The sequence below is a fragment of the Streptomyces sp. NPDC003248 genome, assembly GCF_055563235.1.
Window position 1 is genome coordinate 114,167 of the sequence record NZ_JBVHDT010000006.1, and the last position, 112,976, is coordinate 227,142.

The window sequence follows — 112,976 nt, forward strand, 5'->3', positions numbered from 1 at the left end:
TTCCCCGTCCCCGTCGACGCGGCCCTCCGCTCCGCCGGCTGGCAACCCGGACGCTGGGACATCAAACAAGCCGAGATCTGGGCCGACACCCTCCGCGACCACACCTCCCCCGCCGGGCACCGCCACGCCGTCTTCCCAGCCGCCGTCGAAGCCTGGGCCGAATTCGGCGGCCTCCACATCACCCCCACCGGCCCCGGCCGCCAGATCGCCCCCGTCAACCTCGACCTCGACCCCCTCCACGGCCTCCACCTCGCCCGCACCCTCGGCGACCTCGGCCGCGCCCTCCACACCGACCTCAGCCCCCTCGGCACCGAAACCGACAGCCAGGCCCTCCTCGCCATCGACGCCCAAGGCCGCGTCTACGCCCTCGACCACACCGGCGACTGGTACCTCGGCCCCGACATCGACCAAGCCCTCGGCACCCTCGTCTCCGGCATCCAACCCGTCCGCCTCACCGCCGGCTGACCACCCCACCCCCGGCCACGCAACCCGCCTACGCCGCCGGAATCACCGCCGACACCCGAAAACCCCCCGCCTCCGTCGGCCCCGACACGAACACCCCACCCAACCCCACCACCCGCTCCCTCATCCCCACCAAACCGTTCCCCCCCGACGGCAACCCCGCCGACGACGCCGACCCCACCTCCGACGGCGGCTCGTTCTCCACCTGCATCGCGATCTCCGCCACCCGATGCGCCAACCGCACACGCGTCTTCGCCCCCGCCGCATGCTTGTGCACATTCGTCAACGCCTCCTGCACCACCCGGAACGCCGTCTGCTCCACCTCCGGCGCATACGCCCGCACCTCACCCTCCACCGACAACTCCACCACCATCCCCGCAGCCGCCGACTGCCCCACCAACTCCTCCAACTCCGACAGACACGGCCCCTCACCCTCCTCCCCACCCCGCGACACCACCGGCGCCACCACCGCCACCGGCGCCGCCACCCGCCGCACCCCCTCCCCGCTGCGCAACACCCCCAACATCTCCCGCAACTCCGTCAACGCCTGCCGCCCCATGTCCCCCACCAACGCGGCATTGCGCACCGCCTTCTCCGGATCCTTCCGCGCCACCGCCTGCAACGCCGCCGCATGCACCACCATCAGACTCACCCGGTGCGCCACCACGTCATGCATCTCCCGAGCGATCCGCGTCCGCTCCTCACTCCGCGCCCACTCGGCCCGCTCCTCCGCCCGCTCGGCCAGCAGCTGCAACTCCCGCTCCAGACTGTCCGCCCGCTCCCGCAGACTCTCCATCAGCCGCCGCCGCGCCCCCACGTACAACCCCAGCAGCACCGGCGGCGCCGTCAGCCCCAACGACGTCGTGATCGAGGCGAACGGCACGAACCAGTCCCCCAGATCCAGATCCCCCCGCACCATGTCCTGCCGCACCCGCACGAACATCACGATCAACGTCCCCACCAGCTGCATCCCCGCCAGCGACCCGATGATCCGCCGCGGCAGCTCCGACGCGGCCAGCGTGTACAGCCCCACGATCCCCATCAGGAAGCCCATCTGGGCCGGGGTGATCGCGATCGACACCAGCACCACCGCGATGGGCCACTGCCTGCGCACCAGCAACACGGACCCCGCGAGCAGCCCGAAGACCACCCCCGCCACCACCGGGATCCCCGCGTCCCGCGCGAACGGAACCCCCTCCACCGCACACTCCGCGGCCGACACCACCGCCAGCCCGCAGTCGAACACCGCACTACGGCGCCTGGCCCACCACCACGGCCCTCCCCGAGCCGCCGTGCCCTCTTCCCCCGTCGTGGTCATGCCCCCAGCCTACGGGCGCCGGCCCCGGCTTTTCCGGCGACTTTCCACGACCGGCCCACACCACGCCCCACAACCGAACAACCCCGAAACCCACCGGTATCCCTCGAACTGCTGAACCACGACCGTTCGACCCCGGAACCTCTCATTCCGCCCGGACGATATCCGTATGGCACTTACCAAAGGCAAGTACGCGGACTTCGAGGCGTTACGGAACCGGGCGGTCGCCCTGCGGCGAGCCGGCTACAGCCTCCGGCAGATCCGCGACGAGCTGAAGATCTACAACAACGACATCCTCAACCAACTGGTGAAGGGCGAGCCGCCACCGGAGTGGACGAAGCGACCGCGCGCAAAGGACGACCTCCGCGCCAAAGCCAGGCACCTGCGCCTCCAGGGCTGGACCTACGACCAGATCGAGGCCGAGCTGGGGTGCTCCAGGAGTTCGGTGTCACTGTGGGTACGGGACCTGCCGCGCCCCGAGCGCCGACGCAGCCGCGACGAGGCGGCGGCGATCGCCAGAAAGGGATGGGAGGCGAAGCTCCGCATCCGCGACAAGGAACGACAGCGGACCAAGACCGGGGCCGCCGCCAGGATCGGCGCACTGTCCGACCGCGAGTTGTTCCTCTTGGGCGTCGGTTTGTACTGGGCCGAGGGCAGCAAGGACAAGCCGTACGAACGGCGTGAGGTCGTCACGTTCGTCAACAGCGACCCAGGCATGATCGAGGTCTTTCTGGCCTGGCTGGATCTCCTTGGAGTGGCGCGGGACCGGCTGCGCTTTACCGTCATGATTCACGAGAACGCGGATGTTCCGGCCGCCGAGCGGTACTGGGCCGACCTGGTCGGCGCCGACGGCACAGCGTTCAACAAGACGACACTCAAGAAGCACAACCCCAAGACAGTCCGGAAGAACATCGGCGACTCCTACCGAGGCTGCCTGGTCATCAAAGTCCTGAAAGGAGCCGACTTGTACCGTCGCATTGAGGGCTCCTGGTACGGCATAGTGGTGTCCGTGCGTGAAGCCGATCAACGAAATCGGACATAGTGCACAATCTTCCCGGATCGTCTAAAGGTAGGACAAACGGTTTTGGTCCGTTGAATGAGGGTTCGAGTCCTTCTCCGGGAGCCCCCGCACAAGTGGGCCCTGACAGCAACGTCAGGGCCCACTCACATGTCCCCCAAGAAACGCCCCGGTATCCTTCGGATGTCTCCACCCCTACACAGCCGAAGGGCAACTCCGTGAGCGCCATTCGCCCGGCAGCCGTCGTCGTTCTCGCAGCGGGTGAGGGCACCCGCATGAAGTCGGCCACACCCAAGGTCCTGCACGAGATCTGTGGCCGCAGCCTCGTGGGTCATGTGATGGCGGCCGCCCGTGAGTTGAAGCCGGAGAACCTGGTCGTCGTGGTCGGGCACGCGCGGGAGCAGGTCACCGAGCACCTCACGGGGATCGACCCCAAGGTGCGGACCGCGATCCAGGCGGAGCAGCACGGTACGGGGCACGCCGTCCGGATGGGTCTGGAGCAGCTGGGCGGGGTCGTCGAGGGGACGGTCGTGGTCGTCTGCGGTGACACTCCGCTGCTGACGGGTGCGACGCTGGCGGAGCTGGCGGCGACGCACGAGGCGGACGGGAACGCCGTGACGGTGCTGACGGCGGAGGTGCCGGACGCGACGGGGTACGGGCGGATCGTGCGGGACGAGGTGTCCGGTGCGGTGACCGCGATCGTGGAGCACAAGGACGCGACGCAGGCGCAGCGGGCGATCCGTGAGATCAATTCGGGTGTGTTCGCGTTCGACGGTGTGCTGCTGGCGGAGGCGCTGAAGCAGGTGCGGACGGACAACAGTCAGGGTGAGGAGTACCTGACGGACGTGCTGTCGATTCTGCGTGAGGCGGGTCATCGGGTGGGTGCGTCGCTGGCGGGTGATCACCGTGAGATCGCGGGGATCAACAACCGGGTGCAGTTGGCGGAGGCGCGGCGGATTCTCAATGACCGTCTGTTGACGGCCGCGATGTTGGCCGGTGTGACGGTGGTGGATCCGGCGTCGACGTGGGTGGATGTGACGGTGACGTTCGAGCAGGACGCGGTGGTGCATCCGGGGACACAGTTGCTGGGGTCGACGCATGTCGGTGAGGGTGCCGAGGTGGGTCCGAACAGTCGTTTGAAGGACACGTCGGTGGGTGCGGGGGCGCGGGTGGACAACACGGTGGCCGATGGTGCGCGGGTGGGTGCGCAGGCGTCGGTGGGTCCGTTCGCGTATCTGCGTCCGGGGACGCGTCTGGGGTTGAAGGCGAAGGTGGGGACGTACGTCGAGACGAAGAACGCGTCGATCGGTGAGGGGACGAAGGTTCCGCACCTGTCGTATGTCGGTGACGCGACGATCGGTGAGTACACGAACATCGGTGCGGCGAGTGTGTTCGTGAATTATGACGGGCAGGACAAGCACCACACGACGGTGGGGTCGCATTGCCGTACGGGTTCGGACAACATGTTTGTGGCTCCTGTCACGGTGGGGGACGGGGCGTACACCGCTGCGGGGTCTGTGATCACGAAGGATGTGCCGCCCGGTTCGTTGGCTGTGGCCCGTGGTCAGCAGCGGAATATCGAGGGTTGGGTGGCTCGTAAGCGTCCGGGCAGTGCGGCGGCGAAGGCGGCCGAGGCGGTGTCCGGGCAGGGTGGTGGCGAGGAGTGAGGGGAAACGGTCACGCCGATCTCGGCGTACCGTGATAGGTGCAACCCGCACCCCACCAGCCGAGACGGCCGCGTCGCGCCCAGTGGCGAGGTCTCTCGACAGCCGGCTGAGAAACCTCTGAGGAGACTGTGCTGTGACCGGGATCAAGACGACCGGCGAGAAGAAGTTGATGTTCTTCTCCGGCCGCGCCCACCCCGAGCTTGCCGAGGAGGTCGCCCACCAGCTGGGTGTCGGGGTCGTCCCGACGAAGGCCTTCGATTTCGCCAATGGTGAGATCTATGTGCGTTATCAGGAGTCCGCTCGTGGTGCGGACTGTTTCCTGATCCAGAGCCACACGGCTCCGATCAACAAGTGGATCATGGAACAGTTGATCATGATCGACGCTCTGAAGCGTGCGTCGGCGCGTTCGATCACGGTGATCGTGCCGTTCTACGGTTATGCGCGGCAGGACAAGAAGCACCGTGGTCGTGAGCCGATCTCGGCGCGTCTGATCGCGGACATGATGAAGACGGCGGGTGCGGACCGGATCCTCACCGTCGATCTGCACACGGACCAGATCCAGGGCTTCTTCGACGGTCCGGTGGATCACCTGTTCGCGCTGCCGCTGCTGGCGGACTACGTGGGCAGCAAGGTGGACAAGACGAAGCTGACGGTGGTCTCGCCGGACGCCGGCCGTGTGCGGGTGGCGGACCGCTGGTGCGACCGTCTGGGGGCGCCGCTGGCGATCGTGCACAAGCGGCGTGACAAGGACGTGGCGAACCAGGTGACGGTCCACGAGGTCGTGGGCGAGGTCAAGGGCCGGGTGTGCGTCCTGGTGGACGACATGATCGACACGGGTGGCACGATCTGTGCGGCCGCGGACGCGTTGTTCGCGCACGGTGCGGAGGACGTGATCGTGACGGCGACGCACGGTGTGCTGTCGGGTCCGGCGGCCGATCGTCTGAAGAACTCGAAGGTGAGTGAGTTCGTGTTCACGAACACGCTGCCGACGCCGGGTGAGCTGGAGCTGGACAAGATCACGGTGCTGTCGATCGCGCCGACGATCGCGAGTGCGGTGCGTGAGGTGTTCGAGGACGGTTCGGTGACGAGCCTGTTCGACGAGCAGTGAGCTGCCGAACGCTGCGCATGATCGATTCTGCTGACGGTTCCCTCTGATCGATCGCTCGACGATTCGATCGGCGGATCGATTTCTCTGCGGCCTTCCGCGCCGAGTAGACTGTTCCAGTTGCTCGGCGAGGGAGGCCGTACGTCGTCTTCGGACGGTGGTACGGCGGTCCGTTATCGACGCGCTCTTCGTAGCAGGCCGTTCGTGGCCGGGTGACCACGTCCGTTCCTGACTTCCACGAGGAGTGATCCATATGTCCGAGGTGAAGCTCGCCGCCGAGACGCGCACCGAGTTCGGCAAGGGTGCCGCGCGTCGTATCCGCCGCGACAACAAGGTCCCCGGTGTTCTGTACGGTCACGGCTCGCAGCCGCTGCACCTGACCCTGCCGGGGCACGACCTGCTGCTGGCGCTGCGTACGCCGAACGTCCTGATCTCCCTGGACATCGACGGCAAGTCCAACGAGCTGGCGATCCCGAAGGCCGTGCAGCGCGACCCGCTGAAGGGCTTCCTGGAGCACGTCGACCTGCTGCTGGTCAAGCGGGGCGAGAAGGTCACGGTCGAGATCCCGGTCCAGACCGAGGGTGAGCTGGCCGCGGGCGGCAACCTGCTCGAGCACGTGCTGAACGCGCTGCCGGTCGAGGCCGAGGCCACGCACATCCCGGAGGCGGTCACCGTGTCCGTGGAGGGTCTGGCGGCCGGTGCCTCGGTCCACGCCAAGGACATCAAGCTGCCGAACGGTGTGACGCTGGCGGTCGACGAGGACGCGGTCGTCCTCCAGGTGCTGGCCGCGCAGGCCGAGGAGGCCGCGGAGGGCGAGGCGGCCGAGGGCGCCGAGGTCGCCGAGGCCTGATCCTCACCTTCGTCGTTCTTTCGTCAGCCGCTGTTCCCGTGCGTCGTGTACGGGGGCAGCGGCTGGCGCGTATCAAGGAGACATGGACGTGACGAGCGACCCCAACGCCCCCTGGCTGATCGTGGGGCTGGGCAATCCGGGGCCGGAGTACGCGATGAACCGGCACAACGTGGGGTTCATGGTGGCCGATCTGCTGGCCGAGCGGGTCGGGGGGAGGTTCAAGCGGGCGAGCAAGGCGCAGGCGCAGGTCGTCGAGGGGCGGATCGGTCCGCCGGGGCCGGCGAACCGGCGGGTGGTCCTGGCGAAGCCGATGTCGTACATGAATCTCTCCGGTGGTCCGGTGAACGCGCTGCGGGACTTCTACAAGGTGCCGGTGGCGAACGTGGTGGCGGTCCATGACGAGCTGGACATCGACTACGGGACGCTGCGGCTGAAGCTGGGGGGCGGGGACAACGGGCACAACGGGCTGAAGTCGATGACGAAGGCGTTCGGTGCGGACTACCACCGGGTGCGGTTCGGGATCGGGCGGCCGCCGGGGCGGATGCAGGTGGCGGATTTCGTGCTGAAGGACTTCGCGTCGGCGGAGCGCAAGGAGCTGGACTGGTTCGTGGACCGGGCTGCGGACGCGGTGGAGTGTCTGGTGATCGAGGGGTTGGAGCGGGCGCAGGGCACGTACAACTCCTGAGGCGCTTGCTGAGGCCGGTTCCACGGCGGAGGTTGACGGGCCGTTCAGGCATGGCCAATGATCCTCGCCATGCCTGTCACAGCCGCATCGTCCCGTGGGGCGCGGTCGCGCCGGGGGTCGTCGTCCAAGGGCCGGGCGCCGTCCCGTAAGGGCCGGGGGTCCGCCCGTCCGGCGTCCCGTCCGGCGTCCCGTCCGGTCTCGCGTCCGGCTTCGCTCGTCGCGCTGCGGTTCGGCCGGCTGGCGGCGATGGGCGCGGTCGCCGTGCTCATCCTGGTCGCGGGGGTGTGGGGGTCGTGGGGGACGGCGCAGCACGTGATGCTGACGAAGGGGCGGGAGCAGGGCACGATCGTGGTGGCCCGGTGTGGTGAGGAGTCGTGTTCGGGGCCGTACACGCCGTTGTCGGCGGGGTCGACGGCGCGGGCGCGGGTGGTGATCGAGAAGTCGGTGGCCGTGCGCAAGGGCCGGACGTACACGGTGGTGATCAAGCCGGACAGTGACGAGGTGGTGCGGTCGGGTCCGGCGGGGGTGCTGTACGCGTGGGTGCCGCTGGGGGGTGCGCTGCTGCTGGCGTCGGTGGTGGTGGCGGGCGGGCTGGGTCGTTCGCGGGTGGGGTGGGTGCTGGCGGGGTCGGGGGTGGCGTTGTTGTCGGCGGCGTTCCTGACGGTCTGAGCGCCGTACGGCGGACGCACCGTGACGACGGACGGGGGCGCCCCCGGAACCGGGGGGGTGCGGGGGGGCCCCCGGGTGTCGGGGGGTGCGGGTCAGCCGGGGTTGCGCAGGCCGGCGGCGACGCCGGTGTGGGGGGGGGGGGGGGTGGGGGGGGGGGGGGGCGGGGCGGGGGGGGGGCCGGGGGGGGGGCCGGCCGGGGGCGGGGGGGGGGGCCCCCCCCCCCCCGGGGGGGGGGGGGGGCCGCCCCCGTGTGTCGGGTGGTGCGGGTCAGCCGGTGTTGCGCAGGCCGGCGGCGACGCCGTTGACGGTGAGGAGGAGGGCGCGGGCGAGGAGGGGGTCGGGTTCCTCGCCGGCGGTGGCGGCGTCGCGCTGGCGCTTGAGCAGGGCGACCTGGAGGTAGGAGATGGGGTCGAGGTAGGCGTCGCGGATGGCGAAGGTCTGCTGGAGGGCGGGCTGGGCGTCCAGCAGTTCCCGCTCGCCGGTGATCTTCATGACCTCGGCGACGGTGAGCTCGTGTTCGGCCTGGATGGTGTCGAAGACGTGCTTGAGCTCGTCGGGGACGAGGGTGTCGACGTAGTGGCGGGCGATGCGCAGGTCGGTCTTGGCGAGGGTCATCTCGACGTTGGAGATGAAGTTGCGGAAGAAGTGCCACTGTTCGTGCATCTCGTCGAGCACGGTGTCCAGGCCCGCCTCGCGCAGGGCCTTGAGGCCGGAGCCGACGCCGAACCAGCCGGGGACGATCTGCCGGGACTGGGTCCAGCCGAAGACCCAGGGGATGGCGCGCAGGCCGTCGAGCGAGACGCCGGAGCCGGGGCGGCGGGAGGGCCGGGAGCCCAGGTGCAGGTCGGCGAGCTGGTCCACCGGCGTGGACGCGAGGAAGTACGCCGGGAGGTCGGGGTCCTCGACGAGCCTGCGGTAGGCGGCGTGGGCGGCGTCGCTGGCGACGTCCATGGCGGCGTCCCAGCGGGCGAGGGCTTCGTCGGACTGGCGGGGGGCGGTGTGCAGGGCGGAGGCCTGGAGGGTGGCCGCGACGGTCAGTTCCAGGTTTTCCCTGGCCAGGGACGGGATGAGGTACTTGTCGGAGATGACCTCGCCCTGTTCGGTGACCTTGATCTCGCCTTCGAGGGTGCCCCAGGGCTGGGCGAGGATGGCGTCGTGGGAGGGGCCGCCGCCGCGGCCGACGGTGCCGCCGCGGCCGTGGAAGAGGCGGAGGCGGACGCCGTAGCGGTGGGCGACGTCGCGCAGGCGGCGCTGGGCGCGGTGGATCTCCCACTGGCTGGTGGTGATGCCGCCGAACTTGGAGGAGTCGGAGTAGCCGAGCATGACCTCCTGGACGTCGCCGCGCAGCGCCACGAGGCGGCGGTACGAGGGGTCGGAGAGCATGTCCTCCAGGATGGTGTCGGCGGCCTTGAGTTCGTCGGTGGTCTCCAGGAGGGGGACGATGCCGATCTTGGCCCAGCCGGCGTGCAGGTCGATCAGGCCGGCCTCGCGGGCGAGGACGGCGGCGGCGAAGACGTCGTCGGCGCCCTGGCACATGGAGATGATGTAGGACTCGATGACCTCGGGTCCGAAGACCTCCAGGGCGCGCTTGACGGTGAGGAAGACGCCGAGGGTCTTCTCGCCGGCGGCGTCGACGGGCGCCGGGGTGCCGGCCAGGGGGCGCCGGGAGCGGAGTTCCTTGGCGAGGAGCTTGGTGCGGTATTCGCGGGGCATGTCCGCGTACCGCCAGGATTCTTCGCCGAGGCGGTCGAAGAGCTGGCCGAGGGCGTGGTGGTGGGCGTCGGCGTGTTCGCGGACGTCCATGGTGGCGAGCTGGAGGCCGAAGGCGGCGAGGGTGCGGATGGTGCGGTTCATGCGGCCGTCGGCGAAGAGGGCGCCGCGGTGCTCGCGCAGGGAGCTCTGGACGAGGGTGAGGTCCGTCAGGAGTTCGCTGGTGCCGAGGTAGTCGTGGCCGGGCTCGTGGGGGGTGCCGGTGGCGAGGCGCCGCTTGGTGTTCTCGAGCTTCTGCCGGATGCAGGTGGCCTTGAGGCGGTAGGGCTCTTCGGCGTTGAGCCGCTTGTAGCGGGGGCTGATCTCGGGCAGGCGTTCGAGGTCGGCCTTCAGCGACTCCAGGAGTTCCTCGGTCGCGCCGGTGTAGCGGATGGAGTTGGAGAGGAAGCCGCGGAGTTCGTCGATCATCTCCAGGGCGTCGTTGATGCCGTGTTCGTGCTGGAGGATGAGGACGTCCCAGGTGACCTGGGGGGTGACGTTGGGGTTGCCGTCGCGGTCGCCGCCGATCCAGGTGCCGAAGGTCAGCGGGCGGGTGTCGTGCGGGAGGGTGACGCCGACGCGTTCGAGTTCGGCGGTGAGGTCCTCCAGGACGTCGCCGACGGCGCCCGCGTGGAGTTCGTCGAGGTAGTAGATGGCGTTGCGGGCCTCGTCGGCGGGTTCGGGGCGGACGACGCGCAGTTCGTCGGTCTGCCAGACGAGGTCGATGTTCTCGGCCAGCCGGGTGTCGTGGCGGCGGCGGTCGGATTCGATGACCGGGGTCTCCAGGAGCGCGGCGATGCGCCGGAGTTTGTTGAGCACCGACCGGCGGGCGGCCTCGGTGGGGTGGGCCGTGAAGACGGGGCGGACGTTGAGGTGGCGGACCGTCTCGCGGATGTGCTCGGGGTCGGCGTCCTTGAGGCGGTCGGCGGTGCGGGCGAGCAGGCCGCCCTCGGCGGCGCGCTTGGCGCGCAGTTCGCGGCCGCGGTGGACCTGTTCGGTGACGTTGGCCAGGTGGAAGTAGGTGGAGAAGGCGCGGACCAGCTTGGCCGCGGTCTCCAGTTCGGTGCCGCGCAGCAGCTCGGCGGCGGCCTCGCCGTCCTCTCGGGTGAGGCGGCGGACCTTCTCTACCAGCTCGAGGAGCTCGGGGCCCTCCTGCCGTACGAGGGTCTCGCCGAGGAGGTCACCCAGTCGGCGGATGTCGGCGCGCAGCTCGGTGCTGGTCGTCGTCTGGTCGTCGGCACTGCTCACAGGTGCGGCTCCTTGCAGTGTTGAAGCTCGTCTGGGAGGAACCCGTCGGGCCGGGCCGGGCGGCGTTGCCGCTTACGGTCCGGCCTTCGGGGAAGAAAGTCAGAGCGGACCGCGCTGTCCGACCGTCTCCAAGGATAGGTGTCCGTGCGGACGCGCAGGCTGGCGGGCTCTTGCCGCCAGGTTGCGCACTGCGATACTTACGATGCCGTAGGTTACGGAACCGTAGGAAGTTCGGCGCGGTTGCCGTCCCGGCTTCTGCCTCACCGTCCACGACCCCACAGGGGACGCGCATGACCACAACCTCCGACGTGATCGAAGACCCTTCCACGACGCCCGGCGGCTCCTCGGCGCTCTCCGCCACGCTGGGTGGCGAGCAGAAGCGTTCGATCGAGCAGATCACGCTGCTGCTCTTCATCACCGTCCCGTTCCTGGCCCTGCTGGCGGCGGTGCCGCTGGCGTGGGGGTGGGGGGTGAGCTGGCTGGACCTCGGTCTGCTGGTCTTCTTCTACTTCCTTGGATGCCACGGCATCACGATCGGCTTCCACCGGTATTTCACGCACGGCTCCTTCAAGGCCAGGCGGCCCCTGCGGATCGCGTTGGCGATCATGGGGTCGCTGGCTGTGGAGGGTCCGCTGGTGCGGTGGGTGGCCGACCACCGCAAGCACCACAGGTTCTCCGACGCTGAGGGCGACCCGCATTCGCCGTGGCGGTTCGGGGAGACGGTGCCGGCGCTGATGAAGGGCCTGTGGTGGGCGCACATCGGCTGGATGTTCGACGAGGAGCAGACCCCGCAGGACAAGTACGCGCCGGATCTGATCAAGGACGGGGCGATCCGGGCGATCTCCCGCCAGTTCGTGCTCTGGACGGCCGTGTCGCTGCTGCTGCCGGCGCTGATCGGCGGGCTGGTGACGATGTCCTGGTGGGGTGCGTTCACCGGGTTCTTCTGGGGTTCGCTGGTGCGGGTGGCGCTGCTGCACCACGTGACGTGGTCGATCAACTCGATCTGTCACGCGGTGGGCAAGCGGCCGTTCAGGTCGCGCGACCGGTCGGGCAACGTGTGGTGGCTGGCGGTCCTGTCGTGCGGTGAGTCCTGGCACAACCTGCACCACGCCGATCCGACGTCGGCGCGGCACGGGGTGGAGCGCTGGCAGCTGGACTCGTCGGCGCGGTTCATCCGCTGGTTCGAGGTGCTCGGCTGGGCGTACGACGTGCGCTGGCCGTCACGCTCGCGTATCGATTCCCGCCGGAACACGGGCGGGGGCGGCTCCCGGCGCCGGAAGGCGGCCGCCGACGCGGCATGATGGACGCCGTGGCGACCGACTCCAGCAGTACCCCGAGCAATGAGAAGCCGCGGCGAGCGCGTCGCACCCGGATGACCGGTGCCGAGCGCCGCCAGCAGCTGCTGGAGATCGGTCGCACGCTCTTCGCGGCGAAGGGTTTCGAGGGCACGTCGGTGGAGGAGATCGCGGCGAAGGCCGGGGTGTCCAAGCCGGTGGTGTACGAGCACTTCGGCGGCAAGGAGGGCCTGTACGCGGTGGTCGTGGACCGCGAGATGCGGCGGCTGCTGGACATGGTGACCGGCTCCCTGACCGCCGGCCACCCGCGTGAGCTGTGCGAGCAGGCGGCCTTCGCGCTCCTGGACTACATCGAGGAGTACACGGACGGTTTCCGCATCCTGGTCCGGGACTCCCCGATCCCCCAGTCCACGGGTTCCTTCGCCTCCCTGATCTCGGACATCGCCACGCAGGTGGAGGACATCCTGGGCCGCGAGTTCAAGAGCCGCGGCTTCGACCCGAAGCTGGCGCCGCTGTACGCGCAGGCGCTGGTGGGGATGGTGGCCCTGACCGGCCAGTGGTGGCTGGACGTGCGCCGCCCGAAGAAGGCGGAGGTCGCGGCGCACCTGGTGAACCTGGCGTGGCACGGTCTGGACGGCCTGGAGCAGAAGCCCCGGCTGATAGGCCACCGCAAGAGCTGACACGCGGGAGCTGACACGTGTGAGGGGCCCCGTCCGGTGGACGGGGCCCCTCGCGCGGGTGCGGTTCGCCGGCGTCGGCACGCGTCTGTGGGTTCGCGCCGGGGGCGGCGCGCGCCGGTGGGTTCGCCGGGGGCGGCGCGCGCCGGTGGGTTCGCCGGGCGCTGTCGCCGCGGATCAGCGCTTGAAGACGTCCTTCGCCTTCTCCTTGGACTGGCGGGCGTCGCCCTTCGCCTGCTCGGCGCGGCCCTCGGCCTCCATCCGCTCGTTGCCCACGGCACGGCCGACCGTTTCCTTGGCCTTGCCCTTGGCCTGCTCCATCTTCGCCTTGGACTTCTGCTCGCCTGCCACTGTCCATCACTCCCAGTCAGGTCTGCGGTCTGTCTCATCACTACGGGTGACCCGAGGGCCGAGGTTCAAACACCGGGCGGAGACACGGGGGCGGACAGGGGTCATGCCGCCTTGCGGGCGACGGCGAAGAGGCGGCGGAAGGGCAGGACCGTGCCGTAGGGCTGGCGGGGGTAGGCCGTGCGCAGCAGGTCGCGGTAGTCGGCGACGAAGGCGTCGCGGGCGTCGGGGTCGTCGGCGAGGGCGTCGAGGGCGGGGCGCAGTCCGGTGCCCCTGGCCCAGTCGAGGACGGGGTCCTCGCCGGTCAGGACGTGGTGGTACGTCGTCGTCCAGACGTCGGTGGCGCAGCCGAGGCGGGCGAGCCGGTCGAGGTAGGCGTCGGGGGCGTGGACGGAGTCCGCGGGGCGCAGGGCGGGGCCGACGCGGGCTTTCCAGCGGGGGGAGGTGCCGAGTTCACGCATGAGGGTGTGCAGGGGCGCGTCGAGGTTGTGGGGGACCTGGAAGGCGAAGGTGCCGCCGGGGGTGACGCCGTCGAGCCAGGCGGGGAAGGCGTCGAGGTGGCCGGGGACCCATTGGAGGGCCGCGTTGGAGACGATCAGGTCGTAGGTCTCGGCCGGTGTCCAGGTGGTGAGGTCGGCGTGGGCGAAGTCGAGGCGTGCGCCCGCGTGCGTCCGGGCGCGGTCGAGCATGTGGGGAGAGTTGTCGTAGCCGGTGACGCGGGCGGTGGACCAGCGGTCGGCGAGGACGGCGGTGAGGTGGCCGGGGCCGCAGCCGAGGTCGGCGATGCGGGGCGGGTCGCCGGGCAGGTCGGGGACGCGGGCGAGGAGGTCGGTGAAGGGGCGGGCGCGGTGGCCGGCGTGGCGCAGGTACTGGGCGGGGTCCCAGGTGGGGTTGGAGGTCATGTCCGCCACTTTCCCCTTCCATTCGTCTCGATATCAAGATACTCGACACCAAGAGACTTCATGTCGACACAACCACTACACTGATCGTCATGGAGGACGAGGTCGATCGACTGGTCGCAGCGTGGCGCCGGGAGCGCCCGGACCTCGACGTGGAGCCGCTGGAAGTGCTGAGCCGGGTGAGCAGGCTGGCCCGGCATCTGGACCGGGCACGCCGTCTGGCGTTCTCCGAGCACCAGTTGGAGCCGTGGGAGTTCGACGTGCTGACGGCCCTCCGCCGCGCGGGGGCGCCGTATCAGCTGTCGCCGGGGCAGTTGCTGACGCAGACGCTGGTCACGTCGGGCACGATGACGAACCGCATCGACCGCCTGGCGAAGAAGGGCCTGGTCGAGCGGCTGCCCGATCCGAGCGACCGGCGCGGTGTGCTGGTGCGCCTCACGGACGACGGTAAGGACCGCGCCGACCAGGCGCTGTCCGGGCTCCTCGACCAGGAGCGGGCGATCCTGGCCGAGCTGTCCCACGCCCAGCGCGGTGAACTGGCCGGGCTGCTGCGCCAGCTGACCGCCCCGTTCGACAACATCCCCGGCTGAGGGCCCGGCGGCTCGCGTTCGGCGACCGGCGACCGGGGACCGCCCCGGTGGCGCGCATGAGACGACCGGGGACCGCCCCGGTGGCGCGCGTGAGACGTACGGACAAAGCTCCTACGGCTGTGGCGAGGCGACCGGGAACGGGCCGGCGACTATCGCGCGGCGACCGGGAACGGGCCTACGGCTGTGGCGAGGCGACCGAGACTGGTCGGCGGCTCGTGCGGGCCGATCAGGCGCTGTTGGTCTCCTCCTGCCGCATCCGCCCGGCCGGTCCCAGGTCCACGGGACCGACTCCCGCCCGGCGGGCGAGGGCGACGGCGGCCAGGGTGGAGTGCACGCCCAGTTTGCCGAGGACGTTCTGCATGTGGGTGCGGACGGTGTGCGGGGAGAGGAACAGCCGCTCGGCGACGGCCTTCCGTCCCAGGCCCGCGACCATGCAGCGCAGCACCTCCCGCTCCCGCGGGGTGAGGGACTCCACGAGCCGCTCGCTCTCGGTGCGGTGCTTGCGGGCGGCGGTCAGCTCCTTGAGCACGCCGGTGAGCAGGGCGGGCGGCAGGTGCGTCTCCTCGCGCAGCACCCCGCGGATGACGGTGAGCAGCCGCGACAGCGAGCAGTCCTTCGCGACCCAGCCGGACGCCCCGGCCTGGAGGGCGAGGGCGGCGCGCCGCGGGTCGTCCTTCTCGGCGAGGACGACGACCCGGACGTGCGGCTGGGCGCCGCGGACGCCCGTGACGAGCGTGATCCCGTCGACGAGCCCGTCCTCCCCCACCTCCTGCACGGGCACCGCGGACCGTACGCCCGGCAGGTGGCCGCCCAGATCGGCGTCGACGAGCAGCACGTCGTAGCGGCGCCCCTCGGCGGCCGCGCGCTCCAGGCTGCGCAGGGCCGCCGGGCCGCTGCCGGCCGCGGAGACGTCGACGTCGGGCTCGGCGGCCAGGGCGGCGGCGAGCGACTCGGCGAAGATACGGTGGTCGTCGACGACCAGAACACGGATGCGAACCACGAAACCCCCTTCCCCAGGCTCCTTCACGGAGCAGGGGATACCCCAGGTCCGGAGAACGACGACCGGCGCGGGCACGACGCCCGCGGGGTGGTGCGATGGCACGGCCGCCGCCGTGCAGACATCGATACCCCCACCGCGGGCGCCGTACCCGACTGTCTCGCCCCCTGATCAGCACCGGCCCCCACCGGTGCTGCTCACAGCGTAGGGCTGTGGGCGACGAGCGGAAGGCAATTCACAGAACTGGCCGTCCCGCGCGTTTATGGTGTGCCGCATGTTTCGTCTTGAGACAGAAGTCGACAGGGCTCGGCGCGATCTTCTCCGTTCGCGGCTCCTCGACACCAACACGGTGGCCTCCCCCGTCCTGCGCGCCCTGCGCGGCACCCCCGCCGAGCGGGAGGTCCCCCTGCACGTCTGGGCGTCGGACCGGTCCGGCGAGCTGGCCGGCGGGCTCGTCGGCCACACCTGGACCACCTGGCTGCACGTCACCTACCTCTGGGTCGACGAACGCCACCGCGGCACGGGCCTGGGCACCCGCCTGCTCACGGAGGCCGAACACGTCGCCCGGGACCGGCGGGGCTGCCGCCGGGCACGGCTGGAGACCTGGGACTTCCAGGCCCCGGAGTTCTACCGGCGGCGGGGCTACGAGGTGGTGTGCGTGATCGAGGACTACCCGCCGGGGCACACGGAGTTGACGCTGACGAAGCGGCTGGGGTGAGCCGACCGGGACACAGGTTGCCATGGCAAACTTCACTGCCGTCGGACATCGAACGTCCAGGTAACGGGGGAAATACCGTATGGCATGGGACGAATGGGAAGAGCTGAAGTCGCAGACGGGCAGCGGTGACGCGACGCATATGCGTCTCAACCAGTACCCCGCCGATTCGGGGGGCGGGACGGCCGGGGGCCAGGGCGACCTCGTCGCGTACCAGGACGACCTCGGTGCGGTCGGGCACGAGGCGTTCGTCCTCCACGGCCGGCTGCACGACGACGTGGACATCGCCGGGGCCGGCGCCGACGGCAAGGGCGACGGGTCGACCGCCCAGGCGGCGAGCGCCCTGAAGAGCAGCAACTTCGTGATGGGTGCCGCGCTGACGGAGACCGTGGAGGTCTGGACGACCCAGGTGAAGGCGGTGCTTCAGGCCTGCGCGCACATCTCCAACCACCTCGACTACAGCAAGAAGCTGCACGCCCAGAACGACACGACCATCGCGGCCGATCTCTCGGGCATGTCCGTGTCCCGTCTCAACGAGTACTTCACGTAACGGGGGGCTGACATGGCTCTGGCTTACACGGACCTGAAGACGGTCGATCTCGGCAAACTCGGGACCGCCGTGTCGGACTGGAAGAACGCCGTCGACAAGCTGACGACCCTGGAGGAGGACGCCAGGAAGGGCCTCCAGGCCAAGTCGGACACCGCGCGCTGGGCCGGGGCCAACGCCACGGTGACACGCGGCTTCGTGACGAAGACCGTCAAGGAGTTCGCGGACCTCCTGTCGGAGGCGGACAGCATCTACCAGGTGCTCGACGACGCCCACCGGGAACTGGTGGCACTCCAGAAGAAGGTCAACTCCCTGGAGGACGAGGCGGGCAAGAAGGGCTTCACCGTCCACGACAACGGCGACTGCACGGTCTCGGTCTCCCTGTACATCCCGCCGGGGACCCCGCCCGAGAAGGAGGACGACCCGGCGGCGCGCCAGGAGTACGCGGACGAGATCAGTACGAGTCTCGGCCGCGCGAACGACATCGACCAGTCGGTGAAACTGGCGCTCAAGCGCAGCCACGGCGACGATCCGTACAACGCCGGCCACGCCTCGTACGAGTCGCTGAACGACGCCCAGGTCGACCGTGCGCTGGAGCTCGCCAAGAAGGGCGAGCACCTGACGAACACCGAGCTCGCGGAGCTGAACCGGCTGGTGAAGTTCAACGGCCAGGACAAGGACGGCGAGTTCGCGACCGAGTTCTACCAGGGACTCGGCGGGCCGGAGAAGGCGCTGGAGTTCTACGGGACCATGGCCCTGGACGGCACCGCGGGCAGCGACAAGGCCCGGCTCGCGCTGACCAAGGACTTCCAGCAGAGCATGGGCATGGCCCTGGCCACGGCCACCGACCCGGACAACAAGACGCACCTGCCGTCCAGTTGGGGCGACCAGTTCCGCAAGCTGGGCGCCGAGCGGCTGAACATACCGCGGGCCGGCCTGAACCAGCCGTACGGCTATCAGGTGCTCGGCGGACTCCTGCGCTACGGCGACTACGACACCCGGTTCATCAAGCCCATCGCCGAGCACATCGTCCAGCTCCACCACACGCAGCCCAACCTGTTCACGCTGGCCAAGCCCGCCACCGGAGGCATCGACCTCGACTACGGCTACAACCCGTCGGGCAAGGTGGGCGCCGGATACGATCCGCTGACCAGCGTCCTGGAGGCGCTGGGGCACAGCCCGGAGGCGTCCAAGGCGTTCTTCTCCGACGAGGACCCGGACGTCTACCGCACCGACGGCACGGTCGACAAGGACGCCACCCTCGGCTACACCTACTTCGACGAACTGACCGACAAGAAGTTCCAGTGGCCCACCGACAGCCTCGGCGCCGTGAGCAAGCCCTACGGGGTGGACGCGCTCGGGCACGCCCTGGAGTCGGCGACCCTCGGCCACGCGTGGGACGACGTCAACCCGACCCTGCACCGGGACGCCGACTCGGCCCGGATCATGGAGCAGGTGGTCAGCACCTACGGCACCGATCCCGAGCTCACGAAGCAGCAGGAGATCCTGTCGGACAGCCTGGGCCGCATGGGCTCCGGGTACATCGACGACATCAGCTGGGGCCTGGACAAGAACCGGTCGGACAGCCTGTACGCGCCCCAGGGCGACGCGGACGCCCACGCCCGGTTCGGCCGCGACGACACCCGCGGCTTCCTGAGCATCATCGGCGAGTACCCCGACGCCTACGCCGATGTCTCCGCCGCGGACAAGATCTACACCAGCAGCATGCTGGAGGCGCAGGTCGGCGCCGACGGTTCGATCAACGAGGGGCACGCTCGGGAAGCCGTCCGCACCGGTGCCGAGATCCAGGGAATGCTGGACCAGTCCCGGGCCGACCAGGTGGAGGCGGAGGGCCTCAAGGCGGACAAGGAGTACAACGAGGCCCTGGAGAAGCGCAACGGCTGGGTGGAGTTCGGCACCGGTGCCGCGGTGGCGGCGGGCGTCGCCCTGCTGCCCGAGGTGGCGGCGGTCGGCCTGGTCGCCACGGCCGTCCCGATCGTGATGGACACCGGGCAGGGAGCCCTGGAGCAGACCATCGGCGACGTCGTCGGGGACTGGACGGAGTCGAACCAGAAGGACAGCGGCGACGACATCCAGGAGCAGCGCCAGGCGATCTACCGGGCGGGTGAGGCGAACGCCGAGGTCCCCATGGACCACTTCGTCCAGCAGCACCGCATCGACCGGACCGGGGACTTCGGCCAGGACCTGGAGGAGGCGTGGCTGAGCGGTTACGGCACGGGAACGGACCGCGAGAACCAGCAGGGCTACCGGCCCCAGACGGACGACTGAGCGGAACGGCGTGGACACGATGCTCAAGCAGAAGCCGGCGCTGACCGCCGCACTCACGGTGTGCGTGCTGGGCGCCGCGCTGACCGGATGCGGCGGCGGCGAACCGACGGACGGGGCCACCGGCGCGACGGCGTCCCCCACGGCGGCGTCCGGGACGTTCTGCGGTGCCGCTCTCACAGGGGCCGCGCGCGAATCCCTGCGCGACCTCGTGGGAACGGACAGCTACAGAACCCTGGGATCCGAGGACGGGCCGCAGGAGGTGGCGGACGCTCTCGTGGCGGACGCCACGGCGGGCGGCACCTCCACGGAGGACCACGAACTGTGCCGCGCCTTCGCTCCGTCGGACGAGTCGTCCAACGGCACCTCGGTCGCCTACGGCCTGGTCGACGCGGAGCCGGAGAACCCCGCCTCCGTCTTCACCCGGTACCGGCTGGGATCGGCGACGGCACTGGCGAGGGCGATGAACGCCGTGGTGTTCCTCAAGTGTTCCGGCAGCGTCCTCGCTGGCGGCGACGGCAAGGAGTTCCTGATCCAGGGCGAACTCGTCAACCGGAGCACCTCGCTCGAGGACACCGAGGAGACCCGCCGGGAGAACCTCACCGTCCTGCACGCGGCGTCCCTCGCCGTGGCCCGCGCACTCGGCTGCGCCGGCACCGCCGGGCTGCCGGCCGCGTTCACGGTGACGCGCCAGGACACCTGACGGGGTTCACGCAGCCGGGGGGGGCGGTTACCCGGGGCGGGGCAGGAACGGCGGACGCGGCGGAACCCGCGGTCCGCCTCCGCCCACCGCGGGCGGTGGCGGAGGTCCGCCTCCGCCACCGCGGGCGGTGGCGGAGGCGGACCGTCGGGCACCTGGAACCGCGGCCGGTGCGGGACGTGCACCGCCTAGGGCCGGGGTCAGTCCAGGCGGCGGGCCCCCGCCGAGGGGACCGCCTCGAAGACGCGGGGGGCCGTGTGGCCGGCCGCGGCGAAGGCTTCCTGGACGGCCTTGGTGAGCGTGTCGACGTCGGTGGCCTCGGCGAGGACGATGGCCGAGCCGCCGAAGCCGCCGCCGGTCATGCGGGCGCCGAGGGCGCCGGTGGCGAGGGCGGTGTCGACGACGAGGTCGAGTTCGGGGCAGGAGATGCGGAAGTCGTCGCGGAGGGAGGCGTGGCCCTCGGTGAGGACCGGGCCGATCGCGCGGGGGTCGCCCGACTCCAGCAGGGAGACGACCCGCTCGACGCGCTCGTCCTCCGTCACCACGTGCCGGACCAGGCGGCGGACCTCCTCCTCGTCCCCGAGGCGGGCCAGGGCCTCGTCCAGGCCCGCGTAGGGGATGTCCCGGAGGGCGTCGACGCCGAGGAGGGCGGCGCCCTTCTCGCAGCCGGCGCGGCGCTTGCCGTACTCGCCGTCGCTGTGGGCGTGCTTGACCTGGGTGTCGACGACGAGCAGCCGCAGTCCCAGGGCGGCCAGGTCGAGGGGGATCTGCTTCTGGGAGAGGTCGCGGGTGTCGAGGAACAGGGCGTGTCCGGCCTCGCAGCAGGCGGACGCGGTCTGGTCCATGATCCCGGTGGGGGCGCCGACGTAGACGTTCTCGGCGCGCTGGCACAGGCGGGCGAGCTGCCAGCGCTGGAGGCCGAGGTCGTACAGGTCGTTGAGGGCCAGGGCGACGACGACCTCCAGGGCCGCCGACGAGGACAGGCCCGCGCCGGAGGGGACCGTCGAGGTGAGGTGGACGTCGGCGCCGGTGACGGGGTGGCCGGCCTCGCGCAGGGCCCAGACCACGCCCGCCGGGTACGCCGTCCAGTTCCGGTCGGACTCGGGGGTGAGGTCGTCGAGCACCAGCTCGACGACGCCGCCGTCGACGTCCGCCGAGTGCAGGCGCAGCCGGCCGTCGTCGCGGCGGGAGACCGCGGCGGTCGCGGTGTGCGGCAGCGCGAAGGGCATCACGAAGCCGTCGTTGTAGTCGGTGTGCTCGCCGATGAGGTTGACGCGGCCGGGCGCCGACCAGACCCCGTCGGGCTCGGTCCCGTACAGCGCGGCGAAGCCGTCCCGCACGTCCTGCGTCTGCTGTGCCCCCACTACTGCTCCCTTGCGGTCTTCTGCGTGAACTCCCACGCGTCGGCGACGATACCCGCGAGGTCCGCGCGGGACGGGTTCCAGCCGAGGCGCTCGCGGGCGGTGGCCGCCGAGGCGACCAGGACCGCCGGGTCGCCGCCGCGGCGCGGGGCCACGACCTCGGGGATCGGGTGGCCGGTGACCGTGCGGACGGTCTCGATGACCTCGCGGACGGAGAAGCCGTTGCCGTTGCCGAGGTTGCAGATGAGGTGCTCGCCGGGGGTGGCCGCGTCGACGGCGAGCAGGTGGGCCTCGGCGAGGTCGGCGACGTGGATGTAGTCGCGGATGCAGGTGCCGTCGGGGGTCGGGTAGTCGTCGCCGAAGACGGAGATGGCCTCGCGGCGGCCCTGCGCGACCTGGAGGACCAGGGGGATGAGGTGCGACTCGGGGTCGTGGCGCTCGCCGTACGCGCCGTAGGCGCCAGCCACGTTGAAGTAGCGCAGCGAGACGGCGGCGAGCCCGTGGGCGGCGGCCTCGCCGGTGATCATGTGGTCGACGGCGAGCTTGGAGGCGCCGTAGGGGGAGGTCGGCGCGGTGGGGTCGGTCTCGGTGATCGGGGTGCTGACGGGCTCGCCGTAGGTGGCGGCCGTCGACGAGAACACCAGCTTGCGCACGCCCGCCTCGCGCATGGCGCCGAGGAGGGCCATGGTGCCGCCGACGTTGTTGTCCCAGTACTTCTCCGGCTTCACGACCGACTCGCCGACCTGGGAGAACGCGGCGAAGTGGAGGACGGCGTCGAAGGAGGGGTCGAGCCACTTGGCGGCGTCGCGGATGTCGCCCTCGACGAAGGAGGCACCGGCCGGGACGCCGGCGCGGAAGCCGGTGGACAGGTTGTCGAGGACGACGACCTCGTGCCCCGCCTCCAGCAGGTGCTGGGCGACCACGCTGCCGACGTATCCCGCGCCGCCCGTGACCAAGTACTTGCCGCTCATGAACTCGCTACCTCTCGCAGTCGCTCGGCCGCGCGCTCCGGCGGCACGTCGTTGATGAACACGTTCATGCCGGATTCGGAACCCGCGAGGAACTTCAGCTTGCCGGAGGTGCGGCGGATGGTGAAAAGCTCGAGGTGCAGCGCGAAGTCGTCGCGGTTGACGCCGTCGAACTCCTCCAGCTGGCCGAACGGCGCCTGGTGCCAGGCGGCGATGTACGGCGTCGGAGGCTCCCCTTCACCGAAAATCCGGTCGAAGCGCTTCAAGAGTTCCAGGTAGACCTTGGGGAACTCTGTGCGCGCCGCCTCGTCGAGGGCGAGCAGGTCGGGCACGCGGCGCTTGGGATAGAGGTGCACCTCGTACGGCCAGTGCGCGGCGTACGGCACGAAGGCCACCCAGTGTTCACCCTCCAGGACGACCCGCTCGTCGGCGAGCTCCCGCTCCAGGACGGCGTCGAACAGGTTGTCCCCGCCGGTGGCGTCCTTGTGGGCGGCCACCTGGCGCAGCATCAGGGCGGTGCGGGGCGTGGTGAAGGGGTAGGCGTAGATCTGCCCGTGAGGATGACCCAGCGTGACGCCGATCTCGGCGCCGCGGTTCTCGAAGCAGAAGACCTGACCCACGGAGGGCAGATGCGACAGCTCGGAGGTCCGGTCCGTCCACGCGTCGAGCACCAGCCGTGCCTGCTCCTCGGTGAGGTCGGCGAAGGACGCGTTGTGGTCGGAGGTGAAGCAGACGACCTCGCAGCGCCCGGAGTCACCGGCCAGGGAGGGAAAACGATTCTCGAAGACGACCACGTCGTACGTGGAGTCCGGGATCTCGCTGAGCCGCTCGCCCTGGGAGGGGCACAGGGGGCACTCGTCGGCCGGCGGGTGATAGGTGCGCCCCTGCCGGTGCGAGGCGATCGCCACCGAGTCGCCGAGGAGCGGGTCCCGGCGTACCTCCGAAGTGGTGACCGTGCGCTCCAGCGGGCGGCGGTCGACCGCGTCGCGCACCGAGTCGTCCCGCAGGTCGTAGTAGATGAGCTCACGACCGTCGGCCAAGCGGGTCGAGGTCTTCTTCACCGCGACTCTCCATCCCTGCCGCAAGCAGCAGTACCGAGCAAAGCATCAAACAGAACCAAACACATAAAACCATAAACCCCCACGCGCGTCACCACCACAACCAAACAGAGACCCCAAGCGAAGTGAGCAGCGCATGCGAACCCCCACGTACCTCGCGGCTGAGCTACGGCTTCCGACCAACTGGCTCGACTACACGATCCTCGGCATCTACTTCGTGGTCGTCCTGGGCATCGGCTTCGCCGCCCGCCGCTCGGTGAAGACCAGCCTCGACTTCTTCCTCTCCGGCCGCTCCCTGCCCGCGTGGATCACGGGCCTCGCCTTCGTCTCGGCGAACCTGGCGGCGACGGAGATCCTCGGCATGGCGGCGAACAGCGCTCAGTACGGCGCGTACACCGTCCACTGGTACTGGATCGGCGCCATCCCGGCCATGGTGTTCCTGGGCCTGGTGATGATGCCGTTCTACTACGGCTCGAAGGTCCGTTCGGTCCCCGAGTTCCTGCTGCTGCGCTTCGACCGGGGGGCGCACCTGCTGAGTTCGCTTCTGTTCGCCTTCGCCGCGGTCCTGATCTCGGGCGTGAACCTGTACGCACTCGCGATCGTCGTGGAGGCGCTGCTGGGCTGGCCGCAGTGGGTGGCGATCGTGGTCGCGGGCTTCTTCGTCCTGGCGTACATCACACTGGGCGGCCTGTCCTCGGCGATCTACAACGAGGTGCTCCAGTTCTTCGTGATCCTGGCGGCCCTGATCCCGCTGTCGGTGCTGGGCCTGAAGAGGGTGGGCGGCTGGGACGGCCTGTCGGACGCGCTGACGAAGGCCCACGGCGACAACTTCGTCACCGCCTGGGGCGGCACCGGCATCGGCAGTGACAACCCGCTGGGCGCGAACTGGCTGACGATCGTGCTGGGCCTCGGCTTCGTGCTGTCGTTCGGCTACTGGACGACGAACTTCGCCGAGGTGCAGCGCGCGCTGTCCGCCCGCAACCTCTCGGCGGCCCAGCGCACCCCGCTGATCGCCGCGTTCCCGAAGATCTTCATCGTCTTCCTGGTGATGATCCCGGGCCTGGTGGCGGCGGTCCTGGTCCCGTCGATCGGCACGGCCGACTCGGACCTCCAGTACAACGACGCGATCCCGTACCTGATGGAGCAGCTGCTGCCGAACGGCGTGCTCGGCATCGCCGTGACGGGTCTGCTGGCGGCGTTCATGGCGGGCATGGCGGCGAACGTGTCGTCCTTCAACACCGTCTTCACCACCGACATCTGGGCGAAGTACGTGGTGATCGGCCGGGAGGACGGCTACTACGTCCGCTTCGGCCGGCTGATCACGACGATCGGCGTGGTGGCGTCGATCGGCACGGCGTTCCTGGCGTCGTCGTTCTCGAACATCATGAGCTACCTCCAGACGCTGTTCTCCTTCTTCAACGTGCCGATGTTCGTCGTCTTCATCGTCGGCATGTTCTGGAAGCGGGCGTCGATGAAATCCGGCTTCTGGGGGCTGCTGGCGGGCACCACGGCCGCGATGGTCAATTACTTCGTCTTCTACAAGCAGGGCGTCATCGCCATCCCCACCGACCAGGGCGCGAACTTCGTCTCGGCGATCGCCGGGTTCGTGGCGGGCGCGGTGGTCATGTTCGTGGTGTCCCTGTTCACCGCTCCCAAGCCGGAGGAGGAGCTCCAGGGCCTGGTCTACGGCACCGTCTCCCCCGGCATGGCCGAGCCGCCCGCGCCGGGCGACGAGGCCTGGTACCGCAAACCGGCCCTGCTGGGCTGGGGCGCGATCGTCCTGGCCGCCGTCTGCTACATCCCGTTCTCGTTCTGAGCCCGCACGCGACGCCGATCGCGGGAGGATGGAAAGACCATGTCTGAGCACTTCGAACCCGACGAGCACGCGGCGGCGGCCGAGCGGCTGCGGCACGCGGGCTACTCCGACGCGGACGTCCAGCGCGAGGTCATCGAGCTGGAGGAGAAGTCCGCGACCGCGGCCCGCATCTTCGACCTGCGCCGCATCATCGGCGGCCTGTTCGTCGTCTACGGCGTGATCGTCACGATCGTGGGCCTCACGGACGACGACGCGGCCATCGCCAAGGCCCAGGGCATCAACATCAACCTGTGGACGGGCCTGGGCATGCTGCTGCTGGGCCTGTTCTTCCTGGTGTGGCTGAAGCTGCGTCCGGCGTCCCATCCGACGCCGTCGCTGCCGCCGGAGGCGGTGTCGCCGGAGGGTGAGCCGCCGCGGGGCGCGTAGCGGGGCGCATAGCAGGACGCCGGGGCGCGTACGGGGTGGGGGCGTACGGGGTCGGATCCGCCGGGTGTGTGCGGCGGATCCGACCCCGTCGTCGTACGGCTGTCCCATCCGTCGTGAGGACCGCAACGGGGGACAGCCCCGGGATCCGTGGTGCCGGATCCCGGGGCTGTCCTGGAACTCAGTGCTTAGAGCAGGTCCAGCAGGCTGTCCTGGCCGTTGGCGTTCAGGTTGCCGCTGGTGGAGTTGTCGCCGATGCTGCAGGACTGCTGAACCGTCGGCTTGTTCGAGGAGTAGCCGAGGATGTTGACGTTCACGTTGTTCAGCGCGTTCACGAGGCCGCTCGAGTGGGCGGAGTTGTCCACCTCGGCGTAGTTGACGCACTGCTTGGTGGCGCCGTCCGACTTCGTGTCCTTCGTGTCCTTCGAGTCCGAGCGGTAGCCGCTGTCCGTCGTGCGGTGACCGTCGGCGGCGGAGGCAACGCCCGCTCCGACCATGGTGAGGCTGCCGATCATGGCGGCCGCGAGAGCAGCCTTGCCAATCTTACGCATTTCATCCCTTTCTTCGACTGAGTTGACGCGTATCGTCCCGTAACGAGGCGTTACTGAACGTTACGAATATGCACCGTATGTTACGATTGCACCTTTTGCACCTCACCACGCCGACTCATTCTCGGCAACCACGAGCACACCACCCGGGGAGACCCGGACGCGGGCGATCCGAGGGGCGCGACGGGAAGCGGGCACAGCGTGAGGGGGCACCCCCGCACAACCCTCCGCGACTACTTTGACCTGCGGTGATGACCGAGTGAGGCGGGTCGGACGGAGTCTCCGGCAAGGCCGGCGCCGACGGCGGAATCGAGCCGCCGCCCGGCCGCCCGTCCGCCGCCGAAGGTGTGAACCGGCGGAGGGCCGTCCGGGAAGTGGGCGGGGCGCGTCGCCGGGGAGAGCGAGGGGCGGGCGAGGCGGGCGAGGCGGTGGGCCGGCGGCCGTGGGCGGCCGGACCGGAGAGGGGGCCGCAGGCGGCGGCAGCCGTGGGGACGGGGACCGCGCGGGGCGAAGGCCCGGGTGATGCGGGAGGCCGTAGGCAGCGAGGGCGGGGGGAGGGGAGCGGTCGGCTCGGCGCCGCCTACGGCGTGAGCATGGGGGCAGGCGCGGGTCAGGCGGTGGGCCCTTCGCCGAACAGCTCCCTCGCGTCGGCGACCTGGTAGGAGCGGTCGAGCCAGGTGCCCAGCTCGTCGACGTCGGTGGAGGACAGGACGCGCTCCCTGACGGAGTCGGGGACGTCGATCTGCCGCCACTGGAGGTTGCGCAGGATGATCTCGGCCCGCTCGTGGGCCCGGCCCTCCTCGCGGCCCTCCTCGCGCCCCTGCTCGCGGACTTCCTCAGCGAGCGGGTGCCGCCAGAAGTACTGCACCGTCGTCATGAAATCCCTCCACATCTGCCGGGCCGGAGACCTGTCAGGCGCGAGTCGACGTGATCAACGAGCTACGCGGCGACCAGGTCACACCACACGTACTTGCCACGCCGCCCACGGCGGGACAGCGGCTGCCAGCCCCACACGTCCGCGCAGGCCCGGACCAGGGCAAGGCCCCTGCCGTCCTCGGCGTCGTCGGCGAGGTCGTCGAGCTTCGCGGGCGGGTCCGGAGGTTCGGGGTCGGCGTCCCAGGCCCCGACGCGCAGGACGCCGTCGGCGTAACGGATGCGGAGGGCGGCGGGGCCGTTGGTGTGCTGGACGGCGTTCGCGAGCAGTTCGGAGGCGATCAGCTCGGCGGTGTCGGTGAGGTGGGCGAGGCCATGGAGGGCGAGGATCAGGCGCAGGGTGCGGCGGGAGACGGGGACGGCTCTGGGGTCGTTGGGGATGTAGAGGGAGTACTCCCAGGGGGTGGGGGCGGTGGCGGGTTCGGGCATGCGGCAGCTCCGTTCGTAAGGGGGTGAGGGAGGAACGAGGGCGCAGTGGCATTGCCGCAGCCGTCATGGCAGGACGGAGCGGTGCGCTTCCGCAGAGTGACGTTCGCGTCACCGACGGTAGGGTAGAAATTACTACCCTCGCAACCGGCTCGCGTAATCTAACGCCCGAACGAGTCGCCCCCGAGAGGCAGTTGCGCAAATGACTATGCGGACCCAGCCCACGGCACGACAGGTCCGCCTGGGCTCTGAGCTGCGCAAACTACGGGAGGCTGCGGGCAAGCCGGCAAAGGAGGTGGCCGCGCTCCTCGGGTCCAGTTCGGCACACATGAGCCAGATCGAGGCGGGGAGCTCCGCGATCAGTGAAGAGCGGCTACGGAGACTGGCCGCTCACTGCGCTTGCACGGACGATGAGTTGATCGAGGCTCTCGTAGCCATGGCAACCGAGCGCACCCGCGGCTGGTGGGACGAGTACCGAGGCATCCTGCCTCGGGTGAACTTGGACGTGGCTGAGGCCGAGCACCACGCGACGTTCCTGCGCGAAATCGTCATCAACTACGTTCCGGGTCTGCTTCAGACACCTGACTACGCTCGCGCCGTCTTCAGTTACATGCGACCCGAACTGCCGGAGAGCGAGCTGGCACCGCGCGTGGAACACCGGATGCAGCGCCACGCGGTCATCGACCGCAAGGACTCCACGCCGTACGAGACGGTCGTCCACGAGTTCGCCCTGCGCGTCCGCGTGGCCGATCGCCGTACCACGCTTGCTCAACTCCGGCGCATTCTGTGTGAGATCGAACAGGGCCACGCTGCTGTACGCGTTATCCCCATCGACCAGGACGGATTCGCCGGTGCGGACGCTTCGATGATGCTTCTGGGCGGTCAACTGCCCCAACTGGACACCGCCCTTCGTGACGCACCCACTGGGACTCTGTTCATCGACGCAGAGGCGCAGTTGAAGCGGCTCCGAACACTTTTCCGTAAGGTGGAGAAGGCGTCACTCGAACCAACGGCGTCCCGGGACTTCATCCACCGCATGACGAAGGAGCTGTGAGCCGCGCCATGAATCACGCCCTGCGCTGGCAGAAGTCCACCTTCTCCGGTGGCGGCGAGGGCAACACCTGCATTGAACTCGCCGCCTCCCCCGAAGCGATCCACCTCCGCGAGAGCGACACCCCCACCACGCACCTCACCACCACCCCCACCGCCTTGGCCCACCTCCTGGACGGCATACGCACGGACGGCGCCCGTCGCCCGGTCGAGTCGGGAGGAGGCGGCCGGCCGGGTCAGGACGTGGTTCCGCCCTCGTTCGGGCGGTCGAGTTCGGCCACGAGGAGTTCCAGCAGGCCGGGGCAGTGCTTCTCGATGTCCGTCCTGCGCAGCCTCAGTGTGCTTCCGTTGCCGTGATCGCGCTGTACCACCAAACCCGCTTCCCGCAGAACCCGGAAGTGGTACGTACGCGTGGCCTTCTTCACCGGCAGGTCGAACGATCCGCAGGCGCGCTCCCGGTCTTCGGGATCGGTCGCGAGTTCGGCGATCATCCTCCGCCGGGAGTCGTCCGCGAGCGCGGCGAACACTCTGCCAAGGTCCACGATCCTCCTTCAGGTACGACTTGAATCGTACCTCGACGCATGGCTAACCTCCCAGGTATGAACGTCGCCATACCTGAGGGAAGCGGCCCCGTCGGCCTCTATGGATTCGCCCGGCCCCGCCCGGAACGCGCCGAGGAACTGGAGCGCCTGCTGCTCTCGTTCGTCGAGCCGACCCGTGCCGAGCCGGGCGCCTGGCAGTACCAGGTGCACCGCGATGCCTCCGACCCCACCACGCTGGTCTTCTACGAGCTGTGGCGTTCCGCGGACGATCTACGCGATCACCTTGCCCAGCCCGACCTCGTCCGGTTCCAGGAGACGCGCATGGACTACCTGCGCGAGGACCTGGAGATCCACTGGCTGACTCCTCTCACGGCAGACGTGACGCCCGCGCACGCGTGACGTCCCCGCCGCGGGGCCGGAGTTCCTACGACTCCGGCCCCGCGGTCGTGTGGTGGGTGCTGTGCGGGAGGGGGCCCGCGCGGTCCAGGAGGCCTGTGCGGGCCGCCAGGGCCGCCGCCTCCAGCCGGGAGCCGACGCCCAGTTTCATCAGGACGCGCTGGACGTGGGTGCGGGCGGTGGAGGGGGCGATGCCCATGCCGGCGGCGATCAGACGGGTGTCCTCGCCGTCGGCGACCCGGACGAGGACCTCCACCTCGCGCGGGGTGAGCATCTGGAGCAGGCGCTGGCCCTCGTCGTCGGGCTGGGCGGCCGGGTTCAGCAGTTCGCCGAAGGCGCCCTGGAGGAGTTGGGGGGCGACGGCCGCCTCACCCGCCCGCGCCTTCATGATGGCCCGCTCCACGCCCTCGATGCGCTCGTCGTGCCGGACGTATCCCGAGGCGCCGGCCGCGAAGGCCGCCGCGATGCCGCGCGGGCTGGGGACCGGGCCCAGCACCAGGACGGCGACCTGGGGCCGGTCCCGCTTGATGCGGACGACCGGGTCGAAGATCCCCGGCTCGGCCGGGGTCGCCGTCCCGAGCAGGCACACCTCCGGTGCGCGGGCGATCACCAGGTCCGCCGCGCCCGCGGCGGGCGCGGCGGCGGCGAGCACCCGGTGCCCGCGCAGTTTCAGCGCCGAGGCGAGCGCCTCGGCGAGCAGTCGGTGGTCGTCGACCACCATGAGTCGCACTCCCATCGAGCAACCCCCCAGTCCCCCCTCGGATGCCCACACGGACAGTCAGGCACGGCCGGTCACGAGCACGTGCGCGCGCTGCGGCACACGTGCAGACAGACAAAAGGTGCCCCCCGGCACCTCGTCCTTCATGCCCCCGGAAGCTACACGCTTGTTCGACGTTGCGCTCCCCCTACCGGCGAGAAGTGCCCCGGATCGCCGAAATTCCTCTCATTCGAGGGTGTTGAGCGGTACGTGCACGGCCCCGTCCCTGAGCAGGGACGGGGCCGTGGGCAGTGCCGGTGCGATGATCAGCCGATCAGCTGTCGGTGCCGTACGCCAGCGCCAGGTACTCCTCCTCGCCGGAGGAGGAGTCGTCCGCGTACACGTTGGACATGTACAGGCGCCCCTGGGAGTAGATGAACTCCGTGTACTCGGGCAGCATGCCGGCCTCGGCCTCCCGCTCGGCCTCCGTCGACGGGTTCTGCATCAGCTTCGTCTGCTTGAACGAACCGCCGTCGATGCTGATGACCTGCCCGCCCTCGTCGTACGGCTGCCGCTTGTACGCGATGAGATCGGTGCCGTCCATGCGGAGCGGGAACAGCTCGTAGTCGTCGCCGGCGTCGGCGCGCTGGCCGGTCTGCTTGCCGGTGGTCAGGTCGAAGGCGATGATCTCGTTGGTCTGGCTGTAGTCGCCGGAGCCGTCGTGCTCCTCGGTCGGCAGGTAGAGCCGGTTGGTGCCGACCGCGACGCCCGTGCAGTGCTCGATCCTGGTGATGCCGTCGCAGCGGGCGGCGAACTGGTCGCCGGGGGCGGAGATGCGGGTGATCAGCTTGCCCGTCTTGTTGTCGACGGAGAAGAAGTCCGAGATGCCGCTGCCGTCCTGGGCGCTTTCGTTGACGTCGGCGGCGATGACCAGCGGGTCGGTGGAGACGACGCTCGCGTACTCGATGCCGGTCGACATCTCGTACTCGGAGAGCACCTTCCCGGAGGCCGGGTCGATGGTCTGGATGTGCAGCGTCCGCGCGCCGTAGTCACCGCACTTGCGGACCGCGACCAGCTTGGGGCCACCGCCGTAGCCGGCGTCGTAGCAGGTGTCGGCCGTCTTGGGGGCCCACAGGGCCTTGCCGGTGTCGATGTCGAAGGCCGCGCCGCCCTCGGTCGCGCCGAGCGCCACCGTGTGCGCGCTGACCGTGACGTTGTCGAACGTGACCGGGTAGTCGCCGGACAGGACCGTCTTCGTCCACAGCTGCTTGCCCGCGGCGAGGTCGATCGCCGCGACCTGCGTGCAGCCGGCCGAGGAGTCCTTGGCGGGCATCTTCGGCTGGAAGACGACCGCCGTCCTGTCGTCCTCGGTGGCGTACTTGCTGGCCTCGCACACCGGGCCGGGCAGCTTGATCGTCCACAGCTTGGTGCCCTTGTCCGGGTCGTAGCCGACGATCTCGGCGACGCCCGACTTCACGTACGCCTTGTCGGTCAGCCAGGACCCGGACACCACGACGCTGTCGTCCTCGGCGACCGTGGGCGACGGGATCTTGAAGAGGAGCTGGGAGTCGGGGTCGGAGGGCGCCTTCTCGGTGCCGCCCTCGGACGTGCCTCCGGTGCCGCCCTTGTCGTCGCCGCCGGTCGTGCCGCCGGAGCTCGCGGTGTCGTCCTTCTTGCCGCTGTCCCCCGAGTTCGCGTACCAGACGCCGGTGCCGATGATCAGCGCTATCGCGACGACCGCGGCGACGATGATGGCCACCTGGGCGTTGATCTTCCGGCCGCCGCCCGGCTGGGGGTGCATCGGCATCGTGGGCGGCTGGCCGGCGTAGCCGCCCGGGTAGCCCGGCTGGCCCGGCTGCGGGTAGCCCGCCTGCGGGTGCATGGGGACGGTGGGCTGACCGGGGTAGCCGTAGCCGGGCTGCTGGCCGTACGCCGCCTGCTGGCCGTACGGGTTCGGCTGGCCCTGCGGAGCCGGCTGGGCCGGGTAGCCATAGCCCGGGCCGGTGGGGGGCTGGGGCGGTCCGGCGGGCGGGGCCGTCTGCGGGTAGCCGTAACCCGGGCCGGTGGGGGGCTGGGGCGGTCCGGCGGGCGGGGCCGCGGGCGGGGCCGCGGGCGGGTAGCCGTAGCCCGGGCCCGTCGGCGGCTGGGGCGGGGTCGGGGGCTGAGGTGCCTGCGGCGCCTGGGCGTTCGGCGGGGCCGGGGAGGCCGGAGGGACCTGGGCGGCCGTGGCTGCCTGGTGGGGCATCGGGCCGCCCGGCGCCTTGTCGAGCTGTGGGCCCGCGGGCGGGGCCGGGGGCGCCGGCGGCGGGGCCTGCGGTGCGCCGAAACCGGGCGGCGGGGCGTCCTGCGGAGCCGCCGACGGCTGCTGCGGAGACTGCTGCGGGGGCTGGTCCTGGGGGGTGCCCTGCGGGGGACGGTCCTGGGGGGTGCCCTGCGGGGGCTGGTTCGGCGGCGGGGGCGGCGGCTGGGTCATGGTGTGGGTACCTCGGGGAAACTCTCGGGACGACGGGGCGCGGGGCACGGGGCACGGGACATGGAGCCCGCGACGGCGGCCGACGGGAGGACGGGGGAGGGGGGGGTGGGACGGAGGGGAGTCAGCCTTACTTGCCGTAGGCGAGCATCAGCTTCTCCTTCGTGTCGTCACTGCCCGTCAGCCGGGTGGTGGAGAGGTAGAACCGCCCGTCGACCCAGGCGACGTCCCGCTGGGAGAAGCCGTCCTCGAGGTCGATCGTGCTCTCGGGCATCTGGAGCAGCGTCTTCGGCGTGTGCGCGGAGCCGGTCGTCGGGATCGACACGACCCGCCCGGCCGCGTCCCACGACGGCTGGACGTAGGCGACGAGGTTGCCGCCCTCGATCCGCACCGGCAGCATCGACTCGTCCAGCGGGGACTTCACCCGCCACTTCTCCTTGCCGGTGGCGAGGTCGACGGCGACGATCTCGTTGGCGCCGCTGGTCGCGTCCGTCGGCAGGTAGAGGGTGTTCGCGTCGGCCGCCGTGCCCTCGCAGCCGGTCAGGTCGCGCTGGAGGACGGACCAGCCGCAGTCCGGCTGGAAGTCCTCGTCGAAGGTGACCTGCGACCGGAACGTGCCGTCCGCCTTGAGCGCCGCGATGTTCCAGGCGTTCTCGTCCTCGTTGGTGCTGTAGACGACCAGCGGGTCGACGGAGTACGTCCGTTGCACCTGCCAGCCCTTGTCGAAGGCCTGGGTCCACTTGACCTTGCCGGTCGCCGGGTCCAGTTCCTGCATCTCGTCGTGCTCGTCGGTGCCGGACGCGTCGCAGGACGCCACCGAGATCAGCTTGGCGCCGCCCGCGAAGGCGGTGGGGAAGCAGGCGTCGCCGTACTTCTTCTTCTCCCACGTCGGCTTCCCGGTGCGCACGTCGTACGCCTGGCCGGACTGGGAGCGGCCCACCATCAGGGTGTTGCCGGTGAGCGACAGTTCGATGGTGAGGGCGCTGTCGAACAGGTCGCCGTCCTCGACGACGGCCGTCCAGCCCTTGGCGCCGGTGGTGAGGTCGATCTGCTGGAGCTGGTTGCACTTGGCGCGGTCGCTGGTGCCGCTCATGTAGGCCACGACGACCTTGTCGTCGGCCGTCTTCTGCGGGGTGACCGCGCAGATCTGCTGGGGGAACGTGACCGTGTCCCAGGTGGGCCTGCCGTCACCGACGTTGTAGGCGACGACCTCCTTGTAGGCGGCCTTCACCGCCGCCTTGGAGGTGATCCACATGCCCGGGGCGTCGGCACCGTCGGAGGGCGCGTCCGGCGCCTCCTTGTACCAGAGCACCTCGGCCTCGCCGGCCTTGCGGTCGGCGTTGAAGTCCTGTGTGTCCTCGCCGCCGTCGCCGCTGCCGTCGCCGGGGTTGACCGGGGCGCCGCTCGCCGTGGCCTTGCCGTCGTCGCTCTGCTGGGCGACCGGCTTCTTGTCCTCGTCGTCGCCGCCGCTCGTGACCGCGAACACCGTCGCGCCGATCACCAGCAGCGCCGCGACCGCCGCGCCGACGACCAGGGCGGGCCTGCCCTTGAAGGGACCGCGCGGGCCGGACGGCGGCGTGCCGGGGCCCGGGGCACCGGGGAACCGGGCGCCGGGGAACTGGGTTCCGGGCGGGGGCGGGTAGCCGTAGCCGGGCTGCTGTCCGTAGGGCGCGGCGGGCTGCCCGTAGGGGCCCGGCTGCGAGGGCTGTCCGTACGGGCCGGGCTGCGAGGGCTGCCCGTAGGGGCCCGGCTGTGACGGCTGTCCGTACGGGCCCGGTGCGGGCGGGGGCGCGGCCGGGGCGCCGTAGGGGCCGGGCTGCTGCGGATAGCCGTACCCGGGCTGCGGGCCCTGCGGGGGCTGCGGCGGCTGGGGCGGCGGTTGCTGCGGTGCTCCGAAACCGCCCGGCTGCGGCGGCTGGTCGGGCGGCTGAGTCATCAGCGTGTTCCCCCTCGTTCACTGACTTTTAGCCACGCCCTGAGGTTCGTATCGGACCCAGAGTCGTTCTCAAAAAGTTCTCAGACGGCTCTTTCTATCACCCGGCACCGACAGCGCAGGGGCCCGTATCGGCGCCTGTTCCCAAGGGAGCACCGGCCCGTGATGCCGTCGTTATGCGCCTTCACGCCCCCTTCACGCGGCGCACGCGCTGCCCTCGCGCGCGGGGGTGGGGGAACGGACGAGGGCGCACGAGGGAGGCAAGGGCGCCGGGGACAAAGGCGCGCACGGGAACGGTTCACGCCGGGGACGAGGGCGCCCGGGTGAGCGATTCGCGCCAGGGGAGCGCGAGGGGGGCGGGTTGAGGTGCGGGCGGCCGCCGATGCACACGGCCGCCGGTGCGGGCGACCGCCGGACGGGCGACCACCGCTACGGGCGGCCACCGCTACGGGCGGCCGCCCATGGCCGTTACGCGTCCTCGGCCAGCTCCAGCCAGCGCAGCTCCAGTTCCTCGCGCTCGCCCGCCAGCTCCCGCAGCTGGGCGTCGAGTTCGGCGACCTTCGCGAAGTCGGTGGCGTTGTCGGCGATCTGGGAGTGGAGCTTGGTCTCCTTCTCGGAGATCTTGTCCAACTGCCGCTCGATCTTCTGGAGTTCCTTCTTGGCGGCGCGCTGGTCGGCGGCGCTCTTCTCGGCGGCGGGCTTCTGGGCGGCGGCCGGGACGGGGGCCGCGGCGGCGGCCGCCTCCTCCATGCGGTGGCGCCGTTCCAGGTACTCGTCGATGCCGCGCGGCAGCATCCGCAGGGTGGCGTCGCCGAGGAGGGCGAAGACGCGGTCCGTGGTGCGCTCGACGAAGAACCGGTCGTGGGAGATGACGATCATCGAGCCGGGCCAGCCGTCGAGGACGTCCTCGAGCTGGGTGAGGGTCTCGATGTCGAGGTCGTTGGTGGGCTCGTCGAGGAAGAGGACGTTGGGCTCGTCCATCAGCAGGCGCAGCAGCTGGAGACGGCGGCGCTCACCGCCGGAGAGGTCGCCGACCGGCGTCCACTGCTTCTCCTTGCCGAAGCCGAACGTCTCGCACAGCTGCCCGGCGGTCATCTCGCGCCCCTTGCCGAGGTCGACGCGCTCGCGGACCCGCTGGACGGCCTCCAGGACCCGCCAGGTGGGGTCGAGTTCGGCGACCTCCTGGGAGAGGTAGGCGAGCTTGACGGTCCGGCCGACGGCGATCCGCCCGCCGGCCGGCTGGGCCTCGCCCTCGGTCCGCGCCGCCTCGGCCATCGCCCGCAGCAGCGAGGTCTTCCCGGCGCCGTTGACGCCGACGAGGCCGATGCGGTCGCCGGGGCCGAGGTGCCAGGTGACGTGCTTCAGCAGCACCTTGGGGCCCGCCTGGACGGTGACGTCCTCCAGGTCGAAGACGGTCCTGCCGAGCCGGGAGGACGCGAACTTCATCAGCTCGCTGCTGTCCCGGGGCGGCGGCACGTCCGCGATCAGCTCGTTGGCGGCCTCGACGCGGAAGCGGGGCTTGGAGGTGCGGGCGGGGGCGCCGCGGCGCAGCCAGGCGAGCTCCTTGCGGACGAGGTTCTGCCGCTTGGTCTCCTCCGTCGCCGCGATCCGTTCGCGCTCCGCGCGGGCGAAGACGTAGTCGGAGTAGCCGCCCTCGTACTCGTGGACGACGCCGCGCTGGACGTCCCACATGCGGGTGCAGACCTGGTCGAGGAACCAGCGGTCGTGCGTGACGCAGACGAGCGCGGACCGGCGCTCGCGCAGGTGCTGCGCGAGCCAGGCGATGCCCTCGACGTCGAGGTGGTTGGTGGGCTCGTCGAGGACGATCAGGTCCTGTTCCTCGATGAGCAGCTTGGCGAGCGCGATACGGCGGCGCTCACCGCCGGAGAGGGGTCCGATGACGGTGTCGAGGCCCTGGGGGAAGCCGGGCAGGTCCAGGCCGCCGAAGAGGCCGGTGAGAACGTCCCTGATCTTGGCGTTGCCGGCCCACTCGTGGTCGGCGAGGTCCCGGATGACCTCGTGCCGGACGGTGGCCGCCGGGTCGAGGGAGTCGTGCTGGGTCAGCACGCCGAGCCGCAGGCCCCCGGAGTGGGTGACGCGCCCGGTGTCGGCCTCCTCCAGCTTGGCGAGCATCCGGATCAGGGTGGTCTTGCCGTCGCCGTTGCGGCCCACCACGCCGATGCGGTCCCCTTCGGAGACGCCGAGGGAGACGCCGTCGAGCAGGGCACGGGTGCCGTACACCTTGCTGACGTTCTCGACATTGACCAGATTGACGGCCATTTCTCTCCTGCCCGGGGGGATCGTCAGCCTCCCAGCGTAATGCGCGCCGGTCGGTGGCCGGTCCCCCGCGGGTCAGTGCCGCTCGCGCAGGACCGTCGCGCCGGGCGCCGGTCCCGTCGCCGTGCGCACGGTCCGGCAGGTCCCGGAGGCGCGCAGCGCCTCGGCGACGGCCGCCGCGGCGGCGGTGTCGCGGACGAGGAACGCGGTGGTCGGGCCCGAGCCGGAGACGAGCGCGGCGAGCGCGCCCGCCGCGCGCCCGGCGGCGAGGGTGCCGGCGAGCTCGGGGAAGAGCGAGAGGGCGGCGGGCTGGAGGTCGTTGGAGACGGCGGCGGCGAGCGCGTCGGGGTCGCCTGCGGCGAGGGCGTCGAGGACGTCCGGCGAGGCGACCGGGTCGGGGATGTCGCGGCCCTCGGCGAGCCGGTCGAACTCCCGGAACACGGCCGGCGTCGACAGTCCCCGCGGGGCCAGCGCGAACACCCAGTGGAAGGTGCCGCCGACGTCCAGGGCGGTGAGCTTCTCGCCACGCCCGGTGCCGAGGGCGGCGCCGCCGACCAGGCTGAAGGGGACGTCGCTGCCGAGTCCGGCGCAGATGTCGAGGAGTTCGTCGCGGGTCGCGCGCGTGCCCCACAGCGCGTCGCAGGCGAGGAGGGCGGCCGCGCCGTCCGCGCTGCCGCCCGCCATCCCGCCGGCGACGGGGATGTCCTTGGCGATGTGGAGGTGCACGTCGGGGGTGCGGCCGTACCGCTCGGCGAGCGCGATCGCCGCGCGCGCGGCGAGGTTGGTGCGGTCCAGGGGGACCTGGCCGGCGTCCGGCCCCTCGCAGGTGACGCGCAGCGCGTCGGCCGGGGTGGCGGTGACCTCGTCGTACAGGCCGACCGCGAGGAACACGTTGGCCAGGCCGTGGAAGCCGTCGGGGCGGGCGGCGCCCACGCCGAGCTGGACGTTGACCTTGGCGGGCACGCGCACGGTGACGCTCACGCGGACTCCTCCACCCGGTGCTCGGCGATGCGCGCGAACTCCTCGACGGTCAGCGACTCGCCGCGCGCCTGCGGGGAGACCCCGGCGGCGACCAGGGCCGCCTCGGCGGCGGCGGCGGAACCGGCCCAGCCGGCGAGCGCGGCGCGCAGCGTCTTGCGGCGCTGGGCGAAGGCGGCGTCGACGACGGCGAAGACCTCGGCCCTCGACGCCGTGGTCTTGACGGGTTCGGTCCGGCGGACCAGGGAGACGAGCCCGCTGTCGACGTTCGGCGCGGGCCAGAAGACGTTGCGTCCGATGGCGCCGGCGCGCTTGACGTCGGCGTACCAGTTGGCCTTGACGGACGGCACGCCGTACACCTTGTTGCCGGGTACGGCGGCGAGCCGGTCGGCGACCTCCGACTGGACCATGACCAGGGTGCGCTCGATGCTCGGGAAGGTGGCGAGCATGTGCAGCAGCACGGGCACGGCGACGTTGTACGGCAGGTTGGCCACCAGCGCGGTCGGGGCCGGGCCCGGCAGCCCGGTCACGTGCATCGCGTCGGAGTGCACCAGCGCGAACCGCTCCGCGCGCTCCGGCATGCGCGCCGCGATCGTCGTGGGCAGCGCGCCCGCCAGGACGTCGTCGATCTCGACGGCCGTGACCCGGTCGGCGACCTCCAGCAGCGCGAGCGTCAGGGAGCCGAGCCCCGGCCCGACCTCCACGACCACGTCGTCGGGCCGTACCTCCGCGGTGCGGACGATACGGCGGACCGTGTTCGCGTCGATCACGAAGTTCTGGCCGCGCTGCTTGGTGGGCCGCACGCCGAGGACGGCCGCCAGTTCGCGGATGTCGGCGGGGCCCAGGAGGGCGTCGGGGGTGGGGCTGCTCACGGGACAAGGGTACGGGGGTGCACCGGGCGCGGTTGCCCGCCCGGTACCGGGGGCGCTGCCGGGGGCGGGGCCGGGGCGCTGCCGGGCGCGGGGCCGGGGGCTCGCCGGGGATGGGGCGCGGGGCCCGGTGCTCGCGGGGGGGCGTGGGCGGGGCCCGGTGCTCGCGGGGGGGCGTGGGCGGGGCCCGGTGCTCGCGGGGGGGCGTGGGCGGGGCGCGGTGCTCGCGGGGTGCCGACGCGCCCCCGTGCCTCCCCGGCCGTACGACCCGCCCGCGGCCGTGCCGCTCAGTCCTTCAGCCGTGCCCCGCAGTGCGGCCACGGACTCGACCCCCGCCGCGTGTACAGCTTCTTCGCCCGCGACGTCTGCTCCTCCGCCGGGGCGTCCTCCGGCCGGCCGCTGCCGCCGAGGAGCCGCCAGGTGTGCGCGTCGAACTGGTACAGCCCGCCGTACGTGCCGGACGGGTCCACCGCGTCGGGGCGGCCGCCGGACTCGCAGTCCGCGAGGGACCGCCAGTCCAGGTCGTCGGCCCCCCGCACGGAGCGCGGCAGCGGCTTGGTGCCCACCTTCACCACTTGCGCGCGCGGCTCGCGCACGATCTCGGTCCGGATCCGCCGCGACTTCTGCCGGACGCCGTTGACGGTGCGCACGGAGTACGTGATCCGGCGCAGACCGGGCTGTCCGGCGCGTTCCACGACCTCCGTCCCGCGGAACAGCGAGGGGTCCTCGACCCGCCGCTCCTGGAAGGGGATCGCCTCCTCCCGCACCTCCTCGGAGCCGGTGACGCGCAGCACGGTGACGGTCTGTCCGTCGCGCGGGAAGCTGGCGGGCGGGACCGACGTGGTGTCCTGGCCGCGCAGGGTGATCCCGGCCTCCCGGACCGCCTCGCGCACGGTCGCCGCGTTGGTGCGGACGGTGCGGGCACGGCCGTCGGCCAGGATCGTCAGGGCGCGCTCGGTCCGGACGTCCAGTGCGAGGCCGCCCCGCCCGATGCGCTGGTAGCGCGGGACGGAGAGGTACGCGCCCTCGGCGCGCACGCCGAGTTGTCCGAGCGCCTCCTGCACCGTGCGCGCCGTCGTCCACACCTCGCGCCGGTGCCCGTCGAGGGTGAGCCGGACGGGGCGGCCGTAGTGCACCGCGATCTCGTCGCCGCTGGTGAGCTCCGTGCCGGGGCCGGGCGCCACCACGTCGTGCGTCCCGAACGCCACGCCCTCCTGGGCGAGTAGTTCGGTCACGTCGTCGGCGAACGTGTGCAGGGTGCGCGACCGGCCGTCGACGGTCAGCTCGATCGCCTTGTCCTTGGCGACGAAGGCGGCGGTGCCGCCGGCGAGGAAGGCGACGACCAGCGCCTGCGGCAGCAGGCGGCGCATGGTGGAGTCCGGGCGCTCGGCGTAGCGCGCCCTGCGCCGGCGCGCGGCCCGCCGCCCCGTTCCGGCGCGCGCGGACACCCCCGCTCCCGAGCCGGACACACTCGCCAGGGTCGTGCCCGCCCCGGCCGGGCCGTCCGACCCGGGTGGGCCGTCCGACCCGGGCTGGGGCACCGGCTCGGGGGTCGTCTCGTAGGCGGGGTGGTAGGTGTCCCCGTACGGCCCCGGCGCCGCGTACACGCCGTAGGGCACCGTCTCCGCGCTGTGCGGGCCGGGAAGCTGCACGGTGGGCGGGGACCCGTACTCAGCGGGCCCGTAAGCGGTGGGCCCGTAAGCGGTGGGCCCGTACCCCACGAGGCCGTACCCCTCGGCGGGTCCGTACCCCTCGGCAGAGCCGTACGGTCCATACGGTCCGTACGTCTCCACCGGAACGTACGGCTCCACCGGGGTGTACGACCCGCTCGGGCCGTACGGGTCCTGCGGTGCGCAGGGCTCCGCGGGCGGCCCCGGGTCGTACGGCTCGAACGTCTGGTACTGCGAGTTGCTCACGCCGACGCGCTCCAGGGGCCGGAGGGGGTCCAGAGGGGTCCGGATCGGGCCCCCAGAACCTAGCGGAGCATTCGTCACTCTCCAAAGCGGCGCGGCTACTCAGCGTTCAGTAGGCGAAGGCGCGGGCGGTGTTGGCGGCGAGGGCGGTCGCCATGGCGTCCTCGTCGATGCCCCGGACGGCGGCCATGGCGCGGACGGTGACGGGGACGAGGTACGGGGCGTTGGGCCGGCCGCGGTAGGGCGCCGGGGTGAGGAAGGGCGCGTCGGTCTCCACGAGGACGAGGTCCAGCGGGGCGACGGCGAGGGCGTCGCGCAGGTTCTGGGCGTTCTTGAAGGTGACGTTGCCGGCGAAGGACATGAAGTACCCGGCGCGGGCGCAGATCTCCGCCATCTCGGCGTCGCCGGAGTAGCAGTGGAAGACGGTGCGCTCGGGGGCGCCCTCCTCCTTCAGGATGCGCAGGACGTCGGCGTGGGCCTCGCGGTCGTGGATGACGAGGGCCTTGCCGTGTCGCTTGGCGATCTCGATGTGGGCGCGGAACGACGACTCCTGCGCCTCCTTGCCCTCGGGGCCGGTGCGGAAGTAGTCCAGTCCCGTCTCGCCGACGCCCTTGACGTGCGGGAGCGCGGCCAGGCGGTCGATCTCGGCGAGCGCCTCGTCGAGCGCCGCCGTGCCCCCCGCCGCACGCGCGCCCTGCCGCGACCAGCCGTCGGGATCGCCGTGCACGATGCGCGGGGCCTCGTTGGGGTGCAGGGCGACGGCCGCGTGGACGGCGTCGTACGCGGCCGCCGTCTCGGCCGCCCACCGGGAGCCGCGGACGTCGCAGCCGACCTGGACGACCGTCGTCACGCCGACCGACGCGGCTTTCGCGAGCCCCTCCTCCACCGTGCCGGACTGCATGTCGAGGTGGGTGTGGGAGTCGGCGACCGGCACCCCGAGGGGGGCCGGGAGCGGCGGCGCCGCGTTCTTGTCGGCGTTCGAAGGCATGTCCCGATCCTACGGAAGGGGGCGGGGCCGCGGCCGTCCGCCTCCGGCCGCCGGCCGGCTCAGCCGGCCCGGTGCTGGAAGGGGTGCAGCAGGTCGGACAGGTGCCAGTGGTGCTCGCGGCGCGACCGCCGCTCGCGCCGGTCCCCCCGGCCGTCGTCCCGGCCGTCCGCGCGGCCGCCGCTCCCGGCGGCGGGTTCCGGCGCCTCCACCGGCCCGGCCGGGGGCGTGCGGTGGGGGCGGCGGGCGGCGCTGAGCACCGAGGCGACCTGCCCCGCCCGCATGATGCGCACGAGGTGCCCCTCGCAGTTGAGGCAGGTGGGCCGGCTCAGCGGGGACGGCACGGTCCGGCCGTTCGCGACGTAGAGGACGAACTCGTGTCCGTCGGCGTCCGTGTGGTGCTCTATCTCGTACGACTGCTCCCAGCCGTGCCCGCAGCGCATGCAGGCGAAGGAGTACGACTCGTGCACGACGGGGATCGCCGCGGCGCGCAGGTGGCCGGTGGTCTGCCCTGTGGTCTCGCTCATGCCAGCTCCCGTTGTCCGCTGGACAGACGCCCCCTGGCGCGGGGATTCCCCCCGGAATCCCGTTCGGGGGCGTGGGACGGGTGCGTCCCTGGCGTCCAGTGGACTCCTCCGCCGGTGCGGGCGCAGCAGGCCTGTCGAGTGTTGGGAGTGATTTGGGCGGCGCTTGCCGAAATGGTGCGGCGGACGGCCTGTGGGCTTTGCCTTGCACGCCGGCCCTTTGCCCCTGCATGGGGCGTGCGCTCAGAGGACGCGCGCCCCGCTCAGACGACGCGTCCTCCCTGCTCAGCGGCGTGCGGGCACCGGCGTACCGCCGCACCGCTCAGCGGCGCGCGGACCAGGGTGCACCGCTCAGGGCGTCCGCTCGGAGTGCTTCGCGGCCACCACCGCGTCGAACACCTCCCGCTTGGGCAGCCCCGCCTCCGCCGCCACCGCGGCGATGGCCTCCTTGCGGCGCTCGCCGGCCTCCTCGCGGAGCCGGACCCGCCGCACCAGTTCCGCCGCGTCGAGCTCCTCGGGCCCGCGCTCGGGCGCACCGGAGACGACGACGGTGATCTCGCCGCGCACGCCCTCGGCCGCCCACGCGGCCAGCTCGGCCAGCGGGCCGCGCCGGACCTCCTCGTAGGTCTTGGTCAGTTCGCGGCAGACGGCGGCGCGCCGCTCCCCGCCGAACACCTCGGCCATCGCGGCGAGGGTGTCGTCCAGCCGGTGCGGGGCCTCGAAGTAGACGAGGGTGCGGCGCTCCTCGGCCACGTCCCGCAGCCGCGACAGCCGCTCCCCCGCCTTCCGCGGCAGGAACCCCTCGAAGCAGAAGCGGTCGACGGGCAGCCCGGACAGGGCGAGGGCGGTGAGCACGGCGGACGGGCCCGGTACGGCGGTGACCCGGACGTCCCGCTCGACGGCGGCGGCGACCAGCCGGTACCCGGGGTCGGAGACGGACGGCATGCCCGCGTCGGTGACGAGCAGCACGCGCGCGCCGCCGAGCAGCTCCTCCACCAGTTCGGGCGTGCGGGCGGACTCGTTGCCCTCGAAGTACGACACCACGCGCCCCTTGGGCGTCACGCCGAGCGCCTGCGTCAGCCGGCGCAGCCGGCGGGTGTCCTCGGCGGCGACGACGTCGGCGGCGGCCAGTTCCTCGGCGAGCCGGGGCGGGGCGTCCGCGATGTCCCCGATGGGGGTTCCTGCAAGGACCAGGGTTCCGGGTGCGACTGTCACGTTTCCAGTCTCGCAGGGGGTGAGACACGGAAATCCCACAGAAGGGTTCCCTACGATGGCGCGGTGACCAGTACCGCGTCCTCCACGGACTCCACGGACTCCACGGGCCACCGGCAGCAGGCCCCGGCACCGCAGGACCAGGCGCCGCAGGCCAAGGAACCGCAGGCCCAGGCGCCGCAGGACCAGCGGCCGTCGTGGCGGCAGCGGCTGCGCCGCTTCGGTTACGCGGCGGAGCCGGGCGGCGACGTCCGGGAGCGGCTGGTGCCGCCGTTCGCCGAGCCGAGCCCGCGCCTGTGGGAGGCGCTGGGGATGCCCCCCACGGCGGTGGAGCGCGTGCTGCGCTGGTCGGGCTGGGGCGGTCCGCTGCTGGTCACGCTGGTGGCGGGCGTGCTGCGGTTCTGGAACCTGGGCAGTCCGAAGGCGGTGATATTCGACGAGACGTACTACGCCAAGGACGCCTGGGCGCTCGTCCACCGCGGCTTCGAGGTCAACTGGGACAAGAACGCCAACGACCTCATCCTCTCCTCCGGCGGCCATGTCACCGTCCCGGCGGACGCGGCGTACGTGGTGCATCCGCCGGTGGGCAAGTTCGTCATCGGGCTGGGTGAGCTGCTCTTCGGGTTCGATCCGTTCGGCTGGCGGTTCATGACGGCGCTGCTGGGCACGCTGTCCGTGCTCATGCTGTGCCGCATCGGGCGCCGGCTGTTCCGTTCGACGTTCCTGGGCTGTCTGGCGGGCGCGCTGATGGCCGTCGACGGGCTGCACTTCGTGATGAGCCGCACCTCGCTGCTGGACGGGGTGCTGATGTTCTTCGTGCTGGCGACGTTCGGCTGTCTGCTGATCGACCGCGACAAGGCGCGCGAGCGGCTCGCGGCCGCGCTGCCGCCGGACGCCGACGGGCTCCACCGCCCGGACGCGCACCTCGCCGAGACGACCCGTCTGGGGCTGCGCCCGTGGCGCTGGGCGGCCGGTGTGATGCTGGGCCTGGCCATCGGCACCAAGTGGAACGGCCTGTACATCATGGTCGCGTTCTGCCTGATGGCGGTCCTGTGGGACGTCTCCTCGCGCCGGGTGGCCGGAGCCCGCCGCCCCTACCGGGCGGTGCTGCGGCGCGACACGGGACTGGCGTTCCTGGCCACGGTGCCGGTCGCGCTGGTGACGTACCTGGTGTCGTGGACGGGCTGGATCCTCTCCCCCGACGACGGCTCGGGCGGCTACTACCGCAACTGGGCGGCCACCGACGGCAAGGGCGGCAGCTGGACGTGGCTGTTCCCCGACTGGCTGCGCAGCCTGTGGCACTACGAGCACGAGGTGTACGAGTTCCACACCCACCTGACGTCCCCGCACACCTACCAGTCCAACCCGTGGAGCTGGATCGTCCTGGGCCGCCCGGTCTCGTACTTCTACGAGTCCCCGGCGCCCGGCGTGGACGGCTGCCCGTCGGACGCGGGCGAGAAGTGCGCGCGGGAGGTCCTGGCGATCGGTACGCCCGTGCTGTGGTGGGCGGCCTGCTTCGCGATCGCGTTCGTCCTGTGGCGCTGGCTGTTCCGCCGTGACTGGCGGGCCGGGGCGATCGCCTGCGGGATCGCGGCCGGCTGGCTGCCGTGGTTCCTGTACCAGGAGCGCACGATCTTCCTCTTCTACGCCGTGGTCTTCCTGCCGTTCCTGTGCCTGGCGGTGGCGATGATGACCGGGGCGATCGTCGGGCGTCCGGGGTCGAGCGACACCCGGCGGGTGGTGGGCGCGACGGCGGCGGGCGTGCTGGTGCTGCTGATCGCGTGGAACTTCATCTACTTCTGGCCGCTGTACACCGGCCAGGCGATCCCGATCGACTCCTGGCGTTCACGGATGTGGCTGGACACCTGGGTCTAGCTGGACTGATGGCTCAACGGCCGCTGCAAACGGCGCCATGGCGTCACCGTCGTTGTCGGTCGTTGCCGGTCGTCGTCGGTCCCCCTCGGGCGGCCCAGAGACGGCCCAAGGCCCCGGCCCCTCGTCCCAGGTGGAAGGACGAGAAGGACCGCCTTTCGGGCGGACGTTCTTCGGGTGCATCCCAGCGGCACAGGCGGGCGAGCGGTACGCGTCGGCGCGCGAGCACGGCATGCACGCCCTGAGGCACTTTTACGCATCTGTTCTGCTGGACGCCGGAGAAAGCGTTCGGGCCCTCAGTTCGTACCTCGGCCACGCCGATCCGGGGTTCACACTCCGGACGTACACGCACTTGATGCCGAGCAGCGAGGGACGCACCCGGAAGGCGGTCGACAGCCTTTACTCCAAGCTGCCTACTCACGCGCCCCGCTAATGCCAAAATCACGTATCCGTGAGCGTTGGGGGGCGTATGAGAGATTCACCGGATGCACGTGGTCGCTGTGCAGGTGGCTGCTTCGGCGTTCTCCTGCTGGTGTCAGGCGCAAACGGCATCATCCTCTGGCAGGAGGGCGCAGTCGGGCGAGGAGCTACACAGTTCTTGGTCACCCTGCTCATTGCAGGTCTCTGCCTGTCTGTTCTGGCCCGAAAGATGGGACCTTGGCCAGGGTGGGACTTCTTCCGCCCCGTGCCCCCGGCTCCGGAGGATCACGCGATCGCAGTGCCCGCCGCCTACTACGAGCCTGTCCCGGACCACTCGCTGAACGCCCGAGAGTTCGAAGTGGCGATCGCTCAACTGTGCGTAAGGGACGGTTGCGGAGATGCCGCCGCCACCGGAGGAGCAGGTGACCTCGGTGCTGACGTACTCGCCACTACTCCCGACGGACGCAGGCTCGTCATTCAATGCAAACGCTACGGGACAACCAGCAAGGTCGGATCGCAAGATCTACAGCGCTTCGGGGGCACCTGCTTCACTGTCCATCGAGCAGACGTCGCCGTCGTCGTGACCACCAGCGTGTTCACCCGCCCAGCGATCGAGTATGCGGCGACGCAGAACATCGTGCTCTTTGACAAGCACGATCTTGAGGCTTGGGCTGAGCGCACGGGTCACGCGCCATGGCAGCGGATGGGCAACAGCACGTGGCGTCAACCATGATCACGGCCCAGGAACGGCCCAGGCCGCCTGAGAGCCCCCCGACGAGCGGCAAAGATGCTGGTCAAAGCCGTTTCGCGTCAAATTGCACAGACTTCATCTACTTCTGGCCGCTGTACACCGGCCAGGCGATCCCGATCGACTCCTGGCGTTCACGGATGTGGCTGGACACCTGGGTCTGATTCCGTCACCTGATGGCCCGGTTGTCCCCCTGAACCGATCTCCGTTCGGACAAGTTCCGGAAACGCCCGTCACAGACGCCCCCGGCCCCGCTTACAGTGCGAGCACAGGAATCCTTTTCGAACGCGTTCAGTTCGCCGCCGGAAAGGTTCTCGGGGACAACGGGGATGCCGGGGAGGGTGCGGGGCATGCGCAAGGGGGCCAAGGCGGCGATCGTCGGCTCGGTGCTGGCCGTGATGGTGGGCGGGGCCGGGTACGGCACGTACAACTTCGTGAGCGCGCTGGACGGGGGCGGCGGGACGGGCGGCGGCGGGACGGCGTCCGTGCGGAGCGGGCCGCCGAGCGGGTCCGAGGTGAAGGACACCACCGCCGCGTTCTTCGCGGCCTGGGAGCAGGGCGACGCGGCGACCGCGGCGTCGTACACCAACAACGCCGAGAGGGCGGAGCCGCTGCTGACCTCGTACGCGGAGGCCGCGCACATCACCGGCGTGACGATCACCCCGGGTACGGCGAGCGGGGACACCGTGCCGTTCGGGGTGGAGGCGACGGTGTCGTACGGGGGGAAGTCCGAGCCGCTGGCGTATCAGAGCCGGCTGACGGTGGTGCGGGGGCTCACCACCGGGCGGGCGCTGGTGGACTGGCAGCCGTCGGTGGTGCACCCGGAGCTGACGGCGATGGACGACACGCTCGTCACCGGCGAGTCGCAGGCGCCGGCGATCGAGGCCGTGGACCGCGACGGCAAGGTCCTGACGGAGGAGGAGTTCCCCTCGCTCGGGGCGATCCTGGACGAGCTGCGCTCCAAGTACGGCGACCGGGCGGGCGGGACGGCCGGCGTCGAGCTGGCGATCCGGCACGCCGGCACGGGGGTCGCCGACACCCCGCTGCTGACCCTCGCCGAGGGCAAGGCGGGCAAGGTGCCCACCACGCTCAGCGCACGGGTGCAGGCCGCCGCCGAGAAGGCGGTGCAGAAGTACCCCGAGTCCTCGGTGGTGGCCGTCCAGCCCAGCACCGGTGACGTCCTGGCGGTCGCCAACCACCGGGCGGACGGCTTCAACGCCGCCTTCCAGGGCACCGTGGCCCCCGGCTCCACCATGAAGATCGTCAGCGCCGCCACGCTCATCGACAACGGCCTGACGACGGCGGACGGACCGGCGCCCTGCCCCGCCGAGGCGATGTCGGAGGGCCAGACGTTCCACAACATCGACGGTATGGACCCGGACGAGGGCGCGACCCTCTCGGAGAGCTTCGCGCGCTCCTGCAACACGGCGTTCGTCAAGTTCGCCGACGAGGTCGAGGCCGACTCGCTGACCCAGGAGGCGCAGGATCGTTTCGGGCTCGGGCGCAACGACTGGAAGACCGGGATCGCCTCCTTCGACGGCCGGGTCCCGGCGTCCGGCGGCCCGGACACCGCGGCCAACCTGATCGGCCAGGGCCAGGTCCAGATGAACCCGCTGAACATGGCGTCGGTGACGGCGACCGCGATGACGGGGGTCTTCCGCCAGCCGGTGCTCGTGCCGCAGAGCCTCGACGACCGCGAGATCGCCCGTGCGGACGGGCTGCGGGCCGGTACGGTGCAGCAGCTCACCTCGATGATGAACCGCACCGCGACCAGCGGCACCGCGGCCGAGGTGATGGCCGGCCTGGGCGGCCGGATCGGCGCGAAGACGGGCTCCGCCGAGGTCGACGGCCAGGCCCGGTCCGACAGCTGGTTCACCGGCTACCGCGACGACATCGCCGCCGCGGCCATGACCCAGGACGGCGGCCACGGCGTCGACGCCTCCGGCCCGATCGTCGCGGCCGTCCTGAAGGCCGGCGGCTGAACGGACGGCGCGGGGCGGCCGGCGGCTGGGCGGACGGCGTGGGGCGGCCGGCGTGGGGCGGCCGGCGGCTGGGCGGACGGCGTGGGGCGGCCGGCGCGGGGCAGCCGCACCGAGCGCCCGGTGCCGGCCGCACCCAGCACCCGGGGTCCGCCGTACGAAGGACGCGGGGCGGCCGTCCGTAGGCCGGGTGGCTGACGTCACACGTGACGTCGCTCCACAGAAGGGGACTCTAGGCTGGTGGCCGTCGTTGGGTGGGTGAGGGTCGGTTCGGCCAACCGGCGGGGACAGTGGGGCGAGGCGGCCCCGGGGATCGCGGAGGAACGCAGGCAGTGGGCAAGAGAAGGCGCGTCGCCGAGCGACGGAACAAGCGGCCCGCGATGGTCGCCGGCATGATCGCCGTCGTCGTCGGCGGCGCCGGTCTCGGGGCCTACGCACTGTACGGCGGCGGGGCGGCGGCCGAGGACGGACCGACGACGACCGCCGCGAAGAAGCCGCAGGTCAAGACCGGTCCCCTGTCGGCCAAGGAGGTCACCACCGCGGCCCGGACCTTCCTCACGGCCTGGCAGCAGGGCAAGGTCGCGCAGGCGGCCGCCGCGACCGACGACCCGACGGCCGCCACCGCCCTGCTCACCGGCTACACGAAGGACGCCCACATCACCGGCGTCACCCTCACGGCGGGCGCCCGCTCGGGCGACGAGATCCCCTTCTCCGTGAAGGGCACGGTCAGCTACGAGAAGACCGCGAAGCCGCTGGCGTACAGCAGCACGCTGACCGTCGTGCGGGGGACGTCCGACGGCGAGCCGCTGGTCGACTGGCACGCATCGGTGGTCCACCCCGATCTCGCCGACGGGGACACCCTGGTGACCGGCGAGGCGGGCGACCCGCCGGTCACGGCGCTGGACCGGGACGGCGGCGAGCTGACCGCCGAGAAGTACCCGTCGCTGGGCACCGTCCTGGACGGGCTGCGCGAGAAGTACGGCAAGAAGGCCGGCGGCACGGCGGGCGTCGAACTGCGCGTGGTGCGCGGCAAGGCGTCGAAGGCGAAGAAGTCCTCCGACAAGACGCTCCTGGAGCTGAGCGAGGGCACGCCGGGCACGATCAGGACGACGTTGAGTCCGGCGCTCCAGGCCGCGGCGGAGAAGCAGGTGGCGAGCCGCTCGCGGGCCTCGGTCGTCCTCATGCGCGCCTCGACGGGTGAGATCCTCGCCGTCGCCAACAGCAACCCGAACTTCAACACGGCCTTCCAGGGCTCCCTGGCCCCCGGTTCCACGATGAAGGTCATCACGGCGTCGCTGCTGATCGAGAAGGGGCTGGCGTCGGCGGACAAGGCGCACCCCTGCCCGAAGTACTTCACGTACGGCGGCTGGAAGTTCCAGAACGACGACGAGTTCAAGATCGACGGCGGGACCTTCAAGGCGAGCTTCGCCCGCTCCTGCAACACCGCCTTCATCAGCCAGGCCGGCGAGCTGGACGACGACAGCCTGACCAAGCAGGCGCAGCAGGTCTTCGGCCTGTCGATGAACAACTGGGCGATCGGCGTGCCCACCTTCGACGGCTCGGTGCCCGTGCAGTCGAAGGCGCAGAAGGCCGCCTCGCTGATCGGGCAGGGCGGCGTGCGGATGAACCCGCTGAACATGGCGTCGGTCTCCGCGACGGTCAAGTCGGGCACCTTCCACCAGCCGTACCTGGTGGCCCCCTCGGTCGACGACCGCACCCTGGCCACCGCCTCGCGCACGATGTCGTCGTCGACGCTGTCGCAGCTGCGGGAGCTGATGAGCTACACCGCCGCCTACGGCACGGCCGCCGAGGCGATGGCCGGGCTCGGCCCGGACTACGGCGCGAAGACCGGCTCGGCGGAGGTCGACAACCAGGAGAAGCCCAACGGCTGGTTCACCGCCTACCGCGGCGACCTCGCGGCGGCGGGCGTCGTACAGGCCGGCGGCCACGGCGGCGACACCGCCGGACCGATCGTGGCGGCGCTGCTGAAGGCGGGCGGCTGACGGCGGGCGGCAGATGGCTGACGGCGGGCGGCAGATGGCTGACGGCTGACGGCTGACGGCTGACGGCAAGGTGACGACAGGACCTGGCTAGCGGCCGCCGACCGGCTGGGCCGTCGCCGTGTACGTGCGGCGCAGGAAGCGGAGCAGGGCCTTGGACTCGAACTGGACCACCGAGACGCCCTGCGTGGAGTGGAACTCGACCACGGCCTGGACCCGGCCGCACGGCCACACACGGACCTCTCCGCTGCCCGCGGGGGCGCGCAGGCCCTGTTCGAGGAGGGCGCGGGCGACGGTCCACTCGTGCCGCCCCGGCAGGCCGACCCGGACCGAGCGGGGGTCGTCGTCGGGGTCGTAGCGCAGGACCACGGGGACGGCGGCCTGCTCCTCCTCGATCAGGTCGGCGTCGGTGACGACATGGGCTCGCGCGTACTGTTCGACCGCAGACATCGACCGGCCCCTTCACCCTGAGTGACCTGTGCGGAGGCTGTGCGTCCGCCGCCCCTCCAATGTCGCACATTTCGCGGGACGCGCCCTCCGGCGCCGGAATATCTCACATGTGGGATACACGTACCGGCGCGCGAGTTCGACAAACGAGTCACTCGCTCTTGCAACCCGTTCGCAGCAAGCCACTATCATCGAACGGTGCACGTACCTGACGGATTCATCAACGCCCCCACCTCGGCCGTGACCGGGGTCGTCGCCGCGGGCGCCATCGCCGTGAGCCTGCGCGGCGCGCGCCGTGAGCTCGACGAGCGGACCGCGCCGCTGGCCGGCCTGGTGGCCGCGTTCATCTTCGCCGTGCAGATGCTGAACTTCCCCGTCGCGGCGGGCACCAGCGGCCACCTGCTCGGCGGCGCGCTCGCCGCGATACTCGTGGGCCCCTGCACAGGGGTCCTGTGCGTGTCCGTGGTCCTGCTGATGCAGGGCATCCTCTTCGCCGACGGCGGGCTGACCGCCCTCGGCGTGAACATCACCGACATGGCGATCGTGACGACGGTGGTGGCGTACGCCGTCTTCCGTGGCCTGGTGAAGGTGCTGCCGCGCGGCCGGGGCGCGATCACCGCCGCGTCCTTCGTCGCCGCGCTGCTCTCCGTGCCGGCCGCCGCCCTCGCCTTCACCTTCCTCTACTGGATCGGCGGCACCACCGACATCGCGATCGGCAAGGTGGCCACCGCCATGGTCGGCGTGCACGTGCTGATCGGCATCGGCGAGGCCGTGATCACCGCGCTGACGGTCGGCGCCGTCGTCGCCGTACGCCCGGACCTGGTGTACGGGGCGCGCGGGCTGGGGCGGAAGCTCCGGCTGCGGGTGAACGGCGAACTCGTGGACGTGCCCCCCGCCGAGGAGGCGCCCGCGGCGCCCGCCCCGGCGCGCACCTCCCGGCGCACGCTGTGGGTGTCCGGACTGGTCACCTCCCTCGTGCTGGCCGGTTTCGTCAGCTTCTACGCGTCCGCGAACCCCGACGGCCTGGAGAAGGTCGCCGCCGACCAGGGCATCGACCAGAAGGCCGAGGAGCACAGCGCCGCCGACTCCCCGCTCGCCGACTACGGCGTCAAGGACGTCGACAACGCCCGTCTGTCCGGCGGTCTCGCGGGGGTGATCGGCGTGGGCGTGACCGTCGTCGCGGGCAGCGCGGTGTTCTGGGCGGTGCGCAGGCGCCGCGGCACGGACGCCTCCGCCGTGAGCGCGGACGCCTCCGCCGTGAGCGCGGACGCCTCGCCCGTGCGCACGGAGAGCGTCTGAGATGGGCGCCGGACACGCGCACCGGCTCTACCGGCACGGGCACTCGCCCGTGCACGCCCTGCCGCCGCACACCAAGCTCGCCGCCGCCCTCGCCTTCGTGGTGGTCGTCGTGTCGACGCCGCGGGAGGCGGTGTGGGCGTTCGGCCTGTACGCGCTCCTGCTCGCCGTGGTCGCGGTCCGCGCGCGCGTGCCGGCCGGTTTCCTGCTGAGGCGGCTGCTGGTGGAGGTGCCGTTCGTCGCGTTCGCGGTGCTCATGCCGTTCGTGGCGGAGGGCGAGCGGGTGGACGTCCTGGGCCTGTCGCTCAGCGTCGACGGCCTGTGGGGCGCCTGGAACGTGCTCGCCAAGGGCACCCTGGGCGTCGCCGCGTCGGTGCTGCTGGCCGCCACCACCGAACTGCGCGAACTCCTCCTCGGCCTGCAACGGCTGAAGCTGCCGCCCCTGCTGGTGCAGATCGCGTCCTTCATGATCCGCTACGGCGACGTCATCACCGACGAGATGCGGCGCATGCGGATCGCACGGGAGTCGCGCGGGTTCGAGGCACGGGGCGTACGGCACTGGGGGGTGCTCGCGAAGTCGGCGGGCGCCCTGTTCATCCGCTCCTACGAGCGCGGGGAGCGCGTGCACCTGGCGATGGTCAGCCGCGGGTACGCCGGCAGCATGCCGGTGATCGACGAGGTGACCGCCTCGCGCGCGCAGTGGTCGTACGCGCTGACCCTGCCGTTCGCCGCCCTCGTCGTGTGCGTGGTGGGATGGGCCCTGTGACTGCTGCTGCGACACCCCCGCCCTCGCTGGAAGTGACCGGTCTGGCCTTCGCCTATCCCGACGGCCACCAGGCCCTGTTCGGCGTGGACTTCTCCGTCGCGCGCGGCGAACGGGTGGCACTGCTCGGCCCGAACGGCGCCGGCAAGACGACCCTCGTGCTCCACCTCAACGGCATCCTCACCGGCGGCACCGGCACGGTGACCGTCGCCGGACTGGCGGTCGGCAAGCGGCACATGGCCGAGATCCGGCGCAAGGTCGGCATCGTCTTCCAGGACCCGGACGACCAGCTGTTCATGCCGACCGTCCGGGAGGACGTGGCGTTCGGCCCGGCGGCGGCCGGGCTCAAGGGCGCCGAGCTGGAGGAGCGCGTGGACCGGGCGCTCGCGCGGGTCGGCATGTCCGGCTTCAAGGACCGCCCGCCGCACCACCTGTCCTTCGGCCAGCGCCGCCGGGTCGCCGTGGCGACGGTCCTGGCGATGGAGCCGGAGATCCTCGTCCTGGACGAGCCGTCCTCCAACCTGGACCCCGCCTCCCGCCGGGAGCTCGCCGACATCCTGCGCTCCCTGGACGTCACCGTCCTCATGGTCACGCACGACCTGCCGTACGCCCTCGAACTGTGCCCGCGCTCGCTGATCCTCAGCGAGGGCGTGATCGCGGCGGACGGCCCGACCGGCGGGCTGCTCTCCGACGAGGAGCTGATGCGCGCCCACCGTCTGGAGCTGCCGTTCGGGTTCGACCCGCGGTCCGTGACAATGGGCGCGTGACGAACCAGGAGACCGAGGGTTCAGGCTCGCTGCTTCTCGACGACCAGCTGTGCTTCGCGTTGTACGCGGCGCAGCGCGCGGTGACGTCCGCCTACCGCCCGCTCCTGGAGGAGCTCGGCCTCGCGTATCCCCAGTACCTGGTGCTGCTGGTGCTGTGGGAGCGGGGTGAGACCACCGTCAAGGAGCTGGCCGCGGCCCTGCGGCTGGACTACGGCACGGTGTCGCCGCTGCTGAAGCGGCTGGAGGGCGCGGGGCTGGTGCGCCGGGAGCGCGCGGCGCGCGACGAGCGGTCGGTGCTGGTCGCGTGCACCGGGCGTGGGGAGGCGCTCCGGGAGCGCGCGGCCCGCGTGCCGGGCGTCCTGAGCGCGGCGACGGGGCTCGGGGCGGAGGAGGCCGCGCGGTTGCGCGCGCAGGTGTGGGCGCTCGCGGAGCGCGCGGATGCCGCCGCGCACCGGCTGCGCTGATCCGGGCGGCTCTCGCAGGAATCCCAGGCCGCGGGCAGATGTTCCTCCCAGAGTCGAAGGCAAGTGGAGAGGACGTGTGGGCGTGGTCGTGGACGGTGCGGTGGCCGAGGGCTTCGAGCCGGTCAGGGAGGCGTTCGTACGGAACTTCGAGGTGCTCGGCGACCGGGGCGCGACGGTGGCCGTCTACCGGGACGGGCGGCGGGTCGTCGACCTGTGGGGCGGCAGCCGGGACGTGACCGGCGGGGCGCCCTGGGCGCGGGACACCGCCCAGGTCGTGCGCTCCGCGACGAAGGGCGTCGCCGCCGCCGTACTGCTGCTGTTGTGGCAGCGGGGGGAGCTGGACCTCGACGCGCCCGTGGGGGCGTACTGGCCCGAGTACAAGGCGGCGGGCAAGGAGCGGACCCTCGTGCGGGACCTGCTCGCGCACCGGGCGGGCGTCCCCGTCCTGGACCGGCCGCTGACGCCCGCCGAGGCCGCCGACCCGGAGCGCGGCGCGGCCGCGGTCGCGGCGCAGGCGCCGGTGTGGGAGCCGGGCACGGACCACGGGTACCACGCGCAGACGTACAGCTGGCTGACGGGCGAGCTGGTGCGGCGGGTGACCGGGCGGCCGATCGGCGCGTGGATCGCCGACGAGATCGCCGGCCCGGCCGGCGCCGACCTGTGGCTGGGGCTGCCGGCGGAGCGGGCCGCGCGCGTGGGACGCGTCGGGCAGGTCGAGGCCCCCGCGCAGCCGGGGGCGCTGCGGACCCGGCCCAAGCGGGCCGTCGCCGACGCCTACGCCGACCCCGCCTCCCTCACCCGCCGCGCCTTCGCCGCGATCACCCCGGCGCCCGACGAGAACGACCCCGCCTACCGGGCCGCCGCGCTGCCCGCCTCCAACGGCATCGCCACCGCGGACGGCCTGGCCCGCTTCTACGCCTCGCTGATCGGCGAGCCGGAGGGCGGCACCCGGCTCTTCACACCGGAGACGGCGGAGGCGGCGCGCACGGAGCGTTCGGCGGGCCCCGACCGCGTCCTGGTCGTCGGCACCCGCTTCGGCCTCGGCTACATGCTGCACGGCGCCGCGTCCCCGCTGCTGTCCCCCGCCTCCTTCGGCCACCCCGGCCGCGGCGGCGCGCTCGGCTTCGCCGACCCCGAGTCGGGCATCGCCTTCGGGTACGTCACCAACGGGTTCCGGTCGAGCGTCACGGCGGACGCGCGGGCGCAGGCGCTGGTGCGGGCGGTACGGGACGTGCTGCTCCTGCGCGGCTGACGGCGGCCGCGCGCGGGTGCGGGTGCGGGTGCGGTGTGGGCGGCCCGCCGCTCCCGGCCGGCGGGGCGGGCCGCCCGGTACGGCTCACACGTGGATCGGATGGGACGTACGGCCCGACGCGTCGTCGATCTCCGTGTGGGCCTTGGTCAAGAGCTGCATGGCCAGCTCGTTCAGGGCGCGGGCGCCCGCGATCTCCTCGCCGACCCGGGGCTGGTTGGCGTCGACGTTGTGACGGGTGGCGTGCCCCTGGGACCGGACCTCGCTCCCGTCCGGCAGCCGCACCATCGCGACCGCGCGCGTGTGCTGGTCGTCCTCCTGGAACTCCATGTCGACGTGCCAGCCCACCGTGGTCTTCATCATCAGGATCACCTCCGGAACATCTGCTTCCAGGGTGCGCCTCCCGGCGGTCCGCCGCACCCACGCGGCTCAGCCCAGCAGCGTGGTGCCCTCCGGTACGGCGATCCGGAACTCCTCCTCCAGCACGCGCCGCACCTCCGCCTCCCCGGTGAGCTCCCGTTCGGTGACGGTGCCGTCGGCGCGGGTCTCGGTGAGACGGGTGCCGTCGAGGAGGAGGTGGCGGCCGGCGGTGACGCGCTGGGCGTAGGGGCGCCGGCTGAACGGGGAGCGCGGGCTGGTGGCGACGTACCAGTTGGCCACCTCGAAGTCGGGGCCCTCGAAGGGGTCGAGGGTGAAGACGTACTGGGGCCGCGCCGTTTCTCCGTCCTCCCCGTACGTCTCCAGCACCCACCGCTCCAGCGGCCCGCGGCGCGGGGCGTGCACCAGCCGGTGCCGGCGGCCGGCGGCGTCGAAGGCGGTGTCCGGCACCAGGGGGACCGGTTCGAGGAGGGCGCCCGGGGCGCCGAAGCCGACGTCGGCGAGGTAGGGCCGCGGGTCGCCGGGGGCCTGGACGAGGAGCGCCATGTGGGTGCGCGGCCGGTCCTCGAACCGTTCCGCGCCGACGACCACCCGCGCCCCCAGCCGGGTCACGGCGAACCCCAGCGCCTCCAGGACGCCCGCGAACAGCGTGTTGTGTTCATAGCAGTAGCCGCCGCGCCCGCCGCGCACGAGCTTCGCGACCAGATCGGCGGTCGCGAGGGAGGGGGCGGTCCCTCGGAGGGGGTCGAGGTTCTCGAACGGTATGGAGTGGGCGTGCGCCAGATGGACCCCCCGCAGCGTGCCCGCGTCGGCCCGCCGCTCCCCCTCCCAACCGATCCGGCGGAAGTAGGCGTCGAGGTCGTCGGGGGTGAGCTGCGTGGTGTCGGGCATGAGGTCACGGTAGTCAGGGGTGCCGGCCGGGGGTTCGGGCAGATCGCGGATCGGGGTGCACACGTGTACGTCGGGAGGGGCGGTCCGGGCGGCGGTCACTTGGTGTCGATCGCCCGCCAGATGCCCACCACAGCCACCAGCTGTGTGAGCAGGAAGGCCATCTGCCCGGACAGACCGTGCATCTGGTAGATCGATTTCAGCAGGCTGAAGCGTCCGCCCCAGTAGGGCCGTTCACGACGGAACGTGTCGGTGTCGACCCAGATGCTCGTCAGCGTCAGCACCATGAGCATCAGGATGACGTTCACGATCGCCATGCCCACTTCCTTGGGGCCGACGCTGCGGCCGAACAGGGCAAGGACCATGATGGGCAGGAGCCAGCCGGCGAACAGGGCGAAAGCCCGCGTGGGGCCGCGCTCTCCGGGCAGCACACGCCACAGTGCGCCCAGGACGAGTCCCGCACCGGCGAAGGAGATCTCCCGCGTCAGGAATGTCCCGATCGCATCAGGAACGCCCGTGGGCTGGTCCAGGGTGAAGTTCCAGTGCCTGGGGCCATAGGCGTACTCGTACCAGGCGGTGACCGCACTGGGGAGGACGCCGAAGAGGAAGGCCCAGCGCGCGGCGTTGAGGGCGTTCGCCCACCAACGTGGCTGCGGTCCCCAGCTGAGGGCGACGTCGACCACGGACACGCAGTCCGGCAGGCAGTCGTGACGACAGCCGAGGGGCCTCCAGCAGTGCAGTGCGTGGAGTTGTTTCTCCAAGCCGCTTCTCGTGCTGTCCTCCGCGCTCGCCTGATCGCGAAGGCGGAGTCGGTGGAGCAGATCGCGGCAGCGGCGGGAGTCCTCCATCAGCCGATCGTGATGCGCCGGATCGCTCAGTTCCGCCGCGACGCACGGTTCCTCCGCTTTCCGGTCCACCTGGCTCAGTACCGACCATCGGCGTCCCACCCTCACCACGGCGTAGAGCGCGACCATGTTCAGAGGGAGCCAGAAGCCGTACACCGCCGCCGCGTTTCCCGCGAAGGTGATTCCTCTCATCGCCACGACGATGGCGAAGACGGCGGTCACCAGCAGCAGATCCGCCCCCTCCGGGCCGAGGGAGGTATCCGGTCCGGTCCGGAATTTGCTGTGGAGGAGCGCCACCAGTGCCATTCCGGCCAGTACCCATGTGTAGGTGTACACCCACCCAGGTCCTCTGGACGCGAAATCGGCGAGTTGCTGACTCAGAGCACCTCGGTAATCGATACCGAAGAGAGTGCTGGCGTCCCCCCTCCAGTCGGCGCGTTCCCACCTCTGGCTGAAGGAGATCACACGCCATGACACCACCGCGGTCGCGATGACGGCCAGTACGACCCCGACCGTGACGATGCGGCGGACGGGATACACGGCCCGGCCTCCGCCCGAGGACTCGGAATGCCCGAATTCACCTTCGCGGTGCCCGGATTCACCTTCACTCGGGTGCTGGCCGAACTTGCCTTCCCGCGCGAAACGCCACGCCCAGGCAACGATCGCGGTCAGCCACAGCCACAGCATGGAGATGTCCAGGAGGGCCAGCCCGACGATTCCTATGGCCGGCGGCGGCCCTTTCGGCACCAGATCGTCGGGGAGGCCGAAGAGGTGAGGGGCCAGGATCACCAGCAGGCCGGTCACCGCTGCCGCCCCCGCGGAGACGATGACAAGCGCCTTGCGGTTCCTCAGGTCTCCCTCACGGCCGTCGGAGTCCTGCCTCAACGGGTACCACGGCCTCGCGACGAGCACGAGCGTGAAACCCGCCGCGATGCCGATGAAAGCGCGCCACGGGTTCACGCCGGGAGACGGGCGAAGCAGCAGCAGCAACGTCAGGCCGAGGGCCGCGCTCACCCCCGCCCACTGGAGAACGGTGTTGGCGAGGTCGGTCTTCCTGCGGAGAGGCCATGCCGACACCGCGATCACGGCCGAGGCGCAGAACCACCAGGAGGCCACGCCCAGAGACGCGATCCAGGATGCACGGTTCTGCTTGGCGAGATCCCGCGGTGGCGCCAGGGTGACGTGAATCGCCCTCTCGGATTCCGGCTTGTACCCGATCCACACCCTGCTGCCCTTACCGGTACTCGACACCTCGGGCTCATCAGGTGCATCACTGATCCGCAGGTCTCCTGGACGGATCTCGATCCGTCGCCACGTGCATGTGGTCAGAGCGTCCGGTGGATGGAGAGCCACCTCCCAGCCCGCGGGCCGGACCTGGACCGTCCACGGTCCCACTTCGAACATTCCGGCCGAGCGGAGGAGGTTCCATGACTTGTACTTCACCACCACTGCGTCTTTTCGCGTGGACGGCTGGTAGCTGGTCGACCGCCACTCCGGGTGCCACGTGTCGAAGTCGATTGTGCGCGACGCGTTCTCCCCGAGCAGGCAGTGCAGGGCGCGATCGTAATGCGGCGTGTCCGGACTGAGTGTCAGGTCGTCCGCGTCGTCAGCGCCTTCTCGCTGCGGCACCTCGATGGTGGTGACCTGCACCACCTCGACGAATTCGGCGCGCCTTCGACCGAAGGAGAGCTCAGTGACCACGTTGATCTTCTGCGGTTCCCTGATGGTCGGGCACTTGCGCGCTTCGGCGGCCTGCGCCGGAACCGGTGAGACCGCCCAGCACCCGAGCGTGGCGGCGACGAGCAGGAGCCACCGCCACGCGAGGGACCTCATCCCTGGGGCGGACATCCGCTGTAGGGGTCGCACTGGAGGACGGCCTCGTAGGGCGCGTCGGCGAACTCGACACGTCGCGAGTGATCGACACCCGGGAGGAACCGCCACTGGGTGGGCTTGCCGTGCCTGGTCCGGTTCGCCTTCTCCACGCGCGTGTGGAGGGTGCGCGTCTCCGCGTCGGTCGTCTCGGTCAGGATCTCGCCCTCGTCGAGAGGGAAGTGGTCGTGCAGCAGGCACAGGCCGAAGCGGTCGAGGTTGCCGTGCCTTTCCAGGACGGCGACCAGCTCCTGGACGAATGCCGCGTCCTGCGGTCCGAGAGGTTGGGCCTCCTCGAACCGCGGAAGGCTGGGCCTCGGGGTCTCCTCGTGGGTGCTCATCACTACCTCCACCAATCACCGAGTGGATTCACAACGTCACCCTAAGTGCCCACCGTAAGCCCTGCCACTCGTCCGTTCGAGGCCGGCCCCGAAGCGAGTGCCGAGGAGGCGGGCACGCACCCGGCCCTGCCCTCACCCCGCGTGCAGCATCAGCCCGATCCCGAGGACGAGGAGCCCCGCGGCAGCGATGCGCGGCGCGCCGAACCTCTCCTTGAAGAACACGGCGCCGATGGCCGCGCCGACGATGATCGACGACTCGCGGAGCGCGGCGATCGGGGCCAGTTCGGCGCGGGTCTGCGCCCACAGGACGAGGGCGTAGGCGGCGACGGACAGGACGGCGCCGAGCAGGCCGAGGGCGGCGAAGGGCCGTAGGACGGTCCAGGTCTGCCGCCGCCAGAGGGTGACGGCGTACGCCGGGAGGACGGTCCCCTGGACGGCCATCAGCCAGGCGATGTAGCCGAGCGAGGACCCGGAGGCGCGCACACCGAGCCCGTCCACGACCGTGTACGCGGCGATGGACAGGCCGGTCGCGAGCGCCGCGCCGATCGCCGCCCAGTCGGGCCGCCGCCCGCGCAGCCCCCACAGCGCGACGCCCGTCAGCCCCGCGCAGGACAGCGCGATCCCGGCGGCCGCCCAGCCGTCCGGCACCTCGTGCGCGAAGACGGCGGCGAGGACCGTCACGACGAGCGGCGCCGACCCGCGCGCGATCGGGTACGCCTGCCCGAAGTCCCCCAGCCGGAACGACCGCATCAGCAGCGCGTAGTACACGATGTGGATCGCGGCCGAGCAGAGGAGGTACGGCCATGCCGCCACCGCGGGTACACGTGTGAACGGCAGCAGCGCGAGGCCGATGAGGAGGCCGCCGCCCGAGATGAGGGCGAAGCCGGTGAGCTTGTCGGTGATGCGGTGGGCGATCGCGTTCCACGCGGCGTGCGTGACGGCGGCGAGCAGGACAGCCGCCGTGACCAGCGGAGTCACGCGGTGCGCTCACAACGGGGGTGCGCTCCGGTCGTCGTCATGCGCGGCACGGTAGCGGTGCGTGTACCGGCCACGCGACCCGGTCACCCGCGGGCGGTGGCGTGCCGGAGGAAGTCCGTCCAGGCGGCGGGGGCGACAGCGAGTATGCCGTGGGCGACATTCTTGGAGTCACGGATGTGGATGGTGGCGGGGGTGATCGCAACTTCGACGCAGTCGTTGATGTCGTCAGTGTCGCTGTAGCTGCTTTTGAACCAGTGGAGTTGTGCGACGCTCATAGTCTCCCCAGCGCATGCTCGATGAAGGCGTGCGACTCCCTCGGTGTGAGAGCCTGCGCCCGGATCATGCCATAGCGCAGTTCCAGGATCCGAAGATCCTTGGGGTTCTCAACCGGGCGGCCGTTGAACGCGCCAGCGCAACGTCCGATCGCTGTTCCGTCGGCAAACTTCAGCACTTGGATCCGCCCCGACGATCCGGCGTGCTCCTCCCTGTCGGTAGGCATGACCTGAAGCGTGACGTTCCGCAACTGCGCTACCTCCAGGAGGTGTTCGAGTTGTCGGCGCAGCACCATCTTCCCACCGATGGGGCGCTCCAGCGTCACCTGTTCCTGGATGAAACTGAGCGTCGGGGCAGGCTCTCGCTCGAAGATCACCTTTCGGGCCACGCGTGCGACGGTACCCCGTTCCACCTCGTCCTGTGTGTACGCGGGCTGCCTCACCTCGAACAGCGCCCGCGTGTACTCCGGCGTCTGCAACAACCCATGGATGTTGTGGCTGCTGTAGAACAGCAGCTCCACTGCGCGCCCCTCCAAGTCCGTCAGCTCTCTCACCCTCTTCGGGTATTGAGCCTTCCTCATGTCCTCCGAAAAGGCGCGCAGATGACCCTGCGCCTTCAGAATCTGATCCGCCCTATCCAGGAACTCCGGCCTTGGAATACGCGTCCCGCGTTCCATCTTGCGAATCATGTCCTCGCTAAAGCCCATGACATCGCCCAGCTCCGCCACCCGCATCCCCGCCGCCTCACGACAGACCTTGATCAGGCGGCCAACCGCCTGGACCAGCGGTTCGATTTCGTCGCCCGGCTCGACATCCCAACCCGCCTCGTCCACATCGTCACTCATGGCTCCTCCTCCAACGCGCACTCGTACCCCTGTAACCCCTGATACAGCCGAGACAGCGCAGGACAAAGCCAGGACAGTCACCGTACGCACAGGCGTCGTCACTCACTCCAGTAAGCCGCATTCGCCACTCTGAGTCACGTGAACCATGAGACGCGTGCCCCTGAAATCGATCTCGCCTCCCCCTCCCGCCACTTCACCGTCCTCCTGTCCCCCACCCCCCGCGCTGCCCGCCTGGCCCGCCTGCTGACGACGGAGCAGCTCCGGGAGTGGGGGCTGCCGCTGGACACCGCGCCGCAGATCGTGGCCGAGCTGGCGACGAACGCGGCGACGCACGGACGGGTCCCGGGGCGGGACTTCCGGCTGACCCTGAACGCCGTCGCGGACACCCTCCGCATCGAGGTCACGGACGTCCGGGGCGACCGGCTCCCCCGGCCGGGCCGTCCGGACGGGGGCGCGGAGGGCGGCCGGGGGCTGCTCCTCGTGGACGCCCTCGCGGACCGCTGGGGCGTCGTACCGGGACCGCCGCCGCGCAAGACGGTGTGGGCGGAGGTGAGATGGGACGCGGGCCGCGGCCGGGCATAGACGAGCGGCGCGCTCGGCCCGAGAGGGGTGGGCCGAAACGCGCCGCCGCGCCTGCACACATCCGTCAGTGGCGGTCACCGCCATGGTGGCGGTCACCGTCGTGGTGACGGCCACCGTCGTGGTGACGACCACCTCCATGGTGGCGGCCCTCGTGCCGGTCCCCGTCGCGGCGGTCGCCGTCCTGACGGTCCCGGTCCCACGACACCTCGTCCACGACGCGGTCGCGCTCGTTGCGCAGGGTCACGGTGTCGGAGTCGTTGTCCCAGACGTGGCGGACGCGGTCCTGGTACAGGTCGGTGCGGGTGTCGCGGCCCTCGCCGGTGTGGACGCGGACGGTGGCGCGGGCGGCGAGGCGGAACCGGTCGAAGGTGTAGGTGTCGCCGTCCTCGTCGGACAGGGTCCAGCCGTCGAGGTTCACCTCGCGGCGGGTGGTGTTGGTCAGTTCCACCCACTCCTTGTTGAGGGAGCGGTTGGCGCGGGTGTCGTGGCCCGGCGCGTCGTACTGCACGTCGCTGATCTCCACCTTCGGCCGGTCGGCGCGCGACTGGCCGGCGGCGGACGCCGGGACCGCCACGGCGCCGATCACCGCGGCGGCCGCGAGCGAGGCGACCGCCAGACGACGGGTCGAAACCGGGGACACGGGGGACAGGGGGGAAACGAGCACAGGGTCTCCTCGGGGGTGCGGTGGCGGCCGGGTTCGGCCGCGGCACCGGCATCCGACCACCGGACACGCCCGGAACGCCTGATCCACACCTCCCGTTACAGATCGTTCACATATCGGTGACAGTCATCTGTAATGTCCATCTATGCAGTGAATGCCCAGAAGTCTCTGCTCAACAGCCTCGTCCGGTCCCGCCGCGACCAGCCCCTCACCCGAACGTGGGTGACAGCCACACCGGAAGAAGAAGCCGGACACGAAGAAGCCGGTGAGGGCGCCCCGTCCCCACGGAACCCTCACCGGCGGTCTTCACGTCGCCCGTTGCGCTACGCCCGGGCGAGCTCCCGGTCGGCGTCGTCGTCGTGGGCGCGCAGGCCCTCGCCCTCGACGTCGACGTTGGGCAGGGCGCGGTCCAGCCACTTCGGCAGCCACCAGGCCTTCTTGCCGAGGAGGGCGAGGACGGCGGGCACGATGGCCATGCGAACGACGAAGGCGTCGAAGAAGACGGCGATCGCCAGGCCGAAGCCGATCATCTTGACCATCGACTCGGAGGAGCCGATGAAGCCGGCGAACACCGCCATCATGATCACCGCGGCGGCGGTGACGACCCGCGCGCCGTGCCGGAAGCCGGTCACCACGGCCTGGCCGGGGGTCTCGCCGTGGACGTACGCCTCGCGCATGCGGGTCACGAGGAAGACCTCGTAGTCCATGGCGAGTCCGAAGACCACGCCGACCATGAAGATCGGCATCATCGACATGACCGGGCCGGTCTCCTCGACGCCCAGCAGGTCGGCGAACCAGCCCCACTGGAAGACCGCGACGACGGCGCCGAGGGCCGCCATGACGGAGAGCAGGAAGCCGAGGGCCGCCTTCAGCGGGACGAGGATCGAGCGGAAGACCACGATGAGGAGGAGGAAGGCCAGGCCGACCACCAGCACGAGGTACGGGACGAGGGCGTCGTTGAGCTTCTGGGAGACGTCGATGTTCATCGCCGTCGAGCCGGTGACGAGGATGTCCGCGTCCGTGTCGGCCTTGATGTCCGTGCCCTTGTCGCGGATCGCGTGGACCAGGTCCTCGGTGGCGACGGAGGACGGCTTGGCGTCGGGGATGACCGTGATGGTCGCCGTGTCGCCGGCCTCGTTGGGGGTGGCCGGGGTGACGGTGACGACGTTCTTCAGGCTCTTGATCTCGTCGCCGACGTCGGAGAACACGGCCTGCGGGTCGTCGCTGCCCTTGGCGTCGACGACGACCATCAGCGGACCGTTGAAGCCGGCGCCGAAGCCCTCGGAGAGGAGGTCGTAGGCGCGGCGCTGGGTGGTGGAGGTGGGCTGGGAGCCGTCGTCGCCCAGGCCCAGTTCCAGCGACGACACCGGGACGGCCGCCGCACCCAGGCCGATCACGCCGAGGAGGAGGACGGCGACCGGGCGGCGGACGACGAAGCTCGCCCAGCGGGTGCCCATGTTGGGCTTGGCCGCCTTCTCGGCGGACTGGGCGCGGCCGCCGCCGAGGAGCTTGCCCTTCTCGCCGGCCGGGCGCACCTTGCGGCCCGCGTAGCCGAGGAGGGCGGGGATCAGGGTGAGGGCGATCAGGACGGCGATGGCCACCGTGCCCGCCGCCGCGACGCCCATCTTCGTCAGCATCGGGATGTTGACGACGGAGAGGCCGACGAGGGCGATGACGACGGTCAGGCCGGCGAAGACGACCGCGGAGCCGGCGGTGCCGACGGCGCGGCCGGCCGCCTCCTCGCGGGCGCGGCCCTCGGCCAGTTCGGCGCGGTAGCGGGAGACGATGAACAGGGCGTAGTCGATGCCGACGGCGAGGCCGATCATCATCGCCAGGGTGGAGGTGGTGGAGCCGAGGTCGAGGGTGCTGGCGAGCGCGGTGATCGCGGAGACGCCGATGCCGACGCCGATGAGCGCGGTCAGCAGGGGCATGCCCGCCGAGATCAGCGAGCCGAAGGTGATGACGAGGACGACGGCGGCGACGGCGATGCCGACGACCTCGGTGGCGCCGGTCTCGGGCGTCGTCTGGAGCGCGTCACCGCCGATCTCGACGGTCAGGCCCGCGTCCCGGGCGCCCTCGGCGGCGTCCTCCAGCGCCTCGCGGGAGGAGTCCTCCAGCTCCATGCCGGAGACCTTGTAGCTCACGGAGGCGTAGGCGATCGTGCCGTCCTCGCTGACGGCCTTGGCCTGGAAGGGGTCGGCGACGGAGGCGACCTCGGAGCCGTCGGACAGCTCCTTGACGGTCTTCTCGACGGTGGCCTTGTGGGCGGCGTCCGTCATCTTCTCGCCGTCGGGCGCCTTGAAGACGACCCGGGCGGTGGCGCCGTCGGCGCTCATCCCGGGGAAGCGCTGTTCCAGCAGGTCGAAAGCTTTCTGCGCTTCGGTGCCGGGGATGGAGAAGGAGGTGGTGCCGGCGGCGGGCGCGGAGGCGGCGCCGACGCCGGCGAGCGTCAGCAGCGCCACCCAGATCAGGGCGACGAAGTGCCGTCGCCGGAAGGCGAGTCGGCCCAGCTTGTAGAGGAACGTGGCCACGGAGGCGTACTCCCGGTCAGGTCGTGGGTGTTCAGGGCAGGGGTGATCAACCCGGCGACTGGGCAGGGGTGATCGGCCCGACGACGTGAGCGGTGGCGTCAGGAAGGGCGGACCGCGGGGACGGTCAGGGGAGGGTTCAGGAGGAGACGGGCACGCCGAGGGCGGGGAGGACCACGGCATCGACGTACGCGGTGAGGAAGGCCTGGGTCGGCGGCTGGTCGTCGAGCAGGGCCCGGGTGGCGAAGCCGCCGACCATCATGTGCAGCAGGAAGTCCAGCGCGGGACAGTCGGGGCGGACCTCGCCCCGGTCGACGGCCCGCCGGATCACCCGGTGGAATCCGGACAGCTCCGGGTCGATGAGCTGGGCCCGGAACGCCTGGCGCAGGTCGGGGCTGTTGTGCATCGCCATGGCGATGCCCCGCATCAGCGCCGAGTTCCGCTCGATGGTGCAGTCGTCCTCCAGCCGCAGCAGGGCGTGCAGGTCGCCCCGGAGCGAACCGGTGTCGATCTCGTCACCGTGATCGGGCTTGCTGTGTCTGATGGCCCTCGCGACCAGCTCGGCCTTGCCGCCCCACTGGCGGTAGAGCGTGGCCTTGCTGGACCGCGTGCGGGCGGCGACGGCGTCCATGGTGAGGGCGTCGTAGCCGACCTCGCGGAGCAGGTCGAGCACGGCCGCGTACAACTCGGCCTCGCGCTCGGGGGTGATCCGACTGCGACGCGGGGTGGCGACCTCAGTCATGGCAATCCCTCCGGCTCCAGCACTGTCCTGTGGTGCGTACTCCATGAAGATACCCTGAGACCAAACGAAACGAAACGGTTTCGTACGTGGGCTGGCTCACGTCCGTGAAGGACACATAAGTTGCCCGGCCCCTTTGACAGGAAAAGCATGGGTAGGTGACCTATCTGCGCCTGCCGCACCTCAGCGGTGACCTGCTGTGCTTCGTGTCCGAGGACGACCTCTGGCTCGCCCCGCTCGACGGACCCGGCCGCGCCTGGCGGCTCACCGTCGACCGCGCCAAGGCCGGCCACCCCCGCTTCTCGCCCGACGGCCGCCACATCGCCTACACGAGCTGGCGCGGGCTGGTCCCCGAGATCCACCTGGTGCCGGTGGACGGCGGACCGGGCCGGCGGCTGACGTACTGGGGCAGCCCGGACACCCAGGTGCGCGGCTGGACACCCCCCGACCAGGACGGCAACGCCGACATCCTCGCCGTCGCCTCCCACGGCGAGCCCTTCTCCCACTTCACCTGGGCCCACAAGATCTCCCCCGACGGCGACCCCGGCCGCCGCCTCCCCTGGGGCCCCGCCTCCGACATCCAGGTCGCCGACCTCGACGGCGAACGGCGGACCCTGCTCCTCACCGGCACCCCGCCGCACGAACCGGCCGCCTGGAAGCGCTACCGCGGCGGCGCCACGGGCCGGCTCTGGCTGCACGGGCAGCGGCTGCTCCCCGACCTCGGCGGCCACCTCCACTCCCCCCTGTTCGTCGGCGGCCGGATCGCGTTCCTCTCCGACCACGAGGGCACCGGCAACCTCTACTCCTGCGCCCACGACGGCTCCGACCTGCGCCGGCACACCGACCACGACGCCTTCTACGCCCGGCACGCCTCCAGCGACGGCACGCGGGTGGTGTACCAGTGCGCCGGTGACCTGTGGATCGTCGAGGACCTGTCCGAGGGCGCCGAGCCGCGCCGGCTCGACGTACGGCTGAGCGGGCCGCGCGCCGGACGGCGGCCGTACCCGATCCCGGCCGCCCTCCACGTGGACGGCATCTCGGTGGACGAGACCGGGCGGGCCAGCGCCGTCGTCGTCCGCGGCAGCCTGTACTGGCTGACGCACCGGGACGGCCCCGCTCGGACCCTCACCGACACCCCCGGAGTACGGGTGCGGCTGCCGGAGATGCTCGGCCGGGCCGGCCAGGTCGCCTACATCACGGACGCCGAGGGCGAGGACGCCGTCGAGATCGCCTCCCTGCCGCGCGCCACCGGCGACCGCGCGCCGCGGCGGCTGGCCTCCGGGGAACTCGGGCGGGTGCTGGAACTGGTGGCCGACCCGGAGGGCGAGCGGCTCGCGATCGCCTCGCACGACGGACGGCTGCTGCTGCTCGACGCGAGCGAGGGCTCCAACGGTGAGGTGACGGAGCTGATCCGCTCGATCAACGGGCCCGTGCGGGACCTGGCGTTCTCCCCCGACGGCACCTGGCTGACCTGGTCCCATCCCGGGATCGGACGGACCCTGCGGCAGATCAAGATGGCCCGGATCTCCGGACTCGGCACCGGCGACCGGCTGATCGTCGACGTCACCAACGGCCGGTTCGAGGACGAGAACCCCGTCTTCACCCGGGACGGCCGCTACCTCGCCTTCCTCTCCTGGCGCGGCTTCGACCCCGTCTACGACGTGCACACCGGGGACCTGTCGTTCCCCCTGGGCTGCCGGCCCTACCTGGTGCCCCTGTCCTCCGCGACGCCCTCCCCCTTCGCGCTGAACCCCGAGGGGCGGCCCGCCGCCGGGGGGCTGGACCCGCTGGAGGACGACGAGGGCGCCGACGGGGCGGTGACCGTCGAGGTCGAGGGGCTGGCGAGCCGCGTGACGCCGTTTCCGGTCGCCGCCTCCAAGTACTCGGCGCTGTGCCCGGTCGCGGGCGGCGGCCTGGTCTGGCTGCGCTGGCCGATCTCCGGCGCGCTCGGCGAGACCTTCGTCAACCCGGACGACACCAGCGGGCGCCCGACCCTGGAGCACTTCAACATCAGCAAGGCGAAAAAGTCCGAACTCGTCGGGCACCTCGACGTGTTCGCCGTCAGCGGGGACGGCAGCCGGCTCGTCGTCGTCGACGAGGGCGACCTGCGGGCCGTGCCCTCCACCGAGTCCGGCGACCTCGACTCCACCGTCTGGATCGACCTGCGCCGCATCATGCACGAGGTCGACCCGGGCGCCGAGTGGCGGCAGGCGTACGCGGAGGCCGGCCGGCTGATCCGCGCCTACTTCTGGGACCCCGGGATGTGCGGGATCGACTGGGACGCGGTGCTGGAGCAGTACCGGCCGCTGGTCGACCGGGTCGCCTCCCCCGACGAGTTCGCGGACCTGCTGCGGGAGGTGCTCGGCGAACTGGGCACCTCGCACGCCTACGTCACCCCCGCCCGCCGCAACGAGGGCCCGCTCCACTACCAGCGCCGGCAGGGCCTGCTCGGCGCCAACTTCGTCCACCGCGACGGCGGCTGGACGGTCAAACGGATCCTGCCCGGCGACTCCTCCGACTCCAAGGCCCGTTCGCCGCTGGCCGGCACCGGCATCCGGGAGGGGGCGGTGCTCACCCACGTGGACGGGCGGCCGGTGGACCCGGTGGCCGGGCCCTACCCGCTCCTCGCCCAGGCCGGCGGGACCACGGTCGAGCTCACCTTCACCCCGGCGGAGGGCGAGGCGGGCCGGGCGCGGCGCGTCGCCGTCGTCCCCCTCGTCGACGAACGGCCGCTGCGCTACCAGGACTGGGTAGCCAAACGCCGCGCGGTGGTCCGCGAGCTGAGCGGCGGACAGTGCGGCTACCTGCACATCCCCGACATGGGCGGCTCCGGCTGGGCCCAGTTCAACCGCGACCTGCGCATGGAGGTCTCCCGGCCCGCGCTGATCGTGGACGTGCGCGGCAACGCCGGCGGGCACATCAGCGAACTCGTCGTGGAGAAACTGACGCGCCGGATCCTCGGCTGGGACCTCACCCGGGACGCCCAGCCGGTGTCGTACGCCTCCAACGCGCCCCGGGGACCGGTCGTCGCGCTCGCCGACGAGGCCACCTCGTCCGACGGCGACATGATCACCGCCGCCTTCAAGCTGCTGAAGCTCGGCCCGGTCGTCGGCCAGCGCACCTGGGGCGGCGTCGTCGGCATGACCGGACGGCACCGGCTCGGCGACGGCACCGTCATCACCGTCCCCATGAACGCCGCCTGGTTCGACGCCTACGGCTGGTCCGTGGAGAACCACGGCGTCGCCCCCGACGTGGAGGCGCTGCGCACTCCCCTGGACTGGGCGGAGGGCCGCTACGCCCAACTCGACGACGCGGTACGCCTCGCCCTCGACCTCCTGCGGAACGAGCCCCCCGCCTCCCCGCCGGACCACTCCAACATCCCGAACCGCTCCCGCCCCAAACTCCCACCCCGCAGCTGACCTGGATGCCACGGCATGCGGTGGGACAACCCCCTAAGGGGCGCGGGGAACTGCGCGACCAGCCCCCACCCGCCCGCACCCGGCGGTGAACAGCAAGCCCTTCGCAAAAAACGGGTGCCCCCCGGCGAACCGGAAGGGCACCCACCTTCACCGGCTGAGCCGAGCCCGACTACACGTCGTACTCGGCGTCCATCCGGTCCTCGTCCTCACGTTCACGCCGCATCCGCTCCTGCTCCTGCTCAGGCCGCATCCGCTCGTGCTCGGGCCGACCACCGCGCCCGGGCTCGGGCCGAGCACCGCGCCCCGGCTCGGGCCGCTCGCCGCGCTCCGGACGCCGGCCGCGCTGCTGGGTCTGGGCCTGGGCCTGCTGGGCCTGCCCCTTGGCCTGCCCCGCCTTCTGCTTGGCCTGGTCCTGGAACTGCTCGGCCTGGTCCTGGAACTTGTCCTTGATACCCATGTGGGTTCACTCCCCTTGAGGGTGAGGGAATCGGCCCTTGATCGGGCCTCGACCAGATTCACACGCAGGGAGGAACGGCGCATTTCGATCAACTACGCTGCGTAGCCCGGGCTTCCTCGTCCGCCGCCCCACCTGCGCCGACGAGCCCCGTGCGCATCCCTTGCAGCCTCGGCGCGAACCGCCGCATCTCCCGCTGCCCCACCGTCCCGATGAGCGCCGGGAGATACCCGCGCACCCCCTGCATCCCGCGCAGCCACCACTGCCCGTACACATGGGCGGCGCGCCGCTCGATCCCGTCGACGAGCCGGTCCACGGCCGGGCCCAGCGGGTACGTCTTGTTGGACGGCCACGGCAGCCGCTGCCTCAACTCCCGCATCACGTCGTCCTGATCGGCGCCGCGCACCATGTCGGTGTCGGTCCACGACAGGTACCCGATGCCGACGCGTACGCCCTGGTGGCCGACCTCGGCGCGCAGGCTGTGCGCGTACGCCTCCACGCCCGACTTGGACGCGCAGTACGCGGTCATCATCGGCGCCGGCGTGATCGCCGCGAGCGAGGCGATCTGGAACAGGTAGCCGCGGCTCTGCGTCAGCAACGGCAGGAAGGCGCGGGCGGTGACGGCCGAGCCCACGAGGTTGACCTCAATGACCCGGCGCCAGGACTCCGGGTCGGAGTCGGCGAACGGACCGCCGGTGGCGACGCCCGCGTTGGCGACCACGATGTCCACCCTGCCGAAGCGGTCCTTCACCTCCTGGGCGACCCGGCTCATCGCCTCGTGGTCGGTGACGTCGGCGTACCAGTGGGCGCCGTCGCCGTGCAGCCGCTCCGCGACCTGCTCGAGGGCGTCCGGCTCCAGGCCGACCAGCGCGATCCGCGCGCCGCGTGCGGAGAGCTTGCGGGCGAGGAGTTCGCCGACGCCGCGGGCGGCGCCGGTGACGACGACGACCTTTCCTTCGAGGCTGACCCTGCTCATGCGCCCTCCTTGAGCTGCGGTACGTGGGTGGTGACGAGGTCCCGGATCGTCGCGGTCACCAGGTCGGGTGCCTCGACCGGGGTCATGTGGCCGATGCCGGGCAGTTCTCTCAGGCCGGCGCAGTCCGGGAGCGCGTCGGCGATCCGGCGGGCGTGCACCGGCGGGGTCAGACGGTCGGCCGTGCCCGCGATCACCGCCGTCGGCACCCGCAACTCCCGTACGGCGTGGTCGAGATCGAGCAGGCTGAGGACGTGCGACCAGGAGTGGCGCACGGCGCGCGGGCAGGCGTGCACGATCCGGGCGCACGCGTCGACCATGTGCGGGGCCGAACCGGCTCCCATCGTGGCGTACTTGAGGACCCGGCGGGCGACGGGGGTGACCGGGCCGAGCGGCGCTCGCGACCCGAGGACGCGGCCGGTCAGCCAGGTCCGCAGCCGGCCGGGGCGCAGCGGCAGCACGGTCGACTCGGCCACCAGCCGCGAACTGCCCGTGCTGCACAGCAGGGCGGCCGCCGCGTGCTCCCGGAAGGCGGGCCGGCCGGAGGCCGCCATGATCGTCATGCCGCCCATCGAGTGTCCGGCGACGACCGCCTTCTCGCCGGGGGCGAGCGTGGCGGCGAGAACGGCCTCGAGGTCGTCGGCGAGGGCGTCGGTGCTGCACGCCGGGCTCGCCGGGGTACGGCCGTGGCCGCGCTGGTCGTAGACGACGACCTTGTGGTCGGCGGCCAGCGCCTCGACCTGGGCCGCCCAGAAGGCGGTCGAGCAGGTCCAGCCGTGGGCGAGGACGACGGCGGGCGCGGTGTCGGGGCCGTACACCTGCACGTGCAGCGAGGCGCCGTCGGCGGAGACGGCGGTCAGCTCCCTCGGGGCACCGACGACACCCGTACGCCGGCCCCCGCCCGCGTCACGGCGGACGCCCGTGCCCGCTTCGCGGCGGACGCCCGTACCTGCCTCGCGGTGGGCGCTCATGCCGTGACCTCCGCCTTCTTCACGGCGGGCGCGCGCAGGACCTCGTACTCGGCGAGGTCGACCCGCCGCGTCTCCCGGCGGAACTCGGCCGTCGTGCCCGGCCAGATGGTGGTGTTGCGGCCGTTCGCGTCGAGGTACCAGCTGGTGCAGCCGCCCGTGTTCCAGACGGTGCGCTTCATCCGCTCCTGGACACGGTGGTTCCAGGCCCGCACGGCGCCGGGGCGGGCGTCGAGGGCGGCGCGGCCTCCGAGGACGTTCAGCTGGCGGAGGTAGTCGGCCAGGTAGTTCAGCTGGGACTCGATCATGAGGATCATCGAGGAGTTCCCGAGGCCGGTGTTGGGGCCGATGATCGACATCCAGTTGGGGAAGCCGGCCGCGGAGGTGCCGCGCAGGGCCTCCATGCCGTCCTTCCAGGACTCCGCGAGGGTCCGCCCGTCGGCGCCGACGACCCGCTCGGCGATCGGCATGTCGGTGACGTGGAAGCCGGTGCCGAAGACGATCACGTCGGCCTCGGCCTCGCTGCCGTCGGCGGCGACGAGGGTGGAGCCGCGGACCTCGCGCAGCCCGCTCGCGACGACGTCCACGTTCGGGCGGGTGAGCGCCGGATAGTAGGTGCTCGACAGCAGGATCCGCTTGCAGCCGATGCGGTAGTCCGGGGTGAGCTTGGCGCGCAGGGCCGGGTCCTTGACGGCACGGGCCATGTTCCGCTTGGCGAGCTGCTCGACGAAGCCGAGTTCGTTCGGGTGCTTGGTGAAGGCCTGCACCTGGAGTTCGCGGATGCCCCACAGCAGGCCGCGGCGGATCTGCGTGGTGACCGGCAGCCGCTGGTGCAGCCAGCGCTCGGCCCGGCTGATGGGCCGGTCCATGCGGGGCATCACCCAGGGCGGGGTGCGCTGGAAGAGGGTGAGCCGGCCGACCTCCGGCTGGATGGCGGGCACGATCTGGATGGCCGAGGCACCCGTGCCGACCACGGCGACGCGCCGGCCGGCGAGGTCGTGGCCGTGGTCCCAGCGGGCCGAGTGGAAGACCTTGCCGGGGAAGGAGTCCAGGCCCGGGACGTCCGGGATCTTCGGGTCGGACAGCGGCCCGGTCGCGGAGACGACGACGTCGGCGGAGAGCGCACCGCTCGCCGTCTCGATGTCCCAGCACAGCCGCTCCGTGTTCCAGGTCATGCGCATGACCTCGGAGTCGAAGCGGAGGTGGGGCCGCAGGCCGAAGGTGTCGGCGACGTGCTCCAGGTAGGCGCGGATGTGCTCCTGGCCGGAGAAGGTGCGCGGCCAGTCGGGATGGGGCGCGAAGGAGAAGGAGTACAGGTGCGAGGGCACGTCGCAGGCGCACCCCGGGTAGCTGTTGTCCCGCCAGGTGCCGCCGACGCTGCCGGCGCGTTCGAGGACGACGAAGTCGGTGATCCCCTCACGCCGCAGCCGTACCGCGGCCCCCAGTCCGCCGAACCCCGACCCGATCACCGCCACCCGCACACGCTCGTGCTCGTGCTCGGTCATCCCGACGCCTCCCTGCTCCGCGACCCTGCGGATCTGCCGATCTGTCCACGCCGCCGCCGCCACTGACGCGACTCTGCCAGTGAACACTGGCGCAATGGGAGCGTAGAGCAGCTCCGTACTGATGGGTAGGGGGCATGCGGAGGAAAGTTACCGGCGGTACGTCATAGGCTTCCGGCGTGGCGGACAAGCGGGAATACCGGACGGAGGAGCTGGCCGAGGCGGCCGGCATCACGGTGCGCACCCTGCGCTTCTACCGCGAACGCGGCCTGCTCGCGCCACCCCGCCGCGAGGGCCGCATCGCCTGGTACGACGACCACCACCTGGCCCGCCTGCGCACGGTCGCCGCCCTGCTGGAGCGCGGCCACACCCTCACCGGCATAGCGGAACTCGCCGAGGCCTTCGACCACGGCCGCGACGTCGCCGACCTGCTGGGCGTCGGCACCCCCACCGAGGAGGAGCCGGTCCGCCTCACCCCCGAGGAACTCGCCGCCCGCTTCGAGGGCCAGGTCACCCCCGAGAACCTCGCCGCCGCCCTCGACCTCGGCTACCTGGGCACCGACGGCGACGAGATCGTCCACATCAGCCGCCGCCTGCTGGACGTCTCCACCGCCCTGGTCCGCGAGGGCATCCCCCTCGCCGACGTCCTGGCCGCCGGCGCCCGCGTCCGCGCCCACGCCGACGCCCTCGCCGACCTCTTCGCCGACCTGGTCCTCCGCCACGCCGCCGAGGACGACCTGCCCCGCCTGCGCCCGCTGGCCCGCAGCGTGGTGGAGGCGGAACTGTCCCTGGCGCTGGACCGGCGGCTCGGGCACGGCCGTGAGGACCGGAAGCCCCTGCCGCAGGATCAGAGGTCGTAGACGACGGTCACCGGCGCGTGGTCCGACCAGCGCTCGGCGTGCGTGGCGGCCCGCTCGACGGAGCCCTTGACGGCCTTGGCCGCGAGACCGGGCGTGGAGAGGTGGTAGTCGATGCGCCATCCCGCGTCGTTGTCGAACGCGCGTCCGCGGTACGACCACCAGGTGTACGGCCCGTCCGTGTCCGGGTGCAGGGCGCGGACGACGTCCACGTAGCCGCCCTCCTCCGGGGTGAGCACCCGCGTCAGCCAGTCGCGCTCCTCCGGGAGGAAGCCGGAGTTCTTCTGGTTGGCGCGCCAGTTCTTCAGGTCGGCCTGCTGGTGGGCGATGTTCCAGTCGCCGCAGACCAGGACCTCGCGGCCGTCGGCGGCGGCGCGTTCGCGCAGCTCCTTGAGGTGGGCGAGGAACTCGGACATGAAGCGGACCTTCTCGTCCTGGCGGTCGGTGCCGACCTCGCCGGAGGGGAGGTAGAGGGAGGCGACGGTGACGCCGGGGAGGTCGGCCTCGACGTAGCGGCCGGAGGTGTCGAACTCCGACGAGCCGAAACCGACCCGGACCGCGTCCGGCTCACGGCGGCTGTACAGGGAGACACCGGCGCGGCCCTTGGCGGCGGCGGGGGCGTGCGTGACGTGCCAGCCCTCGGGGGCGCGGACCGTCTCGGGCAGCTGCTGCGGCTCGGCGCGCACCTCCTGGAGGCACAGCACGTCGGCGGAGGTCCCGGCGAGCCACTCCACGAAACCCTTCTTCGCGGCGGCGCGCAGCCCATTCACGTTCACGGAGGTCACGGTCAGCACCCAGGCACGATACCTGCACACTGGACGCGGTCCAGTTTTCGTCCACCACCCGTCGACCTGCATGGATGTACCGTGAGCCGCATGTCTATACGTCGTGTTTCCTTCGACCACCCCGACGCCGTCAAGCTGAACGACGAGGTCCAGGCCGAGTACCACGAGCGGTACGGCGACGGCGGCGACGCCACGGTCCTGGAGCCGGCCGATTTCCATCCGCCCCGGGGCGTGTACTTCATCGCGTACGACGAGCAGGAGCGGCCCGTCGCCACCGGCGGCTGGCGCAGCCAGGACGAGAACGGCGAGGGCAACCAGGACGGGGACGCCGAGCTCAAGCGGATGTTCGTGATCAGGGAGATGCGCGGCCGGGGGCTGGCCCGGCGGATCCTCGCCGCGCTGGAGGAGGACGCGGCGGCCGCGGGGCGCCGGCGGATGGTGCTGGAGACCGGCACCGAGCAGCCGGAGGCCATCGCGCTGTACACGACCAGCGGCTACGAGCCGTGCACCAAGTTCGGCTACTACCGGTTCCACGAGTCGAGCCGCTGCTACGCCAAGCCCCTCGCCCCGGTCCGTGACGCCTAACTCCTGAGGTACGCCAGGACCGCGAGGACCCTGCGGTGGGTGTCCTCCGCGGGGGGCAGGTCGAGCTTGGTGAGGATGCCGCCGATGTGCTTGCCCACGGCCGCCTCCGAGACGACCAGCGCCCTCGCTATCGCGCCGTTGGACTTCCCCTCCGCGACCAGCGCCAGGACCTCCCGTTCGCGCGGGGTGAGCCGGGACAGCGGGTCGCGGCGGCGGCTGAGGAGCCGGCGGACCACCTCCGGGTCGACCACCGTGCCGCCGGACGCCACCTCGGCGAGCGCGTCCACGAACTGCTCGACCTGGCCGACGCGGTCCTTGAGCAGGTAGCCGACGCCGGTGCCGTCCCCGGAGTCGAGGAGTTCGGCGGCGTAGGCGCGCTGCACGTACTGGCTGAGGACGAGGACGGGCAGGCCGGGGCGGTCGGCGCGCAGGCGGACCGCCGCGTGCAGGCCCTCGTCCTGGAAGGCGGGCGGCATGCGGACGTCGGTGACGACGACGTCGACGCCGGGGGCGTGCCGGTCGACCGCCGCCAGCAGGGCGCCCGCGTCCCCGACCGCCGCGACGACCCGGTGGCCGAAGCGCGCGAGCAGGGCCGTCAGGCCGTCGCGCAGCAGGACGCTGTCCTCGGCGAGGACTACGCGCAGGCCGTTCCCCCCGCGGGGCCGGGGTGCGTCAGGTCCCTGCCCTCCCGGGCCGTGCCCTTCACGTCCTTCGTGTCCTTCGGGTCCTTCGCGCCCTTCACGTCCTTCACGTCCTTCACGTCCTTCGGGTCCTTCGGGTCCGTGTCCTTCGGGTCGGGCTCCGTCGTCGGCTCGGGGGCCGTCGGACCGGGGTCCGTCGAGTCGGGGCCCGTCAGGCCGGGGTCGGTCAGGCCGGGGTCCGTAGGCTCGCAAGGGATCTCCACACGCAGCAGGGTCGGTCCGCCCGGCGGGCTGGTCAGCGACAGTCTTCCATCGAGCACCGACACCCGGTCGGCGAGTCCGGTGAGGCCGGTGCCGCGCGTGGCGTCGGCGCCGCCCCGGCCGTCGTCGGCCAGTTCCAGGACGAGCCGGCCGTCCCGGTGCTCCCCGCGGAGCCGGACGCGGCTCGCCCCGCTGTGCCGGGCCACGTTGGCGAGCGCCTCGCGGACCACGAAGTAGGCGGCGGTCTCGACGGGGCCGGGGAGGCGGCACGCGAGGGCGCACTCGACGTCCACGGGGACCGGCGAGCGGTCGGCGGCGTCGGCCACGGCGGCTTCGAGGCCGTAGTCGGCGAGGACCTTCGGATGGATGCCGTGGATCAGCTCCCGCAGTTCGGCCAGGGCCGCGCCGGCCTCCTCGTGGGCCCTGGCGAGCTGGGCGGCGAGGGGGCCGCCGGGCGGGGCGTCGAGGCGGGCCAGGCCGAGGGTCATGGTCAGGGCGACGAGGCGTTGCTGGGCGCCGTCGTGCAGGTCGCGTTCGATGCGGCGGCGTTCGGTCTCGAAGGCGTCGACGAGGCGGGCTCGGGAGCGGGTGAGTTCGACGACCCGGGCGGCCGGGTCGCCGCCGCGCGGGGCGAGGAGCAGCCGGGTGAGGGCGGCCCGTGCGGCGGCCGCGGCGCCGAGGGCGTAGGCGCCGGCGGCCAGCAGCAGCACGCCGAGGGCGGCCGCGAGGACGGCGGTCGGCCCGTCGGTGACCGTCCACAGCTTGAGCACCTTCGTCTCACGGCCCTCGCCGACCGTCGCCAGCAGGACCGGCGTCGCGGTCAGCGACAGGGGCAGGGCCGCGGCCACCGTGAGCAGGAGGGCCTCGGCCGGCCAGAGCAGGCACGCGGTGAGCAGGGTGTGGCCGAGGGCGCGCCAGGTGGCGCGTTCACGCAGGCGGGTGGCGAGCCAGCTGCGCAGCCCGGGGACGGGGGGCTCGGCGTGCGGGCCGGGGGCCTCGTCCCCGTCCACCAGTCGCAGACGGCGGCGCTCCAGGGCGGCCACGGGCAGTCCGGCGAGGGCGAGGGCGGCGAGGAGGGGCAGTCCGACCAGGACGACCGCCAGGACCCCGCCCACGGCCACCCACGTCACCAGGCCCACCAGCACCGCCGCCCCGGCCACCGCGCCGGTCAGCAGATAGGCGGCGGCACGCCAGGGCCACGGCGACAGCAGGTAGCGGGGGTGGGAGAGGGCCTGCCGGACGGAGGCGGGTGCGGTGCGGGGGGCCATGCGGATCACCGTAGAAGCCGGGGGCGGGGCGGGCCATCCGTTCAGGGCGAGGTCCGGGGGTATGCCTGGCCCTACCCCGACTCTCGCCCCTGCCCCAGCGACCGGGACCGCCGGCCCGCGGTTGGCTGGCCCCACCGACACCGAACCGTGGGGAGCACCGACCGAGATGACCGAACCAGCACTCCGGCTGACCGCCGTCCGCCGCCGTTACGGAACGAAGGACGCCCGGGTGACCGCACTCGACGACGTCACCCTCGCGCTGCCCCGCGGCTCCTTCACCGCCGTCATGGGGCCGTCGGGGTCGGGCAAGTCGACGCTGTTGCAGTGTGCCGCGGGACTGGACCGGCCCGACTCGGGGTCGGTGCGGATCGGCGGGACCGAGCTGACCGGGCTGAGCGAGCGGCGGCTGACGCTGCTGCGGCGGCAGCGGATCGGGTTCGTGTTCCAGGCGTTCAACCTGCTGCCGGCGCTGACGGCCGAACAGAACGTGGCGCTGCCCCTGCGGCTGGCCGGCCGGCGCCCGGCGAAGGCGCGGGTGCGGGAGGCGCTGCGGCAGGTCGGGCTCGCCGACCGGGCCCGCCACCGGCCGGCCGAGCTGTCCGGCGGGCAGCAGCAGCGGGTCGCGCTGGCCCGCGCGCTGATCACCCGGCCCGAGGTGCTGTTCGGTGACGAGCCGACCGGCGCGCTCGACTCGGCGACCGGCCGCGAGGTGCTGACCCTGCTGCGCGGCATGGTCGACGCGGAGGGCCGGACGGTGGTGATGGTCACCCACGACCCGGTCGCCGCGTCGTACGCGGACCGGGTGGTGTTCCTGGTCGACGGCCGTGTGCACGGCGACCTCACCGGGGCGGACGCGGAGACGGTCGCGGCGCGGATGGCGGGGCTGGAAGACGGCCGCCCGACCGCGCGCCATGTGAGCGCGCATCACCTGAGCCGCGGTCACCTGACCGCCCATCAGCCGGGGACCGCGCGTACGGCGTCGTCCCGGACGGCGTCGTCCCGGACGGAGGCTGCCCCGTGCTGAGTGTCGCGGTGCGGACGCTGCGCGCCCGGTGGGCCGCGTTCGTCGGGAGTGCCGTCGCCCTCGCGGTGGGGGTGGGGCTGCTCGTCGTGATGGGGCAGGCGCTGGCGGCGGCCGCTCAGGCTCCGGTGCGGGCGCCGGAGCGGTTCGCGGCGGCGCCGGTGGTGGTGAAGGGGCAGGACGTGGTGCGCGTGGCGACGCCGACCGGGGTGCGGACGGGCCGGCTGGCGCACCCGCGGGCGGTACCCGCCCCGGTCGTCGCCGCGTTGCGGGCGCTCGGGCCGGTCACCGAGGACCGGTCCTTCCCGGTGCGGGTGACGGGCGGCCCCGGAACGCTGGTCGGCCATCCCTGGTCGACGGCGCGTTTCGCCCCGTACGAGCTGAGCGCGGGGCGGGCGCCCCGGGCGGGCGGCGAGGTCGTGATCACCGGTGACTGGGCCGGTGTGGGCGACCGGCTGAGCGACGGGTCCGTGGTCGTGGGGACGGTGCGGGCGCTCGGGTTCGAGAACGCCGTGTTCTACCCGGACGCCCGGGCCGCTCAGCTGGCGCCGGAGTCGCGGCAGTTGGTGGTGCGGGCTGACCCCGCCGCCGTACGGGCCGTCGTCGCCGGCTCCGGGGCGCGGGTGCTCACCGGGGACGACCGGCGGCTGGCCGACGCCGGTCCGGAGCGGGACGGGGAGGCCCTCACCGCGCTGAACGCCCTGTTCGGGACGGCGGGCGGGGTGACCGCGTTCGTGTCGGTGTTCGTCGTGGCGTCCGCCTTCGCCTTCGCGGTCGAGCGGCGGCGCCGGGAGTTCGGGCTGCTGCGCACGGCGGGTGCCACCCCGGGCCAGGTGCGCCGGACGGTGCTCGCGGAGGCGTCGCTGGTCGGCGTGGCCGCCTCGGCGGCGGGCTGTGTGCTCGGCGGGTACGCGGCGCCGCTGCTGGGCGACGTCGTCGTCGACGGCGGGCTCGCGCCGGACTGGTACGCGATCGGCGGCCGTACCTGGCCGTACCCCGTCGCCTTCCTCACCGGTGTGGTGGTGGCCCTGTCCGGCGCGGCCGTGGCGTCCTGGCGGGCCGGGCGGACGGCGCCGGCGCAGGCGTTGCGGGAGGCGTCCGCGGACGGGCGGACGCTGCCGTGGGGGCGGCGGGTGTGCGGGGCGGCGCTGCTGGTCACGGCCCTCGCGACCCTGGCGTACGCGCTGGCCGCGGACCCGGGGGACCTGCTGCACCGCAAGACGTACGTCAGCCGTCCCATGCTGCTCATCACGGCGGTCGCGCTGCTCGCGCCGGTGCTGGTACGGCCGTTGGTGCCGCGGCTGCCGGGCACGACCGGGCTGCTGGTGCGGGCGAACGCCGTCGCCGGGGCCCGGCGCACCGCCACCGTCGCGGCGCCCGTCCTGGTGACGGTGGCCCTCGCGGGCTCGCTGCTGGGCACCACGGCCACCCTGGACGAGGCGCGGGCGGCGGAGGTCAGGGAGCGGACCCGGGCGGACTTCGTGGTCACCCCGGCCGACGGAACCTCCCTGGACGGCACGGCACTTGACCGGCTGCGGCGGGTGCCGGACACGGTCGTGTCGGCGTCCGCCGCGACCGCCGTCCACACCCTGGAGGACGGGGTCGCGCTGGTGCGGTCCGAGGCGCGGGCCGTGGATCCGGCGCTGCTCGCCGGGACCGTACGGCTGCCGGTGACGGCCGGGCGGGTCGCGGACCTCGACGACGGGTCGATCGTGGTGAACGAGGAGTGGGCCGAGCACCGGGTGGGGCGGCGGGTGCGGGTGTGGCTGGGCGACGGAACGGCGAGGACGCTGCGGATCGTCGCCGTCCTGGCCACCGGGACCGGGGACAACGGGGTGTACGTCGGCGCGGCGAACGCGGGCGGGGCCGGGGTGGACCGGGTCGACGTGCGGGTGCGTGCGGGCGGCGACGCGGCGCGGGTCGCGGCCGGGCTGCGGGCGGTGGACGGGGTGCGGGTGGCGAGCCGGGCGGAGTGGGTGGCGGCCACCCGCCCGGAGAGCGACCGGACGGCCCGGCTCGGGGTGCTGCTCGTGCTGGGCATCGCGCTCCTGTACACCGGCCTGTCCGTCGCCAACACCCTGGTCATGGCCTGCGCCGAGCGCGCCCGCGAGGTGGCGGCGCTGCGGCTGGCCGGGGCGGCCGGCGGGCAGGTGCTGTGGTTCGCGGCGGCCGAGGCGCTGGCCGTCGTCGCGGTGGGCGCGCTGCTGGGGCTGCTGGTGACGCTCGTCGGCCTGGCCGGGACGGGCGGTGCGCTGGGGCTGCTGTCGGCGCCGGTGACGGTGGTGGTGCCGTGGGCGGCGCTGGGGTGGACGGCGGGGGCGTGTGCGGTCCTGGCGGTCGTCTCCGTGGTGGTGCCGACGGCGTTCGCCCTGCGGCGCCCGGCCACAACGCCCACCTGAGGCTCACCGCACCGGCATCGGCCGGGACCCCGCCCCACGCCTTGCGGAACGGCCGTACACCCACCGCGACTTCACCACCGGCAGGCCCGCACCGGGGCGCCTGCCGACGAGGGCGGCTACCGACGGAGAGAGGAAACCGGCATGGCAAGGGGCCCGTTCCTGTTTCCAGGAACGGGCCCCTATGCTGCGTGGACCTGAGGGGATTTGAACCCCTGGCCCCCTCGATGCGAACGAGGTGCGCTACCGGACTGCGCCACAGGCCCTTGCAACGAGTGAAACTCTAGCACCCCGATCGGGCTGCTCGGAAATCCGTTGCCGGGCCCGACCAGCGGTCCCGTCGCGGCGGGGGTCACTCGTTGGCGGCCCGGGGCCGGTCGCCGTCCTCGTACTGGTCGAACAGCGGCGTACGGCCGCGCTCGCGGGAGCGGCGGGCGGAGGCGGCGCGGCGCGCGTCGCTGCGTTCGTCGCCGTCGGCCCTGGCCGCGTCCCCGGGCTCCCCGGCCGGGTCGGCGCCCGCGTCGGCGTCCCGTGCCCCGTCCGCCGCCTCGTGCTCCGGCGCCACGGCGCTGGAGCGGGCGGAGCTCCACGTGTCGGGCGCCCCGAGGTCGACCCCGGCCGTGGCCCGTGGCGCGACCGGCGCGGTCACGTACGTCGGCAGCGGGACGGGGACCGGGTCCCAGCTCTCGCCGTGGCCCGGCCGCCGCTGCCGTTCGCGCTGCTGGTCGACCCACTCGGCGTGATCGGTCTGCTCGACGAGCGCCCTGCGGTCGGCGGCGAGCGCCAGCAGTCCCGGGTCGGTCTCCGGTTCGGGGCCCTCGTGCGGCTCCTCTGCGGCGGCGTCGAGGACGCCGTCGGCCGACGCGGAGGCGCCGGCGGGGGTCCGGCGGCGCGGCTGGCGCTCCCGCAGCCGCTGCGCGGCGGCCTCGGCCTGCTTGCGGTCCATCTGGAAGGCGAAGCGGCGGCGCTCCTGGGAGCGCAGGTACGCGATGTACGAGCTGAGCAGGACGGCGGGCACGCCGGGTGCCCACAGGAACGCGAGCCCGCCGACGGCGGCGACGATCGCGCCCAGCGTGAACGCGAGGAAGAGCACCACCGTGGTGCGCCTGCGGCGCGCGAGCACCTTGGTGCGCTGGGCGCGCGCGGCGGCCGCCTTCGCCGCCGCGGGCGTGGGGGCGGAGGGTGGAGCGGGGGTGGCCGCGGGCGCCGGCGCGGAGGGCGTGCGCCGGGCGTCGGGCACGCGGGGGTGCGCGGGCGCGGCGGCCGGCTCGTGGGCGGCCTTGGGCGCCGGTTCGCGCATCGGTTCCCGACCCGGTTCGTGCACTGATGCCCGCACCGGTTCGTGCACCGATGCCCGCGCCGGTTCGTGCGTCGGCTCCGGGCGCTCCCGGTCGCGCTCCCGCTCCCGGTCACGCTCCCGTTCCTGGACCGTCGCCGTGGCCTGGGGACGGGTCGGAGGCATGGCGAAGGCCCGGACGTCCACCGAGTCGGTGAGGACGTCCGGCGCGTCGGCGTCGGGCTCCCCCTCCTCGGCGGAGCGCGCCCGCAGGTCCTTGGCGTACCGGCGCTCCATCCCCGCCCGTCCGGACAGCAGCCGGATGGCGGTGCTGAAGCGTTCCGTCGGACGGGCCTCGTTCAGCTCGTCCTGCCTACGGAGCCACATCGGCACCAAGTAGGCGGCCCAGGCCCCGACAATGACTGCGTAGATGAGGCCGCTGCTGCTCACGTCTCACACCGTAGAGGGGTTTGCGTGAGGCCATCCGCCAATTGGGCCGGTGTGTCGCACGATCTGGCTGATATTTCGAGCTTTTTTTGCGACTGGTCCGATCAGCGGCAGCCCGAACCGGGAATTCCGCAACCTCGGAACGCACTCAGCCGGTCACCCCTCCGTCATTATCGAACGTTTATTCAATTAATCGGTCCGCTGTGATGACCGGGGGTGTTCTGCGGGTCGCGCGGAGCGCTCCGGGAGCGCGTGTGCCGCCAGCGGCTCAGCAGGCCCTCGGGCACTTCCTCCGCCGTGAGCGCGAAGACGAGGTGGTCGCGCCAGGCCCCGTCGATGTGGAGATAACGCGGCCGCAGCCCCTCCTCACGGAATCCGAGTTTCTCCACGACCCGTCGGCTCGGCCCGTTCTCGGGCCGAATGCAGACCTCGATGCGGTGCAGGCCGACGCTGCGGAAACAGTGGTCCACGGCGAGCGCCACGGCCGTCGGCATCACCCCGCGGCCGGCCACGCCCTCGTCCACCCAGTAGCCGACGTGTCCGGAGCACATGGAGCCCCAGGTGATCCCGGCGACCGTCAACTGCCCGACCAGCCGCCCCTGGTACTCGATGACGAACGGCAGCATGCGGCCCGCGTTCGCCTCGGCGCGCAGGTGCCGGACCATCTGGCGGTAGGTGGGCCGGTGCGCGATCGGCCCGCTCGGCGCGGGGGGCGGGATGGTGGCCTCCCAGGGGCGCAGCCAGTCCCGGTTGCGCCGGTTGACCTCGCGCCACGCCCGCTGGTCGCGCAGCTTTATCGGCCGCAGGACGACATCGCCCTCCGCGAGTTCGACGGGCCAGGACGGGCTGTTCAGCTCGCACCCCCCGTACTGGCGCCGGGTCTGCGGTGGTCACCGCCGCGGAGCTGGTCGACGGCGTGCCCCAGCAGGGGCTCCAGGACCGCCAGCCCGTCCTTCACCCCGCCGGTCGAACCCGGCAGGTTGACGATCAGCGTGCGGCCCGCCACCCCGGCCAGGCCCCGGGAGAGCGCCGCGGTCGGCACCTTCTCCCGGCCGAACGCCCGGATCGCCTCGGCGATGCCCGGCACCTCGTGGTCGATCACCCGGCGGGTGGCCTCCGGGGTGCGGTCGGTCGGCGAGACGCCGGTGCCGCCGGTGGTGACGACGACGTCGTACCCGTCGGCGACGGCGGCCCGCAGGGCGGCCTCGACGGGGTCCCCGTCCGGCACGACGCGGGGGCCGTCGACCGCGAACCCGCAGCGCGCCAGCCCGTCGGCGATCAGCGGGCCGCCCGTGTCCTCGTAGACACCGGCGGCGGCCCGGTTGGAGGCCGTCACGACCAGCGCGCGGTACGGCGCTCCGTCTCCCGAGGCGTCTCTCGTCATGACCGGCTCCAGTCGCCCGACTTGCCGCCCGTCTTCTCCTCGACGCGCACGTCCGTGATGACCGCCTCCTTGTCGACCGCCTTCACCATGTCGATCACGGTGAGCGCGGCGACGGAGACCGCGGTGAGCGCCTCCATCTCGACGCCCGTGCGGTCCGTCGTCTTCACGGTGGCGCTGATCTCCACGGCGTCGTCCGCGACCGACAGGTCCAGTTTCACACCGGACACCGCCAGGGGGTGACACAGCGGAATCAGGTCGGGGGTGCGTTTGGCGCCCATGATGCCCGCGATCCGCGCGGTCGCCAGGGCGTCGCCCTTGGGGAGCCCCTCGCCGCGCAGCAGCTCGACCACGCGGGGCGAGACGAGGACGCGTCCGCTCGCGCGCGCGGTGCGCGCGGTCACGTCCTTGCCGGATACGTCGACCATGCGGGCCGCGCCCGCCTCGTCGATGTGCGTCAGTCGGTCCTGCCTGCTCATGCCTGCTCGCGCTCCCGGTCCGGGCCCGGCGCGGTGCGGCGCTCGGGCCTGTTGTGCGCGACACGGTACCCCCAAGCGGAGGCGCCGAGCCGACCCGGCCCGTCCCGCGGACGGGCCGGCACGGCCGCGGGACGGGCGCGGGCACGGGCGTCGCGCGGGGACGGGCGTCGCGCGGGGACGGACGCATACGGGGGGCGGACGCACATACGGGGCTGGGCCGGGCACGCACGCGGGCGCGGACACGCGCGGGGGCGAGGCCTGGCACGCGCGCAGGGGCGGCGGGGCCCGGCACGCGGGCGGAGGCGGACGCACGTGCCGAGGCGGGCACGCGCGCGGTGGCTCAGCCGAGCAGGACGACCTCGACCTCGGTGCCCGGCTCGACGGACTCCACGTCCTCGGGGACGACGACCAGCGCGTCGGCGTGCGCGAGGGCGGCCACCAGGTGCGACCCGGAGCCGCCGACCGGGCGGACGGTGCCGTCGGCGTACCGGGCGCGCAGGAACTGTCTGCGCCCCTTCGGCGAGGTCAGCGCCCTGTCCGCGGTGAGCGTCGCGCGCGTGGTGGGCCGGTGGACGTCGTCCAGCCCCATCATGGTGCGGATCGCGGGCCGTACGAACAGCTCGAAGGAGACGTACGACGACACGGGGTTGCCGGGCAGCGCCAGCAGCGGGGTGTGGTCGGGGCCGATGGTGCCGAAGCCCTGGGGCTTGCCGGGCTGCATGGCCAGCTTGCGGAACTCGATGCCGCTGCCCGCCTCGTCCTCGTCGCCGACGTGCGACAGCGCTTCCTTGACGACGTCGTAGGCGCCGACGCTGACGCCGCCCGTGGTGACGACCAGGTCGGCGCGGACCAGCTGGTCCTCGATGGTGGAGCGCAGGGTGTCGGCGTCGTCGGCGACCGCGCCGACCCGGTAGGCGAGGGCGCCGGCGTCCCGCGCGGCCGCGGTGAGGGCGAAGCTGTTGGAGTCGTAGATCTGGCCGCTGCCCAGTTCCTCGCCGGGCTGGACGAGCTCGCTGCCGGTGGACAGCACGACCACGCGCGGGCGGGGACGGACCCGGACCGTGCCGCGGCCGATGGCGGCGAGCAGGGCGATCTGCGGGGGCCCGAGGACGGTGCCCGCCTCCAGGGCGCGGTCCCCGGCCTGCACGTCGCTGCCCTGCGCGCGTACGTGCGCGCGGGCCTCGGCGGGGCGGTACACGCGGACGTGGCCCGCGGCCTGGCCGGGGGCGAGGCTGCGGGCGCGCATCCCGTCGACGGGGCCCTCGCCGAGACCGCCGTCCGTCCACTCCACGGGGACGACGGTCTCGGCGCCCTTGGGCAGGGGGGCGCCGGTCATGATCCGGGCGGCCTGTCCGGGCCCCACGTGGAGCAGATCGGCCGCGTGGCCCGCCGCGACGTCCCCGACGACCTCCAGGGCCGCCGGGAACTCCTCGCTCGCGCCCGCGACGTCCGCGACCCGCACCGCGTAGCCGTCCATGGAGCTGTTGTCGAACGGCGGCAGCGAGACCGGCACCGTGACGTCCTCGACCAGGACACAGCCCTGGGCGTCGGGCAGTTGCAGCTCGATGGGGTCCAGGGGGCGGACGGTGGCGAGGATGTCCTCCAGGTGCTCGTCCACCGACCACAGGTGGTCCTGGCCGACGGGGCGGGGCGCGGCGGTGCTCAACGTTGCTGCATCTCCTCGGTGACGTAACGGCGAAGCCAGGACCGGAAGTCCGGCCCCAGGTCTTCACGTTCGCACGCGAGTCTGACAATGGCACGCAGATAGTCGCCCCGGTCGCCGGTGTCGTAGCGGCGGCCCTTGAAGCAGACGCCGTGCACCGGGCCGCCGACCTTCTCGTCCTGCGCGAGCTGCTGGAGGGCGTCGGTGAGCTGGATCTCGCCGCCCCGGCCGGGCTCGGTCTGGCGCAGGACCCCGAAGACGCTCGGGTCGAGGACGTAGCGTCCGATGATGGCGTAGTTCGACGGGGCGTCCTCCGGGTCCGGCTTCTCCACCAGCCCGGTCACCTTGACCACGTCGCCGTCGGGGGTGCTCTCCACGGCCGCGCAGCCGTAGAGGTGGATCTGCTCGGGGGCGACCTCCATGAGCGCGACGACGCTGCCGCCGTGCTGCTCCTGGACCTCGATCATCCGCCGCAGCAGGGGGTCGCGCGGGTCGATCAGGTCGTCGCCGAGCAGGACGGCGAACGGCTCCTGCCCGACGTGCGGGGCCGCGCACAGGACCGCGTGACCGAGGCCCCTGGGGTCGCCCTGGCGCACGTAGTGCATGGTCGCGAGGTCGCTGGACTGCTGGACCTTGGCGAGGCGCTGGGCGTCGCCCTTCTTCTCCAGCGCCGACTCGAGTTCGTAGTTGCGGTCGAAGTGGTCCTCGAGGGGGCGCTTGTTGCGACCCGTGACCATGAGGACGTCGTCGAGCCCGGCGGAGACGGCCTCCTCGACCACGTACTGGATCGCGGGCTTGTCCACGACCGGCAGCATCTCCTTGGGAGTGGCCTTGGTCGCCGGCAGGAAGCGGGTGCCGAGTCCGGCCGCTGGGATGACAGCCTTGCTGATCCTGGGGTGCGACTGAGTCATGTCGGAACCTTATCCGGTGGGTTTGAGAGGAATCTGTAGCTCCTGTTAACTCATGATCATATGAGTGGATTGGAATGGTGCGGGAGCGACACATGAGCCATCTCAAAGACGGACCAGAGTCTGACAAACATATGTTGCGGCGAGAGCTCCTCGCAGTGAGAAACAGATTGACGACCGATGACGTGCGCGAGGCGGCCGCCGCCCTGGCGGAGCACGCCATGGGGCTGCCGGAGTTGGCCCGCGCGCGGACGGTGGCGGCCTACGTCTCCGTGGGGAGCGAGCCCGGAACGCTCGCGCTGCTGGACGCGCTGCACGCCCGGGGCGTGCGCGTCCTGCTCCCCGCGCTGCTGCCCGACAACGATCTCGACTGGGGTGCCTACGCCGGTGAGGGCTCCCTCGCGCGGGTGCAGCACGGCGGGCGGATGGCCCTCTTCGAACCCGTCGGCGAGCGTCTGGGGCCCGACGCGGTGGCGGACGCCGACGTGGTGCTGCTGCCGGGTCTCGCGGTCGACGGGCGCGGCATGCGCCTGGGGCGCGGCGGCGGCTCGTACGACCGGGTGCTGGCCCGGCTGGAAAACGCCGGTGCCCGGGCCGCCCGGGTGGTGCTCCTGTACGACACCGAGGTCGTCGGGCACGTCCCCGAGGAGGCGCACGACCGTCCGGTGCACGCCGTGGTGACGCCCTCGGGGGTGCGCCGCCTCACCTGAACGCCGCCTCGTCCGAACCCCGCCCGCCTCGTCCGAACCCCGCCCGTCCCGGCGGGACCGCACGGGGACGCGGGAAGGGCCCCTCCACGCGCGCGTGGAGGGGCCCTTCCCGATCGGTCGGCGACCGATGAACGACCGGTCGGCGACCGGTCAGCCGTGGCTCACGGCTTGAGGACCAGGGTGTCGCCGGTGCTCTTGTCGACCGCCTTCGCCGAGAAGGACCAGTCGAGCAGTTCACCGTTGGCCCATTTGTCCGTCTGGTCGGTGTAATGGGCGCTGAAGGCGTGCCCGGAGGCGCCGGTGAGGTTGATCCACTTCGACTTGTCCAGGTCGGCGAGGTTGACCACCATCCGCATCGACGGCACCCACACGACGTCGTAGCCGCCGGCGGCGTTCCAGCCGGTGGCGTCGACCGCCGCCTCGCCGCCGCCGAGCTTCCACGGGCCCCGGTTGAGGATGTACTGGAGGAAGCCGGGGCCACTGGTGCCCAGGGTCTGGTTCTTCAGGAACAGGCGGTGCAGCCGGCCCCAGCTCCAGGTGTCGATGTCCTTGCCGAGCTTGGCGGTCAGCTCCCAGCGGGCGTCGATCATGGCCCGCGCGAACAGGTCGTCGCGGTTGTGGTCGGCGCCGGGGCGGGTGCCCGACTCGGGCGTCGTCCACCAGTCGCTGTCCTGCTTCTCCAGCAGGTTGCGCACGACCTCGAACCAGCGGTCGCCGCCGTCGGGCTGCGCCTGGTCGCCCTCGCGCTGACCGCACTCGCGGACCTTGCCGGTCTCGTCGACGGGCCCGGTGGTGTTGACCGGTTCGACCCACAGGCACTGGCCCTCGACCCGCAGCTCCTTGGGCAGCTTGTTGCCGAAGGCCAGCTTGAGGATGTTGCGCCACACCGCGTTGAAGTAGGCGGCCGCGGCCGAGTCGGCGTCCTGGGTGTAGTCCCAGCCGCGCAGCAGGTCCTGCGCCTCGCGGACGTCCGGGTCGTCCAGGTTGAGCTTCAGCAGCACGGGGACCAGCAGCCGCGCGATCTGGTTGTCGCTGTCCAGCTGCATCTGGCGCATGTCGTCCGTGGAGATCTTGCCGCCGCCCTTGATCTTCAGCTTGATCAGGTCGGTGATGCGCTGGCTGCGGGTGCCGTAGCCCCAGTCCGTGGTGAGCGTGTACGGGTAGTCGTCCGGGTCGACCACGGCCTGGTTGGCGGTGACGATGTAGCCGCGCGCGGGGTCGTACTCGTAGGGCAGCTCGTCGAAGGCGATGTAGCCGGTCCACTTGTACGAGGAGTCCCAGCCCGGGGACGGGATCGAGCCGTCCTGGCCCTTGGCCCGCGTGGGGATCTTGCCGGGCAGCTGGTAGCCGATGTGGTCGTCGGTGTCCGCGTAGATCAGGTTCTGCGACGGCACGTCGAAGTCCTCGGCGGCGGCACGGAAGTCGTCCCAGTCGGCCGCCTTGTTCATCTCGAAGACGGCGTCCATGGTGTTGCCCGCCTCCAGGGCGGTCCACTTCAGGGCCACCGCGTAGCCGTCACCGCGGTCGGGGGCGGCCTCGTCCTCGTCGACGGTCGCCTTCTTGCCGACCTTGACGAGCTCGTCGTCGCGGTCGGAGAGCAGCGGCATCCCGTCGGCGGTCTGCCGGACGACGATCTTCTTGGAGGTGCCGCCGGCGACCTTGATGGTCTCCTCGCGGGTGGTGAAGGGCCGCACCTTGTCGTCGTAGACGTAGCCGTCGCCGGAGAGCTTCTCCAGGTAGAGGTCGGTGACGTCGACGCCGGAGTTGGTCATGCCCCAGGAGATGTCCTGGTTGTGGCCGATTATCACGCCGGGCATGCCCGCGAAGGTGTAGCCGGTGACGTCGTACTGGCAGGTGCTGGAGACGGTGCGGCAGTGCAGGCCCATCTGGTACCAGACGGACGGCAGGGACGCCGACAGGTGCGGGTCGTTGGCCAGCAGCGGCTTGCCGGTGATCGTGTGGTCCCCGCCGACGACCCAGGAGTTCGAGCCGATGCCGTTGCCGTTCACGCCGACGGCCTCGGGCAGGTCGTCCAGGACGTCGTAGAGGCCCGAGAGCTGGCTCTGGAGGGCCGAGCCCTCGGTGTCCGTGGAGGTACCCGAGGACGTGTCCGTCGAGGTGTCCGAAGCGGTCGAGGCGTCCGACGTGCCGGAGGTGCCGGAGGTGTCGCCCGTGGCGTCCTCGGTGGCGTCCTGCGTCCCGTCCGTGGAGGAGTCGTCGGAGCCGCTGCTCCCGCTCTGCTCGAACGCGCCGGTCAGTTCGTCGTACTGCCCCTCCTGGACGATCGCCTGGTTGCGGTCGTACGGGTACTCCGGGTACAGCTCGGCGATCTGCTGCGGGCCCAGCCGGCTGGTCAGCAGGGCGCGGTCGATCTCGTCCTGCATGTTGCCGCGCAGGTCCCAGGCCATCGCCTTCAGCCAGGAGACGGAGTCGACCGGCGTCCACTGCGCGGGCTGGTAGTCGTTGGTGAACCCGAGGGCCACGTACTCCAGGGAGATGTCCTCGGCGCCCTTGCCCGCGAGGTAGGCGTTGACCCCCTTGGCGTACGCCTGGAGGTACTTCTTGGTGTCGGGCGACAGCTTCTTCTCGTACTCCTCCTCGGCGACCCGGTCCCAGCCGAGGGTGCGCAGGAAGGCGTCGTTGTCGACCTGGCTCTTGCCGAACATCTCCGACAGGCGCCCGGACGTCATGTGCCGGCGCACGTCCATCTCGTAGAACCGGTCCTGCGCCTGGACGTAGCCCTGCGCCATGAACAGGTCCTCGTCGGAGGACGCGTAGATCTGCGGGATGCCGTAGCCGTCCCGCTTCACGTCGACCGGCCCGGAGAGGCCGTCGAGCGTGATCGAACCGGTGGTCTGCGGGAAGGAGGCGCGCACGGTACTGACGGACCAGTAGCCGCCGTAGGCGATGCCGCCGATGAGGGCCAGCACCAGCACGAGCACGATCAGACGGGCTTTGCGCCCCTTCTTCCTGCCGGACTTGCCGGGCTTGTCACCCGTTGTGGCGGTGGTGTTGGGGGGCATCGCTGTCCTTGCTGTCCTAACGCGAGCGGCAGGTCGGGCTGTGACTATGAATGAGCGCTGGAGCAACCATAGGCGCAGGGGTCCGCGCCACTTGACGCGGAGTCGGCAACGGGGACGGAAGAGCGTTCGATCACACCACGGCCAGCGTCAAGAAATCGTCAAGAGTTAGGTAAGGTAACGAAGTAGTTGGGTCCGGAGCGCGCCGCTTCGTGTCCGATGTACCTGTGCACCACACGCGCGTGCCGCGCGCGCCAGGAAAGGGAACCGCCGCTGACTGTCCACCACCTCAACCAGCTCCTGCTCGTCTGCTCAGTCGTCCTGCTCGTCGCCGTCGCAGCGGTCCGGATCTCCTCGCGCAGCGGGCTCCCCAGCCTGCTCGTGTACCTGGGCATCGGCGTCTTCATGGGCCAGGACGGCCTCGGCAACATCCACTTCGACAACGCCGAACTCACCCAGATCATCGGCTACGCGGCCCTGGTCGTGATCCTCGCCGAGGGCGGTCTGGGCACGGCGTGGAAGGAGGTGAGACCGGCTCTCACGGCCGCTTCCGCGCTGGCGCTCGTCGGCGTCGCGGTGAGCGTCGGGGTCACGGCGGCGGGCGCGCACTACCTGACCGGGCTGGAGTGGCGGCAGGCGCTCATCATCGGGGCGGTGGTGTCCTCCACGGACGCGGCGGCGGTCTTCTCCGTCCTGCGCCGGATCCCGCTGCCCACGCGCGTGACGGGCATGCTGGAGGCCGAGTCGGGCTTCAACGACGCCCCGGTGGTCATCCTGGTCGTGGCGTTCTCGGCCGCGGGCCCCGTGGAGCACTGGTACGTGCTGGTCGGCGAGATAGCGCTGGAACTGCTCATCGGCGCCGCCATCGGCCTCGCCGTGGGCTGGGCGGGTTCCTGGGGCCTGCGCCACGTCGCCCTGCCCGCCTCCGGCCTCTACCCGATCGCCGTCATGGCGATCGCGGTCACGGCGTACGCGGCGGGCGCGCTGGCGCACGGCAGCGGCTTCCTGGGCGTCTACCTCGCGTCGATGGTCATGGGCAACGCCAAGCTGCCGCACTGGCCCGCCACGCGCGGCTTCGCCGAGGGGCTCGGCTGGATCGCCCAGATCGGCATGTTCGTCATCCTCGGCCTGCTGGTCACCCCGCACGAACTGGGCGACGACGTGTGGCCGGCGCTCGTCATCGGCCTGGTGCTGACCATGGTGGCGCGCCCGCTGAGCGTGGTGCTGTGCCTCACGCCGTTCCGGGTGCCGTGGCAGGAGCAGACGCTGATGTCCTGGGCCGGGCTGCGCGGCGCCGTGCCGATCATCCTGGCCACCATCCCCATGGTGGAGGGCGTCGACGCCAGCCGCCGCATCTTCAACATCGTCTTCGTCCTGGTCGTCGTCTACACCCTGGTCCAGGGACCGACCCTGCCCTGGCTGGCCCGCAAGCTGCACCTGGGCGAGGAGGCCGAGGCGGCCGACCTGGGCATCGAGTCGGCGCCCCTGGAACGGCTGCGCGGACACCTGCTGTCCGTGGTGATCCCCGAGGGCTCCCGGATGCACGGCGTCGAGGTCAACGAGCTGCGGCTGCCCGCCGGGGCCGCCGTCACCCTCGTCGTGCGCGACGGCACCTCGTTCGTGCCGCTGCCCACGACGGTGCTGCGGCGCGGCGACGAACTCCTCGTCGTCGCCACCGACCCCGTCCGGGACGCGGCCGAACGCCGCCTGCGCGCGGTCGGACACGGCGGCAAGCTGGCCGACTGGCTGGGGACGGGCGGCGACGAGCGGTGAGCGGCCGCCGCTGCGCGGCCGCTGGTGACGGTCGCCGGTGAGCGGCGAGGGGCTCGCGAGTCGGCAGCGGGTGCGTGCAGGGATGCATGGAGACATGGAGACATGGAGACATGGAGCATTACGTACAGGTTTCCTACCGTTCACACCCCGCTGATTCGTAAGGCGAAGGGCGTCATAGTGCCCGTCTTCACAGGTGGGGCAACCGGTGATCCCTGTACGATGAAGGCGCACCTTGATCGAACCAACTCTGCCTGACGCAGAGCTGGCGCGACCGTATGGCGGCCGGGACGCACCCCGCAGTGGGCGCCGGTATCTACCGCGTACGCGCAAGAGGACAGCTCTCGGCGCCCCCCGCACGGGCGCGCTACCAGGCGGCAGAAAGGCACGGGCCGTGGCGTCCACGGTCACCTCCGAGCCGTCGAAGCACTCGCCGGCCTCCGCCCGCCCGGAACAGCACCCGGGACAGCGCTCGGGAGCCCGCCCCGGATACGGACAGCTGCTGCGCACCCGCGGCGCCTGGACGTTCCTGCTCCCCGGCTTCGCGGCGCGCCAGCCGTTCGCGATGCTCACCCTCTCCCTCGTGCTGCTCGTGCAGCACACCACCGGCTCGTACGGCGCCGCGGGCGCCGCCGCCGCCGTCACCGGCGTCTCCATGGCGCTGTGCGCGCCGTACGGCGGCCGCCTCGCCGACCGCTACGGGCAGCGCGCGGTCCTGATCCCCGGCGTCCTCGTGCACGCCCTGTCGGGGCTGACCCTCACGGTCCTCGCCCTGGCCCACGCGCCGCTGTGGGCGCTGTTCGCCGCGGCCGTGCCCACGGGCGCCTCGGTCCCGCAGATCGGCCCCATGGTGCGCGCCCGCTGGGGCGCGAAGCTGAAGGGCTCGCCCCTGATGACCACCGCGGCGGCCTTCGAGTCCGTCACGGACGAGTTCACCTTCGTCGTCGGTCCGCTGCTGGCGACCGCCCTGTGCACCGCCGTGAACCCGGCCGCAGGACTGGTGACCGAGGCCTCGCTGACCCTGCTCGGCGGTCTGCTGTTCGCGGCCGGCAAGGGCACCCAGCCTCCGGCCGCCGCCGACGGGCACGCGCGCGTGGAGCACCCCTCCGCCCTGCGGGTCCCCGGCGTGCGCGTGCTGGCCGTGGCCTTCCTCGGCATCGGTTCCGTCTTCGGCGGCATGCAGGTGTCGCTGGCCGCGTTCACCGAGTCGATCGGCGAGCCCGGCCTGAACGGCGTCCTGTACGGCACGTTCGCCGCCGGCAACATGCTCTCCGGCCTGGTCTGCGGCGCCGTCGCCTGGAAGGCCGCCCCGCACCACCGCCTCGTCGTCGGCTACGCGGCGCTGGCCCTGACCGCCTCCGGACTGTGGGCCGCGCACTCGGTGCTCGTCCTGGCCGGCCTCGGCTTCCTGGTCGGCATGTGCGTCGCGCCCGCGCTGATCACCGGCTACACGCTGGTCGAGGGCCTGGTCCCGGCCGGGGCGCGCACCGAGGCGTTCACCTGGCTGACCGGCGCGGTGGCGCTCGGCCAGGCGGCGGCCGTCACGGTCGCCGGACAGCTGGAGGACCGCTTCCGGGCCGGTGCCGGGTTCCTGGTGCCGATGGGCGGCACCGTACTGGCCCTGGCCACCCTCGCGGCCCTGCGCTCCCGGCTCGTGGCACCCCCCGGGGGACGTACCGTCGCACGTGGCGTCGGTCACCGCGTGCCGGTGGCAGTGGACTGACGCTCGGGAATACGTCAGTATGGATCGTCGTTAGCACTCATCGAGTGAGAGTGCCAGGAGGAAGACAGTGCCGACGTACCAGTACCAGTGCACCGAGTGCGGCGAGGGCCTCGAGGCGGTGCAGAAGTTCACCGACGACGCCCTGACCGAGTGCCCCAACTGCGGTGGCCGCCTCAAGAAGGTGTTCTCCGCCGTCGGCATCGTCTTCAAGGGCTCCGGCTTCTACCGCAACGACAGCCGCGGCTCCTCGTCGAGCAGCTCGCCGGCGTCGTCCAAGTCGTCGACGTCCTCGGCCTCGTCCGACGCGAAGTCGTCGTCCTCCTCGGACGCGAAGTCGTCGTCCTCCTCGGACTCCAAGTCGACGAGCGCCGGCACGTCCGCCGGAACCTCCGCCGCCTAAGGGCCACATCTCGTCACCGGGACCCGGCCGTCGTACGACGACGGCCGGGTCCTCGGCGTTCCCGAAAACCGGGTCCTCGGCGTTCCCTGAGCCGGGGACAGCGCGTGTTCGAATCCGGCTACTGTGCTGGTCATGGTGAACGCAGAGATCGGCGTAATCGGCGGTTCGGGCTTCTACTCGTTCCTCGACGACGTGACCGAGATCCAGGTCGAGACCCCCTACGGACCGCCCAGCGACTCCCTCTTCCTCGGCGAGATCGCCGGCCGGCGGGTCGCCTTCCTGCCCCGGCACGGACGCGGCCACCATCTGCCGCCCCACCGCATCAACTACCGGGCCAACCTGTGGGCCCTGCGCTCGGTCGGCGTGCGCCAAGTCCTCGGCCCCTGCGCCGTGGGCGGCCTGCGCCCCGAGTACGGTCCCGGCACGCTGCTCGTCCCCGACCAACTGGCCGACCGCACGAAGTCGCGGGCGGGCACGTACTTCGACGGGCTGCCGCTGCCCGACGGCTCGCTGCCCAACGTGGTCCACGTGTCGCTGGCCGACCCGTACTGCCCCGCCGGGCGCTCGGCGGCGCTGAAGGCGGCGCGCGGGCGGGACTGGGAGCCCGTGGACGGCGGGACGCTCGTCGTGATCGAGGGACCGCGGTTCTCGACCCGTGCCGAATCGCTGTGGCACCAGGCCCAGGGCTGGTCCGTGGTGGGCATGACAGGCCATCCGGAGGCCGCGCTCGCCCGTGAACTGGAGCTCTGCTACACGTCGTTGAACCTGGTCACCGACCTTGACGCGGGCGCCGAGACCGGCGAGGGCGTCTCCCACGAGGAAGTGCTGCGGGTGTTCGCGGCGAACGTGGACCGGCTGCGGGGCGTCCTGTTCGACGCGGTGGCCGCACTGCCCGCCACGGACGAACGGGACTGCCTGTGCGCGAACGCCCTGGGCGGGATGGATCCGGGGTTCCCGCTGCCGTAGCGGGGGGCTGGCCGACGGGGGCCGACTTACGGGGGCCGACTGGTGCGGGTAAGTCGGTGCAGGGCGGTCGGTGTGGGCGGCTGACGCGGGGCAGCGGCACGGAACTTCTCGTTCGGGTGAGGGAGTTTTCCACAGTCCGCCGGTGGTCCACCGTCTCCAGCGAGCGGCGCGGCGAGGGGCCATCGTGGTGCGCGAGCCGATTCCGATCCCTCGGCCGATTCCTCGTCGCAGGTGGTGACCCGACCGTGTCCCTCTCCCCCTCGTCTTCCTCCCCTCCCTCTGCTTCCTCCTCTCCCTCGTCTTCCTCTCGTCCCTCCGTCTTCTCCGCTCCGTGCCCGCCGGGCGCGGAGGCCCCCGCCACGTGCGAGGTGCCGCGGTTCGCCCCCGTGCGCGTGCGGGGCGGGCGGTACCGGCTGCGGAGCATCACCGGCAGCCGCCGGCGCGCCCTGGCGCTCGGCCTCGCCGCCACCGCCGCAGCGCTCGTGGCGGCGGTCCCGGGAGACGCCCACGACCGGGCGCGCGGGCACCCGGACCGCAACGCACCCGCCCGCGCCCGACCGTCGGCGGACGGTCCCGTACGGCGTCGGCCCGCCGACGAGGTCGTCGAGGCGCCGGTGCGGATCGCCGACGCGGCCACCGTACGGCTGCTGCGCCCCGGTGACCGGGTCGACGTCATCGCCGCCGAGCGGACGGCGACGGGCGGCGGGGCCTGGGAGAAGGCTCAGGCGGAGGCCCGGGTGGTCGCGCGCAGGGCGCTCGTGACGAGGGTGCCGGAGCCGGACGTCGCCGACGGCTCTGTGGCCGGCGCCGGTGCAGTCGCCGGAGGCGGAGGCGGAGGCGGAGGCGGTGCGCTGGTCGTGCTGTCGGTTCCCCGGCCGACCGCGGCACGCCTGGTGGGGGCGGGGACGACGGCCGTCCTGGCGGTGACGCTGTGGTGAAACCGGTCGTGCGTGTTCTGTGCGGATCTCGGTCAAGTCCCTCGTTCGAGCGACCTCGTTGGACAGGCCCGCGATCGTCTGACGTAGGTTGCGGAGCTGTTTGTTTCACAACCCGTTCATGCGAGGAGTGTCCCCGAGGTGACCGAGAACAAGAAGGATCCCAGCGTCTGGCAGGGCTTCAAGGCCTTCCTGATGCGCGGGAACGTCGTCGATCTGGCAGTCGCGGTCGTGATCGGCGCGGCCTTCACGAACATCGTCAACTCGGTGGTGAAGGGGATCATCAACCCGCTCGTCGGCGCGTTCGGCACCAAGAACCTGGACAGCTACAGCTCCTGCCTCAAGGGTCCCTGCACCGGCACGGGCGACGCGGCGACGGGCGTACGGATCCTGTGGGGCTCCGTCCTCGGCGCCACGCTCACCTTCCTGATCACCGCCGCGGTGGTCTACTTCCTGATGGTGCTGCCCATGGCGAAGTACCTGGCGCGGCAGGAAGCGCGGAGGAAGGCCCGCGAGGGCACGCACGAGGTCATCGAGGTGACCGAACTCGAGGTGCTCAAGGAGATCCGCGACGCGCTGGTCGCACAGCGGGGCTCGGGGCACAACCAGCCGTAGGACTCGGGGCGCAGCCGGCCGCAACTGTCCGGCCGGGAGTTCGGCCGCAGGTCAGGCCGGCTGTTCGGTCGTGGGCTCGGTCCGAGGCCCGGTGGTGGGGGCGGTGGTGGGCGCGGCTTCAGAGGTGGTGGGGCGGCTTCTCGTCGAGGAAGCGCTTGAGGTCGGCCGCGCTGTCCCCGCCGCCCGCCGGACGCTCGCCCCACCCGCGGTCCGTGTCGTCCGAGGACTGCTGGTCCAGCGGGTCGTCGAAGACCAGAGCGGCCTTCGGCCCGTGCGGCGCGCGCGGCACCCTGGGCTCCTGCGACTCCTGCGACTCCTGCGGTCCAGCGGCGGGGGGCGTACTCATGCCTCAAGAGTACGGCCCCGAAGACGCCCCGCACGGGGCCGGCCCGGCCGGGGCCCGGTCCCCGCGCCCGTCGGCCACGATCCACTGCCGCGCACCGTCTGACCTGGCAACTCCGTGCGCCCTCCGACAAGAATTACCCCCGGTTGTCTGCTGTGCTGGGACCCATGACGACCAGCTCACCCCCACCGGCATCCCCCTCCGGCCCGCCCCACCACACCAGACCCGTGCGCAGGCTGACCGCGCGCGGGCGCGCCGAAGCCCACCGGGTCGCCTCGCCGCTCGAGCTGTTCTTCGACCTCTGCTTCGTCGTGGCAGTGGCCCAGGCGGGCGTCGAACTGGTGCACGCGATCGCGGAGTCCCACACGGGCGAGGGCATCGCCAACTACGCCATGATGTTCTTCGCCATCTGGTGGGCCTGGATGAACTTCACCTGGTTCGCCTCGGCCTACGACAACGACGACGTCCTGTACCGGATCGTCACCCTGATCCAGATCGCCGGCGTGCTCGTCCTCGCGGCGGGCGTGTCCCGGGCGTTCCAGGACCACGACTTCCTGGCCGTCTGGCTGGGCTACGTCATCATGCGGCTCGCCATGACCGCGCAGTGGCTGCGCGTCGCGGTGTCCGGCGAGGGCCCGGAGCGGACCATGGCGCTGCGGTACGCCGGTGGCGTGGTCCTCTGCCAGATCGGCTGGCTGGGGCTGTTGCTGCTGCCGGAGACCGGCCGGCCCTGGCTGTTCCTGGGGATGGCCGTGCTGGAGATGTGCGTGCCGCTGTACGCCGAGAAGGACCATCCGACGGCCTGGCACCCGCACCACATCGCGGAGCGCTACGGACTCTTCACGATCATCGTGCTCGGCGAGACGATCGCCGCGGCCACGGTCGCCGTGAAGTCCGGCATCGACGAGAGCCGGGCGCTCAACGAGCTGCTGCCCATCGCCGCGGGCGGCCTGCTGATCATCTTCGCCGCCTGGTGGATCTACTTCCTGGTGCCGATCCACGGTCATCTGCGCTCCAGCAGGGAGGCGTTCGTGTGGGGCTACGGCCACTACGTCGTCTTCGCCTCGGCGGCCGCGATCGGCGCGGGCCTGGAGGTGGCGGTCGAGCAGGCGGTCGGCAAGGCGCACATCCCGACGCTGGCCGCTTCGTCCGCGGTGACCCTGCCGACGGCGCTCTACCTGCTCACCGTGTGGGCGCTGCACGCGCGCCACTTCAAGGTGGGCCTCGCCCAGCAGCTCGTCCTGCCGATCACCGCGCTCCTCGTCATCTGCTGCACCTTCCTCGGCGAGTGGGCGGTCCTCGCGGCCGGCCTGGTGTCGGCGCTGGCCGTGGCGGCCGGCACCGTGCTGACGGCGCGCCGGGCGGCGCGCGGCAGCGCGCGGCGGGGCGCGTCCCCGGCATCGGGCGCGGCAATGTGACACCACCCGCCGAACGCGGCCCTCCGGTCGGGCGACGCCTCCGCCCGCGGAACGGACCGCTCCGGCGGCTCGGCGAGACTGCTGCCATGACAGTTGACGCTCTGACGGACGTCCCCGGCCTGCGGGTGGGCCACGCGACACGCACCGGCGACGGTTGGCTCACCGGCACCACGGTCGTCCTCGCACCCGAGGGCGGGGCCGTCGCCGCCGTGGACGTGCGGGGCGGCGGCCCCGGCACGAAGGAGACCGACGCCCTCGACCCGCGCAACGTGGTGCAGCGGGTCGACGCGATCGTGCTGACCGGCGGCAGCGCCTACGGGCTCGACGCGGCGTCCGGGGTGATGGCCTGGCTGGAGGAGCGGGGCCGCGGAGTGCCCGTCGGGCCGGACCCCGCGCACGTCGTGCCCGTGGTGCCCGCCGCCTGCGTCTTCGACCTGGGGCGCGGCGGCGACTTCCGGGCCCGCCCGGACGCGGCCACCGGGCGGGCCGCGGTCGAGGCCGCCGCGGCGAGCGAGCCCGGCGCGATCGTGCCGGAGGGCTGCGTGGGCGCCGGCACGGGCGCCGCGGTCGGGGAGCTGAAGGGCGGGGTCGGCACCGCCGGTGTCGTTCTCGACTCGGGGATCACCGTGGCCGCGCTGGTGGTGGCCAACGCGCTGGGGTCGGCCATGGATCCCGAGACGGGGGTGCTGTACGGGGAGCTGTTCCAGGGGCGGGGGCGGGTGGAGTACCCGGAGGCGCGCGTGCACGCCGCCGCGCGACGGCGCCTCGCGGAGAGCGCGGCGAAGAACGCCCCCACTCCCCTCAACACGACGCTGGCGGTGGTCGCCACCGACGCCGCCCTGACGAAGGCCCAGGCGCAGAAGCTGGCGGGCACGGCACACGACGGCATCGCGCGCGCTGTGCGGCCGGTGCACCTGCTGAACGACGGGGACACGGTCTTCGCACTGGCCACGGGCGCACGCCCGCTCGTCCCCGAGCATCCGCTCGCACTGAACGACGTCCTCGCGGCCGGCGCCGACGCGGTGACCCGGGCGATCGTGCGGGCGGTGAGGTCGGCGCAGTCGGTGCAGGCGGCAGGGGGGATGTGGCTGGGCTACGACGAGTTGTACGGGAAGCGGGAACAGGGGCGGTAGCGGTAGCGGTAACCGTAGCTGTAGCGGTGGCGGGTGACTGAGGCAGGTGGATCGCGAGGGGGGCGCATTCTGCCGGACTGCGCCCCCGTTTTCGGTGGAACTCGCCTCTGACCGGCACTTTCTGACAGATCATCGGACGGTGCGGGAACTTATCGCGCGGCTCCGGCGTTTTCCCGGCGTACGTTTTCTCGGTTCCCGGACATGATGTCCGGCCGAGGGGCTACGGTATGCACCCACAAGGTGACATGCAGCAACGCCGGGAGAAACCTTGAGCGTTCCGTACGAGACGGCAGCGCACGAACCAGCCGAGTCGCCCGAGACTCCGGAGGAGCACCTCGCGCGGCTCCTCGGTCGCGCCCTGAACTCGTTCGAGCTGCCCGACGACACGATAAGGCGGCTCGACTGCGCGCTCGCGCACGACAGCTCGCTGCACTCCGCGCACCACAGCGCGGGGCTGCACCGCGAGACGTACCGGCACACCTGGCTGCTGGCCGACGGCTCCGCGCTCACGCTGTGGGAACTCGTCCACAACCCCGAGCCGGGCAGCGAGCCGCAGCACGAGGTGTACGTCGACGAGGAGGAGGTACTGGCCGCCACGGCGCGGCTTCCGATGCAACCGGACACGCCCGAGTTCGAGCTGCCGGTGCTGGTGCAGCTGCCGCCGATCCCCGCGCCCCGGCATGTGTACGTGCCGGACGATTCCGCGGACCACGCGCGCCGTCTGCTGCGCCGGGCGGAGAACACCGACCGGCCCGGCGCGGACACCGCCGCGCTGCTGAGGACGGCGTTCGCACACCAGATCACGCAGGCCTTCGGGCGCCCCTGCCGCGCCGGGCGGATCGGTCTGGGATTCGCGCTCTACGAGCACGCGTTCCTGCTCCACGACGGCCGGGAGATGTCCCTGTGGGAGGTCGAGCACACGGCGACGCCCGACGGGCGGCACATGTGCGAGGTGTACCCGTCGGAGGCGGCTGCACGGGAGGCGATGGAGCGGCGGGCGGCACAGGTCTCCTGACCCGCACGACCGCCGGTACTGACGCGGGTGTTCAGTCTCCGTTGTCGAGTCGCCGTACGAGGTCCGTGAAGGCCGCCTGCTCCGCCGGGGTCAGCGGCGCGGCTTCCGAGGGCGGTCCGATCCGTTGCTGGCCCGGGAGGGCGGGGAGGGAGCGGGGGGTCCCGGGGGCGTCCTGCCGTGCGGGGCGCTCTCCGAAGGCGGGACGCAGATCGGTCACCCGAGCCTCCCTGCCTTCGCGAGAGTCCCCAGCCTCGCCGTCCTCCCTCGCCTCTCCTGCTTCATGAGGGGGCGAGGCGGGCGCTTCTGGGCGCCGTGAGCGCCCTCCTGAACGAGGTACTGCCTTCCCCGGGCCCGGCACGCCCGCGTCACGGCCGCCGCGGCGCAGGACGCGGGCCAGGCCGGCCAACCCTGCGGCGCAGGCCAGAACGAGAACGGCCGCGCGCGCCGGCCGGGGCATCGAGGGGTGCTCAGGCATGCCGAACAGTAGACCTCAAGATCCGGATATTCGGCTCCGACCGTGATGTATCTCGCAGGTGGCGCAGGTCGCACCAATACCGCAGAGAGCGACGAGCGGCCGGTCGCGGCCCCGTCCTTCGGGGCTGCGACCGGCCGCTCCGGCGGCGGGCGTCCGCTACGCCGCCACCGGCTGCTTCTTCCCCGCCGCCGGGTCGGCCGGGCGGCTCTCCGCGCCGGGGGCCGCGGCGTCGGCGACCGGCTTGCGCAGGCCCTTGAGGATGACGACCAGGGCCGCCGTCACACACACGCCCGCCGCGATCGCCACCAGGTAGAGCAGCGGGTTGCCGATCAGCGGGACCACGAAGATGCCGCCGTGCGGGGCGCGCAGGGTCGCGCCGAAGGCCATCGACAGGGCGCCGGTGACCGCGCCGCCCACCATCGAGGCGGGGATCACGCGGATCGGGTCGGCCGCGGCGAACGGGATCGCGCCCTCGGAGATGAAGGAGGCGCCCAGGACCCAGGCGGCCTTGCCGTTCTCGCGCTCGGTGCGGGTGAAGAGCCTGCCGCGCACGGTGGTGGCGAGGGCCATCGCCAGCGGCGGGACCATGCCGGCCGCCATGACCGCGGCCATGACCTTCATCGCGGAGTCGCTCGGGTCGGCGACGGCGATGCCGGCGGTGGCGAAGGCGTAGGCCACCTTGTTGACGGGGCCGCCGAGGTCGAAGCACATCATCAGGCCGAGCAGGGCGCCGAGGAGGACGGCGTTGGCGCCGGTGAGGCCGGCCAGCCAGTCGGTCATGGCCTTCTGCGCCGCGGCGATCGGCTTGCCGATGACGACGAACATCAGGAATCCGACGATCGCCGAGGAGATCAGCGGGATCACCACCACCGGCATGATGCCGCGCAGCACCGGCGGAATGCTGATCCTCTGGATCGCCATCACCACCGCTCCGGCGATCAGACCGGCCGCCAGACCGCCCAGGAAGCCGGCGTTGACGGTGAGCGAGATCGCGCCGCCGACGAAGCCGGGCACCAGGCCGGGCCGGTCGGCCATGCCGTAGGCGATGTACCCGGCCAGGACCGGGACGAGGAACCCGAAGGCGACGCCGCCGATCTGGAAGAGCAGGGCGCCCCAGCTGTCGGCCTGCGTCCACACGAAGTGGTCCATGACGGACGGCGCCTCGTTGATGTCGTAGCCGCCGATCGCGAAGCCGAGGGCGATGAGGAGACCGCCGGCGGCGACGAACGGGACCATGTAGCTGACGCCGGACATCAGCCACTTGCGGAGCTTGGTGCCGTAGCCCTCGGTGGAGTCGCCGGCCCGTTCGACCGGGGTGCCCGCGCCGGCGGGAGCACCCGACGTCACCTCGCCGCGCTCGGCCTTGCCGCGCACCTCGGCGAGGAGTTCGGCGGGCCGGTTGATGCCGGCCTTCACCCCGACGTCGACGGTGGGCTTCCCGGCGAAGCGGTCCTTGTCGCGTACGGGGACGTCATGGGCGAAGATCACGCCGTCCGCCGCCTCGATGACGGCCGGGTCGAGCCGGGCGAAGCCCGCCGACCCCTGGGTCTCCACGGCCACTTCGACGCCCGCCTCGCGCCCGGCGTTCTCCAGGGACTCGGCCGCCATGTAGGTGTGCGCGATGCCGGTCGGGCAGGAGGTGACGGCGACGACACGGAAGGGACGCCGCTCGCCCTCGGACCCCTCGGACCCCTCGAACCCCTCGAACCCCTCGGACCCCTCGGCAGGCGTCGCGGAGGTGGTCGCGGGGGTGGTGTCCGTGGCTCGGGTGGTGCCCGTGGCGCCGTCGGCGGAGGCCGCCACCGGCGGCGCCACGGAGTCGGTGGGGGCCGCGGAGCCCGCCGGCCGCGGCGAGTCCGCGCCGTCCGCCGGCGCGGTGTCCGCGGCGGTCGGGCCGGCTTCGGCAGGGGGCGCGGCGGCAGCGGGGACCTCGTCCCCGCGGATCAGCGCCGCCGCGGCCTCCGTGTCGTCCACCGCCCGCAGTGCGTCGGTGAACTCGGCGTTCATCAGCTGCCGGGCGAGCGACGACAGGATCGTCAGGTGGGCGTCGTCGGCGCCGGCGGGAGCGGCGATCAGGAAGATCAGGTCGGCGGGGCCGTCCGGGGCGCCGAAGTCGACGCCCGCGGCGCTGCGCCCGAAGGCGAGCGTCGGCTCGGTGACGTGGGCGCTGCGGCAGTGCGGGATGCCGATGCCGCCGTCGAGGCCGGTCGGCATCTGCGCCTCGCGGGCGGCCACGTCGGCGAGGAAGCCCTCCAGGTCGGTCACCCGGCCCCGGGCCAGCATGCGCTCCGCGAGGGACCGCGCCGCCGCTTCCTTGGTGTCGGCGGACAGGTCGAGGTCGACCAGATCCGCGGTGATCATGTCACTCATCGCGGGCTCCTTCGCACGCGTATCGCCCGGAGTGTGGGGTGGGCGGGGGAGGCAGAGGGGACGGGGGTGCAGCGGGGTGCTGCCGGAGTGGTGGGATCGGGGGAGGTGGTCAGCGCGCCGGCGAGTACGGGGGTGACAGGCGCTACCGGAGTCGCGGGGAGTACGCGGGGTTCGGGGCGCGCGAGGGGTGTCATGACGCCGGCTCCTTCAGTTCGCGGTCCACCGGGACGCGGTCGGTGATGGTCACCGCGGCCGGGTCCAGGTCGGCCGGGGTCGGCATCACGCTGCCGGGCAGCCGGACGGCGGCCGCGCCGTGCGCGACGGCGGAGGCGAGGGCCTCGGGGCCGCTGCCGCCGGCGACGAGGAACCCGGCGAGGGAGGCGTCGCCCGCCCCCACGTTGCTGCGGACGGTGTCGACGCGTGCGGAGGCGAACCACGTACCGGCGTCCGACACGAGGAGCTGTCCGTCGGCGCCCAGGCTCGCGAGCACGGCACGCGCCCCCATGCCGCGCAGCTCCTCGGCCGCCTTCACCGCGTCGCCCACCGTCGTCAGGGGGCGCCCGACGGCCTCGGCGAGTTCCTCGGCGTTCGGCTTCACGACGTCGGGCCGCTCGGGCAGTGCCTCCAGCAGCGCACGCCCCGAGGTGTCCAGTGCGATGCGCGCGCCCCCTGCGTGCGCCCGCGCGACCACATCGGCGTACCAGGACGGCGCGAGCCCGCGCGGGAGGCTGCCGCAGCACGCGATCCAGTCCGCGTCGCGCGACTGCTCGCGCACCGTCTCCAGCAGCAGTTCCTGCTCGGCGGCGGTCAGTTCCGGACCCGGCGCGTTGATCTTCGTGAGGACGCCGTCGGGTTCGGCGAGGGCGATGTTCGAGCGGGTGGCTCCGGCGACCGGCACCGGCGCGACCTCGATGCCCTGGGCGTCGAGCAGGTCGGCGACGAGCGCGCCCGGCGCACCGCCCAGGGGCAGGACGGCGACCGTGCGCCGCCCCGCCGCGGCGACGGCACGCGAGACGTTGACGCCCTTGCCGCCGGGGTCCATGCGTTCACCGCCGGCGCGGATGACCTCGCCGCGTTCCAGCGACGGGACCTCGTAGGTGCGGTCGAGGGAGGGGTTGGGGGTGACGGTGAGGATCATGCGCGTACTACTTCCGTGCCGCCGCGCTCGATGGCGGCCGCGTCGTCGGGGCTCAGCCCGCTGTCGGTGATCAGCAGGTCCACGTCGCTCAGGTCGCCGAAGCGGGCGAAGTGTTCCTGGCCGTGCTTGGAGGAGTCGGCGAGCAGCACCACACGGCGGGCGGCGGCCATCGCCGCGCGCTTGACCGCGGCCTCGGCGAGGTCGGGGGTGGTCAGTCCGTGCCCGGTGGAGAACCCGTTGGCCGCGACGAAGAGGACGTCGGCACGGATCTCGCCGTAGGCACGCAGCGCCCAGGCGTCCACGGCGGCGCGGGTGCGGTGGCGTACCCGTCCCCCGACGAGGTGGAGCTGCATGCCGGGGTGGTCGGCCAGGCGGGCGGCGATGGGCAGGGAGTGCGTGACGGCGGTGAGCGAGGCCTCCAGGGGGATCGCGGCGGCGAGCCGGGCGACCGTCGTTCCGGCGTCGAGGATCAGGGTGCCCTCGGTCGGCAGTTCGGTGAGGGCCGCCTTGGCGATGCGGTCCTTCTCGTCGGCGGAGGTGCTCTCGCGTTCGGTGAGGTCCGGCTCGAAGTCGAGGCGTCCGACCGGTATGGCACCGCCGTGCACCCGTCGGACGAGTCCGGCGCGGTCGAGGGCCTTCAGGTCGCGGCGGATGGTCTCCGCGGTGACCTGGAACTCCTCGGCCAGCGACAGGACGTCCACCCGGCCGCCGTCACGGGCGAGCCGCAGGATCTCCTGCTGCCGCTCCGGTGCGTACATGTCCGTTCGCCTCCGACTTCCGCCCGGTCGATGTCCGTCCGGGCATCCGGCCCGCCTTCGACCGACCTTGACCGACATCCAACCTGTCCGACCTGTCCGGCTTTACGCCTGAACCTGTGGTTTCTCCTCAGAGACTACGCGCGGATGTCCGAGAAGTAAACAGATTCGGGCTCAGTTCGGGCATGAACGGACTTTCAGTCGGGTCCGGGTTCCCCCTCGCCCCAGAAGCTCAATAGGTCAGAAAACGTCCTAGTGGTGCGGCATCCTCGACCGCATGACGACGGACACTCCGGCACGGCTGCTGCAGCTCCTCTCCCTGCTCCAGACACCGCGCGAATGGCCCGGCGGCGAACTCGCCGACCGGCTCGGGGTGTCGCGCCGCACGGTCCGCCGGGACATCGACCGCCTGCGCGAGCTGGGCTATCCCGTGCAGGCGAGCAAGGGCTCGGACGGTGGGTACCGGCTGGTCGCGGGCAAGGCCCTGCCGCCGCTCGTCCTCGACGACGAGGAAGCGGTGGCGATCGCGGTCGGCCTGCGGGCCGGCGCCGGGCACGCGCTGGAGGGCGTCGAGGAGGCGTCGGTGCGCGCGCTGGCGAAACTGGAACAGGTGCTGCCGTCCCGGCTACGGCACCGGGTCTCCACCCTTCAGGCCGCTACCACCCCCCTGACCAGCGGGGACGGGGCGAGCATCGCGCCCGAGACGCTGACCGTGATGGCGTCGACGGTGGCCGGGCGGGAGCGGCTGCGGTTCGCCTACCGGGCGAAGGACGGCACCCGGTCCCGCCGGCTGACCGAGCCGTACCGCCTGGTGTCCACGGGACGGCGGTGGTACCTCGTCGCCTACGACCTCGAACGCCAGGACTGGCGGACGTTCCGCGTCGACCGGGTGAGCGAGCCCTTCGCCACCGGAGCCCGTTTCGCACCGCGGGAGGTCCCCGAGGGGGACGCGGCGGAATACCTGCGGCACTCCATCCGACGGCAGCAGGAGTCGTACGAGTTCGAGATCGCTTTCGCGGCGCCCGCGGAGGTCGTGGCGGGACGGCTGCCCGCGTGGTACGGGCAGCCCGTGGCGGAGGAGGGCGGCGCGGGCGGCTGTTCGCTGCGCGGGGTCACCGGCGACCCGGTGGAGTGGCTGGCGGTGCGACTGGCGATGGTGGGCTGCGCGTTCTCGGTCCGCGCGCCGGACGAGCTGGTGAAGTGCGTACGGGTGTGGGGCGAGCGGCTGACGAGGGCGGCGGCGGGTGGCACATCGGCGACCTCACCGGCCGCATCACCGGTCACACCACTGACCACACCGGTCACACCGGTCACACCGGTCACACCGGTCACGCAGAGCCCTGGCTCCCCTTGAGCCTCACCGCTTATCCGTCACCCCTCGCCCCCTCTCCCCCTCGCCCCTTCTTCCCCTTCCCCTTCCCCTTCCTCCCACCGGACCCCCCGCAGCGCCGCCAGGTTGCGCAACGCCAGTTCCGCCGGCCCTTCCGGGCCGTCCGCCGGGCCGTCCGTCAGGGCCCAGCTCTCCACGGCGACCCGGACGGCCGCGCTCGCGACCGCGGCGGTGAAGCGCCGGTGGGGGGTGGTGGGGGCGTCGGCAACGTTGTCGTCCGGGTGGGGACGGGAGGCACGCTCGGCCAGGATCTCCGCGAGGGCCCCTTCCGACGCGTGGCACACCTCGGCCCAGACCTTGCCCAGGGCCGGGCTGCTCGTCGCCAGGCGGATCAGGGTGCGGACCCACTCCCAGGAGGCCGCCGAGACACCGGCGCCGGGCGTCAGCGTGTGCCGTACGGCGTGTTCCAGGGCCGCCGGCAGCGGCAGCTCCGCCGGCGCCTCGCGCACCGCCTCCGCCCAGCGTCGGGCACCCGCCGCGTAGAGGGGGGCGACGGACTCCTCCTTGGTCGCGAAGTACCGGTAGAAGGTACGGGGGGCGACGCCCGCGGCCTGGGCGATGTCCTCCGCACGGGTGGCTTTCAGGCCTCGGCTCACGAACAGGCCGGCGGCCGCCCGGGCGATCTCCAGCCGGGTCGCCGCCTTGCGCCGCTCGGTCAGCGAGGGGGGCGCGGGGGGAGTTCTGATTCTCGCGGGGAGGGGCGGCGGTGCGGGGGTGGAGCTGCTCACCTCGGCAGGCTATGCCCATGTGACACAATCTGCCATCCGGGCGGGCCACCCCGGGGTTCAGGTACGGGGTGCCCCGCCCCCTCGACATGCGCGTAGAAGAGCCGGGCCCCGGCGCCAGGGGGGTGGGCGCCGAAGCCCGGCTCGGGGAGAGTCCCGGCGCCGGGGGGAGTGCGTCGGGACTTGGCTCAGGGTCGACCTCGGAGTCGAGCTCAGGGTCGGCCGGAGTGGCTCGCGGTGGGACGGAGCGGTTCCCGGCGAGGGCGGACCATCGAGGAAACCGGCTTTCTCTCACGAGGGCTTCGAGGTCCGGTCCGACGTCCCGCTCCACCGAATCCGAACTCTCGTGCCATGGAGTTTTGTTCCCTCGTCCGGCCGGTTGAAGCGGCGTCGTACCGCCATCTTTGCGCGGACTTCCGCCACCCGGCGTGCGCCGGGGGCATGGGCGCAGCACATGCTCGACGCCCCGCCGTCGCCCCCTGCCCGCGCAGCAGCCCCGGCAGGGGCCGCCGCACGCCCCACGTCCGTCGGTGCGCTGCTCGCCCGCCTCCTAGGCCGCCGCCTCGAACCCGGTGTCCCGGGCCAGCTTCTTCAGCTCCAGCAGGGCGTGCTTCTCGATCTGCCGGATGCGCTCGCGGGTGAGGCCGTGCTCCTTGCCGACCTCGGTCAGCGTGCGCTCACGGCCGTCCTCGATGCCGTACCGCATCTTGATGATCGAGGCGGTGCGGGGGTCGAGCCGGTCGATCAGGCCGTCCAGTTCCTCGCTGCGCAGCAGCGTGAGGACGGACTGCTCGGGGGAGACCGCGGAGGTGTCCTCGAGCAGGTCGCCGAACTGGGTCTCGCCCTCGTCGTCGACCGACATGTTGAGGGAGACCGGGTCACGGGCCCAGTCGAGCACGTCGATGACACGCTCCGGCGTGGAGCCGAGCTCGGCGGCGATCTCCGCGGGCTCCGGCTCGCGGCCGTGTTCACGGTTGAACTCACGCTGGACGCGGCGGATACGGCCGAGCTCCTCCACCAGGTGGACGGGCAGCCGGATCGTGCGCGACTGGTCGGCTATGGAGCGCGTGATCGCCTGACGGATCCACCACGTGGCGTACGTGGAGAACTTGAAGCCCTTGCGGTAGTCGAACTTCTCGACCGCGCGGACCAGGCCGGCGTTGCCCTCCTGGATCAGGTCCAGCAGGGGCAGTCCGCTGCGCGGGTAACGGCGGGCGACCGCCACGACCAGGCGGAGGTTGGAACGGATGAAGACGTCCTTGGCGCGCTCCCCCTCGGCGACGAGCGCCTCCAGCTCCTCGCGGGAGGCGTCCGCCTTGGACTCCTCGTATCCGTCGAGAACCTGCCGCGCGAACACACCCGCCTCGATGATCTGCGACAGCTCGACTTCCTTGGCGGCGTCGAGCAGTGGCGTGCGCGCGATCTCGTCGAGGTACATGCCGACCAGATCGCGGTCGGCGATCTCGCCGCCGTGGACGCGAGCGCTGCTTGCCGCGTCGGCCGTCTCGCCGGTGGCGGACTTACGACGGGCGACGGCACGGGTTGCCATGCGTGCTCCCTTGCGAAGGTGGGGTCAGCGGGTGGTCCGTGGACACCGGGCCGTTACTCGGGTCCTCCCGGAACTGTCAACCGGGACTCTCCTCGGGTGCCCTGCATCCGATGGAAACAACGACTGGAATCAGGACAGAATTCCCAACCCGCCCCTCATTTTTTCTGATCTTGCAGTACCCTGTCGGGCCGCCCGAGGGGAGTCACGATGCCGCCGGAACATACAGAGGTGCAGGTCAGGTCAGGAGTCGAGGGCGACCTCGAAGCCCTCACCGACCTCTACAACCACTACGTTCGTGAGACACCCATCACATTCGACACCGCGCCGTTCACTCCGGCGGAGCGCCGCCCCTGGCTGCTCTCCCACCCTGAAGACGGCCCACACCGACTGATGGTTGCCACCCAGGGGACACCCGAAGGCGATGCACAGCGAATCCTGGGGTACGCCACATCCAGCCCTCACCGCCCGAAGGCCGCCTACGCGACCTCGGTGGAGGTGACGGTGTACGTCGCCCCGGACGCGGGGGGCCGCGGCATCGGCACGCTGCTGTACGAGGCGCTGTTCGCCGCCCTGTCCGGGCAGGACCTGCACCGCGCCTACGCGGGCATCGCCCAGCCGAACGAGGCGTCGACACGGCTGCACGAGCGTTTCGGCTTCCGGTACGTCGGCACGTACCGCGAGGTGGGCCGCAAGTTCGGCCGCTTCTGGGACGTGGCCTGGTACGAGAAGGAACTCTGAGGCGGCCGGCGTACGGGGTCGCGACGGCCCCGGCACCCGACCGGCGGCAGCACCGGCACCCGGCCGACACCGGCACCCGACCGGCACCGGCACCCGACCGGTATGACACCCGACCGGTACGGCACCGGACCGGCGCCGCCGCCCCGCCTCAGCCGAACTGCACCGACCGCTTCGCCATCCCGAGCCAGAACCCGTCGATCACCGACTTCTGCGCGTCCAGTTCGCCGGCGACCTCCGCCGCGCCCATGGTGACGAAGAGGGGGGCGAAGTGCTCGGTGCGCGGGTGGGCGTACCGGCCCGCGGGGGCCTTGTGCAGGAAGTCCAGCAGGGCGTCCCAGTCGCGGGCCTCCAGGGCGCGGTGGCCCCAGTCGTCGAACTCCGACGACCAGCTCGGCACTCCCGGTCCGGTGTGCCGCAGCGCCGCCAGGTTGTGGGTGAAGAAGCCGGAGCCGACGATCAGCACGCCCTCGTCGCGCAGGGGCGCCAGCCTGCGGCCGATGTCCATGAGCTTCACCGGGTCCAGGGTCGGCATGGAGATCTGCAGGACGGGGATGTCGGCGGCGGGGAACATCTCGACGAGCGGAACGTAGGCGCCGTGGTCGAGCCCGCGGTCGGGGATGTCCTGGACGGGGGTGCCGGGGGCGTGCAGCAGCTTGCGTACGGACTCCGCGAGCGCGGGCGCGCCGGGGGCCTCGTACCTGACCCGGTAGTAGTGCTCGGGGAAGCCCCAGAAGTCGTAGACCAGGGGGACGGTCTCCACGGCGCCGAGGGCGAGCGGAGCCTCCTCCCAGTGGGCGGAGACGATCAGGATCGCCGTGGGGCGGGGCAGGTCTGCGGACCAGGCGGCGAGCTGGCCGGGCCAGACCGGGTCGTCCGCGAGGGGCGGGGCGCCGTGGCTGAGGTACAGGGCGGGCATGCGTTCGTGGGGGAGGTCGTTCTGCGGGACGGCACGGTGGCCCGGTGCGGCGGCGGACATGGCGACGGCTCCCTCCGAGGGCGGGACGGCGGCCCTCGTACCCCTCACTGCTTGAAAGTCACTGCTTGAAAGTCACTGCTTGAAGTCTAAAGCTCCCTGACCTCCTCACTGTAGGTGCCACTTGTTTAAATTTCAAGGACAAAGCCCGTAGAGTGGAACCATGACGAAGGCAGACGCACCCGCCGACGAGCCCCAGTGGCTCACCGCAGAGGAGCAGCGCATCTGGCGCTCCTACCTGCATGCCACGTACCTCCTCGAGGACCAGCTCGACCGCCAGCTCCAGCGCGACGCGGGCATGCCCCACGTCTACTACGGGCTCCTCGTCAAGCTCGCCGAGTCCCCCCGCCGCCGCCTGCGCATGACCGAACTGGCCAGGGACGCCAAGATCACCCGCTCCCGCCTCTCCCACGCCGTCGCCCGGCTGGAGAAGAACGGCTGGGTGAGGCGCGAGGACTGTCCCTCCGACAAGCGCGGCCAGTTCGCCGTCCTCACCGACCAGGGCATGGAGACGCTGAGGAGCGCCGCCCCGGGCCATGTCTCCGCCGTACGCAACGCGCTGTTCGACCGGCTCACCCCCGAACAGCAGAAGTCCCTCGGCGAGATCATGGAGATCGTCGCCGAGGGACTCCAGCCCGACGAAACGGGCGCGGACCTGCCCTGGCTCCGCTAGGGCCTGTCGTCGGACCCGTCATCGAACCCGTCGTCGGACCCGTCGTCGGACCCGTCGTTCGGAACAGGTCGCAGGGACCCGGCGGCGCCCCGCGCCGCCGGGCCGCCGCGCGGGCTCAGTGGGCGACCACCGGCACCGGTACGGCGTCCTCGGCGCCCTCGCCGTCCCGCGCGCCCGGGCCGCTCGCGGCGCCCAGGTCCGGCTTGCCGGCGTTGACCAGGGTCAGGGCGATCACCGCCGCGGCGACGAGGATGCCCACGGCGAACCAGATCGCGCTGGTGTAGCCGTGCACCATGCCCTCCAGCTGGACCAGCTGCTGCTGCGGCCGGGAGGTCGCGGAGGCGATGTGGTCGGTGATGTAGGACGTGGTCGCGGAGGCGGCGACCGTGTTCAGCAGGGCGGTACCGATCGCGCCGCCCACCTGCTGCGAGGTGTTGACCATCGCGGAGGCGACACCGGCGTCCCGGGGCTCGACGCCCTGGGTGGCCATCGACATGGCCGGCATGAACGCCGTACCCATGCCGAGGCCGAGCAGCAGCATGCCCGGCAGCAGCACGGCCGCGTAGGAGGAACCGACCTCCATCCGGGTCAGCAGCAGCATGCCGAGCGCGGCCACCAGGAAGCCGGGCCCCATCAGCAGCCGGGGCGCGACCCGGGTCATCAGACGGGTGCCGATCTGGGTGGAGCCCGTGATCATGCCCGCGACCATCGGCAGGAAGGCGAAGC

Annotated in this window: 101 protein-coding genes, 2 tRNA genes and 3 pseudogenes (2 of these 106 running past the window's edge); 49 read left to right on the top strand and 57 right to left on the bottom strand. The window is 72.1% G+C overall.

Annotated features, from left to right (window positions below; all coding sequences use genetic code 11):
* Positions 1-465, top strand: the 3' portion of a protein-coding gene (locus tag ACZ3KJ_RS16600; RefSeq protein ID WP_467527578.1) for an SUKH-3 domain-containing protein. It extends 30 nt beyond the left edge of the window; only the last 465 of its 495 coding nucleotides appear in the window; its start codon lies off the left edge, out of view; it ends in the stop codon at positions 463-465.
* A gap of 28 nt (positions 466-493) precedes the next feature.
* Here the strand turns inward: ACZ3KJ_RS16600 and ACZ3KJ_RS16605 are convergent, their stop codons facing one another.
* The gene (locus ACZ3KJ_RS16605; protein ID WP_467527580.1) at positions 494-1,780 is read right to left on the bottom strand and encodes a sensor histidine kinase; all 1,287 of its coding nucleotides are present in this window, start codon (positions 1,778-1,780) and stop codon (positions 494-496) included.
* A gap of 166 nt (positions 1,781-1,946) precedes the next feature.
* Between ACZ3KJ_RS16605 and ACZ3KJ_RS16610 the strand changes: the two genes are divergently transcribed.
* The 7 genes from ACZ3KJ_RS16610 (at position 1,947) to ACZ3KJ_RS16640 (ending at position 7,771) form a co-directional block, all read left to right on the top strand.
* Positions 1,947-2,819 (top strand): hypothetical protein, encoded by an 873-nt coding sequence (locus ACZ3KJ_RS16610; protein ID WP_467527582.1) that lies wholly within the window; start codon positions 1,947-1,949, stop codon positions 2,817-2,819.
* 10 nt (positions 2,820-2,829) lie between these two features.
* A tRNA-Gln gene (locus ACZ3KJ_RS16615) sits at positions 2,830-2,900 on the top strand.
* Between the two features lie 113 nt (positions 2,901-3,013).
* Positions 3,014-4,462, top strand: a complete 1,449-nt coding sequence (glmU, locus tag ACZ3KJ_RS16620) for a bifunctional UDP-N-acetylglucosamine diphosphorylase/glucosamine-1-phosphate N-acetyltransferase GlmU (RefSeq protein ID WP_467527583.1) — start codon at positions 3,014-3,016, stop codon at positions 4,460-4,462.
* 133 nt (positions 4,463-4,595) lie between these two features.
* On the top strand, positions 4,596-5,570 hold the full coding sequence (locus tag ACZ3KJ_RS16625) for a ribose-phosphate diphosphokinase (protein ID WP_467527584.1): 975 nt from the start codon (positions 4,596-4,598) through the stop codon (positions 5,568-5,570).
* A 250-nt stretch (positions 5,571-5,820) separates the two neighbouring features.
* Positions 5,821-6,417 carry a 50S ribosomal protein L25/general stress protein Ctc gene (locus ACZ3KJ_RS16630; protein ID WP_389522221.1) on the top strand — a complete coding sequence of 199 codons (597 nt, stop codon included), beginning with the start codon at positions 5,821-5,823 and terminating at the stop codon, positions 6,415-6,417.
* An 82-nt stretch (positions 6,418-6,499) separates the two neighbouring features.
* On the top strand, positions 6,500-7,102 hold the full coding sequence (gene pth, locus ACZ3KJ_RS16635) for an aminoacyl-tRNA hydrolase (RefSeq protein WP_401694960.1): 603 nt from the start codon (positions 6,500-6,502) through the stop codon (positions 7,100-7,102).
* Positions 7,103-7,171: 69 nt separating this feature from the next.
* Positions 7,172-7,771, top strand: coding sequence for a hypothetical protein (locus ACZ3KJ_RS16640; RefSeq protein WP_467527585.1), 600 nt, complete (start codon positions 7,172-7,174; stop codon positions 7,769-7,771).
* 267 nt (positions 7,772-8,038) lie between these two features.
* Here the strand turns inward: ACZ3KJ_RS16640 and ppc are convergent, their stop codons facing one another.
* Positions 8,039-10,768, bottom strand: a complete 2,730-nt coding sequence (ppc, locus tag ACZ3KJ_RS16645; protein WP_467527587.1) for a phosphoenolpyruvate carboxylase — start codon at positions 10,766-10,768, stop codon at positions 8,039-8,041.
* Between the two features lie 290 nt (positions 10,769-11,058).
* On the opposite strand from ppc, the gene ACZ3KJ_RS16650 reads away from it, so the two are divergent.
* Positions 11,059-12,069 carry an acyl-CoA desaturase gene (locus ACZ3KJ_RS16650; protein ID WP_467527589.1) on the top strand — a complete coding sequence of 337 codons (1,011 nt, stop codon included), beginning with the start codon at positions 11,059-11,061 and terminating at the stop codon, positions 12,067-12,069.
* Positions 12,066-12,743 (top strand): TetR family transcriptional regulator, encoded by a 678-nt coding sequence (locus ACZ3KJ_RS16655; RefSeq protein WP_385067550.1) that lies wholly within the window; start codon positions 12,066-12,068, stop codon positions 12,741-12,743. The genes ACZ3KJ_RS16650 and ACZ3KJ_RS16655 overlap by 4 nt, the downstream gene beginning before the upstream one ends.
* A 174-nt stretch (positions 12,744-12,917) precedes the next feature.
* Here ACZ3KJ_RS16655 and ACZ3KJ_RS16660 read toward each other — a convergent pair whose 3' ends face one another.
* Entirely contained in the window at positions 12,918-13,091 is a 174-nt protein-coding gene (locus ACZ3KJ_RS16660; RefSeq protein ID WP_352247780.1) for a CsbD family protein, read from the bottom strand.
* A 101-nt stretch (positions 13,092-13,192) separates the two neighbouring features.
* Positions 13,193-13,990: a trans-aconitate 2-methyltransferase gene (locus ACZ3KJ_RS16665; protein WP_467527591.1), complete on the bottom strand. Its 798-nt coding sequence runs from the start codon at positions 13,988-13,990 to the stop codon at positions 13,193-13,195.
* Positions 13,991-14,079: 89 nt separating this feature from the next.
* Between ACZ3KJ_RS16665 and ACZ3KJ_RS16670 the strand changes: the two genes are divergently transcribed.
* Positions 14,080-14,577, top strand: coding sequence for a MarR family winged helix-turn-helix transcriptional regulator (locus ACZ3KJ_RS16670; protein ID WP_389522235.1), 498 nt, complete (start codon positions 14,080-14,082; stop codon positions 14,575-14,577).
* Between the two features lie 226 nt (positions 14,578-14,803).
* Here ACZ3KJ_RS16670 and ACZ3KJ_RS16675 read toward each other — a convergent pair whose 3' ends face one another.
* On the bottom strand, positions 14,804-15,577 hold the full coding sequence (locus ACZ3KJ_RS16675; protein WP_467527594.1) for a LuxR C-terminal-related transcriptional regulator: 774 nt from the start codon (positions 15,575-15,577) through the stop codon (positions 14,804-14,806).
* A gap of 259 nt (positions 15,578-15,836) precedes the next feature.
* On the opposite strand from ACZ3KJ_RS16675, the gene ACZ3KJ_RS16680 reads away from it, so the two are divergent.
* The 4 genes from ACZ3KJ_RS16680 to ACZ3KJ_RS16695 all read left to right on the top strand — a co-directional run bounded on the left by ACZ3KJ_RS16680 (position 15,837) and on the right by ACZ3KJ_RS16695 (position 19,825).
* Positions 15,837-16,292: a GNAT family N-acetyltransferase gene (locus tag ACZ3KJ_RS16680; protein ID WP_467527595.1), complete on the top strand. Its 456-nt coding sequence runs from the start codon at positions 15,837-15,839 to the stop codon at positions 16,290-16,292.
* 79 nt (positions 16,293-16,371) lie between these two features.
* A complete protein-coding gene (locus ACZ3KJ_RS16685) occupies positions 16,372-16,839 on the top strand; it encodes a hypothetical protein (RefSeq protein ID WP_467527596.1) in 468 nt (155 codons plus the stop codon).
* A gap of 12 nt (positions 16,840-16,851) precedes the next feature.
* Entirely contained in the window at positions 16,852-19,125 is a 2,274-nt protein-coding gene (locus ACZ3KJ_RS16690) for a hypothetical protein (protein WP_467527597.1), read from the top strand.
* Positions 19,126-19,135: 10 nt separating this feature from the next.
* Positions 19,136-19,825 carry a hypothetical protein gene (locus ACZ3KJ_RS16695; RefSeq protein WP_467527599.1) on the top strand — a complete coding sequence of 230 codons (690 nt, stop codon included), beginning with the start codon at positions 19,136-19,138 and terminating at the stop codon, positions 19,823-19,825.
* A 197-nt stretch (positions 19,826-20,022) separates the two neighbouring features.
* On the opposite strand, the gene galK is transcribed toward ACZ3KJ_RS16695, so the two are convergent.
* Genes galK through galT form a run of 3 tightly spaced genes read right to left on the bottom strand, consistent with a single transcriptional unit; the run spans position 20,023 to position 23,212 of the window.
* The gene (gene galK, locus ACZ3KJ_RS16700) at positions 20,023-21,186 is read right to left on the bottom strand and encodes a galactokinase (protein ID WP_467527601.1); all 1,164 of its coding nucleotides are present in this window, start codon (positions 21,184-21,186) and stop codon (positions 20,023-20,025) included.
* On the bottom strand, positions 21,186-22,154 hold the full coding sequence (gene galE / locus ACZ3KJ_RS16705) for a UDP-glucose 4-epimerase GalE (protein ID WP_467527603.1): 969 nt from the start codon (positions 22,152-22,154) through the stop codon (positions 21,186-21,188). Before galE ends, galK begins: the two co-directional genes overlap by 1 nt.
* The gene (gene galT, locus ACZ3KJ_RS16710) at positions 22,151-23,212 is read right to left on the bottom strand and encodes a galactose-1-phosphate uridylyltransferase (RefSeq protein WP_467527605.1); all 1,062 of its coding nucleotides are present in this window, start codon (positions 23,210-23,212) and stop codon (positions 22,151-22,153) included. Before galT ends, galE begins: the two co-directional genes overlap by 4 nt.
* A gap of 133 nt (positions 23,213-23,345) precedes the next feature.
* Here galT and ACZ3KJ_RS16715 point away from each other — a divergent pair, with 133 nt between their 5' ends.
* A complete protein-coding gene (locus ACZ3KJ_RS16715) occupies positions 23,346-25,025 on the top strand; it encodes a sodium:solute symporter family protein (RefSeq protein WP_467527606.1) in 1,680 nt (559 codons plus the stop codon).
* Positions 25,026-25,064: 39 nt separating this feature from the next.
* On the top strand, positions 25,065-25,451 hold the full coding sequence (locus ACZ3KJ_RS16720) for a hypothetical protein (protein WP_467527607.1): 387 nt from the start codon (positions 25,065-25,067) through the stop codon (positions 25,449-25,451).
* Between the two features lie 185 nt (positions 25,452-25,636).
* On the opposite strand, the gene ACZ3KJ_RS16725 is transcribed toward ACZ3KJ_RS16720, so the two are convergent.
* The 3 genes from ACZ3KJ_RS16725 to ACZ3KJ_RS16735 form a co-directional block, all read right to left on the bottom strand.
* Complete coding sequence (locus ACZ3KJ_RS16725; RefSeq protein WP_389522263.1) at positions 25,637-25,999, bottom strand: hypothetical protein; 363 nt, start codon at positions 25,997-25,999, stop codon at positions 25,637-25,639.
* Between the two features lie 607 nt (positions 26,000-26,606).
* On the bottom strand, positions 26,607-26,873 hold the full coding sequence (locus tag ACZ3KJ_RS16730) for a hypothetical protein (protein WP_467527609.1): 267 nt from the start codon (positions 26,871-26,873) through the stop codon (positions 26,607-26,609).
* Between the two features lie 62 nt (positions 26,874-26,935).
* Positions 26,936-27,358, bottom strand: a complete 423-nt coding sequence (locus ACZ3KJ_RS16735; RefSeq protein ID WP_467527611.1) for an ATP-binding protein — start codon at positions 27,356-27,358, stop codon at positions 26,936-26,938.
* 199 nt (positions 27,359-27,557) lie between these two features.
* On the opposite strand from ACZ3KJ_RS16735, the gene ACZ3KJ_RS16740 reads away from it, so the two are divergent.
* Complete coding sequence (locus ACZ3KJ_RS16740; protein ID WP_467527613.1) at positions 27,558-28,409, top strand: helix-turn-helix domain-containing protein; 852 nt, start codon at positions 27,558-27,560, stop codon at positions 28,407-28,409.
* An 8-nt stretch (positions 28,410-28,417) separates the two neighbouring features.
* Positions 28,418-28,591 (top strand): annotated as a pseudogene (locus ACZ3KJ_RS16745) (DUF397 domain-containing protein); the annotation flags it as partial.
* A 50-nt stretch (positions 28,592-28,641) separates the two neighbouring features.
* Here the strand turns inward: ACZ3KJ_RS16745 and ACZ3KJ_RS16750 are convergent.
* The gene (locus ACZ3KJ_RS16750) at positions 28,642-28,947 is read right to left on the bottom strand and encodes an ArsR/SmtB family transcription factor (protein WP_389522272.1); all 306 of its coding nucleotides are present in this window, start codon (positions 28,945-28,947) and stop codon (positions 28,642-28,644) included.
* Positions 28,948-29,004: 57 nt separating this feature from the next.
* Between ACZ3KJ_RS16750 and ACZ3KJ_RS16755 the strand changes: the two genes are divergently transcribed.
* Positions 29,005-29,346, top strand: a complete 342-nt coding sequence (locus ACZ3KJ_RS16755; RefSeq protein ID WP_467527614.1) for a putative quinol monooxygenase — start codon at positions 29,005-29,007, stop codon at positions 29,344-29,346.
* A 25-nt stretch (positions 29,347-29,371) separates the two neighbouring features.
* Here the strand turns inward: ACZ3KJ_RS16755 and ACZ3KJ_RS16760 are convergent, their stop codons facing one another.
* The 10 genes from ACZ3KJ_RS16760 to rsmI all read right to left on the bottom strand — a co-directional run bounded on the left by ACZ3KJ_RS16760 (position 29,372) and on the right by rsmI (position 43,204).
* The gene (locus ACZ3KJ_RS16760; RefSeq protein WP_467527616.1) at positions 29,372-30,079 is read right to left on the bottom strand and encodes a helix-turn-helix transcriptional regulator; all 708 of its coding nucleotides are present in this window, start codon (positions 30,077-30,079) and stop codon (positions 29,372-29,374) included.
* A gap of 295 nt (positions 30,080-30,374) precedes the next feature.
* Complete coding sequence (locus tag ACZ3KJ_RS16765) at positions 30,375-32,513, bottom strand: outer membrane protein assembly factor BamB family protein (protein ID WP_467527618.1); 2,139 nt, start codon at positions 32,511-32,513, stop codon at positions 30,375-30,377.
* A 127-nt stretch (positions 32,514-32,640) separates the two neighbouring features.
* Entirely contained in the window at positions 32,641-34,446 is a 1,806-nt protein-coding gene (locus ACZ3KJ_RS16770; protein ID WP_467527620.1) for an outer membrane protein assembly factor BamB family protein, read from the bottom strand.
* Between the two features lie 465 nt (positions 34,447-34,911).
* Positions 34,912-36,723 (bottom strand): ABC-F family ATP-binding cassette domain-containing protein, encoded by a 1,812-nt coding sequence (locus ACZ3KJ_RS16775; RefSeq protein WP_467527622.1) that lies wholly within the window; start codon positions 36,721-36,723, stop codon positions 34,912-34,914.
* A 72-nt stretch (positions 36,724-36,795) separates the two neighbouring features.
* On the bottom strand, positions 36,796-37,701 hold the full coding sequence (locus ACZ3KJ_RS16780) for a 4-(cytidine 5'-diphospho)-2-C-methyl-D-erythritol kinase (protein WP_467527624.1): 906 nt from the start codon (positions 37,699-37,701) through the stop codon (positions 36,796-36,798).
* Positions 37,698-38,570 carry a 16S rRNA (adenine(1518)-N(6)/adenine(1519)-N(6))-dimethyltransferase RsmA gene (rsmA, locus tag ACZ3KJ_RS16785; RefSeq protein WP_467527626.1) on the bottom strand — a complete coding sequence of 291 codons (873 nt, stop codon included), beginning with the start codon at positions 38,568-38,570 and terminating at the stop codon, positions 37,698-37,700. The genes ACZ3KJ_RS16780 and rsmA overlap by 4 nt, the downstream gene beginning before the upstream one ends.
* Positions 38,571-38,854: 284 nt before the next feature.
* A complete protein-coding gene (locus tag ACZ3KJ_RS16790) occupies positions 38,855-40,378 on the bottom strand; it encodes a ubiquitin-like domain-containing protein (RefSeq protein ID WP_467528062.1) in 1,524 nt (507 codons plus the stop codon).
* A gap of 211 nt (positions 40,379-40,589) precedes the next feature.
* The gene (locus ACZ3KJ_RS16795) at positions 40,590-41,468 is read right to left on the bottom strand and encodes a TatD family hydrolase (RefSeq protein WP_467527628.1); all 879 of its coding nucleotides are present in this window, start codon (positions 41,466-41,468) and stop codon (positions 40,590-40,592) included.
* Positions 41,469-41,527: 59 nt separating this feature from the next.
* Complete coding sequence (locus tag ACZ3KJ_RS16800; RefSeq protein ID WP_467527630.1) at positions 41,528-41,992, bottom strand: hypothetical protein; 465 nt, start codon at positions 41,990-41,992, stop codon at positions 41,528-41,530.
* Between the two features lie 348 nt (positions 41,993-42,340).
* Positions 42,341-43,204, bottom strand: coding sequence for a 16S rRNA (cytidine(1402)-2'-O)-methyltransferase (gene rsmI / locus ACZ3KJ_RS16805; protein ID WP_389522284.1), 864 nt, complete (start codon positions 43,202-43,204; stop codon positions 42,341-42,343).
* Between the two features lie 63 nt (positions 43,205-43,267).
* On the opposite strand from rsmI, the gene ACZ3KJ_RS16810 reads away from it, so the two are divergent.
* From ACZ3KJ_RS16810 to ACZ3KJ_RS16830, 5 genes and pseudogenes are all read left to right on the top strand, one after another.
* Entirely contained in the window at positions 43,268-45,076 is a 1,809-nt protein-coding gene (locus ACZ3KJ_RS16810) for a dolichyl-phosphate-mannose--protein mannosyltransferase (protein WP_467527632.1), read from the top strand.
* 172 nt (positions 45,077-45,248) lie between these two features.
* Positions 45,249-45,506, top strand: a pseudogene (locus ACZ3KJ_RS16815) (tyrosine-type recombinase/integrase); the annotation flags it as partial.
* A gap of 165 nt (positions 45,507-45,671) precedes the next feature.
* On the top strand, positions 45,672-46,226 hold the full coding sequence (locus ACZ3KJ_RS16820) for a restriction endonuclease (protein WP_467527634.1): 555 nt from the start codon (positions 45,672-45,674) through the stop codon (positions 46,224-46,226).
* Positions 46,227-46,591: 365 nt separating this feature from the next.
* Positions 46,592-48,223, top strand: coding sequence for a penicillin-binding transpeptidase domain-containing protein (locus ACZ3KJ_RS16825; protein ID WP_467527636.1), 1,632 nt, complete (start codon positions 46,592-46,594; stop codon positions 48,221-48,223).
* Positions 48,224-48,552: 329 nt separating this feature from the next.
* Positions 48,553-50,223, top strand: a complete 1,671-nt coding sequence (locus ACZ3KJ_RS16830; RefSeq protein ID WP_467527638.1) for a penicillin-binding transpeptidase domain-containing protein — start codon at positions 48,553-48,555, stop codon at positions 50,221-50,223.
* An 87-nt stretch (positions 50,224-50,310) separates the two neighbouring features.
* On the opposite strand, the gene ACZ3KJ_RS16835 is transcribed toward ACZ3KJ_RS16830, so the two are convergent.
* Positions 50,311-50,670, bottom strand: a complete 360-nt coding sequence (locus ACZ3KJ_RS16835; RefSeq protein ID WP_467527639.1) for an SsgA family sporulation/cell division regulator — start codon at positions 50,668-50,670, stop codon at positions 50,311-50,313.
* A gap of 195 nt (positions 50,671-50,865) precedes the next feature.
* On the opposite strand from ACZ3KJ_RS16835, the gene ACZ3KJ_RS16840 reads away from it, so the two are divergent.
* The 5 genes from ACZ3KJ_RS16840 to ACZ3KJ_RS16860 all read left to right on the top strand — a co-directional run bounded on the left by ACZ3KJ_RS16840 (position 50,866) and on the right by ACZ3KJ_RS16860 (position 55,209).
* Positions 50,866-51,966, top strand: coding sequence for an energy-coupling factor ABC transporter permease (locus ACZ3KJ_RS16840; RefSeq protein WP_467527640.1), 1,101 nt, complete (start codon positions 50,866-50,868; stop codon positions 51,964-51,966).
* Position 51,967: 1 nt separating this feature from the next.
* Entirely contained in the window at positions 51,968-52,729 is a 762-nt protein-coding gene (gene cbiQ / locus ACZ3KJ_RS16845) for a cobalt ECF transporter T component CbiQ (protein ID WP_389522295.1), read from the top strand.
* Positions 52,717-53,493 (top strand): energy-coupling factor ABC transporter ATP-binding protein, encoded by a 777-nt coding sequence (locus ACZ3KJ_RS16850; RefSeq protein ID WP_467527641.1) that lies wholly within the window; start codon positions 52,717-52,719, stop codon positions 53,491-53,493. Before cbiQ ends, ACZ3KJ_RS16850 begins: the two co-directional genes overlap by 13 nt.
* On the top strand, positions 53,490-53,957 hold the full coding sequence (locus ACZ3KJ_RS16855) for a MarR family winged helix-turn-helix transcriptional regulator (RefSeq protein ID WP_467527642.1): 468 nt from the start codon (positions 53,490-53,492) through the stop codon (positions 53,955-53,957). The genes ACZ3KJ_RS16850 and ACZ3KJ_RS16855 overlap by 4 nt, the downstream gene beginning before the upstream one ends.
* Positions 53,958-54,039: 82 nt before the next feature.
* Positions 54,040-55,209, top strand: a complete 1,170-nt coding sequence (locus ACZ3KJ_RS16860) for a serine hydrolase domain-containing protein (RefSeq protein WP_467527644.1) — start codon at positions 54,040-54,042, stop codon at positions 55,207-55,209.
* A gap of 84 nt (positions 55,210-55,293) precedes the next feature.
* Here the strand turns inward: ACZ3KJ_RS16860 and ACZ3KJ_RS16865 are convergent, their stop codons facing one another.
* From ACZ3KJ_RS16865 to ACZ3KJ_RS16895, 7 genes are all read right to left on the bottom strand, one after another.
* Positions 55,294-55,569: a DUF1876 domain-containing protein gene (locus ACZ3KJ_RS16865; RefSeq protein ID WP_467527646.1), complete on the bottom strand. Its 276-nt coding sequence runs from the start codon at positions 55,567-55,569 to the stop codon at positions 55,294-55,296.
* A 66-nt stretch (positions 55,570-55,635) separates the two neighbouring features.
* On the bottom strand, positions 55,636-56,475 hold the full coding sequence (locus ACZ3KJ_RS16870; protein WP_467527647.1) for an arylamine N-acetyltransferase family protein: 840 nt from the start codon (positions 56,473-56,475) through the stop codon (positions 55,636-55,638).
* 95 nt (positions 56,476-56,570) lie between these two features.
* Complete coding sequence (locus ACZ3KJ_RS16875; RefSeq protein WP_467527649.1) at positions 56,571-59,150, bottom strand: DUF6185 family protein; 2,580 nt, start codon at positions 59,148-59,150, stop codon at positions 56,571-56,573.
* Entirely contained in the window at positions 59,147-59,527 is a 381-nt protein-coding gene (locus ACZ3KJ_RS16880) for a hypothetical protein (RefSeq protein WP_467527651.1), read from the bottom strand. Before ACZ3KJ_RS16880 ends, ACZ3KJ_RS16875 begins: the two co-directional genes overlap by 4 nt.
* A gap of 132 nt (positions 59,528-59,659) precedes the next feature.
* Positions 59,660-60,505 carry an EamA family transporter gene (locus tag ACZ3KJ_RS16885; protein ID WP_467527653.1) on the bottom strand — a complete coding sequence of 282 codons (846 nt, stop codon included), beginning with the start codon at positions 60,503-60,505 and terminating at the stop codon, positions 59,660-59,662.
* Between the two features lie 83 nt (positions 60,506-60,588).
* Entirely contained in the window at positions 60,589-60,780 is a 192-nt protein-coding gene (locus ACZ3KJ_RS16890) for a DUF397 domain-containing protein (protein ID WP_467527655.1), read from the bottom strand.
* Positions 60,777-61,622 (bottom strand): helix-turn-helix domain-containing protein, encoded by an 846-nt coding sequence (locus ACZ3KJ_RS16895; protein WP_467527657.1) that lies wholly within the window; start codon positions 61,620-61,622, stop codon positions 60,777-60,779. The genes ACZ3KJ_RS16890 and ACZ3KJ_RS16895 overlap by 4 nt, the downstream gene beginning before the upstream one ends.
* A 138-nt stretch (positions 61,623-61,760) precedes the next feature.
* Here ACZ3KJ_RS16895 and ACZ3KJ_RS16900 point away from each other — a divergent pair, with 138 nt between their 5' ends.
* On the top strand, positions 61,761-62,204 hold the full coding sequence (locus tag ACZ3KJ_RS16900; protein ID WP_467527658.1) for an ATP-binding protein: 444 nt from the start codon (positions 61,761-61,763) through the stop codon (positions 62,202-62,204).
* Positions 62,205-62,268: 64 nt separating this feature from the next.
* On the opposite strand, the gene ACZ3KJ_RS16905 is transcribed toward ACZ3KJ_RS16900, so the two are convergent.
* From ACZ3KJ_RS16905 to ACZ3KJ_RS16915, 3 genes are all read right to left on the bottom strand, one after another.
* Positions 62,269-62,868: a lamin tail domain-containing protein gene (locus tag ACZ3KJ_RS16905; RefSeq protein ID WP_467527659.1), complete on the bottom strand. Its 600-nt coding sequence runs from the start codon at positions 62,866-62,868 to the stop codon at positions 62,269-62,271.
* A 320-nt stretch (positions 62,869-63,188) separates the two neighbouring features.
* Entirely contained in the window at positions 63,189-65,396 is a 2,208-nt protein-coding gene (locus ACZ3KJ_RS16910) for an MMPL family transporter (RefSeq protein WP_467527660.1), read from the bottom strand.
* 136 nt (positions 65,397-65,532) lie between these two features.
* Positions 65,533-66,135: a TetR/AcrR family transcriptional regulator gene (locus ACZ3KJ_RS16915; protein ID WP_389522320.1), complete on the bottom strand. Its 603-nt coding sequence runs from the start codon at positions 66,133-66,135 to the stop codon at positions 65,533-65,535.
* Between the two features lie 155 nt (positions 66,136-66,290).
* Here ACZ3KJ_RS16915 and ACZ3KJ_RS16920 point away from each other — a divergent pair, with 155 nt between their 5' ends.
* A complete protein-coding gene (locus ACZ3KJ_RS16920; protein WP_467527661.1) occupies positions 66,291-69,551 on the top strand; it encodes a S41 family peptidase in 3,261 nt (1,086 codons plus the stop codon).
* A 169-nt stretch (positions 69,552-69,720) separates the two neighbouring features.
* On the opposite strand, the gene ACZ3KJ_RS16925 is transcribed toward ACZ3KJ_RS16920, so the two are convergent.
* From ACZ3KJ_RS16925 to ACZ3KJ_RS16940, 4 genes are all read right to left on the bottom strand, one after another.
* A complete protein-coding gene (locus tag ACZ3KJ_RS16925; RefSeq protein WP_467527662.1) occupies positions 69,721-70,008 on the bottom strand; it encodes a hypothetical protein in 288 nt (95 codons plus the stop codon).
* An 88-nt stretch (positions 70,009-70,096) separates the two neighbouring features.
* Entirely contained in the window at positions 70,097-70,981 is an 885-nt protein-coding gene (locus tag ACZ3KJ_RS16930) for an SDR family oxidoreductase (protein ID WP_467527663.1), read from the bottom strand.
* Positions 70,978-71,949, bottom strand: a complete 972-nt coding sequence (locus ACZ3KJ_RS16935; RefSeq protein ID WP_467527664.1) for an alpha/beta fold hydrolase — start codon at positions 71,947-71,949, stop codon at positions 70,978-70,980. Before ACZ3KJ_RS16935 ends, ACZ3KJ_RS16930 begins: the two co-directional genes overlap by 4 nt.
* On the bottom strand, positions 71,946-73,451 hold the full coding sequence (locus tag ACZ3KJ_RS16940) for a flavin-containing monooxygenase (protein ID WP_467527666.1): 1,506 nt from the start codon (positions 73,449-73,451) through the stop codon (positions 71,946-71,948). Before ACZ3KJ_RS16940 ends, ACZ3KJ_RS16935 begins: the two co-directional genes overlap by 4 nt.
* 176 nt (positions 73,452-73,627) lie before the next feature.
* Between ACZ3KJ_RS16940 and ACZ3KJ_RS16945 the strand changes: the two genes are divergently transcribed.
* A complete protein-coding gene (locus tag ACZ3KJ_RS16945) occupies positions 73,628-74,308 on the top strand; it encodes a MerR family transcriptional regulator (protein WP_467527668.1) in 681 nt (226 codons plus the stop codon).
* Here the strand turns inward: ACZ3KJ_RS16945 and ACZ3KJ_RS16950 are convergent.
* Positions 74,296-75,099, bottom strand: a complete 804-nt coding sequence (locus tag ACZ3KJ_RS16950; RefSeq protein WP_467527670.1) for an exodeoxyribonuclease III — start codon at positions 75,097-75,099, stop codon at positions 74,296-74,298. The genes ACZ3KJ_RS16945 and ACZ3KJ_RS16950 overlap by 13 nt on opposite strands.
* Positions 75,100-75,180: 81 nt before the next feature.
* On the opposite strand from ACZ3KJ_RS16950, the gene ACZ3KJ_RS16955 reads away from it, so the two are divergent.
* On the top strand, positions 75,181-75,675 hold the full coding sequence (locus ACZ3KJ_RS16955; protein WP_467527672.1) for a GNAT family N-acetyltransferase: 495 nt from the start codon (positions 75,181-75,183) through the stop codon (positions 75,673-75,675).
* Here ACZ3KJ_RS16955 and ACZ3KJ_RS16960 read toward each other — a convergent pair.
* On the bottom strand, positions 75,672-76,319 hold the full coding sequence (locus ACZ3KJ_RS16960; RefSeq protein WP_467528064.1) for a response regulator: 648 nt from the start codon (positions 76,317-76,319) through the stop codon (positions 75,672-75,674). The genes ACZ3KJ_RS16955 and ACZ3KJ_RS16960 overlap by 4 nt on opposite strands.
* A 233-nt stretch (positions 76,320-76,552) precedes the next feature.
* Positions 76,553-77,845: pseudogene (locus ACZ3KJ_RS16965) on the bottom strand (sensor histidine kinase); the annotation flags it as partial.
* A 166-nt stretch (positions 77,846-78,011) separates the two neighbouring features.
* On the opposite strand from ACZ3KJ_RS16965, the gene ACZ3KJ_RS16970 reads away from it, so the two are divergent.
* Positions 78,012-78,869: an ABC transporter ATP-binding protein gene (locus ACZ3KJ_RS16970; RefSeq protein WP_467527674.1), complete on the top strand. Its 858-nt coding sequence runs from the start codon at positions 78,012-78,014 to the stop codon at positions 78,867-78,869.
* Positions 78,863-81,265: an ABC transporter permease gene (locus tag ACZ3KJ_RS16975; RefSeq protein ID WP_467527676.1), complete on the top strand. Its 2,403-nt coding sequence runs from the start codon at positions 78,863-78,865 to the stop codon at positions 81,263-81,265. Before ACZ3KJ_RS16970 ends, ACZ3KJ_RS16975 begins: the two co-directional genes overlap by 7 nt.
* Before the next feature lie 189 nt (positions 81,266-81,454).
* On the opposite strand, the gene ACZ3KJ_RS16980 is transcribed toward ACZ3KJ_RS16975, so the two are convergent.
* From ACZ3KJ_RS16980 to galU, 7 genes are all read right to left on the bottom strand, one after another.
* Positions 81,455-81,528 (bottom strand) — tRNA-Ala (locus ACZ3KJ_RS16980).
* 86 nt (positions 81,529-81,614) lie between these two features.
* Entirely contained in the window at positions 81,615-82,988 is a 1,374-nt protein-coding gene (locus ACZ3KJ_RS16985) for a hypothetical protein (RefSeq protein WP_467527678.1), read from the bottom strand.
* 182 nt (positions 82,989-83,170) lie between these two features.
* Positions 83,171-83,839, bottom strand: coding sequence for a GNAT family N-acetyltransferase (locus ACZ3KJ_RS16990; protein WP_467528066.1), 669 nt, complete (start codon positions 83,837-83,839; stop codon positions 83,171-83,173).
* A complete protein-coding gene (locus tag ACZ3KJ_RS16995; RefSeq protein WP_467527679.1) occupies positions 83,836-84,369 on the bottom strand; it encodes a MogA/MoaB family molybdenum cofactor biosynthesis protein in 534 nt (177 codons plus the stop codon). The genes ACZ3KJ_RS16990 and ACZ3KJ_RS16995 overlap by 4 nt, the downstream gene beginning before the upstream one ends.
* Positions 84,366-84,845 carry a cyclic pyranopterin monophosphate synthase MoaC gene (gene moaC / locus ACZ3KJ_RS17000; protein ID WP_467527681.1) on the bottom strand — a complete coding sequence of 160 codons (480 nt, stop codon included), beginning with the start codon at positions 84,843-84,845 and terminating at the stop codon, positions 84,366-84,368. Before moaC ends, ACZ3KJ_RS16995 begins: the two co-directional genes overlap by 4 nt.
* 340 nt (positions 84,846-85,185) lie before the next feature.
* Positions 85,186-86,511 carry a molybdotransferase-like divisome protein Glp gene (gene glp, locus ACZ3KJ_RS17005; protein ID WP_467527682.1) on the bottom strand — a complete coding sequence of 442 codons (1,326 nt, stop codon included), beginning with the start codon at positions 86,509-86,511 and terminating at the stop codon, positions 85,186-85,188.
* Positions 86,508-87,419 carry a UTP--glucose-1-phosphate uridylyltransferase GalU gene (gene galU, locus ACZ3KJ_RS17010; RefSeq protein WP_467527684.1) on the bottom strand — a complete coding sequence of 304 codons (912 nt, stop codon included), beginning with the start codon at positions 87,417-87,419 and terminating at the stop codon, positions 86,508-86,510. The genes glp and galU overlap by 4 nt, the downstream gene beginning before the upstream one ends.
* Positions 87,420-87,511: 92 nt before the next feature.
* On the opposite strand from galU, the gene ACZ3KJ_RS17015 reads away from it, so the two are divergent.
* Positions 87,512-88,126, top strand: coding sequence for a 5-formyltetrahydrofolate cyclo-ligase (locus tag ACZ3KJ_RS17015; protein WP_467527685.1), 615 nt, complete (start codon positions 87,512-87,514; stop codon positions 88,124-88,126).
* A gap of 161 nt (positions 88,127-88,287) precedes the next feature.
* Here the strand turns inward: ACZ3KJ_RS17015 and ACZ3KJ_RS17020 are convergent, their stop codons facing one another.
* On the bottom strand, positions 88,288-91,149 hold the full coding sequence (locus ACZ3KJ_RS17020) for a penicillin acylase family protein (protein ID WP_467527687.1): 2,862 nt from the start codon (positions 91,147-91,149) through the stop codon (positions 88,288-88,290).
* A 216-nt stretch (positions 91,150-91,365) separates the two neighbouring features.
* Here ACZ3KJ_RS17020 and ACZ3KJ_RS17025 point away from each other — a divergent pair, with 216 nt between their 5' ends.
* From ACZ3KJ_RS17025 to mscL, 6 genes are all read left to right on the top strand, one after another.
* Positions 91,366-92,919, top strand: coding sequence for a potassium/proton antiporter (locus ACZ3KJ_RS17025; RefSeq protein ID WP_467527689.1), 1,554 nt, complete (start codon positions 91,366-91,368; stop codon positions 92,917-92,919).
* 391 nt (positions 92,920-93,310) lie between these two features.
* Positions 93,311-94,639 carry an MFS transporter gene (locus ACZ3KJ_RS17030; protein WP_467527691.1) on the top strand — a complete coding sequence of 443 codons (1,329 nt, stop codon included), beginning with the start codon at positions 93,311-93,313 and terminating at the stop codon, positions 94,637-94,639.
* Between the two features lie 67 nt (positions 94,640-94,706).
* On the top strand, positions 94,707-95,039 hold the full coding sequence (locus ACZ3KJ_RS17035; protein WP_467527693.1) for an FmdB family zinc ribbon protein: 333 nt from the start codon (positions 94,707-94,709) through the stop codon (positions 95,037-95,039).
* Positions 95,040-95,171: 132 nt separating this feature from the next.
* Positions 95,172-96,005 (top strand): S-methyl-5'-thioadenosine phosphorylase, encoded by an 834-nt coding sequence (locus ACZ3KJ_RS17040; protein WP_467527695.1) that lies wholly within the window; start codon positions 95,172-95,174, stop codon positions 96,003-96,005.
* Positions 96,006-96,250: 245 nt separating this feature from the next.
* Positions 96,251-96,943 (top strand): hypothetical protein, encoded by a 693-nt coding sequence (locus tag ACZ3KJ_RS17045; RefSeq protein WP_467527697.1) that lies wholly within the window; start codon positions 96,251-96,253, stop codon positions 96,941-96,943.
* A 138-nt stretch (positions 96,944-97,081) separates the two neighbouring features.
* Positions 97,082-97,555: a large conductance mechanosensitive channel protein MscL gene (gene mscL / locus ACZ3KJ_RS17050; protein WP_467527699.1), complete on the top strand. Its 474-nt coding sequence runs from the start codon at positions 97,082-97,084 to the stop codon at positions 97,553-97,555.
* Positions 97,556-97,673: 118 nt separating this feature from the next.
* Here mscL and ACZ3KJ_RS17055 read toward each other — a convergent pair whose 3' ends face one another.
* A complete protein-coding gene (locus ACZ3KJ_RS17055) occupies positions 97,674-97,901 on the bottom strand; it encodes a hypothetical protein (protein ID WP_467527700.1) in 228 nt (75 codons plus the stop codon).
* A 164-nt stretch (positions 97,902-98,065) separates the two neighbouring features.
* Between ACZ3KJ_RS17055 and ACZ3KJ_RS17060 the strand changes: the two genes are divergently transcribed.
* The 3 genes from ACZ3KJ_RS17060 to ACZ3KJ_RS17070 all read left to right on the top strand — a co-directional run bounded on the left by ACZ3KJ_RS17060 (position 98,066) and on the right by ACZ3KJ_RS17070 (position 101,464).
* Entirely contained in the window at positions 98,066-99,316 is a 1,251-nt protein-coding gene (locus ACZ3KJ_RS17060) for a low temperature requirement protein A (protein ID WP_467527702.1), read from the top strand.
* An 86-nt stretch (positions 99,317-99,402) separates the two neighbouring features.
* A complete protein-coding gene (locus ACZ3KJ_RS17065) occupies positions 99,403-100,449 on the top strand; it encodes a P1 family peptidase (protein ID WP_467527703.1) in 1,047 nt (348 codons plus the stop codon).
* A 268-nt stretch (positions 100,450-100,717) separates the two neighbouring features.
* The gene (locus ACZ3KJ_RS17070; protein WP_467527705.1) at positions 100,718-101,464 is read left to right on the top strand and encodes a DUF6227 family protein; all 747 of its coding nucleotides are present in this window, start codon (positions 100,718-100,720) and stop codon (positions 101,462-101,464) included.
* 31 nt (positions 101,465-101,495) lie between these two features.
* Here the strand turns inward: ACZ3KJ_RS17070 and ACZ3KJ_RS17075 are convergent, their stop codons facing one another.
* From ACZ3KJ_RS17075 to ACZ3KJ_RS17090, 4 genes are all read right to left on the bottom strand, one after another.
* The gene (locus ACZ3KJ_RS17075; RefSeq protein WP_467527707.1) at positions 101,496-101,681 is read right to left on the bottom strand and encodes a hypothetical protein; all 186 of its coding nucleotides are present in this window, start codon (positions 101,679-101,681) and stop codon (positions 101,496-101,498) included.
* A gap of 414 nt (positions 101,682-102,095) precedes the next feature.
* The gene (locus ACZ3KJ_RS17080) at positions 102,096-104,309 is read right to left on the bottom strand and encodes a PTS fructose transporter subunit IIABC (RefSeq protein ID WP_467527708.1); all 2,214 of its coding nucleotides are present in this window, start codon (positions 104,307-104,309) and stop codon (positions 102,096-102,098) included.
* 190 nt (positions 104,310-104,499) lie between these two features.
* Positions 104,500-105,447: a 1-phosphofructokinase gene (gene pfkB, locus ACZ3KJ_RS17085; protein WP_467527709.1), complete on the bottom strand. Its 948-nt coding sequence runs from the start codon at positions 105,445-105,447 to the stop codon at positions 104,500-104,502.
* Positions 105,444-106,205, bottom strand: a complete 762-nt coding sequence (locus ACZ3KJ_RS17090; protein WP_389522374.1) for a DeoR/GlpR family DNA-binding transcription regulator — start codon at positions 106,203-106,205, stop codon at positions 105,444-105,446. The genes pfkB and ACZ3KJ_RS17090 overlap by 4 nt, the downstream gene beginning before the upstream one ends.
* A 274-nt stretch (positions 106,206-106,479) precedes the next feature.
* Here ACZ3KJ_RS17090 and ACZ3KJ_RS17095 point away from each other — a divergent pair, with 274 nt between their 5' ends.
* On the top strand, positions 106,480-107,556 hold the full coding sequence (locus ACZ3KJ_RS17095) for a helix-turn-helix transcriptional regulator (protein WP_467527711.1): 1,077 nt from the start codon (positions 106,480-106,482) through the stop codon (positions 107,554-107,556).
* 17 nt (positions 107,557-107,573) lie between these two features.
* On the opposite strand, the gene ACZ3KJ_RS17100 is transcribed toward ACZ3KJ_RS17095, so the two are convergent.
* Both ACZ3KJ_RS17100 and ACZ3KJ_RS17105 read right to left on the bottom strand, forming a co-directional pair.
* A complete protein-coding gene (locus tag ACZ3KJ_RS17100) occupies positions 107,574-108,320 on the bottom strand; it encodes a TetR/AcrR family transcriptional regulator (RefSeq protein ID WP_467527713.1) in 747 nt (248 codons plus the stop codon).
* A gap of 547 nt (positions 108,321-108,867) precedes the next feature.
* The gene (locus ACZ3KJ_RS17105) at positions 108,868-109,866 is read right to left on the bottom strand and encodes a sigma-70 family RNA polymerase sigma factor (RefSeq protein WP_467527714.1); all 999 of its coding nucleotides are present in this window, start codon (positions 109,864-109,866) and stop codon (positions 108,868-108,870) included.
* 207 nt (positions 109,867-110,073) lie between these two features.
* Between ACZ3KJ_RS17105 and ACZ3KJ_RS17110 the strand changes: the two genes are divergently transcribed.
* Positions 110,074-110,604, top strand: coding sequence for a GNAT family N-acetyltransferase (locus ACZ3KJ_RS17110; RefSeq protein WP_467527716.1), 531 nt, complete (start codon positions 110,074-110,076; stop codon positions 110,602-110,604).
* A gap of 148 nt (positions 110,605-110,752) precedes the next feature.
* On the opposite strand, the gene ACZ3KJ_RS17115 is transcribed toward ACZ3KJ_RS17110, so the two are convergent.
* Complete coding sequence (locus ACZ3KJ_RS17115; protein ID WP_467527718.1) at positions 110,753-111,580, bottom strand: dioxygenase family protein; 828 nt, start codon at positions 111,578-111,580, stop codon at positions 110,753-110,755.
* Between the two features lie 160 nt (positions 111,581-111,740).
* Between ACZ3KJ_RS17115 and ACZ3KJ_RS17120 the strand changes: the two genes are divergently transcribed.
* On the top strand, positions 111,741-112,250 hold the full coding sequence (locus ACZ3KJ_RS17120) for a MarR family winged helix-turn-helix transcriptional regulator (RefSeq protein ID WP_467527720.1): 510 nt from the start codon (positions 111,741-111,743) through the stop codon (positions 112,248-112,250).
* Between the two features lie 115 nt (positions 112,251-112,365).
* Here ACZ3KJ_RS17120 and ACZ3KJ_RS17125 read toward each other — a convergent pair whose 3' ends face one another.
* On the bottom strand, positions 112,366-112,976 hold the 3' end of the coding sequence (locus tag ACZ3KJ_RS17125; RefSeq protein WP_467527721.1) for an MFS transporter. It continues 946 nt past the right edge of the window; 611 of the gene's 1,557 nt are visible here — the last part of the coding sequence; its start codon lies beyond the right edge, outside the window; it ends in the stop codon at positions 112,366-112,368.

Bases quoted from the DNA above. Each gene is read 5' to 3' on its own strand.
- ACZ3KJ_RS16835 (WP_467527639.1), bottom strand. From the start codon at position 50,670: ATGTCTGCGGTCGAACAGTACGCGCGAGCCCATGTCGTCACCGACGCC.
- ACZ3KJ_RS16730 (WP_467527609.1), bottom strand. From the start codon at position 26,873: ATGACGACGGTGCAGTACTTCTGGCGGCACCCGCTCGCTGAGGAAGTC.
- galE (WP_467527603.1), bottom strand. From the start codon at position 22,154: ATGAGCGGCAAGTACTTGGTCACGGGCGGCGCGGGATACGTCGGCAGC.
- ACZ3KJ_RS16720 (WP_467527607.1), top strand. From the start codon at position 25,065: ATGTCTGAGCACTTCGAACCCGACGAGCACGCGGCGGCGGCCGAGCGG.
- ACZ3KJ_RS17020 (WP_467527687.1), bottom strand. From the start codon at position 91,149: ATGCCCCCCAACACCACCGCCACAACGGGTGACAAGCCCGGCAAGTCC.
- ACZ3KJ_RS16755 (WP_467527614.1), top strand. From the start codon at position 29,005: ATGAACGTCGCCATACCTGAGGGAAGCGGCCCCGTCGGCCTCTATGGA.
- pfkB (WP_467527709.1), bottom strand. From the start codon at position 105,447: ATGATCCTCACCGTCACCCCCAACCCCTCCCTCGACCGCACCTACGAG.
- ACZ3KJ_RS16605 (WP_467527580.1), bottom strand. From the start codon at position 1,780: ATGACCACGACGGGGGAAGAGGGCACGGCGGCTCGGGGAGGGCCGTGG.
- ACZ3KJ_RS17110 (WP_467527716.1), top strand. From the start codon at position 110,074: ATGCCGCCGGAACATACAGAGGTGCAGGTCAGGTCAGGAGTCGAGGGC.
- cbiQ (WP_389522295.1), top strand. From the start codon at position 51,968: ATGGGCGCCGGACACGCGCACCGGCTCTACCGGCACGGGCACTCGCCC.
- ACZ3KJ_RS16940 (WP_467527666.1), bottom strand. From the start codon at position 73,451: ATGACCGAGCACGAGCACGAGCGTGTGCGGGTGGCGGTGATCGGGTCG.
- ACZ3KJ_RS16890 (WP_467527655.1), bottom strand. From the start codon at position 60,780: ATGAGCGTCGCACAACTCCACTGGTTCAAAAGCAGCTACAGCGACACT.
- ACZ3KJ_RS17015 (WP_467527685.1), top strand. From the start codon at position 87,512: ATGAGCCATCTCAAAGACGGACCAGAGTCTGACAAACATATGTTGCGG.
- ACZ3KJ_RS16995 (WP_467527679.1), bottom strand. From the start codon at position 84,369: ATGACGAGAGACGCCTCGGGAGACGGAGCGCCGTACCGCGCGCTGGTC.
- moaC (WP_467527681.1), bottom strand. From the start codon at position 84,845: ATGAGCAGGCAGGACCGACTGACGCACATCGACGAGGCGGGCGCGGCC.
- ACZ3KJ_RS16795 (WP_467527628.1), bottom strand. From the start codon at position 41,468: ATGCCTTCGAACGCCGACAAGAACGCGGCGCCGCCGCTCCCGGCCCCC.
- ACZ3KJ_RS16735 (WP_467527611.1), bottom strand. From the start codon at position 27,358: ATGCCCGAACCCGCCACCGCCCCCACCCCCTGGGAGTACTCCCTCTAC.
- ACZ3KJ_RS16640 (WP_467527585.1), top strand. From the start codon at position 7,172: ATGCCTGTCACAGCCGCATCGTCCCGTGGGGCGCGGTCGCGCCGGGGG.
- ACZ3KJ_RS17025 (WP_467527689.1), top strand. From the start codon at position 91,366: ATGTACCTGTGCACCACACGCGCGTGCCGCGCGCGCCAGGAAAGGGAA.
- ACZ3KJ_RS16775 (WP_467527622.1), bottom strand. From the start codon at position 36,723: ATGGCCGTCAATCTGGTCAATGTCGAGAACGTCAGCAAGGTGTACGGC.
- ACZ3KJ_RS16765 (WP_467527618.1), bottom strand. From the start codon at position 32,513: ATGACCCAGCCGCCGCCCCCGCCGCCGAACCAGCCCCCGCAGGGCACC.
- ACZ3KJ_RS16880 (WP_467527651.1), bottom strand. From the start codon at position 59,527: ATGAGCACCCACGAGGAGACCCCGAGGCCCAGCCTTCCGCGGTTCGAG.
- ACZ3KJ_RS16875 (WP_467527649.1), bottom strand. From the start codon at position 59,150: ATGAGGTCCCTCGCGTGGCGGTGGCTCCTGCTCGTCGCCGCCACGCTC.
- ACZ3KJ_RS16870 (WP_467527647.1), bottom strand. From the start codon at position 56,475: ATGCCCGACACCACGCAGCTCACCCCCGACGACCTCGACGCCTACTTC.
- ACZ3KJ_RS16665 (WP_467527591.1), bottom strand. From the start codon at position 13,990: ATGACCTCCAACCCCACCTGGGACCCCGCCCAGTACCTGCGCCACGCC.
- ACZ3KJ_RS17115 (WP_467527718.1), bottom strand. From the start codon at position 111,580: ATGTCCGCCGCCGCACCGGGCCACCGTGCCGTCCCGCAGAACGACCTC.
- ACZ3KJ_RS17090 (WP_389522374.1), bottom strand. From the start codon at position 106,205: ATGTACGCACCGGAGCGGCAGCAGGAGATCCTGCGGCTCGCCCGTGAC.
- ACZ3KJ_RS16930 (WP_467527663.1), bottom strand. From the start codon at position 70,981: ATGAGCAGGGTCAGCCTCGAAGGAAAGGTCGTCGTCGTCACCGGCGCC.
- ACZ3KJ_RS16630 (WP_389522221.1), top strand. From the start codon at position 5,821: ATGTCCGAGGTGAAGCTCGCCGCCGAGACGCGCACCGAGTTCGGCAAG.
- ACZ3KJ_RS17060 (WP_467527702.1), top strand. From the start codon at position 98,066: ATGACGACCAGCTCACCCCCACCGGCATCCCCCTCCGGCCCGCCCCAC.
- ACZ3KJ_RS16725 (WP_389522263.1), bottom strand. From the start codon at position 25,999: ATGCGTAAGATTGGCAAGGCTGCTCTCGCGGCCGCCATGATCGGCAGC.
- ACZ3KJ_RS16610 (WP_467527582.1), top strand. From the start codon at position 1,947: ATGGCACTTACCAAAGGCAAGTACGCGGACTTCGAGGCGTTACGGAAC.
- ACZ3KJ_RS16925 (WP_467527662.1), bottom strand. From the start codon at position 70,008: ATGGGTATCAAGGACAAGTTCCAGGACCAGGCCGAGCAGTTCCAGGAC.
- ACZ3KJ_RS16850 (WP_467527641.1), top strand. From the start codon at position 52,717: ATGGGCCCTGTGACTGCTGCTGCGACACCCCCGCCCTCGCTGGAAGTG.
- ACZ3KJ_RS17105 (WP_467527714.1), bottom strand. From the start codon at position 109,866: ATGGCAACCCGTGCCGTCGCCCGTCGTAAGTCCGCCACCGGCGAGACG.
- ACZ3KJ_RS17120 (WP_467527720.1), top strand. From the start codon at position 111,741: ATGACGAAGGCAGACGCACCCGCCGACGAGCCCCAGTGGCTCACCGCA.
- ACZ3KJ_RS16825 (WP_467527636.1), top strand. From the start codon at position 46,592: ATGCGCAAGGGGGCCAAGGCGGCGATCGTCGGCTCGGTGCTGGCCGTG.
- ACZ3KJ_RS16680 (WP_467527595.1), top strand. From the start codon at position 15,837: ATGGTGTGCCGCATGTTTCGTCTTGAGACAGAAGTCGACAGGGCTCGG.
- ACZ3KJ_RS16915 (WP_389522320.1), bottom strand. From the start codon at position 66,135: ATGACTGAGGTCGCCACCCCGCGTCGCAGTCGGATCACCCCCGAGCGC.
- ACZ3KJ_RS16670 (WP_389522235.1), top strand. From the start codon at position 14,080: ATGGAGGACGAGGTCGATCGACTGGTCGCAGCGTGGCGCCGGGAGCGC.
- pth (WP_401694960.1), top strand. From the start codon at position 6,500: ATGGACGTGACGAGCGACCCCAACGCCCCCTGGCTGATCGTGGGGCTG.
- ACZ3KJ_RS17055 (WP_467527700.1), bottom strand. From the start codon at position 97,901: ATGAGTACGCCCCCCGCCGCTGGACCGCAGGAGTCGCAGGAGTCGCAG.
- ACZ3KJ_RS17080 (WP_467527708.1), bottom strand. From the start codon at position 104,309: ATGAGTGACATGATCACCGCGGATCTGGTCGACCTCGACCTGTCCGCC.
- ACZ3KJ_RS16770 (WP_467527620.1), bottom strand. From the start codon at position 34,446: ATGACTCAGCCGCCCGACCAGCCGCCGCAGCCGGGCGGTTTCGGAGCA.
- ACZ3KJ_RS16970 (WP_467527674.1), top strand. From the start codon at position 78,012: ATGACCGAACCAGCACTCCGGCTGACCGCCGTCCGCCGCCGTTACGGA.
- galU (WP_467527684.1), bottom strand. From the start codon at position 87,419: ATGACTCAGTCGCACCCCAGGATCAGCAAGGCTGTCATCCCAGCGGCC.
- ACZ3KJ_RS16715 (WP_467527606.1), top strand. From the start codon at position 23,346: ATGCGAACCCCCACGTACCTCGCGGCTGAGCTACGGCTTCCGACCAAC.
- ACZ3KJ_RS16800 (WP_467527630.1), bottom strand. From the start codon at position 41,992: ATGAGCGAGACCACAGGGCAGACCACCGGCCACCTGCGCGCCGCGGCG.
- ACZ3KJ_RS16895 (WP_467527657.1), bottom strand. From the start codon at position 61,622: ATGAGTGACGATGTGGACGAGGCGGGTTGGGATGTCGAGCCGGGCGAC.
- ACZ3KJ_RS16760 (WP_467527616.1), bottom strand. From the start codon at position 30,079: ATGGGAGTGCGACTCATGGTGGTCGACGACCACCGACTGCTCGCCGAG.
- ACZ3KJ_RS16655 (WP_385067550.1), top strand. From the start codon at position 12,066: ATGATGGACGCCGTGGCGACCGACTCCAGCAGTACCCCGAGCAATGAG.
- ACZ3KJ_RS16685 (WP_467527596.1), top strand. From the start codon at position 16,372: ATGGCATGGGACGAATGGGAAGAGCTGAAGTCGCAGACGGGCAGCGGT.
- ACZ3KJ_RS16865 (WP_467527646.1), bottom strand. From the start codon at position 55,569: ATGATGAAGACCACGGTGGGCTGGCACGTCGACATGGAGTTCCAGGAG.
- ACZ3KJ_RS16955 (WP_467527672.1), top strand. From the start codon at position 75,181: ATGTCTATACGTCGTGTTTCCTTCGACCACCCCGACGCCGTCAAGCTG.
- ACZ3KJ_RS16650 (WP_467527589.1), top strand. From the start codon at position 11,059: ATGACCACAACCTCCGACGTGATCGAAGACCCTTCCACGACGCCCGGC.
- ACZ3KJ_RS16690 (WP_467527597.1), top strand. From the start codon at position 16,852: ATGGCTCTGGCTTACACGGACCTGAAGACGGTCGATCTCGGCAAACTC.
- ACZ3KJ_RS17040 (WP_467527695.1), top strand. From the start codon at position 95,172: ATGGTGAACGCAGAGATCGGCGTAATCGGCGGTTCGGGCTTCTACTCG.
- ACZ3KJ_RS16740 (WP_467527613.1), top strand. From the start codon at position 27,558: ATGACTATGCGGACCCAGCCCACGGCACGACAGGTCCGCCTGGGCTCT.
- ACZ3KJ_RS16935 (WP_467527664.1), bottom strand. From the start codon at position 71,949: ATGAGCGCCCACCGCGAGGCAGGTACGGGCGTCCGCCGCGAAGCGGGC.
- ACZ3KJ_RS17065 (WP_467527703.1), top strand. From the start codon at position 99,403: ATGACAGTTGACGCTCTGACGGACGTCCCCGGCCTGCGGGTGGGCCAC.
- ACZ3KJ_RS17095 (WP_467527711.1), top strand. From the start codon at position 106,480: ATGACGACGGACACTCCGGCACGGCTGCTGCAGCTCCTCTCCCTGCTC.